General features: G+C 42.6%; 102 protein-coding genes and 3 pseudogenes (1 of these 105 running past the window's edge). 40 read left to right on the top strand and 65 right to left on the bottom strand.

Annotated elements, in window-relative coordinates:
- Positions 1-1,513, top strand: part of the annotated coding region (locus IPP77_13800) for a T9SS type A sorting domain-containing protein (GenBank protein MBL0310698.1) (this coding region is incomplete at its 5' end). Its footprint begins 1,573 nt before the window's first position; 1,513 of its 3,086 annotated nt are in view.
- Between the two features lie 72 nt (positions 1,514-1,585).
- Here the strand turns inward: IPP77_13800 and bshC are convergent.
- The 9 genes and pseudogenes from bshC to IPP77_13755 form a co-directional block, all read right to left on the bottom strand.
- A complete protein-coding gene (bshC, locus tag IPP77_13795) occupies positions 1,586-3,169 on the bottom strand; it encodes a bacillithiol biosynthesis cysteine-adding enzyme BshC (protein MBL0310697.1) in 1,584 nt (527 codons plus the stop codon).
- 11 nt (positions 3,170-3,180) lie between these two features.
- A pseudogene (rimO, locus tag IPP77_13790) lies at positions 3,181-4,493 on the bottom strand (30S ribosomal protein S12 methylthiotransferase RimO).
- Positions 4,494-5,453 (bottom strand): signal recognition particle-docking protein FtsY, encoded by a 960-nt coding sequence (gene ftsY, locus IPP77_13785; GenBank protein MBL0310696.1) that lies wholly within the window; start codon positions 5,451-5,453, stop codon positions 4,494-4,496.
- 65 nt (positions 5,454-5,518) lie between these two features.
- The gene (locus IPP77_13780) at positions 5,519-5,689 is read right to left on the bottom strand and encodes a DUF4295 family protein (GenBank protein ID MBL0310695.1); all 171 of its coding nucleotides are present in this window, start codon (positions 5,687-5,689) and stop codon (positions 5,519-5,521) included.
- Positions 5,690-5,698: 9 nt separating this feature from the next.
- Positions 5,699-5,887 (bottom strand): 50S ribosomal protein L33, encoded by a 189-nt coding sequence (rpmG, locus tag IPP77_13775; protein MBL0310694.1) that lies wholly within the window; start codon positions 5,885-5,887, stop codon positions 5,699-5,701.
- A gap of 29 nt (positions 5,888-5,916) precedes the next feature.
- Positions 5,917-6,159: a 50S ribosomal protein L28 gene (rpmB, locus tag IPP77_13770; protein MBL0310693.1), complete on the bottom strand. Its 243-nt coding sequence runs from the start codon at positions 6,157-6,159 to the stop codon at positions 5,917-5,919.
- A gap of 183 nt (positions 6,160-6,342) precedes the next feature.
- Positions 6,343-6,921 carry a PhnA domain-containing protein gene (locus IPP77_13765; protein ID MBL0310692.1) on the bottom strand — a complete coding sequence of 193 codons (579 nt, stop codon included), beginning with the start codon at positions 6,919-6,921 and terminating at the stop codon, positions 6,343-6,345.
- Positions 6,922-7,026: 105 nt separating this feature from the next.
- A complete protein-coding gene (gene ettA / locus IPP77_13760) occupies positions 7,027-8,712 on the bottom strand; it encodes an energy-dependent translational throttle protein EttA (protein ID MBL0310691.1) in 1,686 nt (561 codons plus the stop codon).
- Between the two features lie 118 nt (positions 8,713-8,830).
- The gene (locus IPP77_13755) at positions 8,831-9,565 is read right to left on the bottom strand and encodes a fatty acid desaturase (GenBank protein ID MBL0310690.1); all 735 of its coding nucleotides are present in this window, start codon (positions 9,563-9,565) and stop codon (positions 8,831-8,833) included.
- 409 nt (positions 9,566-9,974) lie between these two features.
- On the opposite strand from IPP77_13755, the gene IPP77_13750 reads away from it, so the two are divergent.
- The 3 genes from IPP77_13750 to IPP77_13740 all read left to right on the top strand — a co-directional run bounded on the left by IPP77_13750 (position 9,975) and on the right by IPP77_13740 (position 15,657).
- Positions 9,975-13,220, top strand: coding sequence for a gliding motility-associated C-terminal domain-containing protein (locus IPP77_13750; GenBank protein MBL0310689.1), 3,246 nt, complete (start codon positions 9,975-9,977; stop codon positions 13,218-13,220).
- A gap of 93 nt (positions 13,221-13,313) precedes the next feature.
- On the top strand, positions 13,314-14,210 hold the full coding sequence (locus IPP77_13745; protein MBL0310688.1) for a hypothetical protein: 897 nt from the start codon (positions 13,314-13,316) through the stop codon (positions 14,208-14,210).
- An 871-nt stretch (positions 14,211-15,081) separates the two neighbouring features.
- On the top strand, positions 15,082-15,657 hold the full coding sequence (locus tag IPP77_13740) for a hypothetical protein (protein MBL0310687.1): 576 nt from the start codon (positions 15,082-15,084) through the stop codon (positions 15,655-15,657).
- A gap of 45 nt (positions 15,658-15,702) precedes the next feature.
- Here the strand turns inward: IPP77_13740 and IPP77_13735 are convergent, their stop codons facing one another.
- A complete protein-coding gene (locus IPP77_13735) occupies positions 15,703-16,449 on the bottom strand; it encodes an RNA methyltransferase (GenBank protein MBL0310686.1) in 747 nt (248 codons plus the stop codon).
- A 42-nt stretch (positions 16,450-16,491) separates the two neighbouring features.
- On the opposite strand from IPP77_13735, the gene IPP77_13730 reads away from it, so the two are divergent.
- Entirely contained in the window at positions 16,492-18,843 is a 2,352-nt protein-coding gene (locus IPP77_13730; protein ID MBL0310685.1) for a BamA/TamA family outer membrane protein, read from the top strand.
- A gap of 3 nt (positions 18,844-18,846) precedes the next feature.
- Here the strand turns inward: IPP77_13730 and IPP77_13725 are convergent, their stop codons facing one another.
- A complete protein-coding gene (locus IPP77_13725) occupies positions 18,847-19,389 on the bottom strand; it encodes a hypothetical protein (protein MBL0310684.1) in 543 nt (180 codons plus the stop codon).
- Between the two features lie 91 nt (positions 19,390-19,480).
- Between IPP77_13725 and IPP77_13720 the strand changes: the two genes are divergently transcribed.
- The 3 genes from IPP77_13720 to lepB all read left to right on the top strand — a co-directional run bounded on the left by IPP77_13720 (position 19,481) and on the right by lepB (position 22,438).
- Positions 19,481-19,915, top strand: coding sequence for a cytochrome c (locus IPP77_13720; protein ID MBL0310683.1), 435 nt, complete (start codon positions 19,481-19,483; stop codon positions 19,913-19,915).
- 49 nt (positions 19,916-19,964) lie between these two features.
- Positions 19,965-20,720, top strand: a complete 756-nt coding sequence (dapB, locus tag IPP77_13715; protein MBL0310682.1) for a 4-hydroxy-tetrahydrodipicolinate reductase — start codon at positions 19,965-19,967, stop codon at positions 20,718-20,720.
- Positions 20,721-20,824: 104 nt separating this feature from the next.
- Entirely contained in the window at positions 20,825-22,438 is a 1,614-nt protein-coding gene (gene lepB, locus IPP77_13710; protein MBL0310681.1) for a signal peptidase I, read from the top strand.
- A 353-nt stretch (positions 22,439-22,791) separates the two neighbouring features.
- Here the strand turns inward: lepB and IPP77_13705 are convergent, their stop codons facing one another.
- Both IPP77_13705 and IPP77_13700 read right to left on the bottom strand, forming a co-directional pair.
- A complete protein-coding gene (locus IPP77_13705) occupies positions 22,792-23,589 on the bottom strand; it encodes a (Fe-S)-binding protein (protein MBL0310680.1) in 798 nt (265 codons plus the stop codon).
- A 12-nt stretch (positions 23,590-23,601) separates the two neighbouring features.
- Complete coding sequence (locus IPP77_13700) at positions 23,602-24,921, bottom strand: 4Fe-4S dicluster domain-containing protein (protein MBL0310679.1); 1,320 nt, start codon at positions 24,919-24,921, stop codon at positions 23,602-23,604.
- A gap of 84 nt (positions 24,922-25,005) precedes the next feature.
- Here IPP77_13700 and IPP77_13695 point away from each other — a divergent pair, with 84 nt between their 5' ends.
- From IPP77_13695 to IPP77_13655, 9 genes are all read left to right on the top strand, one after another.
- Positions 25,006-27,480, top strand: coding sequence for a S8 family peptidase (locus IPP77_13695; protein ID MBL0310678.1), 2,475 nt, complete (start codon positions 25,006-25,008; stop codon positions 27,478-27,480).
- Positions 27,480-27,992 carry a phosphoribosyltransferase gene (locus tag IPP77_13690; GenBank protein ID MBL0310677.1) on the top strand — a complete coding sequence of 171 codons (513 nt, stop codon included), beginning with the start codon at positions 27,480-27,482 and terminating at the stop codon, positions 27,990-27,992. Before IPP77_13695 ends, IPP77_13690 begins: the two co-directional genes overlap by 1 nt.
- Positions 27,993-28,155: 163 nt before the next feature.
- Positions 28,156-29,502 (top strand): hydroxymethylglutaryl-CoA reductase, encoded by a 1,347-nt coding sequence (locus IPP77_13685; protein ID MBL0310676.1) that lies wholly within the window; start codon positions 28,156-28,158, stop codon positions 29,500-29,502.
- A gap of 69 nt (positions 29,503-29,571) precedes the next feature.
- A complete protein-coding gene (locus IPP77_13680; protein MBL0310675.1) occupies positions 29,572-30,522 on the top strand; it encodes a GHMP kinase in 951 nt (316 codons plus the stop codon).
- 7 nt (positions 30,523-30,529) lie between these two features.
- A complete protein-coding gene (locus tag IPP77_13675) occupies positions 30,530-31,582 on the top strand; it encodes a diphosphomevalonate decarboxylase (protein MBL0310674.1) in 1,053 nt (350 codons plus the stop codon).
- Between the two features lie 52 nt (positions 31,583-31,634).
- Complete coding sequence (locus tag IPP77_13670) at positions 31,635-32,042, top strand: GxxExxY protein (GenBank protein MBL0310673.1); 408 nt, start codon at positions 31,635-31,637, stop codon at positions 32,040-32,042.
- Positions 32,043-32,102: 60 nt separating this feature from the next.
- A complete protein-coding gene (locus tag IPP77_13665; protein ID MBL0310672.1) occupies positions 32,103-33,023 on the top strand; it encodes a mevalonate kinase in 921 nt (306 codons plus the stop codon).
- A gap of 146 nt (positions 33,024-33,169) precedes the next feature.
- The gene (locus tag IPP77_13660) at positions 33,170-33,658 is read left to right on the top strand and encodes a general stress protein (GenBank protein MBL0310671.1); all 489 of its coding nucleotides are present in this window, start codon (positions 33,170-33,172) and stop codon (positions 33,656-33,658) included.
- A 204-nt stretch (positions 33,659-33,862) separates the two neighbouring features.
- Positions 33,863-34,534 carry an MgtC/SapB family protein gene (locus IPP77_13655; protein ID MBL0310670.1) on the top strand — a complete coding sequence of 224 codons (672 nt, stop codon included), beginning with the start codon at positions 33,863-33,865 and terminating at the stop codon, positions 34,532-34,534.
- A gap of 74 nt (positions 34,535-34,608) precedes the next feature.
- Here the strand turns inward: IPP77_13655 and IPP77_13650 are convergent, their stop codons facing one another.
- The 6 genes from IPP77_13650 to IPP77_13625 all read right to left on the bottom strand — a co-directional run bounded on the left by IPP77_13650 (position 34,609) and on the right by IPP77_13625 (position 41,828).
- On the bottom strand, positions 34,609-35,844 hold the full coding sequence (locus tag IPP77_13650) for a 3-phosphoshikimate 1-carboxyvinyltransferase (protein MBL0310669.1): 1,236 nt from the start codon (positions 35,842-35,844) through the stop codon (positions 34,609-34,611).
- The gene (gene aroB, locus IPP77_13645; protein MBL0310668.1) at positions 35,813-36,940 is read right to left on the bottom strand and encodes a 3-dehydroquinate synthase; all 1,128 of its coding nucleotides are present in this window, start codon (positions 36,938-36,940) and stop codon (positions 35,813-35,815) included. The genes IPP77_13650 and aroB overlap by 32 nt, the downstream gene beginning before the upstream one ends.
- Positions 36,941-36,943: 3 nt before the next feature.
- Positions 36,944-37,408 carry a hypothetical protein gene (locus IPP77_13640; GenBank protein MBL0310667.1) on the bottom strand — a complete coding sequence of 155 codons (465 nt, stop codon included), beginning with the start codon at positions 37,406-37,408 and terminating at the stop codon, positions 36,944-36,946.
- A 137-nt stretch (positions 37,409-37,545) separates the two neighbouring features.
- A complete protein-coding gene (locus IPP77_13635) occupies positions 37,546-38,898 on the bottom strand; it encodes an NAD-dependent succinate-semialdehyde dehydrogenase (protein MBL0310666.1) in 1,353 nt (450 codons plus the stop codon).
- A gap of 66 nt (positions 38,899-38,964) precedes the next feature.
- Entirely contained in the window at positions 38,965-40,560 is a 1,596-nt protein-coding gene (locus IPP77_13630) for a hypothetical protein (GenBank protein MBL0310665.1), read from the bottom strand.
- Between the two features lie 593 nt (positions 40,561-41,153).
- Positions 41,154-41,828 (bottom strand): hypothetical protein, encoded by a 675-nt coding sequence (locus IPP77_13625; GenBank protein ID MBL0310664.1) that lies wholly within the window; start codon positions 41,826-41,828, stop codon positions 41,154-41,156.
- A 671-nt stretch (positions 41,829-42,499) separates the two neighbouring features.
- Here IPP77_13625 and IPP77_13620 point away from each other — a divergent pair.
- Positions 42,500-43,240, top strand: a complete 741-nt coding sequence (locus IPP77_13620) for a hypothetical protein (GenBank protein ID MBL0310663.1) — start codon at positions 42,500-42,502, stop codon at positions 43,238-43,240.
- Between the two features lie 122 nt (positions 43,241-43,362).
- On the opposite strand, the gene IPP77_13615 is transcribed toward IPP77_13620, so the two are convergent.
- On the bottom strand, positions 43,363-44,319 hold the full coding sequence (locus IPP77_13615; protein ID MBL0310662.1) for an NAD-dependent epimerase/dehydratase family protein: 957 nt from the start codon (positions 44,317-44,319) through the stop codon (positions 43,363-43,365).
- Positions 44,320-44,482: 163 nt separating this feature from the next.
- Here IPP77_13615 and IPP77_13610 point away from each other — a divergent pair, with 163 nt between their 5' ends.
- Both IPP77_13610 and IPP77_13605 read left to right on the top strand, forming a co-directional pair.
- Positions 44,483-46,987: a hypothetical protein gene (locus IPP77_13610; GenBank protein ID MBL0310661.1), complete on the top strand. Its 2,505-nt coding sequence runs from the start codon at positions 44,483-44,485 to the stop codon at positions 46,985-46,987.
- Positions 46,984-48,279 carry a glycosyltransferase family 4 protein gene (locus IPP77_13605; GenBank protein ID MBL0310660.1) on the top strand — a complete coding sequence of 432 codons (1,296 nt, stop codon included), beginning with the start codon at positions 46,984-46,986 and terminating at the stop codon, positions 48,277-48,279. The genes IPP77_13610 and IPP77_13605 overlap by 4 nt, the downstream gene beginning before the upstream one ends.
- Here IPP77_13605 and IPP77_13600 read toward each other — a convergent pair.
- Genes IPP77_13600 through IPP77_13590 form a run of 3 tightly spaced genes read right to left on the bottom strand, consistent with a single transcriptional unit; the run spans position 48,272 to position 50,579 of the window.
- A complete protein-coding gene (locus tag IPP77_13600) occupies positions 48,272-48,916 on the bottom strand; it encodes an HAD family hydrolase (protein ID MBL0310659.1) in 645 nt (214 codons plus the stop codon). The two genes, IPP77_13605 and IPP77_13600, sit on opposite strands and share 8 nt — an antisense overlap.
- A 2-nt stretch (positions 48,917-48,918) precedes the next feature.
- Complete coding sequence (locus tag IPP77_13595) at positions 48,919-49,950, bottom strand: ATP-grasp domain-containing protein (protein ID MBL0310658.1); 1,032 nt, start codon at positions 49,948-49,950, stop codon at positions 48,919-48,921.
- On the bottom strand, positions 49,947-50,579 hold the full coding sequence (locus IPP77_13590; protein MBL0310657.1) for a PIG-L family deacetylase: 633 nt from the start codon (positions 50,577-50,579) through the stop codon (positions 49,947-49,949). Before IPP77_13590 ends, IPP77_13595 begins: the two co-directional genes overlap by 4 nt.
- 711 nt (positions 50,580-51,290) lie before the next feature.
- On the opposite strand from IPP77_13590, the gene IPP77_13585 reads away from it, so the two are divergent.
- Complete coding sequence (locus IPP77_13585; protein MBL0310656.1) at positions 51,291-52,058, top strand: gliding motility-associated C-terminal domain-containing protein; 768 nt, start codon at positions 51,291-51,293, stop codon at positions 52,056-52,058.
- 820 nt (positions 52,059-52,878) lie between these two features.
- On the opposite strand, the gene glmM is transcribed toward IPP77_13585, so the two are convergent.
- On the bottom strand, positions 52,879-54,264 hold the full coding sequence (glmM, locus tag IPP77_13580; GenBank protein MBL0310655.1) for a phosphoglucosamine mutase: 1,386 nt from the start codon (positions 54,262-54,264) through the stop codon (positions 52,879-52,881).
- A gap of 99 nt (positions 54,265-54,363) precedes the next feature.
- On the opposite strand from glmM, the gene IPP77_13575 reads away from it, so the two are divergent.
- From IPP77_13575 to IPP77_13565, 3 genes are read left to right on the top strand one after another with little or no spacing between them, the layout of a single operon-like run.
- On the top strand, positions 54,364-55,095 hold the full coding sequence (locus IPP77_13575; GenBank protein MBL0310654.1) for a methyltransferase domain-containing protein: 732 nt from the start codon (positions 54,364-54,366) through the stop codon (positions 55,093-55,095).
- Complete coding sequence (locus IPP77_13570; GenBank protein ID MBL0310653.1) at positions 55,096-55,701, top strand: phosphatase PAP2 family protein; 606 nt, start codon at positions 55,096-55,098, stop codon at positions 55,699-55,701.
- A gap of 13 nt (positions 55,702-55,714) precedes the next feature.
- A complete protein-coding gene (locus IPP77_13565) occupies positions 55,715-56,488 on the top strand; it encodes an enoyl-CoA hydratase/isomerase family protein (protein ID MBL0310652.1) in 774 nt (257 codons plus the stop codon).
- 226 nt (positions 56,489-56,714) lie between these two features.
- Here the strand turns inward: IPP77_13565 and IPP77_13560 are convergent, their stop codons facing one another.
- Entirely contained in the window at positions 56,715-58,001 is a 1,287-nt protein-coding gene (locus tag IPP77_13560) for a hypothetical protein (GenBank protein MBL0310651.1), read from the bottom strand.
- A 113-nt stretch (positions 58,002-58,114) separates the two neighbouring features.
- On the opposite strand from IPP77_13560, the gene IPP77_13555 reads away from it, so the two are divergent.
- Positions 58,115-59,590, top strand: coding sequence for a proline--tRNA ligase (locus IPP77_13555; protein ID MBL0310650.1), 1,476 nt, complete (start codon positions 58,115-58,117; stop codon positions 59,588-59,590).
- Positions 59,591-60,739: 1,149 nt separating this feature from the next.
- Here the strand turns inward: IPP77_13555 and IPP77_13550 are convergent.
- The 20 genes and pseudogenes from IPP77_13550 to IPP77_13455 all read right to left on the bottom strand — a co-directional run bounded on the left by IPP77_13550 (position 60,740) and on the right by IPP77_13455 (position 82,777).
- Positions 60,740-61,156, bottom strand: a complete 417-nt coding sequence (locus IPP77_13550; protein ID MBL0310649.1) for a lycopene cyclase domain-containing protein — start codon at positions 61,154-61,156, stop codon at positions 60,740-60,742.
- Positions 61,128-61,406: a lycopene cyclase domain-containing protein gene (locus IPP77_13545; protein ID MBL0310648.1), complete on the bottom strand. Its 279-nt coding sequence runs from the start codon at positions 61,404-61,406 to the stop codon at positions 61,128-61,130. The genes IPP77_13550 and IPP77_13545 overlap by 29 nt, the downstream gene beginning before the upstream one ends.
- On the bottom strand, positions 61,403-62,266 hold the full coding sequence (locus IPP77_13540; GenBank protein MBL0310647.1) for a phytoene/squalene synthase family protein: 864 nt from the start codon (positions 62,264-62,266) through the stop codon (positions 61,403-61,405). The genes IPP77_13545 and IPP77_13540 overlap by 4 nt, the downstream gene beginning before the upstream one ends.
- A 21-nt stretch (positions 62,267-62,287) precedes the next feature.
- A pseudogene (gene crtI, locus IPP77_13535) lies at positions 62,288-63,780 on the bottom strand (phytoene desaturase).
- Positions 63,780-64,316 carry an RNA polymerase sigma factor gene (locus IPP77_13530; protein MBL0310646.1) on the bottom strand — a complete coding sequence of 179 codons (537 nt, stop codon included), beginning with the start codon at positions 64,314-64,316 and terminating at the stop codon, positions 63,780-63,782. The pseudogene crtI and the gene IPP77_13530 overlap by 1 nt, the downstream one beginning before the upstream one ends.
- 172 nt (positions 64,317-64,488) lie before the next feature.
- Positions 64,489-65,280 (bottom strand): B12-binding domain-containing protein, encoded by a 792-nt coding sequence (locus IPP77_13525; protein MBL0310645.1) that lies wholly within the window; start codon positions 65,278-65,280, stop codon positions 64,489-64,491.
- Complete coding sequence (locus IPP77_13520) at positions 65,214-65,366, bottom strand: MerR family transcriptional regulator (GenBank protein MBL0310644.1); 153 nt, start codon at positions 65,364-65,366, stop codon at positions 65,214-65,216. The genes IPP77_13525 and IPP77_13520 overlap by 67 nt, the downstream gene beginning before the upstream one ends.
- 57 nt (positions 65,367-65,423) lie before the next feature.
- Positions 65,424-65,930: a sterol desaturase family protein gene (locus IPP77_13515; protein MBL0310643.1), complete on the bottom strand. Its 507-nt coding sequence runs from the start codon at positions 65,928-65,930 to the stop codon at positions 65,424-65,426.
- A gap of 195 nt (positions 65,931-66,125) precedes the next feature.
- Positions 66,126-71,771: a hypothetical protein gene (locus IPP77_13510; GenBank protein MBL0310642.1), complete on the bottom strand. Its 5,646-nt coding sequence runs from the start codon at positions 71,769-71,771 to the stop codon at positions 66,126-66,128.
- Positions 71,772-71,787: 16 nt separating this feature from the next.
- Positions 71,788-72,612, bottom strand: a complete 825-nt coding sequence (prmA, locus tag IPP77_13505; GenBank protein ID MBL0310641.1) for a 50S ribosomal protein L11 methyltransferase — start codon at positions 72,610-72,612, stop codon at positions 71,788-71,790.
- Positions 72,609-73,367 carry a triose-phosphate isomerase gene (locus IPP77_13500; protein ID MBL0310640.1) on the bottom strand — a complete coding sequence of 253 codons (759 nt, stop codon included), beginning with the start codon at positions 73,365-73,367 and terminating at the stop codon, positions 72,609-72,611. The genes prmA and IPP77_13500 overlap by 4 nt, the downstream gene beginning before the upstream one ends.
- Complete coding sequence (locus IPP77_13495; protein MBL0310639.1) at positions 73,367-74,572, bottom strand: GlmU family protein; 1,206 nt, start codon at positions 74,570-74,572, stop codon at positions 73,367-73,369. The genes IPP77_13500 and IPP77_13495 overlap by 1 nt, the downstream gene beginning before the upstream one ends.
- Before the next feature lie 613 nt (positions 74,573-75,185).
- Positions 75,186-76,571, bottom strand: a complete 1,386-nt coding sequence (locus IPP77_13490) for a dipeptidase (protein ID MBL0310638.1) — start codon at positions 76,569-76,571, stop codon at positions 75,186-75,188.
- A complete protein-coding gene (locus IPP77_13485) occupies positions 76,572-78,071 on the bottom strand; it encodes a hypothetical protein (protein ID MBL0310637.1) in 1,500 nt (499 codons plus the stop codon). It abuts the gene before it with no gap.
- A gap of 51 nt (positions 78,072-78,122) precedes the next feature.
- The gene (locus tag IPP77_13480) at positions 78,123-78,980 is read right to left on the bottom strand and encodes an acetyl-CoA carboxylase carboxyltransferase subunit beta (protein MBL0310636.1); all 858 of its coding nucleotides are present in this window, start codon (positions 78,978-78,980) and stop codon (positions 78,123-78,125) included.
- A 2-nt stretch (positions 78,981-78,982) separates the two neighbouring features.
- A complete protein-coding gene (locus IPP77_13475; GenBank protein MBL0310635.1) occupies positions 78,983-80,044 on the bottom strand; it encodes a class I fructose-bisphosphate aldolase in 1,062 nt (353 codons plus the stop codon).
- 44 nt (positions 80,045-80,088) lie between these two features.
- Positions 80,089-80,850 carry an alpha/beta fold hydrolase gene (locus tag IPP77_13470; GenBank protein ID MBL0310634.1) on the bottom strand — a complete coding sequence of 254 codons (762 nt, stop codon included), beginning with the start codon at positions 80,848-80,850 and terminating at the stop codon, positions 80,089-80,091.
- Between the two features lie 8 nt (positions 80,851-80,858).
- Positions 80,859-81,776, bottom strand: coding sequence for a DUF58 domain-containing protein (locus IPP77_13465; protein MBL0310633.1), 918 nt, complete (start codon positions 81,774-81,776; stop codon positions 80,859-80,861).
- Between the two features lie 93 nt (positions 81,777-81,869).
- Positions 81,870-82,190, bottom strand: coding sequence for a thioredoxin (trxA, locus tag IPP77_13460; protein ID MBL0310632.1), 321 nt, complete (start codon positions 82,188-82,190; stop codon positions 81,870-81,872).
- A gap of 77 nt (positions 82,191-82,267) precedes the next feature.
- The gene (locus IPP77_13455) at positions 82,268-82,777 is read right to left on the bottom strand and encodes a glutathione peroxidase (protein ID MBL0310631.1); all 510 of its coding nucleotides are present in this window, start codon (positions 82,775-82,777) and stop codon (positions 82,268-82,270) included.
- 184 nt (positions 82,778-82,961) lie between these two features.
- Between IPP77_13455 and IPP77_13450 the strand changes: the two genes are divergently transcribed.
- On the top strand, positions 82,962-83,933 hold the full coding sequence (locus IPP77_13450; GenBank protein MBL0310630.1) for a deoxyhypusine synthase family protein: 972 nt from the start codon (positions 82,962-82,964) through the stop codon (positions 83,931-83,933).
- A 94-nt stretch (positions 83,934-84,027) separates the two neighbouring features.
- Here IPP77_13450 and IPP77_13445 read toward each other — a convergent pair whose 3' ends face one another.
- Both IPP77_13445 and IPP77_13440 read right to left on the bottom strand, forming a co-directional pair.
- Positions 84,028-85,788, bottom strand: a complete 1,761-nt coding sequence (locus IPP77_13445; GenBank protein MBL0310629.1) for a glycoside hydrolase family 16 protein — start codon at positions 85,786-85,788, stop codon at positions 84,028-84,030.
- 100 nt (positions 85,789-85,888) lie between these two features.
- Complete coding sequence (locus IPP77_13440; protein MBL0310628.1) at positions 85,889-86,053, bottom strand: hypothetical protein; 165 nt, start codon at positions 86,051-86,053, stop codon at positions 85,889-85,891.
- Here IPP77_13440 and IPP77_13435 point away from each other — a divergent pair.
- Positions 86,052-86,870 carry a hypothetical protein gene (locus tag IPP77_13435; protein MBL0310627.1) on the top strand — a complete coding sequence of 273 codons (819 nt, stop codon included), beginning with the start codon at positions 86,052-86,054 and terminating at the stop codon, positions 86,868-86,870. The two genes, IPP77_13440 and IPP77_13435, sit on opposite strands and share 2 nt — an antisense overlap.
- A 5-nt stretch (positions 86,871-86,875) precedes the next feature.
- Here the strand turns inward: IPP77_13435 and IPP77_13430 are convergent, their stop codons facing one another.
- The 11 genes from IPP77_13430 to IPP77_13380 all read right to left on the bottom strand — a co-directional run bounded on the left by IPP77_13430 (position 86,876) and on the right by IPP77_13380 (position 95,352).
- The gene (locus IPP77_13430) at positions 86,876-88,102 is read right to left on the bottom strand and encodes a bifunctional folylpolyglutamate synthase/dihydrofolate synthase (protein MBL0310626.1); all 1,227 of its coding nucleotides are present in this window, start codon (positions 88,100-88,102) and stop codon (positions 86,876-86,878) included.
- Between the two features lie 145 nt (positions 88,103-88,247).
- Positions 88,248-89,165: a hypothetical protein gene (locus IPP77_13425; protein MBL0310625.1), complete on the bottom strand. Its 918-nt coding sequence runs from the start codon at positions 89,163-89,165 to the stop codon at positions 88,248-88,250.
- A 106-nt stretch (positions 89,166-89,271) separates the two neighbouring features.
- Positions 89,272-89,673, bottom strand: coding sequence for a biopolymer transporter ExbD (locus IPP77_13420; protein MBL0310624.1), 402 nt, complete (start codon positions 89,671-89,673; stop codon positions 89,272-89,274).
- 6 nt (positions 89,674-89,679) lie between these two features.
- Positions 89,680-90,363: a MotA/TolQ/ExbB proton channel family protein gene (locus tag IPP77_13415; protein MBL0310623.1), complete on the bottom strand. Its 684-nt coding sequence runs from the start codon at positions 90,361-90,363 to the stop codon at positions 89,680-89,682.
- Between the two features lie 129 nt (positions 90,364-90,492).
- Complete coding sequence (locus IPP77_13410; GenBank protein ID MBL0310622.1) at positions 90,493-90,861, bottom strand: hypothetical protein; 369 nt, start codon at positions 90,859-90,861, stop codon at positions 90,493-90,495.
- A 326-nt stretch (positions 90,862-91,187) separates the two neighbouring features.
- A complete protein-coding gene (locus IPP77_13405) occupies positions 91,188-91,760 on the bottom strand; it encodes a superoxide dismutase family protein (protein MBL0310621.1) in 573 nt (190 codons plus the stop codon).
- A 381-nt stretch (positions 91,761-92,141) separates the two neighbouring features.
- Positions 92,142-92,726: a cytochrome b/b6 domain-containing protein gene (locus IPP77_13400; protein MBL0310620.1), complete on the bottom strand. Its 585-nt coding sequence runs from the start codon at positions 92,724-92,726 to the stop codon at positions 92,142-92,144.
- Between the two features lie 140 nt (positions 92,727-92,866).
- Complete coding sequence (locus IPP77_13395; GenBank protein MBL0310619.1) at positions 92,867-93,787, bottom strand: class III cytochrome C family protein; 921 nt, start codon at positions 93,785-93,787, stop codon at positions 92,867-92,869.
- The gene (locus IPP77_13390; GenBank protein ID MBL0310618.1) at positions 93,784-94,356 is read right to left on the bottom strand and encodes a hypothetical protein; all 573 of its coding nucleotides are present in this window, start codon (positions 94,354-94,356) and stop codon (positions 93,784-93,786) included. The genes IPP77_13395 and IPP77_13390 overlap by 4 nt, the downstream gene beginning before the upstream one ends.
- 19 nt (positions 94,357-94,375) lie before the next feature.
- Positions 94,376-94,861, bottom strand: a complete 486-nt coding sequence (locus IPP77_13385; GenBank protein MBL0310617.1) for a hypothetical protein — start codon at positions 94,859-94,861, stop codon at positions 94,376-94,378.
- 242 nt (positions 94,862-95,103) lie between these two features.
- On the bottom strand, positions 95,104-95,352 hold the full coding sequence (locus IPP77_13380) for a hypothetical protein (protein MBL0310616.1): 249 nt from the start codon (positions 95,350-95,352) through the stop codon (positions 95,104-95,106).
- A 299-nt stretch (positions 95,353-95,651) separates the two neighbouring features.
- On the opposite strand from IPP77_13380, the gene IPP77_13375 reads away from it, so the two are divergent.
- From IPP77_13375 to IPP77_13365, 3 genes are all read left to right on the top strand, one after another.
- Complete coding sequence (locus IPP77_13375; GenBank protein ID MBL0310615.1) at positions 95,652-96,380, top strand: fibronectin type III domain-containing protein; 729 nt, start codon at positions 95,652-95,654, stop codon at positions 96,378-96,380.
- A gap of 146 nt (positions 96,381-96,526) precedes the next feature.
- The gene (locus IPP77_13370) at positions 96,527-98,941 is read left to right on the top strand and encodes a TonB-dependent receptor (GenBank protein MBL0310614.1); all 2,415 of its coding nucleotides are present in this window, start codon (positions 96,527-96,529) and stop codon (positions 98,939-98,941) included.
- Between the two features lie 3 nt (positions 98,942-98,944).
- Positions 98,945-99,958, top strand: coding sequence for a DUF4249 family protein (locus IPP77_13365; protein MBL0310613.1), 1,014 nt, complete (start codon positions 98,945-98,947; stop codon positions 99,956-99,958).
- Positions 99,959-99,961: 3 nt separating this feature from the next.
- Here IPP77_13365 and lipA read toward each other — a convergent pair whose 3' ends face one another.
- Positions 99,962-100,846, bottom strand: a complete 885-nt coding sequence (lipA, locus tag IPP77_13360; GenBank protein MBL0310612.1) for a lipoyl synthase — start codon at positions 100,844-100,846, stop codon at positions 99,962-99,964.
- A gap of 81 nt (positions 100,847-100,927) precedes the next feature.
- Between lipA and IPP77_13355 the strand changes: the two genes are divergently transcribed.
- From IPP77_13355 to IPP77_13310, 10 genes are all read left to right on the top strand, one after another.
- Positions 100,928-101,341, top strand: a complete 414-nt coding sequence (locus IPP77_13355; GenBank protein ID MBL0310611.1) for a response regulator — start codon at positions 100,928-100,930, stop codon at positions 101,339-101,341.
- A 66-nt stretch (positions 101,342-101,407) separates the two neighbouring features.
- Positions 101,408-102,001, top strand: a complete 594-nt coding sequence (locus IPP77_13350; GenBank protein ID MBL0310610.1) for an SCO family protein — start codon at positions 101,408-101,410, stop codon at positions 101,999-102,001.
- A gap of 57 nt (positions 102,002-102,058) precedes the next feature.
- Entirely contained in the window at positions 102,059-102,757 is a 699-nt protein-coding gene (locus IPP77_13345; GenBank protein ID MBL0310609.1) for a DUF4412 domain-containing protein, read from the top strand.
- 204 nt (positions 102,758-102,961) lie between these two features.
- Positions 102,962-105,379: a gliding motility-associated C-terminal domain-containing protein gene (locus IPP77_13340; protein ID MBL0310608.1), complete on the top strand. Its 2,418-nt coding sequence runs from the start codon at positions 102,962-102,964 to the stop codon at positions 105,377-105,379.
- Positions 105,380-105,443: 64 nt separating this feature from the next.
- On the top strand, positions 105,444-107,027 hold the full coding sequence (locus tag IPP77_13335) for a PorP/SprF family type IX secretion system membrane protein (GenBank protein MBL0310607.1): 1,584 nt from the start codon (positions 105,444-105,446) through the stop codon (positions 107,025-107,027).
- A gap of 159 nt (positions 107,028-107,186) precedes the next feature.
- On the top strand, positions 107,187-107,435 hold the full coding sequence (locus IPP77_13330) for a hypothetical protein (protein MBL0310606.1): 249 nt from the start codon (positions 107,187-107,189) through the stop codon (positions 107,433-107,435).
- Between the two features lie 264 nt (positions 107,436-107,699).
- On the top strand, positions 107,700-108,920 hold the full coding sequence (locus tag IPP77_13325; GenBank protein MBL0310605.1) for a T9SS type A sorting domain-containing protein: 1,221 nt from the start codon (positions 107,700-107,702) through the stop codon (positions 108,918-108,920).
- A 26-nt stretch (positions 108,921-108,946) separates the two neighbouring features.
- Positions 108,947-109,141: a hypothetical protein gene (locus IPP77_13320; GenBank protein MBL0310604.1), complete on the top strand. Its 195-nt coding sequence runs from the start codon at positions 108,947-108,949 to the stop codon at positions 109,139-109,141.
- Between the two features lie 11 nt (positions 109,142-109,152).
- A complete protein-coding gene (locus IPP77_13315; GenBank protein MBL0310603.1) occupies positions 109,153-109,611 on the top strand; it encodes a tryptophan-rich sensory protein in 459 nt (152 codons plus the stop codon).
- A 645-nt stretch (positions 109,612-110,256) separates the two neighbouring features.
- On the top strand, positions 110,257-110,700 hold the full coding sequence (locus IPP77_13310) for a TraR/DksA family transcriptional regulator (protein ID MBL0310602.1): 444 nt from the start codon (positions 110,257-110,259) through the stop codon (positions 110,698-110,700).
- A 68-nt stretch (positions 110,701-110,768) separates the two neighbouring features.
- On the opposite strand, the gene IPP77_13305 is transcribed toward IPP77_13310, so the two are convergent.
- The 6 genes and pseudogenes from IPP77_13305 to IPP77_13280 all read right to left on the bottom strand — a co-directional run bounded on the left by IPP77_13305 (position 110,769) and on the right by IPP77_13280 (position 115,294).
- Positions 110,769-111,509: a glycosyltransferase family 2 protein gene (locus IPP77_13305; protein MBL0310601.1), complete on the bottom strand. Its 741-nt coding sequence runs from the start codon at positions 111,507-111,509 to the stop codon at positions 110,769-110,771.
- A gap of 44 nt (positions 111,510-111,553) precedes the next feature.
- Positions 111,554-112,441 carry a 3-hydroxybutyryl-CoA dehydrogenase gene (locus IPP77_13300; protein ID MBL0310600.1) on the bottom strand — a complete coding sequence of 296 codons (888 nt, stop codon included), beginning with the start codon at positions 112,439-112,441 and terminating at the stop codon, positions 111,554-111,556.
- Positions 112,442-112,456: 15 nt separating this feature from the next.
- Positions 112,457-113,863 carry a T9SS type A sorting domain-containing protein gene (locus IPP77_13295; protein ID MBL0310599.1) on the bottom strand — a complete coding sequence of 469 codons (1,407 nt, stop codon included), beginning with the start codon at positions 113,861-113,863 and terminating at the stop codon, positions 112,457-112,459.
- On the bottom strand, positions 113,829-114,266 hold the full coding sequence (locus IPP77_13290; protein MBL0310598.1) for a hypothetical protein: 438 nt from the start codon (positions 114,264-114,266) through the stop codon (positions 113,829-113,831). Before IPP77_13290 ends, IPP77_13295 begins: the two co-directional genes overlap by 35 nt.
- 188 nt (positions 114,267-114,454) lie before the next feature.
- Positions 114,455-114,832, bottom strand: a complete 378-nt coding sequence (locus IPP77_13285; protein MBL0310597.1) for a hypothetical protein — start codon at positions 114,830-114,832, stop codon at positions 114,455-114,457.
- Between the two features lie 27 nt (positions 114,833-114,859).
- A pseudogene (locus IPP77_13280) lies at positions 114,860-115,294 on the bottom strand (WbqC family protein).
- Between the last annotated feature and the right edge of the window lie 49 nt (positions 115,295-115,343).

Genomic DNA, 115,343 nt, shown 5'->3' with positions numbered 1-115,343 from the left:
TTTGAAAGCTGGGCATTATACGGTGTATGTTGAGGACGCAGCCGGCTGCACTAAAAGTGTGTGGACTGATTTGACTTATGATGGTTCTAATAACACTTGCTATTGCACCCTCAGCGGTAAGGTATATGAAGACCTGAACCAAGACTGCAATCTGGACAATGGTGAGCCGGGTATTAATAATATTATGATTCACACCAGTGGAATGGGATATACTTATACCAATTCGGCCGGTATTTATTCTGTGAAAGTACCTACCGGCAACTATACTTTGTCTGAGTCAGTTCAGTCGTACTATCCATTGGCTCCTTGTCAGAGCAATGCCATAGCAGCCAGCACAACGGCATCGGCAGGATGTGTCATCACCAATAATTTTGCCAACATCGTCAACCCTATTCACGACGTGCGAGTCATCACAACGAAAATCAACGAAGTGGTACCCGGATTTACACACCAACAAAGAGTGGTAGTTGAAAATAATGGCACCATTACTGAACCGGGTATTCAGATGGGCTATGAACATGACGGACAGTTAGGGTTTAGCGGTGTAGTTCCTAATTTATTCACCCAACAGGATGCCGGAAATTTCCCCAACTGGTATAGCATCACCTCGGGATTCCCTTCTTTAAGTCCAAATGCCATACAAACCTTCACCGTTAATTATTTAGTACCGGTTAATATTCCTCTGGGAACTTCCATTTGGTTCAAAGATACGGTGGCGAATGCCACACCTATCTCCAACTGGTTGACCGATTATACTCCTTGGAATAATGTTCATCAGTATCAGAAAATCGTTGTCGGCTCTTTCGACCCAAATGACAAGGAAGTGTCTCCAACCGGTAATGGTACTCAGGGCTTCATCTCTACGGATGATTCGGTACTGAATTATACCATTCATTTTCAGAACACCGGAACTTTCCCCGCCCAACGTGTTGTAGTAATAGACACTTTGGACAGCGATTTGGATTTCACTTCACTCGTTCCCGGCTATAGTTCGCATGCTTACGTGGCTCATCTGAGTGAAAACGGTGTCATCACTTTTACTTTCGACAATATTAATCTGCCAGATAGCTTCAGTCAGCCTATTTCTAGCATTGGCATGGTGATGTACACCATCAAGCAGAAAGTTGCCTTGGCAGGAGGCACGGAAATGAAAAGTCCAGCAGCTATATATTTCGACTTTAATGCACCGGTGATTACGAACACTCCGTTAAACACTATTGATTTTGCCACCGCCATTAAATCACCTAAAACAAATGTTCTGGACTTTAACTTGTTCCCGAATCCAAGCAGCGGAAACGTTTCTTTGGCTATTAATGCAATGGAAGCAAACCGAAATGCCTATATCCGGATTTATAATCTGATAGGCGAAACGATATATTCGAGGAATGTTAGTTTGGAGTCAGGTTTAAACAGGACGCAAATTGAACTTGGGGGTTTAAGTAACGGCTTCTATTTTGTAGAAGTAGTTTCAGGAGGAACCAGTCAAGCTCAGAAACTGAGTATTCTTCATTAAGAAGTTTCTATTCTAAAAAGAGACGGCAGGAAATTATTTTCCTGCCGTTTTTTTATGTTTTAAAAGGTGGATTTAATCTCTGTTACTGAAGAATTTGAATTTTCGATCAAAGGGATTCAGGTTTAAAACACAATGGCGGATAAACAGCTTATCGTAATAAGGGATAAAATTTTCTCGTCTTTCTTGTAATACACCCTCTGGGAAAAGATGGGCATGAATGCTTCTGATTTGCGCCACGGCAGTCTCGTGCTTTTTCTTTTCAGCTTTCAACATTTTCCCCTCCAGATTTTTAATAGAAGCCAGAACTTTTTGTTTTTCCGAAGCAGCACTGGGTCCCAGAGTTACATCTATCGCTTCGGCTTTGGCAGCGATGGTGGCAAAGAGTTCTTCCAATTTCTTTTCTTCATCTTGTAGATTGGAGTCAGAAGCATAGTGTAGTTGAATATACCGGTTGATCAGTTGTTCGATATCTTCAAAAAAGTCTGCAGCCTGCAAACCAAGTTTTTCCAACTTCTTTTCGGTGGAGTGGTTGAGGATAGCAGCCGAACTACGTAAAATCTGCATGGGATAGTTTATCCCGTAATAATCAAAGAGTGGCTTTAGCTCCAGCCAATAACTCATTTCGCCGGCACCGCCCACAAAGGCGAGATTGGGAAGAATCATTTCTTGAAACAGCGGACGGAAGATGACGTTGGGACTGAACCTTTCTGGATGAGATTCTATTTCTCTCGTCATTTCTTCTGCAGTGAAGGCGAGCGACGTATTGATCACTTCAAATTTTCTTGAGTCGGAATTGAAAACAATTCTTTCGCGGATGTTTTCACCCAGATAGAAAAAGTTAATTTCCCTTGGCTTGGCTTGTACTTTATAATTTGACTCTAAAAACTCAATTGTCGGCTTTAAAACTTCTACTGCCCGCTTATTTTCAATCTCATCTTTGGCAACACGCGCGAATATTTTCTTCAAGGTCGCGTCATCCTGATCTAAAACAAGCAGTCCCTCGTCTTTAAATATCTCGTTGATAAAATACTGTGTGAAGTTTCCAAAGGTGTTGAACTCGGCAACTCCTTTTTCAATAACAGAAAGAAGATGAGAATCAGAAACAGTGTTTTTCAACTCCTCTATAACAGAATGCAGCGATTCTGTTTCTATCCTTCCGATAGCTCCTCTCCCATCCGTGTTCCATTCTATTTTTTTTCCGTGCACGTACGCATGATTCAGTTCATCAATGTCGTGGTCTTCGCTGCCCATCCAAAAGACAGGAACAAATTGGTAGCCCGGATAAGTTTTAGTCAACTGATTAGCGATATTGATAACGCAGGAGATTTTATAGATAAAATAGAGTGGGCTGAGCAACAAAGAAGGCTGATGTGCTGTCGTGATAGTGAAGGTTTTATCCGATGCCAGTTTCTCAATGTTGGCAGTTACTGATGGCGAAGCGCTAATGAGGTGATACTGCTTTTTTAAAACTTCCACTAACGTTTTCCGGTCTATTGAGTCGTTTGATTTATCTGCAATAACTTGTTTGAAAGCAGAGAAATCAAAGGAGTACTTGTATAAGTGAGCCAGCGATTTATTTTGAGAAAGGTAGTCGGAAACCAAGGCAGGAAGCAAACCGGTACTCCCCATTTCGATTTCGCTGTGAAGAGAAATCATACTCAAAATTATTATTTGATAACTACTCCATACAAATCAAATTCCTCGGCTGACGTAATTTGAATGTTCGCAAAGTCGCCTATGCGGACGTAATTGCTCTTGGCATCTACCAGTACTTCATTGTCCACTTCGGGAGAGTCGTACTCAGTTCTTCCAATGAAATACGCTCCTTCCTTTCGATCGAATAGAACTTTAAATGTTTTACCGACCTTCTGCTGATTGAGCTCGCGAGAGATTTCTTCTTGCGTGTCCATCAGTTCTGCAGCTCTTTCTTCTTTCACTTCTTGCGGGATATTATCCTCCAGTTGATGAGCGCGAGTACTCTCTTCGTGCGAATAGGTGAATACTCCAAGGCGGTCAAATCTTGTTTGTTGTATAAAATGACGAAGCAATTCAAAGTCTTTGTCTGTTTCGCCCGGAAAACCAACAAGCATGGTGGTCCGATAGCGATGGAGGGTATTCTTTCTCTAATTTCTTGAATTAATTCAACAGTCTGTTCGTTGGTAATATTCCGTCTCATAGAGGTAAGAATATTGTCGGCAGCATGTTGCAAGGGCATGTCGAGATAATTACAGACCTTTTCGTTCTCGGCAATAGCATCAATAATCTCCAATGGAAATTGTGCTGGATAAGCATAGTGCAATCGAATCCATTCAATGCCTTCTACTTTAGAAAGCTCATTCAACAATGCGGGCAGCCTTCTTTTTTTGTAAATATCGAGGCCATAGAAGGTTAGTTCTTGTGCAATCAAAATCAGCTCTTTAACTCCCTGAGCGGCTAACTTCTTTGCTTCATTCACCAGTTCTTCAATCGGTCGGGAAAGATGTTTGCCTCTCATCAAAGGAATGGCGCAAAACGAACAGGTACGATTGCAGCCTTCCGAGACTTTCATATAGGCAAAATGAATAGGCGTGGTGAGGAATCTTTCACCAATCAATTCGTGCTGATAATCCACCTTGAGCGTTTTCAGAAGCCGGGGTAATTCCATAGTCCCGAAAAAGGCATCTACTTCAGGAATTTCGATTTCAAGGTTGTCTTTATATCGTTGAGAGAGACAACCAGTAACGTACAACTTCTCTATTTTCCCCTTGCTTTTAGCGTCGGCATATTCGAGGATGGTGTTGACAGACTCTTCCTTTGCTCTGTCAATAAAGCCACAGGTATTGACGATTACTATGTTCCTTCCCTTATTCCATTTATCATGTTGCACATCGTAACCACCATGCTGCAACTGGCTCATCAACACTTCGCTGTCCACCAGATTTTTGGAACAACCCAAAGTAATTACACTCACTTTGTCTTTCTTCAGCGACTTAGTTTTCATTTAGTTCATCCCTTTAAAAAGTGATTCTACAAATAGCTTCTTATTAAAGACCTGCAACTTGTCCATCTGTTCACCTAAGCCGATATACTTGACCGGTATATGAAATTGGTCGGAAATACCGAGTACTACACCCCCTTTGGCAGTTCCATCTAACTTGGTGATGGCTAGAGCAGTAACCTGAGTGGCGGCAGTGAATTGCTTTGCCTGTTCCACCGCGTTTTGACCGGTGGAGCCATCCAGTACTAAGAGGACCTCATGCGGTGCATCAGGAACAACTTTCTGCATGACCCGGCGAATTTTCCCTAATTCATTCATCAAATCAATACGGTTGTGCAGTCTGCCAGCAGTATCAATAATCACGACATCGGCTTCGATGGCCAATCCTCTTTCCACCGTTTGGAAAGCCACGGATGCGGGGTCCGCGTTCATCTGACCTTTGACAATTTCAACATCTGCTCTTTTGGCCCATACGTCCAACTGGTCAATGGCTGCGGCGCGAAAGGTATCGGCAGCACCGAGCAATACTTTCTTGCCATTCGTTTTGAATTGATGAGCTAATTTGCCAATAGTGGTGGTTTTTCCGGCACCATTTACTCCAACAACCATGATGACATAAGGTTTGATACCCTCAGGAGTGATGAAATTTTCCTGATCGCTATTTTTGTTCTCGGCCAGAATATTCTCAATTTCGGTTTTTATGAGTTGGTGCATCTCGGCGGTGGTGACGAACTTATCTTTGGCCGCCCGTGCTTCAATATTTTTGATTATTTTAATCGTCGTCTGCAGACCCACATCGGAAGAGACCAGCGCTTCTTCCAAGTTATCCAATACTTCATCATCTATTTTGGTCTTCCCAGCTACTGCACGAGCCACTTTGGAGAAAAATCCCTCTTTGGTTTTTTCCAAACCTTTATCGAGGTCTTCTTTGCGTTCTTGCGTAAAAAAACTAAACAATGCCATATTTTATAAACTAAAAAAGCATCTCTCAATCGAAAGATGCTCGTTAAAAATCTTTGCAGAAATGATTATACCTCCTTTCCGGCGAGAAAATCTTGTACCTTATCTTTGTGAACAATCTTCTCGAGGAAGGAATAATTGTTAGTTTTCCCTTTTACTGCTTTAATCACTTTCACATAGTCTTTTGAACCGACTACGGTAGCACGGTCTGTTCTTGCGTTCTTTGAAATTTTTGCCATGAGCTTTTTTTATTTAATCTCTTTGTGTAATGTTACTTTCTTCAAAAATGGATTGTACTTTTTCAACTCCAGTCTTTCGGTGGTGTTTTTCCGGTTTTTATAGGTCATATAGCGACTTGCGCCCGCAACGCCTGAATCTTTTTGTTCGGTGCACTCCAAGATAACTTGGATTCTGTTGCCTTTTGATTTCTTAGCCATAATTATATTCTCTTCTTAAATCTTTCTGATTAACTCAATTTGATTTCGCCCTTTTTATCGAGGTCCTTAAGGTAGCTGTAGATACCTTTTTTGTTGATGGTCCGAAGGGCGGAGGTGGAAACCTTCAATTCAATCCATTCATCAAGCTCGGGGATAAAAAATTTCTTTTTCTTTAAGTTGGGTAAGAACTTACGGTTTGTTTTCGCATTGGAATGGGAAACCGAATGCCCAAACATTGGGCGCTTACCTGTTAATTCACATACTTTACTCATAACCCTTAATTTTTGGGAGCGCAAATATGCAAGATTATTATGGAAAAAACAAAATTTATGGAAAGGAAGAATGTTCAATTGTTAATAAGCACCATTTAGTTCGGCTTTTTGTAGGACTATTATCTAGCACGAATCCATCAATTACCAGATAAGCTATATATGAATCACAAGCGCGAATCAAGTCTAACCCTTCCTTAGATACTTGGTCAAGATGACAATGGTTTGTCCATCAATCTTCCTTTCAATTTGTTCTATGTTATCGGCCACAAGTTTTATTCCTTTTACCACCGTGCCGAGTTTGGCATTGAGTGAGGAGCCTTTTACATCGAGTGTTTTAGTCAGCACCACCGAGTCGCCATCTTGTAAAATATTTCCGTTGCAATCGCGGTGTAGTTCTACTGTGCTAGAACTTTCATGGTCGTTAGTAGCTTTTGCCCAAGTGAGAGTTGGCTCATCAAAATACATTTGGTCCAGAGCATCGGCTGCCCAACTTTCGTGTCGGAGGCGATTTAACATGCGCCATGTTACCACTTGAACGGCAGGCACTGTACTCCACATGCTATTCGTCAAACAAGACCAGTGCGCACTGTCAAGTTCTTCTTTTTTATCCAGTTGTCTCAAGCATTTTTCGCAAATCAGTATACTGTCTTCTTCCCGCTGTTCAGGATGAGGAGGGAGGTCATAAACAGATAGTTTGGTTTCGATAGCACAGAGTTCGCAGTGCTTGTTGCTTCTTGTTTCGAGGACGTTCAATAAACTCATTTCAAAATATTAAGCAAGCGAAAGTAGTTTAATTTATTCCCCCGCAATTTGTCTTTTAGATTAAGAAAAATAAATGCAAAGTCAGGCACGGATAGCTTTGAATCGTTACTGCGCTAACAGTTTCTTGTACTTGAATTTCCGAGGTTGGTCATCATTGATGCCGAGGCGTTGTTTTTTGTTCTCTTCATAGTCGCTGAAACTGCCTTCGAACCAGTAAACTTGTCCTTCGCCTTCGAAGGCGAGGATGTGGGTGCAGACACGGTCAAGGAACCACCGGTCGTGGGAGATGATGACGGCGCAACCGGCGTAGTTTTCGAGAGCTTCTTCGAGGGCACGCATGGTGTTGACATCGAGGTCGTTCGTAGGCTCATCGAGGAGTAGGACATTGGCTTCATCGCGGAGGGTGAGGGCAAGATGGAGGCGGTTCCGTTCGCCACCCGAGAGGATTTTTATCTTTTTCTGTTGGTCGGCGCCATTGAAGTTGAAGCGTGATACGTAGCCTCTTGAATTCATTTTGAGTTTGCCTAGTTCAATCCATTCGCCACCTTTGCTAATAACCTCCCAGACGGTTTTTTCTGGATCTATATTTGAGTGAACTTGATCTACGTAGGCGATTTTGACGGTTTCTCCTACCTCAAAGGTTCCAGCAGTTGGTTTTTCTTCGCCCATGATCATGCGGAATAATGTAGTTTTACCGGCACCGTTGGGGCCAATGATTCCGACGATTCCTCCTTGGGGAAGGGAGAAGTTGAGGTTTTCATAAAGCAGTCGGTCACCGAAGCTTTTAGCAACGTCTTTGGCTACGATAACTTTGGCGCCGAGGCGTGGACCTGGCGGAATGTATATTTCGAGTTTTTCGTCGGCGGCTTTTACTTCTTCCGAAGCCATTTTTTCATAGTTCTGCAAACGGGCTTTGCTCTTTGCTTGACGCGCCTTTTGTCCCATACGGACCCATGCCAATTCACGTTCGAGCATTTTTTGGCGCTTACTTTCTATTTTTTCTTCTTGAGCTAAACGAGTTTGTTTTTGTTCGAGCCACGAAGAATAGTTTCCTTTCCAAGGAATACCTTTTCCGCCCTCGAGTTCAAGAATCCAACCAGCTACATTATCAAGGAAATAACGGTCGTGGGTGATGCAGATGACTGTTCCTTTATATTGGGCGAGGTGATGCTCTAACCAAAGTACCGATTCCGCATCGAGGTGGTTGGTAGGTTCATCTAAGAGGAGTACGTCAGGTTCTTGCAACAAGAGGCGACAAAGAGCTACTCTTCTTTTCTCGCCGCCAGAGAGGTTCTTGACGGAAGCCTCTGGCTCGGGACATTGTAGGGCATCCATAGCGCGGTTAAGCACCTGATCAATTTCCCAAGCATTTGCCGCATCAATTTTATCTTGTAGAACACCTTGGCGCTCTAATAGTTTTTCCATTTTGTCGCCACCGAGATTCGGATCGTTGAACTGTTCGGAAATGTTGTTAAATTCATCGAGCAGAGCAAATATTTCCTTTTTGCCTTCGCGAATGATTTCGATGACAGTTTTGGTTTCGTCCAATTTCGGCTCTTGTTCAAGGTAGCCTATGGAGTAGTCTTTGCTTTTTTCAATTTTGCCCAGATAGTTTTCATCTACTCCGGCAATGATTTTGAGCAAGGTTGATTTACCCGAACCGTTGGCACCAATGATGCCGATTTTGGCTCCATAGAAGAAGCTGAGGTAAATATCTTTTAGAATTATTTTGCTTGGAGGAATAGTTTTGCCCACGCCCTGCATGGAAAATATGATGGTATTGTCTGCCATTTTTCTTGAATTGGGATGCGAATATAATAGTTAGAAGATGGGGTAGGTATAAATCCCCTTTTACTAACGTCTGATTTAGCAAGATATGAGAGGAAATGGGCTGATTAAACAGTCCAACTTAATTTTTTTCTTTGGCTATTCGAGCCAATCTTCTGGATTCAGAACGGTATTGGGGAATGAAGATGCTGAGAACATAGGTTCGCACGAGATAAACCCAAATACTTTTTTCGGTAAGGTCCGGGTTTATAAGATGGGCAATTTTTTCGTGGGCTGCGGGGGCTTCGCTCCAATGCAAAGAAGCGCGCATGTGGTGGATAGTGTGAAAGCCGTTGTTGAAAAGAAAAGCGTTCACGCCAAGAAAGTTCCGTGAATGGTTATATTCTGATTCTTCGTCGGCGTGTACATGTTGTACGTAATTGAAAACTATGACCGAAAGTTGCGCTACTTGTTGAAGAATAAACACAAACAATAACGCTTTTTCCCAATCCAATACAAAAAAAACAATCAACCAAATCACCAAAACAGCCAATTGAAGTATGTTTTGAGTATACTGCTTGTGGTTCTTTTCCTTCAGTTCTTTCATGTAAGGAATAATCCCCTCTTTCATTTGGTTATAGCCACTAATGCTTGGATATTGAATCAGAGAAACGAAGTTGTTATTTTCGGTATGTCGGTATGTGCGGGTCACATCCGGCAATTTGTTGTTGTAGCGGTGATGGTTGCGGTTGTGAGTAGGTATCCAAACAAAAATAGGCAAGCCGTAGAACACTGTCAGCCACCAGTCGGTTAGTATATTCAGAATCTTGTTAGTCCAAATATTGAGGTGGTTGTGATTATGGGTGATCACAGCCACAGCAATAGAGAAATGGAGGTAGACGATATAAACCAACCAATTAAACCCATAAATCCACTGAAGAACAAATAGGCTAGTTGTTATGAAAAAATAGGCGAGAGTTCGTAAGTCTGATTTGTATTTCAATGTATTAAATGTATTCAATGAAGTTCAAATGTAGAAATATCTTGATGGCATGTCCAAAATATTTTTTTCATAGGGATAAGGCTTCGCATCCGACTCGATTGTATCTTTAATAGTGCAACTAAAAAAGAGGCCTTTTACAAGGATTTCTTTCAGATATTGCTATAGTGATAAAAAATGATTTAATTGCACTGTAAATACCGAAGGCAAGCTTCGGTGTCTATGTGGGACATGATTGGTGATTAAGCGGTTGGAGAATTATTATTTAGAAAACTAAGGTTTGACTATGAGGCAATTTTACTTTTTCGGTACTTTTCTATTATGCCTTAATTGGTCTATAGTAAACGCGCAAATCTGTACTCCTGCAAGCAATGATAATTGTGCAAATGCCATAGCATTAGTGGTGAATGCTCCTGCTATTTCGGGGAATACTTGTGGCACCTTAGAACCCGGCGAGATCATTGATTGTGCTGTTTCGACCAGCACACAGTCTGTCTGGTATTCTTTTGTTGCGACTGCTAATATTTTAGCGGTTTCTATTTCGAGCCCAATATTCTGTTATTTAAGTTCATCGGTTTGGACCGGAACGGGCGGATGTCCGGTGGGTGGCAGTTGTCATGCTATTTCGTGTCAATCGGCAACGAATGGGCCGGCAACGACGGTACATTATTTTAATGATTTGGTTATTGGCGATACTTATTATGTACAGATTTTGAATGAACCGAGTATTATTTGTGGCACCTCAAATATTTTCAATATAGATGTTTCTACTACGATACCAGCAAACATTTCTAATGGACCGCAACTGTCTACCTGTGGCGCGGTAAGTGGATCGGCATGTGTATTTAATTATGTTCCAACGGTTAATACCATTACATCACAGTGCCAGTCTTATCTCAATCCCACCACTGCAGATGGGAAGAACGAAGTGGTAAAAGCCTGCTTTACATTTACCGGTCAATATTCAACCAATATTACTTTTCAGAATGTCATAAACAGTACTTGCGGTACTGGCAATGTGATCTGGTTCAATTGGGAATTGTACGATCTCAATTGCAACTCGGTTAGTTGTGGTGGTTTGAGTAATCTAGGCACGTCAGGTATCGTTTGCGGCAATCAATATAAAATGTGTTATGCCTATGAAATCCCGAATTGCACTCATACCCTGTTTTACCCCTACATATCCGCTATTCCTGTAAATATGCCAGCCTGGACTTCACAATCGAATAGTTCCTCGACGGCATCTATTTGCCCAGGCGACTCGGTTACTCTGTTTACCAATGCCCCTGGGTATATAAATTACAGTTGGTCGCCGGCTACCGGTTTGAGTTCGACAACAGGTCCGTCGGTGAAAGCATTTCCGGCAATTACCACAACCTATACCGTTACGGGATTTGATTCAGGTGGTTGCGCTCAGAGCAAAACCATTCAAGTGATCGTTAAACCTACACCGGTTCCAACCATCAATCCTTCAAACCCTACCCTTACCTGTACTGCGCCTACCGCTACTTTGACGGCTACCGGCGGAGGCACTTATTTATGGAGTACCGGCACTACAGGGGCTTCTATTATAGTGAATGGGCAAGGGACTTACACTGTTACCGTGACTGGCACCAATACATGTAGCGCTACGACCAGCGCTTTGGTAAATCAGGGAGGCTCCTTACCAACTGCAACGATTACGCCGGCTTCTGGCGTAATCACTTGTTCCAATACTAGTATCACTTTAACTGCAAGTGGAGGTGGAACCTATTTGTGGAGCAATGGAGTTTCTTCTACTTCTATCAATGTTACATCGGCAAATACTTATAGCGTTACCGTGACTGATAGTATTGGTTGTTCAATCTCTACTAGTGTTTCAATAACAGAAAACAAGATTCCACCGGTAGCTGGAATCACTCCTTCCACCGCTACACTTGACTGTATAAATGTGAGTGCAACACTGACCGCAAGTAACGGCGGAACCTATCTGTGGAGTACCGGGTCATCAACCAACTCCATAATAGCCACTACCAGTGGCAACTATAGTGTTACGGTAACTGATTCTGTAAACGGCTGTACTGGGGTTGCTTCATCAACAGTGAGTTCGTTACCCGGAATAACAATCACTCATTCTGTAACCGATATTTCCTGCAATGGCGGCAGTAATGGCGCGGTAGATATACAAGTAACAGGAGGTCAGGCACCTTATACCTTTCTTTGGAATAATCAGGCCGCTACAGAAGATATTTCTTTGCTCTCCGAAGGAGCTTATTCGGTGACCGTAACGGATAGCTTGGGGTGCACGGCTACAAGCACAGCGACGGTGAACGAGCCAGATTCTTTATTGATTACAGAGACGCATCATGACATTTCATGCAATGGTACAGGAGATGGCACGATTACACTTAATTCAACAGGAGGCACCGGCACCATAACTTATGCGTGGAATGATGGCGGCACTGGCGCCAATAGAAATAATCTGGACTCGGGTAACTATTCAGCGACAGCTACAGATGTCAACCAATGTACTGCATCGGTTTCGACTACCATTTTTCAAGGGAGCCAAATAGACGTAAGCAGCACGGTTTCGGATGTTTCTTGTCATGGAGGTAATGACGGAAGCATAGATATTAGCCCAAGAGGAGGTAATCTTCCATACGGTTATCAGTGGAATGATGCGGCTACTTCCGAAGACCGCACTTCGGTTTCTGCCGGCAATTATAAGGTGACCATAACCGACATGAATCAATGCAGCATCACAGCAGAAGCAACTGTCAGCGAACCTACGGCTCTGTTATTTTCACAGAAAGTAGATCAACCCTCCTGTCCTGAGAACGGCGGCGATGGAACCATTAGTGTTACGCCGTCGGGGGCGATGCCCCCCTATTCCTATTCCTGGTCAAATGGAGGAAACACACCCGACATATCCGGGCTCGGCTCCGGCTCATATTCGCTGACCATTACGGATAATAATAATTGTACAGTAACCGCTTCGTTCAACTTAAACTATCTGTATCAATTTCAAGTAAACGCCTCCCCTGCATTAGCTAATATTGAAGCCGGACAAACCATCTCATTAAATTATCAAACCAGTGGAAGTGCAGGAACCATCACGAGCCAAAAATGGACGCCGAGTGAATCATTGAGTTGCGACAATTGCCGTTCGCCGGTAGCGGCTCCAGACCAAAGCACCACCTATCAAGTACAAGTAACCAATAATGCCGGTTGCGTAGCAACAGACATAGTGACCATAAATGTCAGCCCTAGCTTTTCACTTTATGTTCCTAATTCTTTTACCCCTAATGCCGACGGCATCAACGATTTCTTTGAAATCTTTGGAAACCGCCAAGGCATTTCCTTTCTCGAAATAGAACTTTTCAACCGATGGGGCGAAACAGTCTTTCAATCCAACGACCACTCTTTCAAGTGGGATGGTTTATATAAAGGGGAACCGCTGGCCACCCAAACCTTAATTTGGAAATTAAAGTTGGCCTTCAAAGACAAACCGGCAGAAGATCTTCGCCAAGGTTCTGTTACGCTGCTTAGATAGCATCCACTTTTATCCCTATTTCATCCGACGATCCGAAACGGAAACAAAACCAATATCCCTATTTCGCAATTCACTTTTCTTTGTTGGACATTTATGAACAAAAAAATACTGGCTTTATACTATTCTCAATCCGGTCAATTGGGCGAGATTGTAGATTCATTCATCCAACCCTTAAAAGATGCCGGAGCCACCATAGAAATATTGCGCGTGAAACCGGTCAACGACTTTCCATTCCCTTGGACTACCGACCAGTTTTTTGAAGCCATGCCCGAAAGTGTATTGGCCAAACCCATTGAACTGGAGCCTTTCCAATGTTCCGAAACACAATACGATTTAGTCATTTTCGCCTATCAGCCCTGGTTCTTATCCTTGAGTATCCCTGCTCATTCACTATTGGTTCATCCAGCAATCCAAAAAATAATCAAAACCAGTCCCGTCCTTACCTTGATTGGCTCCCGAAACATGTGGCTCAATTCGCAAGAAAGACTCAAAAAAATATTGAAAGAGAACGGAACTAAACTGGTAGGAAACATATCCCTCTCAGACCGCAACAGCAACCTCATCAGCGCAGCCACCATTTTATACTGGATGCTGACCGGCAAAAAAGAACGCATGCTTGGCCTATTTCCCAAGCCCGGAGTATCGGCAGAAGACATTCAAAACACCGCTACTTTTGGCCGCACGGTACTGCCATATCTAATCGCCGGAAACTATACCGGCATGCAAAAACACCTCGCGCAACAAGGCGCCGTAGAAGTAAAAACCCAGCTACTATTCATTGAAGAACGCGCACCGCGTCTGTTCTCTATTTGGGCCAATATTATCAATCAAAGCAAGCACCGAAAAGCCTGGCTCCTCCTCTTCAAATATTATCTACTCATCGCTCTATTCATCGTGGCACCCATCGTCCTCACCTTCTACAGCATCCTCTTTCTTCCCTTTCTGAGCAAATCAATCAGCAGAAAAAAAGAGTACTACATGGCCTGTTGAAATAACTCCATAGCCAGATAAAAAAGTCCGACAAAGAGTCTTAGCCTCTACCTATATATAATGATGGCGGCAGCCAGGCTTTCGCCTTTATCTTTTTCTTAACTCTAAAATATTTTTGGAAAGAAAAAGGATACCGGCTCTATCCTGAGGACAACATGTAAAGGATAGCATAAAATGGATACTATTCTCTACACTTTTTGTCCTTTTTCTAACAATCCGGCGGGCCGGTTAAGGCTTCCCTGCCGCGGGTTTAGCGCTCATTTCAGAAACTGCCTGTGTTTACATTCCATTTATAAACACCTCCTTCCTCTACCTTCCTGAGGACAACATGTAAAGGATAGCATAAAATGGATACTATTCTCTACACTTTTTGTCCTTTTTCTAACAATCCGGCGGGCCGGTTAAGGCTTCCCTGCCGCGGGTTTAGCGCTCATTTCAGAAACTGCCTGTGTTTACATTCCATTTATAAACACCTCCTTCCTCTACCTTTTTAACTGTTTCATCAACAACCATTTCTTTCATTCAAAATCTCAGCAAAATGCCATTTTTATAAAAATAATACCATTCTATAAACCATATTACCATTTCACTTATTTAAATGGTGTTTTTAAAGATAAAATTTGATTCCATTAAATATAACAGTATTTTTAGACAGGAAATTCTATTATACAGTATCAATTGATATTTACAAGTACATAATCCCGTTTTGATAAACAAAATCCTATTTTAAATTGATTATTCCGGTTTATATTCGTTTTCAAAACAAAAACATGATCAAAGCAAAAGTAGCCCGTAATTACAGGTTTATATCGCCCATAAACTAGATGGGAGCCGGAAAAAAGTTTAGACAGACTTAACGGAAAATTCGGCCATGTTTCCCAACCTTCCCATAACGCTTTCCGCCTTCAAAACCATTCACGATACTTATGAGAAAAAAATATTGGCGGCAGATTCTGGAGACAGAGATAAAATACTTGCGATGAAAAATTATACGCCGATTTGGATTGATGCGATGGATAAAATGGGTAATTATGTTGACAGCGTGGCCAATGGAAATTCAGTAACGATTTTGAAAAGCGGTTTTCATGCTACCAAAAATGAAATGAATAAACTGCAGGCACCCGAGCAGATGGTTGTCAGTGCACGGGCAAGCAATTACCGAGGCCGGATAAAAATCGCCTCTGTCAATAAAACCAATGCTTATGCGATGGCTGCTTTTGCATTTACTGAAGACAACGGTCGGGTGAGAATTGAAAAAATTGATGACCATCAGCTAAATATTTTTATTAACGACCAGTTTGTCACCGCTATCTATCTTACCACCAAACACCGAGGCGAATTTCAGGGACTTCCACGAGGAAAGAACGGACATTTTATGATGGTGGGCTTCAATGCAGCCGGTCTGGGCGCTCCCTCCAATGTTATTGAAGACGTTACGATTCCATAGTTTTGCGAAAGCCGCCTGCCGAATAAAGCGTTTCGGTTCCGGTAGCTATTTCAAATCCGTTCTTCTTTTGAATTCACTCACAATAATCCCGGCGGCCACTCCGGCGTTCAAAGATTCAGCCTTGCCAAAAGAGGGAATAGAAATATTTTGTTGAATAAAAGGAAGCAGTTCTCGGCTGATTCCATTTGCTTCATTGCCAATCACGATGAAGGCGTTTTGGTTTAGCGCAGCCTGATAAATATTTTCTCCTGCCATCACGGCACCATAAACTTTTAGCTCTGTATTTTCAGTAAATAGTTGAGCAAGGTCTGTATAAATACATTCCGTTCTGAACAAAGAACCTTTGGCAGCGCTCACCACCTTGGGGTTATAAACATCCACCGAACTATGAGCGAAGAACACTTTTTTTATTCCAAACCAATCAGCAATACGAATGATGGTACCGGCGTTGCCCGGATCATTCAGTCCATCGCAGGCCAGATACAAGCCGCCGGTCATCGGGCGCGTATTTTCAACCGTGTTTATTTTGATGGGTGCCACGGCCAGCACCTGGTCTGGATTTTCATGAGTAGAGATTTTATTTAGCTCCTCTTTAGAAACAATAAACGTTGAGAAGTTGGTGCGCGAAACGCTTGGTTTCCAATTCTCTAAATGATATATCGCATCCACTTTATAGTCCGATGCTAATAACTCGTTGACCAACTTATCGCCTTCAACCAAAAATTTGCCATACATTTGGCGAGATTTTTTTTGATGGAGCGAGCGGATAAAAGCGATTTCCTTTTTGGTCATTATTACAGATTATTAGAGGGGAAAAGTAAATTCAATTTTTAAATGCAGAAATTTTTTCTGAAACCAGCCTCTATTCTAAGCGTTTTTTGCGTGGTCATGCTGTTTTCATCTTGCCGGGTAGTTAAAAATCTTCCTCCCGGTGAAACGCTGCTCTATAAAAACAAGTTTGTTCTCCAAACCAAAGCCAGCGCTGCTGAAAAAGGAGACTTGCGTGAGGACCTTTCAAAAATAGCCGCGCAGAAACCCAACAAGCGGTTTCTTCAACTCCTCCCCTTTCGTATGTGGTTGTATTATTCGGCGGCTAAGGCCAAAAAGCTGACGAAATTCAGACAATGGATTATTGATAAAGTTGGCGAAGCACCGGTAATCTATGATCCAACCAGCACTGCCAAGAGTGTATTGCAGATGGAAAACTATCTTTTCAACTCGGGATATTTTTATGCCCAAGTGACTGATACCATCATCGAAAAGAAAAGAAGAACCAAAGTTTATTATCGAGTAGAAACAGGTACTCCTTGGAAAATTGGTGCCATAGAATTGCCCGCTGGAAAATCGGAACTTGATTCTTTGGTCCGCGAGCAGTGGCTAAATACGCTGCTGGTTAAAGGACAGCGCTTTAACATCGGACATCTAAAAAATGAACGAGAACGAATTGAAACGGTTATGAAAAATAGGGGTTACTATTATTTCAGTCGCGAGTATATCAATTACGTTTTGGATACCCTGAATGAAACCAAAACCGTAAACATTAAAATAAAGATTCTTCCACCCGCCGACTCCATCGCCCATCAGAAATTCAGCATCAATAATATTTACGTGTTTGGAGACTATTCTTCGGGCTTTGCTCCGGGCGCCGAACCTCAGGATACGGCTACCAACGGTGAATTTTATTTTATTCCTTCTAAAACAAAATTCCGCCAACGATTGTTGATGAACGCCATTCATTTTAGACGAGGCGACCTTTATAAGAGGAACACCGAACTCAGCACCCTCAATCGTTTGGCGCAACTCGGTGTCTTTCGATTTATCAATGTGGACTATGTTCGCAGCATCAGCCGACCGGGCAACTACCTAGATGGTATCGTTCAACTCAGTCCGGCCAAACGCCAAGTTCTTGGTGCTTCGGGCGAAATCAACGGCACCATTGAAGGTTTTCTGGGTGTAGCGGGAACGGTCTCTTATAAAAATAAAAACCTAACCAAAGCCGCAGACCAATTGCTGCTTGATTTTTCAGGAGGGGTACAACTCAAGTTCAGCAGAAAAGAAAAAATTCAAATTATTACAGGAACGTTCAACGCATCGGCCGTTTATTACATGAACAAGTTTTTGGTTCCTTTTCTCCTAAAATCAAAGGCGCATCACCTCAATCCTAAAACGCGCCTGAGCGTGAGCTATGGATTTGAGCACCGGTTTGATTTTGATACGCTTGCCAATATCACCTTTCTCTATCAGTTGCACAATTTCAACTTTGCCTTTGGTTATGATTGGGGCGACCGACGTTTTCACCATATCTTGAATCCTCTTTCTGTCACCTTTTTCCTATTGCCTATTCGAGGAGCTGAATTTATGCGCCGCTTGGATTTGAACCGCTTTCTAAAAAGTAGTTTTGAAGAGCAGATTATTCTTGGCCCTAACTATACTTTCACCTACACGAACCAAAAAACAAACACCGACAAGGCGTATATGTTTTTCAGAGGCAACATTGAAACGGCAGGTAATCTACTCTACGCCGGATTCAAGTTGGCAAATTTAAAATCGAAAGATGATTCGGTATATCTGATTGCTAATCGCCGGTTCTCTCAATACTTCCGCATAGAAGGTGACTGGCGCAATTATTTTAGAGCCAATCGTCATGGACTATTCGCCATCCGCACCTTTGCAGGTATCGGCGTGCCTTATGGAAACAGTATCGCCCTACCTTTTGTGAAACAATATTTCGTTGGTGGACCGAACAGTCTTCGCGGTTTCTTAATTCGACAAATTGGCCCTGGGGGATATGCAGATGCTTCTTTCAATCGAGAAACTGGAAACGATAGCAGCCGGGTGGGCTTTTTCAACCAAACCGGTGATATAAAATTTGAGCTGAACGCCGAATTTAGATTTGATATTTATAAATGGCTAAAAGCCGCTGTGTTTCTCGACGCTGGAAATGTTTGGACATTGCGCAAGGACAATCGGGAACTGGGGAATTTTGATATCACCCGCGCCTGGAAAGAGTTTGCGGTAGATGCTGGATTAGGACTTCGTCTCGATTTCGACTTCTTTGTCATTCGTCTTGATTACGGTTTCCCCATTCGCGATCCGAGACGAGTAGATGGAAAGCGCTGGCAGTTTGCTCAGGGCTATGCTTTTAAGAAAGGACAGTTTCAAATTGCCATCGGCTATCCTTTTTAATGATTATTTATTGACCGCCGTAGGTAAGGAATCTTGCTGCTGTCTGGATTGAAACTCTTCAATAATCTGTTCGGGTGTTTTGCCCAGATTATCTAAAGTAGCCTTCACATCGCGAGCAATCGCATGATTAGGATAAGCTGCCAGAAAACTTTCGTAGATAATTTTAGCAGAATCAAGACTTCCTAATTCATTTTCAAAAGTAAATCCTTGAAGAAATAAAGCGTAGGGCCGCTTAGAAAGTGAAGTATAGTTGGTGTAAACCTTTTTGTATAGCACAATGCTTTTAGCAGGCCGGTGCATGTAGCGATAAAAATCTGCTGCTTTAAATAAATAACCGGCCCCTACAGAATCGTCCGGGAAATCAGCAACATAAGTTTCATAGGATTTTAGCAAACTATTTACTGCAGCGGTATCCGTCCTTCCGGCATCTGCATCATTCATCAGGGCAGTTTCTTTCTTTTCTATTTGCTCCTTTCGCCAACTTTGTCCCGGTCTGCACGAAGCGATCAATATCAGAACAGAACCAAGCATTATCCATGTTTTCATTGTCAAAGATTTTGGGCGAAGATAATAGCAGAATTTTGACCACTGAAAAAACTATGGCCGTTGAATTATAAGAAAGAATTTTCTTTGTCGCGTGAAGTTCCTTTCGACCTATATTTCCAAATGGTTTCGATTTCTGCCAGCTTTGATGCTCGTGGCCCTCGTCGGACTTTTTATCTGGAATCTTCTTGAACATGGAATAGTTAAACATCCGGGACAGGCAGTTTTTCAGGAGCGATGCGCGCAGTGTCATGGGGATCAAGGCGAGGGCATAAAGACTTTGGTCCCACCACTGGATGACCGGGAGTTTGCCCGACACCATTTTGATTCTATTCCCTGCTGGCTTAAGAACGGATTAAATCACCCTATAATTATTCATGGCAAAGTATATGATCAGCCGATGTATCCCAGCAAGTTGGATGACATACAAACGGCTAATGTCATCAACTACCTAAACAACGAGTATTTTAAACTTGATAAAGAGGTGAACTCCGCTTGGGTACGAAAGCAGTGGGAAGGATGTGAATAGATTCATTTCCTCATTCCTTTGAATATTATATTCGCCGAAATCTCTCATTATGAAGTTTGCACTGATTGGGTATGGAAAAATGGGTAAAGCTATTGAAGACATCATTCTTCAACAGCGTAGTTCGGACTTGCGATTTCAATCGGATGAAATTGTGTTGAAGATTTCAGAAAACAATCTGGCTGATTTCACGATAGCTAATTTACAGAAGGCCGATGTAGCTATTGAATTCACCCAACCCGATTCTGCCATTGCTAATATCTATAAGTGTTTTGAAGCCGGAGTACCGGTGGTGGTAGGCACTACCGCCTGGCTCGATAAACTGGAAGAAGTGAAGTCAAAATGTTCGTCCATGAATGCTGGCCTCTTCTTTTCACCAAATTTCAGTGTCGGGGTAAATATTTTTTGGGAAGTAAATCGCCGTTTAGCGCAGTTGATGAACGGCCAAGCTCAATATGAAATCAGTATAGAAGAGATTCATCATACAGAAAAGAAAGACGCTCCTAGCGGTACAGCAGTAAAAACCGCTGAAATCATTATGGGAGATTTTAAACGAAAAAAATCATGGGATTTGCAAACGGCAAAGGACTCGCAAGCAATGGCAGATGACAAATTGTTAATTGTTGCCAAGCGCGAACCGGGAGTTCCAGGCACCCACACAGTGAAATATGAAAGCGAAGTGGACTTCATTGAGTTGACGCATGAAGCTAAAAGCCGCAAGGGATTTGCCGAAGGAGCTATACTAGCGGCAAGGTGGATGGTGAGCAAGAAGGGGGTTTATGAAATGAAAGACCTACTAAAAATATAGCATGGCCAATCAAATTTGCCTGAACGATGAAATCCTAAATGATATTTTCGTTCTTATATTAATCATCCGTTTTTCTGATTTCTAACGTCTAACATTCCTCCTTTATGTCTATCCTCGGACTTATCTTCTTTTTCATTCTGCTGCTCAACATCCCTTTGCAGTTTTTGGGTCTCTATGGAATCTTTAAAAAAATGGGCATTCCTGCATGGAAAGCGCTGGTCCCAATCTATAACCTCTATGTATGGATAGAAGCGCTTCACCGACCTAAATGGTGGATAATTATGTTGTTCATCCCCGGCATCAATCTGTTTTACGGTGCCGGATTATGTATTGAACTGGTAACCTGTTTTGGAAAGTTTTCTTTTTTAGACCATGCCTTAGCCATTCTGTTCAACGGATATTATTTCTCTTATCTGGGCTGGTGCAAAGACGAGAAATTCATCAGTTATACGGGTGTAAAAACCGGACAAACTCCTCCGAAACGTACCGCACTTAGAGAATGGGCAGATGCGATTGTTTTTGCAGTGGTGGCTGCTACGCTCATCCGCATATTTGTTGCCGAAGCTTATATGATTCCTACTCCTTCTATGGAGAAAACATTGTTAGTGGGCGATTTCCTTTTCGTCTCCAAATTTCATTATGGTGCGCGGGTTCCGAACACACCGCTGGCCCTTCCTTTTGTGCATCACACAATTCCTGTGCTCAATATCAAATCGTATGTAGAATGGATCAAACTGAAATATTCTACCCTGCCGGGTTTGCAAAAGGTGAAACGGAACGACATTGTGGTGTTTAACTTTCCTGCCGGTGATACAGTAGTGCTAGAAAATCAGGCTCCGGCTTACTATGATATTGTGCGCTATACGGCAGCATCAAATCACGTTGGTTATGATGAGGCGCGCCAAATGCTTTGGAACGATCCCAATACACATATTGTAGCTCGGCCGGTGGACAAACGCGAAAACTATATCAAACGTTGCGTTGCTATTCCGGGCGATCGTTTGGAGGTGAAAAATGGTGCTTTGTTTATCAATAATGAACCGGCCTACAGACCGGAACAGCTTTACACGCCCTATACGATTATGTTCCAATCGGGAATGGGTCTGAGCCAGGAGAAAATAAATGAATTGCAAATAGAGGATGTGAGCAATCGTTTCAATTCACTTCCACCGGGACATTTCGTGGTGCTGATGACCAAAGAAAATGCTGCAAATTTGGAGGCTATGAAAGTAACTTCTGGACTGCAACCCTTCTATTATCCGGCAGGCGCTTTACAATCGCAGGTGGAGGATATTTTTCCGAACGATACTTCTCTTTATAAATGGAACGTAGATAATTTTGGTCCGGTTACCCTGCCCAGCAAAGGGATGACCATCCAACTGAACGATTCTATCTATCCGCAATATGACCGCGCCATCCGGGTGTATGAAAACAATGAAGTAGTGCGCAACAATGGCAAATTTTTTATCAATGGTAAGGAAGAAGCTTCTTACACCTTCAAAATGAATTATTACTGGATGATGGGCGATAACCGCCACAATTCGCAAGATTCCCGTTACTGGGGTTTTGTTCCCGAAGACCATATTGTGGGCAAAGCTTGGTTCATTTGGATGAGCATGAACAGTCAGGGCAGTTTCTTCGAGAAAATACGTTGGAGCCGTTTGTTTAGTTCCATTCATGGCAGATGGGCGCCACACGATAAGAAGTTTACGGAGTAAGTTCTCTCTGTCTTATATATAGGTCTTTCCTTGACCTATATTCCCGATTTTATCTTATTCACAAAGTGTGAAGGGCTTAAAATTCAGATTTTGCCTCGTTCACAAAGTGTGAATACCTTCCAAATGAACATTTTGCCTCATTCACAGAATGTGAATGGCATAAAATTCAGATTTTGTCTCGTTCACAAAGTGTGAATGCCTTCCAAATGAACATTTTGCCTCGTTCACAGAATGTGAATGGCATAAAATCCAAGTTTTGCCTCGTTCACAAAGTGTGAATGGCATAAAATCCAGATTTTGCCTCCTTCACAGAGTGTGAATGGCAGTAAATCATTGATTTACCTTAAAAATTTTCAGAAATTGATGCTTTCCAAGCCCTGGCCGGCGGCTAATAGCTCGGCGATGTCGAAGACTTTTACATCGAGCCGGTCTTTGGCTTTCACGCCATCGGTCAGCATGGTGTTGCAAAACGGACACGCCGAGGCAACGATGTTGGCTTTTACCTCAATGGCCTCTTCGATTCGGGCAACATTGATTCTTTTCTTACCCGCTTCCTCCTCTTTCCACATTTGAGCACCTCCGGCTCCACAACACAGGCCTTTATTACCGCAGCTTTTCATTTCTACCAATTCGGCATCCAGTTCTTCTAATACTTTGCGCGGCGCTTCATAAATTTCGTTGCCGCGACCCAGATAGCAGGAATCATGATAGGTAATTCTCTTTCCTTTGAAGGAGTTGGTATCGGTCAACTTGATTTTGCCTTCATCAATCAGTTTCTGTAAAAAAGTGGCATGGTGAATCACTTCATATTGGCCGCCTAAAGAAGGGTACTCGTTCTTGATTATATTGAAGCAATGAGGGCAAGTGGTTACGATTTTTTTAACACCATAACTATTCATCACTTCAATATTCTGAAGCGCTACCATTTGAAATACAAATTCATTGCCGGCGCGCTTGGCGGGGTCGCCGGTGCAACTTTCTTCGGTTCCAAGAACGGCAAATTTTATGTTCAAATGGTTCAGTATCTTGACAAAAGCGCGCGTTACTTTTTGCGCGCGTTGATCAAAGCTGCCCGCACAACCTACCCAAAAAAGAATATCGGGGGTTTCATTGGCTGCGGCCATCTCGGCCATGGTAGGTACGTTTATCATATAGTTAACTACTTAAGATTCTTTATTCCAGTTTAGTCTGTCTTGTTGCGAAAACTGCCAAGGGGCACCGTTGTTTTCTATGTTCGAAAACATGCCCATCCATTCTGCCGGGGCATTTGATTCCTCCATCACTAAATTTCTCCTTAATTGAATAATAATATCGAGCGGACTGATCAGTACAGGACATTCTTCCACACAGGCGTTACAGGTAGTGCAAGCGCGAAGTTCTTCTACACTGATATATCCGTTTTCGATTAATGATTTGCCATCGTCATTCCATACTCCGTTGTTGGCCTCCATGCTTCTGCCCACTTCCTCCAAACGGTCGCGGGTATTCATCATAATCTTGCGCGGGTTTAATTTTTTTCCCGTCAGGTTGGCAGGACAGGCCACCGTGCATCTTCCACATTCGGTGCAAGTGTATGCATCCAACAAATTCTTCCGGCCTAGATCGAAAATATCCTTCGCTCCAAACTTTACGGGTTCGGCAGAAACTGGTTCTGGTGAAGCAGAAGGATTCATCATCTGTTTGATTTCTTTGGTGATTGCGGGCATGTTGGCGATATAGCCCTTTGGCTCTAAACGACCGAAATAGGTATTGGGGAAAGCCAGCAGGATATGCAGATGCTTGGAATAGGGCAGATAAACCAAAAAGGCCATGACCCCAATGATGTGTCCCCACCAGCCAATTCTTTCAAAAACAAATAAGGAACCATGGCTCATGCCGGAAAACAAAGGCATCAAAGCGCCGCTTACAAGAAATCCGTATTCGCCGTGGTGCAATGCCATATCGCCGGTATTCATACTAAAGATACAAATCAGGAGGTAAATTTCTCCGACTAAAATCAGGGTAGCATCGGCTATGGGCCAACCTTTCATTTCGGGCATATTGAGTCGCGGAACTCTCAATATCCACCTACGAGTCAGAAAAGCTACCGTTACGATAAATACAGCAATGGAAATAACCTCAATGAAGGAAATGGCAAAAACATAAATGGCTCTTAAAGCGGGCATGTCTTCTACCAAATGAAACAAGATGCGATGTTTCCCGGTAAACCCATCGAGAAACACTTCTATCAACTCTATTTGAGTAATCACGAACCCTACATATATAACCAAGTGCAGAATCGCTGGAGTGACGTTTTTAAACATCTTTTTCTGCCCGAAAGCAACGAGCAACATATTTTTCCACCTTTTAGATGGCTCATCGTTTGGCATATCATTTTTACCCAAACGGATGTTCTTAAACACGCGAGAATAACCTTTGTAGGCAAAATATCCGCTGACCAAACAAAGAACTATAAACAATACAATCTGGATGAATGTGAGCATAAGTGGAAAATCAGTCGGGGCTAAAATACATTTTGTTCTTCAAAAACCGCTAACCTTGTAAGTCGGTTTTAAACAATCACAATTATGAATGCATCTCGATTTTACACTTTGATATTTTGCCTACTTATTTTTGCCGTTGAGGCACAAAAACAACCGGGGGTAAACACCAAATTAGATCTGCGAACTTGGATACGTTTGCAAAATGGTGTTGAACAGGGTAAAATAATATCGCTTATTGTTCAAGGCGATTTGAGAAAGATAGAGCAACTAACCGTTAAACTTGGTGGCGTGTACAAATTTGGACGTAACCGAATAGCCTCCATAGATATTCCGGAAAATAATTTACTCCTCTTTTCCGAAAGTGTTGCGGTAGAGAAGATTGAAAATCCCCATAGCGAAGGGCGGGCATTGATGGATACTTCGCGCATTAGAAATAATGTGGATAGCGTTCACGAAGGCGCTTTTCCTCTAGCCGCTGCGCTAAAAGGCAAAGGGGTGATTATTGGCATTATTGATGGTGGTATTTATTTCCAGCATCCTGATTTCAAGAATCCAGATGGCTCTACACGCATTCGGTATATATGGGACCAACGAATAAGCGGAGGGACCACTCCTGCACCTTATAATTATGGTAGAGAATGGAACCAAGCGGATATTAATAGCGGTAACTGTACGCATGTGGAACCTTTTTCCGGCAGTTGTGCCGACTTCGGGCATGGCACCTGTGTAGCTGGGATTGCTGCAGGAAACGGTAGAGCAGATTCTGCTAATCCAAATCTTAAAAATACTTATGTAGGAATCGCCCCTGAAAGTGAAATCATTGCAGTTAGGGTGGGAAGCGGCTCTTGTTATGCCAGTAATTTTTTAGCGAGCGTAGCGGATGCCGTGGACTACATTTTCAAAAAGGCCGATGCGCTGGGTATGCCTTGCGTTATCAATACCAGCGTGGGCACCTATTATGGTTCGCACGATGGAAAAGATTTGAGCACCAAACTTATAGAGGACTTACTGGATGAACGAAGCGGGCGGGTGTTAGTTGCCTCTGCGGGAAACGCCGGTCAGATTTCTCATCATCTGGGCTATAACCTCACGAATGATTCAGCGTTTACGTTCTTTAAATATAATACCACATTAGGGTCAGTATATTTTGATCTCTGGGCAGATTCTACAGATTTCACTAATGCGTATTTCGCCATCGGAGCGAATGATACCAGCGGAAATGATTTGGGACGAACATCTTATCTAAATGTGATTGCTGATTTTAATCCTGCCCCTGGTCTGTCGGTTGTTCAAACACGTAATTTGTTTGTCAACTCTCAGTTAGTAGCTATCACCATAGAGGTAGCCAACGATAATGGAAGATACCATGTAGAGGTTTATATGAACCCGGCGAACAAGAAATTATTATGGCGGCTGCAGACCACCGGTTCCGGACGATTTGATTTATGGAGCAGCGAATCCTTAATTGGCAATTCAGATATGGTGAGAACTATAAGTGGCAATACCATTCAATATCCTGAATACCGCCATCCTGATTCGCTGAAAACAATGGTTACCTCTTGGCAGTGCAGTGACAAGGTTATTACCGTTGGAAATTATTCTAACCGTGCCAGTTATCTAGATTATGATTCGCTCAACGTGGACTTAACTGCTTCTCCATATTTTGAAGTAGTAGGTAAACGCTATGCCACTTCCAGTTTGGGGCCTACACGTGACAACCGCTTGAAACCCGATATTATGGCTAGCGGGAGTACCACTCTTTGTACGGGCGATCAAAACACAATTAACGCCTTAGTATCTAGTAGTCAAAAATATAAAGTGGCCATTGGGAGAAAACATATTAGAAATGGAGGAACCTCTATGGCTTCTCCGGTCGTAGCTGGTATCGCTGCTTTATATCTTGAAAAACGTCCGACAGCTACCTGGGATGAAGTGAAGAAGGCGTTGATCTGGACAGCAATTAGGGATTCATTTACTACGATAAGCCCTAATCCAGAATATGGTTATGGCAAAGTGAATGCCTTTCAGGCACTGACCAACGCAGGGGTTATTTACGGAGCTATGGATACATCCTGTATTAATTTCAACCCAAGTGCAAACGTTGATACATCGGGCTGTGTGGCGAAGGTTTATGGCGTAACTGATACAACTTGCCTTAACTATGATTCCACAGCGAACGTAAGCAGCAATGTCTGTATTGCGAAGGTTTATGGATGTACCGATGATAACGCAAACAACTATAATGCCAGTGCAAACGTAGATAACGGTAGTTGCGATTATAGCACCACAGTTAGAGTTATAACAAACAATAGGGTATCCATTCGGGCAGTACCTAATCCCTTTTCTTCCCAAACTACTTTCCAGATAAGCAACATGAATTTGAAGCAAGGTGAAGTCATAGTTTATAACATTCTCGGCCAGGAAGCTGACCGGTTCAGCGTCAACAAGGGAAAAGCACAGTACGTTTTCCAAAGTGCTGCACTTCATAAAGGAATATATACCTATACGCTTATTTGCGACGGAAAACATTTAGCCACCGGAAAATTAATCGTGGAATAATGAGCACTGAAAAAAAAGTACAGCTACTGAATGATGATGAAATTCGTCAAAAGACGCGGCGAATGGCTTATCAGATTGTGGAGTCGAATTTCGATGCCAAAGAACTGATACTTATCGGGATTCATCACAATGGATTGGAATATGCCCGACAGTTGAAGACCGAAATAGAAGGCATTGGTTCCTCAACGGTGTTGTTGATGCCGCTTTCACTGGACAAAAAACACCCACTGCAACATGATATTAAACTTGATAACGCTAATAAATCGCTGGACAATAAAACTGTGATAGTCGTAGATGATGTAGCCAACACCGGCAAAACCCTTTATTATGCACTGAAGCCTGTGATGGAATATGCCCCTAAAAAAGTTCAGGTAGTCGTTCTCCTTGACCGCCAGCATAAATTATTTCCTATAACACCTGATTTTGTTGGGCTCTCGCTTTCTACAACCATGCAAGAGCATATTGAAGTAGAGTTTGACGAGAAAGGGAAAGCCCGTGCCTTTCTTGTTTAATATTCTACAATAATCTCACCACATGTATTTGGTCATAGAATCAGACTAAGTACACCCAATAATCGGGCGAAAAATATGTTTCCAGCTTTATCCCTATTGTTTTACACAACGAACACTTATAAATACATTTGGGTAATGAATGGGTAATTCTAATTTTGGGGCGATGGACAAAAGCGAAAAGGAGATAATCGGCTTTTCTAAGCTAAACAAAAGAGACAAGATTGCCTGGCTGGCGAAGAACTTTCTCTACGCTAATCCGGTGGATATTTTGGGAGAGTTTGCCGCTTACTGGCATGATAACATCGAAGCGCAGAAGTTATTAGATGGTTTCAGCGAAAATACCCTTACTAATTTTCCGGTTCCTTTTGGGATAGCTCCTAATTTTAAGATTAACGATGTAATTTTTGCCATCCCGATGGTGACAGAAGAAAGCTCGGTGGTGGCAGCAGCAGCCAATGCGGCAAAATTCTGGTTATCGAGAGGGGGATTTAAGGCGACCGTTCTTTCTACCAAAAAAATAGGTCAGGTTCATTTCACCTATCACGGCGATAAAAAAAAGCTGTTCAGTTTTTTTGAAAGTATTAAAGATGAATTGAAAGACGGTGTCAAATCCATTACCAAAAAGATGGACGAAAGAGGCGGCGGAGTGAAGGGAATGGAACTGCTTGACTTTTCAGATTTAGAGCCGAACTATTATCAGTTGCGGGTCTATTTTGAAACTGCGGATTCAATGGGAGCAAACTTTATCAATTCATGCCTCGAAGAATTTGGGAAGATGCTCTTAGAAAAGGCAGAGAAACACGCTGGATTCACGGAGCGGGAAAAGGAAATGGAGATTATCATGTGTATTCTTTCCAACTATACGCCGGATTGCGTAGTGCGCGCCGAAGTAAGTTGCCGGGTGGAAGACTTAGGAACTTTCAACAACGGTGAACTTAGCGCCGAAGAGTTTGCCTGGAAGTTCCAACGAGCCGTGAACATAGCCCGCATTGACCCCTACCGCGCCGCAACGCATAACAAAGGAATTATGAATGGTGTTGATTCTGTGGTTATTGCCACCGGCAACGATTTCCGTGCAGTAGAGGCCTGCGCCCATGTTTACGCCTGCCGCGACGGCGTGTATAGAAGTTTGACCGAATGTACGGTAGAGAAAGGTATGTTTCGTTTCTGGCTCACCCTGCCTATTTCGGTAGGGACAGTGGGAGGACTGACTTCGCTGCATCCTTTAGCCAAGCGTTCCTTGGAACTGCTGGGGAATCCAAATGCTAAAAATCTAATGGAAATTATTGCCAGTGTAGGCTTATCTCAAAACTTCGCTGCTGTCCGTTCTCTGACTACCACCGGTATTCAATCCGGTCACATGAAAATGCACCTGACAAATATCCTCGCTTCTATGCAAGCAACGGATCAAGAAGTCACTCATGCTAAAATATTCTTCGCCGAGCGGCTCGTTAGTGTAGCAGCCGTCCGAGAGTTTTTAGAACACGAGCGATTAGGGCGCAAAAAATAAGTTAACCACTAAGCCACGTAGAACACGTAGCGGCACTAAGGAAAAACATCTTAGTAGTAAACATATATAATGAGCTTGCGAATCATAACGAACGAATCACAAACTTTTTACGGCCATGGAAAACTCCTGATAACCGGAGAGTATTTTGTGCTGGATGGTGCCAAAGCTTTAGCGGTTCCTACTACCTATGGACAATCCTTGCGAATCAAGGAACTTCAAGCGGCTTCCAGCATGCTTTATTGGGTAGCGCTGAATCATCAAAAGAAAGCCTGGCTAAATCTAGTTTTTAATACCAAAGATTTTTCTTGCATGAACTCGGGACAACCCGAAGCACAAAGACTTTCTAAAATATTATCAGAAACTAGAAGGCTCTCTCCGAAATTCTTAAATACGAATCAAGACTATGCCATCGAAACCCAGTTAGAATTCCCCAACGAATGGGGGCTTGGCTCTAGTTCTACCCTGATCCATTGTGTTGCGCGCTGGGCAAATGTCAACGGTTATGAACTATTGAAAAATACTATTGGCGGTTCGGGCTATGATTTAGCTGCGGCGGGTATTGATTCCGCTATATTATATGAACGGAAAGGAAACCTCGCCCAAACCGAAGCAATTAATTGGGAACCTTCGTTCAAAGAGCAACTATATTTTGTTTATACCGGCAAGAAACAACTTTCTTCACAGGCCATTGAGTATTATAAGAACCAGCTAAAAGATAAAGAGCCTGCTATCCGCAAATTGAACCTTATTACTGATTCCGTATTAAAAGCAAATAGCTTAAAAGATTTTGAAGCATTGATAGAAGAACATGAAAAAATAATTTCCACACATCTGCATCTAAAAAAAGTCAAAGAAATTATGTTTGCCGACTATTGGGGCAGCGTAAAATCTTTAGGAGCTTGGGGCGGAGATTTTGTTTTAATGACCAATGGACGAGGAAAAGAAGAATTAAAGAATTATCTTTCGGACAGAAAAATAGATACCTGTTTTAGTTGGGACGAATTGATTTATAAAAAATAGAAGAACCATGAAAGAGATAAAGAAAGTAACCTGGCGCAGTCCCTCAAATATCGCGCTGGTGAAATATTGGGGCAAAAAGACAGGTGTTCAAATTCCGGCCAATCCTTCGGTTAGTTTAACGTTGGAACAATGCTATTCCGAAACCAGTGTATCGCTGCTAGAGCGTGAAAGAAAGTCCAAAGAAGTAGAGTTGCGATTCTATTTTGATGGCAAAGAAAACATGGCTTTCCGCCTACGGATGTTAAAATTCTTCGATAGCATCGCCAAAGATTTCCCCTTATTGAAACAGTATGGACTGCTGATTCATTCCACCAATTCATTTCCACACTCTTCCGGCATTGCTTCCTCGGCTTCGGCCATGAGCGCGCTGGCTTTGTGTATGTGCGATTTGCAGGAACAATTAGACAAGAAGAAATCTTCTCCCGATAAATTTCTTCAAAAAGCAGCTCTGTATTCTCGTCTCGGTTCGGGGAGCGCCTCCCGATCTATTTATCCTTATGCCTCTGAGTGGGGCAAGGCCAAAGGTGTAAAAAGCTCTACCGACCAATTTGCCATTCCTTATGAAAAAGGGCTGCACAAAATATTCCGAAACTTTCAAGATACCATTCTCATTGCCAGCAGTTCGGAGAAGAAAGTATCTAGTCGCATAGGTCATTCGTTGATGAAGACCAACCGCTTTGCCAAAACTCGCTATGCACAGGCCAACAGCAATCTGTCAAGCATTATATCTGCCTTGAAAAAAGGAGATTTGGAACTGTTCGGTGCTATCGTAGAAGAAGAGGCCATGACGCTCCACGCACTGATGATGTGCTCTACCCCTTCTTTCATTTTGATGGCTCCTTCTACCCTATCTATGATTGAAGCCGTTCGTCATTTCCGCGAATCATCCAAACTACCCGTTTATTTCACGCTCGATGCCGGGCCGAATATTCATCTGCTCTATCCAGAAAACATCAAACGAAAGGTGGACGAATTCATTTATGCCGAACTGGAACAACACTGCGAGCAAGGAAAAATGATTCACGATAATGTGGGCAAAGGGCCTATCCGCGTTAAATAATAAGAATTAACCACTAAGGCACTAAGCACACTAAGGAACACTAAGAATGGGGGTGTCGCAGAAATACGTTAATGATTTAAGCTATCAGATAGTGGGTTGCGCCATTGAGGTGCATAAGTACTTAGGGCCTGGATTACTGGAAACAGTTTATGAAGCATGCTTCATTAATGAATTAAACTCAAAAAAACTTGCTAACAACGTTCAGGTAAGAGTTCCGATAAAATATAAAAACAAGGATTTAGGAAGTTATCTGGTCATAGATGTTTTAGTGGAAAACTTAATCATCGTTGAGTTAAAAGCAGTTGAGCAAATGAACCCGCTTTATAAGGCACAACTCCTCTCTTATCTTAAACTGACCGGAAAACCCAAAGGCCTGTTAATTAATTTCAATTCCGTTACCATAACTAAAGATTTAAGACCATTCGTAACTGATGTATTTCAAGAACTACCAAAAGAATAATACTTAGTGCTTTTCTTAGTGTGCTTAGTGCCTTATTGGTAAACTGATTAACCATTTATCTTGTCAAAAAAACTTTCCCATAAAATATTTCATTCCAAAGTATTGCTCTTTGGCGAGCATATCATCAACCTCGGCGCCAAGGGTTTGGCCGTTCCCTTTGACCATTACGACGGATTGTTAAAATCCGGGAAACTGTCTGATGATAAAACCTTCCATTCCAACCAATCACTTCAAAAGCTGGCCGACTTCATCATTGCCGAAGACCACCTGACTCCGCTATACGATACGAACCAATTTCTCGACGATCTGGAGAAAGGATTATACTTCGATTCCACCATTCCACAGGGTTATGGGTTAGGCAGCTCTGGGGCCTTGGTTGCAGCGCTTTATCACCGTTACCGTAAACCAAATAAAAAGCCTAAAGAAGTAGGCATTATCAAGAAAGAACTGGCCGAACTGGAAAGCTATTTCCACGGAAAAAGTTCCGGTCTGGATCCCATCGTTTGCTATACCAACCAAGCCGTTTTGATCACCAAGGGGGAAGTAAGCGAGGTGTTCCACTTGCCCAAAAGCGATAGCCATACCCTACAAATTTTCCTCATAAATACTCATATCGAGCGGAAGACCGCTCCCTTCGTGAACCTCTTTCTCAATAAGTGTAAAGACAAAAAATTCATGAGCGTGGTAGAAAAATCGCTCATCCCGACCAACAACATAGCCATTGAAAGTTTTCTGAAAAAGAAATATGATTCTTTGATGAATTCCGTCAAACTGATTTCACAACTTCATGCAGACCTGATGCCCGAATTCATTCCCCCAAAATTTAGAGAAGCCTGGCTACATGGTTTGAAATACAATGAATTTCATCTCAAGATTTGCGGCGCTGGTGGCGGCGGTTTCATCATCGGCTTCGCCCGCGCCGATACCAATCTCCCTACCTTTTTGGGTGGCATGGAGATTATTGAATTGATGAAGTTTTAAGGGAATTGCTTAGGCACCCTGACCGCAGGATTAAAATTAAAATAGTGTTAATTAATCTTCCCTGATTTTAATGGGATTACTAATAGTTTTACCTTGCAGGGAGAATTATTCTTCCATCATATTTTGTAACCATAAAATCTAACTATATGAAATCTTTAGTAGCAGTGTACGAATCACACGACAAAGCCGTTCAGGCAATTCAAGACTTAAAAAAGTCGGGTTGTGATGAAAAAAAAATCTCCTTGCTGAGCAAGGCCGACTTGATAGATAACCACATTCATGTAAAGTCCAATCAAACAGCAGAAGTTGCGGAGCTAAGTATCGGAGTAACTGCCGGCGCGGTTCTCGGTATATTGACCGGTGTTGGAGTATTTGTTATACCAGGGCTTGGTTTTCTTTACGGTGCGGGTGCTTTGGTGGGTGCGCTTGCCGGTTTGGACTTTGGAGTGATGGGAGCCGGAGTAGTAGCGATTTTAACCTCCATAGGAATAGATAAAATCAATGCCGCCAAATATGAACAGCATTTAAACGAAGGCAGATTCTTAATTTTTGTTCAAGGAAGTGACCAAGAAGTTGCCAAAGCACAAACCACTTTGCATACCGGTGTACTGCATCTAGAGTTAGATACAAATTGATTTTCTCCGGGCGCTGGATATATCCTCGTCCTGAGAAGGCCTTAGCTTTTAGTTATTTTATACTCTTGATAAACTCTTCTAAACAGAAGAGTTTATATGAAGATTAACCCAAGGGTTTCTTATACCAATCTGATCAAACACTACCAGATTAACACTATGATTGGCGTATGGATAGTGTAAAATGGACAAATAAAACAATGGGAAATGATTTCGTGGAATGAAGTATTGATTCGTCTGTCATTAGCTGCATTATTTGGGGGCATAATCGGGCTAGAAAGAGAAAGGAAAGATTGGGCAGCAGGATTAAGAACACACATGATGGTAAGTGTGGGGGCTTCGTTAGCCATGATCGTTTCAGCCTATGGTTTTGCAGATGTTTTGGGGAATCCAAATATCGAACTGGATCCATCAAGAATCGCGGCACAAGTTATTAGTGGTATTGGCTTTATAGGTGCAGGAGCTATTCTATTATTAAGGCAAGGCATGGTGAGGGGTTTAACAACCGCCTCGGGGTTGTGGACGGTTGCTGCCATTGGATTGGCAACGGGTGGAGGATTATATTTTGCGGCTTTGGTAACAACCGTATTAGCGATAATTATTCTTTGGGGATTACAGCCACTTGAAAAGAAATTAGGTGGTAAGTTCAAGCAAAAAAGTATAAGAATAGTAACGATCAGCAAGGACAAATCAATTAGTATTATCGGTAAAATATTTATGAACGAAAATTGGGAAATTTCTGGCTGCATCGTTGACAAGGAAGATATTGAATTTATCATCACCGTCACGTTTAGAAATATCGGCAAGCAAGATTTAACTGAATTGATGAATCATTTTCAATTGGATACCGATATAAAGGAAGTTGTTTGGAGTAATTAGCCTGATTACATCTATTCGAGCATAGGCTGTGCGGGTAAGGGGGGAGTCCTTCGTACTTCTTAGTGCTTTATTCCTTATTGGTAAACCACCACAAATCCTGCCTTTTCTAAATCAGTCCAAAATCCGGGATAAGACTTTTCGACTACGGAAGGATTTTCAATACTAATTTCTCCCATCAACGCCAGTGGGGCAAAGCTCATCGCCATGCGATGGTCGTTATAGGTGGCAATAGGCGCGGTGGGTATTTGAAATATCCCTTTTAGTTGGTGTAGGTCGTATCGGTCGGAGTAATCAAATAAAGTGCTGGTCTTTTTCAATTCATTTTGCAAAGCGGCGACTCGGTCGGTTTCTTTTACTCTTAGCGTTTCCAAGCCTGAGAAGGTGGCGTAAATATCCTTTGCGGCAAACATTACAGCTATAGTCTGCGCCAAATCAGGATTATCTCTAAAACTCATCTTCATCATTTTGGGGAAATTGACTGCCCGCTTTTGAATCAAAGCTCCTTCCTCTTGAAAAGAGGTGGTTACCCCAAATCGTTTCATCCAATCAACAATCGCCTGATCGCCTTGAGTCCAGTCGTCCTTCAATCCTTCCAGAAAAATCTCCGCCTCGTCTGCCAAAAACGCGATGGAATACCAATAAGAAGCCGAAGACCAGTCACCACCGACTTTGTAATGCTGAGTTTGGAATGCTGAATGTTGAATAGTGATAGTATTATCCTTCCACTCGGCCCTTATTCCAAAATGTTCCAATAACTTCAGCGTCATTTCAACGTATGGACGCGAGGTAAGCTCAGTGGTAAAGTTTATTTTCAATCCATTGGGTAGCGTGGCCGCAATCAGCAGCAAGGCGGTGATGAACTGGCTGCTGATATTTCCTTCGATATGCGTTTCATTTTCTAATCTCTCTAAACTTTTGATGGGTACTATTTCAAGCGGCGGATAACCCTCTTGTCCAACGTAACGAATATCGAAACCCATTTCGCTCAGTGCATTAACCAGCGGAGCGATGGGCCGCTGATTCATCCGTTCAGTACCGGTGATGATTTTGTGTTGATTGGTGGCCGCAAAATAGGCAGTGAGAAAGCGCATGGCTGTCCCTGCATCCCGCACATCTACTTCTTTTTCAAAAGAAGCAAGTATCTTCCTCATGGTTTCCGTGTCGCGAGCGGTGGAGAGATTGCTTAATTCTAATTGATTGCCGCTCAGTGCATTTAATATCAAGAGGCGATTACTTTCGCTCTTAGATCCCGGAATTCCTATTCGCGTCTTTATCCTTTTAGTGGGATGACTTACCCTCGCTATATTCATGCAAAACCCTGTTGTAATAATCCAATGATTCCTTAATCGTATCCTCTTTAACGGATTGATTGATAGAATAGTTACCAATCCCCTTTAATAAAGTAAACTGAATTTGCTCTCCCGAATTCTTCTTATCCTGCTTCATCAATTCACCGATAGCCTTAAATTCAGTAGGAGAAATCTCTGGCAAATCATAGTAATTCAGAATAGTGGTACGGATAGCATCCAACTCGGATGCACTCAGTAGCTTCTGTTTCATAGAAATAAAACCTTCGGCAATCATTCCCACTGCTACTGCCTCGCCATGTAGCAGCTTTTGACACTCATTATTTAGAAAATGGCTTTCAACCGCATGACCAATGGTATGCCCGAAGTTTAACGCTTTACGGATATTCTGTTCTTGGGGGTCTTGGGAAACAATGCCTGACTTTATCCGAATATTCTTCTCCACCACTCGGTCCCAGTTGTTCTTGCTGAACTCTAATTCATGTCCTATTTTTTCTGCTGTCTGATGTCTGCTTCCTCGTGTCTGCTTACTGATTTCTTCAAAACCATCGCCGTCCGCAATCAAATAATGCTTCATCACTTCGGCAAAGCCCGATTTAAGTTCTCGTTCGGGCAAGGTCTTCAAGAAACCGGTATAAACAAATACTCCTTCCGGTTCGTTGAACAAACCTATTTGATTTTTGAAACCCATAAAATCTACACCGGTTTTGGCTCCTACATTGGCATCTACCATTGCCAGCAGCGTAGTCGGGATATTGATGAATTGGATTCCTCGTTTATAACATCCGGCGGCAAAGCCCCCCAAATCACCGATCACGCCACCCCCAAGGTTAATGAGCAAGGAATTCCGGTCGGCGTTTGATTCCGTTAGTTTCTGCCAAATGGTTTCGCAGGTCTTTAACGATTTATGCTCCTCTCCTGCCTGCATCTGAATGATTTGATGCGGTGGCAGATACTTCAATATAATTGGATAACAGTGTCGGAGCGTATGCTCGTCAAGCAGAATGTAATGTGAAGAATGGTGGTGGTGTTTGAAAAAATTGGAGAGCGCTGCAAAAGAAAGGTCTTCTATAAATACATTCAGCACTACTTGGTTCATCTACTAATACTTCCTTTCAAAAACCAGTGAGCCGATAAATGCCTGACGAACATCCAGATCAAAAGAGCGCTGATGTTCAATAGCAGCCTGTGCCAACTCTTCTTCAGACTGAATATGATATAGCGAACTTTCACTTCGTTTGTTTTCGAGTTCCGCAGCCCTCGCAGTCACATTCACTTCCGTATCTGAAGCACGGCGCATTTCATCCAACAGGGTATCAGGTCTCGGTTTTCGTTTTTCGGCTACCGCTATTGGTTTAGGTGCCTGCACTGGCTTTGCAGGCGCCTGAGGTTGTTGATGCTTTTGCAATTCGCGAAGAATGTCTCCGAAACTAGTTGGCGGCGTTACCGGCTTCTGCGGCTGCGACGGTTGTTCCTTCTGTTGCTTTCTTTCTTGTGAGGCTTTCCACATGGAATAGATAAAATAACCCACCCCGGCTACAATATAAAAGATGGTCTTTGATTCCATGAGGGCAATTTAGAAAACAATTAAGAATTTACAATGAACTAAGGCCAATTATAAATAACTAATAGGAAAGAGTGAGCAATTATATATAGCTGATAAACCTAAACACCTCCGCACTTCAACACATTCCTCCCTCCTCACTATTTAAGGTAAACCGTCTTAATATTCACAAACTCTTTCAGGCCATATTCCGAAAGTTCTCTTCCAAAACCGCTTCGTTTCACGCCACCAAAGGGCAGGCGCGGATCAGATTTCACAATGTCATTGATAAACACATTGCCCGCCTCCAGTTCAGAAATCATACCTTTTGCTTTTGCTATATCTTTTGTCCAAATAGAAGCGCCGAGACCATAGATAGAATCATTCGCCAGTTTTATTGCATCCTCTTCATCTTTCGCAACCACCACACTCCACACCGGTCCGAATATTTCCTCATCAAAAGCCTTCATTCCGGGTTTTACGTTGGTCAACACCATCGGCGTGATATAATTGCCACCAATGTTTTGATATTCTACACCAAAGGAGGCAGAGGCTCCGTGCAGCAAACTGTCCTCTACCTGCGCTCTTACCTTTTCGGCTAAGTCCTTTCTTGCCAGCGGACCTATTTGTGTCCCTTCCTCTTCCGGATTGCCGACCTTGAGCTGGCACACCGCTTCGTTCAAACGGCGAATAAATTCATCGGCAATCTTTTCTACGACAATAAACCGCTTGGCAGCGTTGCAACTCTGTCCCGAATTAATACTTCGCGATTTGATAGCACCTACAATCGTAGCATCCAGTTCGGCATCTTCCAAAACAATGAAGGCATCGTTGCCTCCCAATTCGAGTACGCACTTTTTAATGTTCCTGCCCGCCTGCTCGGCCAAAAAACTTCCCGTTTCATCGCTACCCGTAAAGCTGATGCCCACCACCCGCGGGTCGGCAAACAATTTGCCGGTGTCCTCATTCGTCAAATAATAATTTCGGAAGATGTTGGGAGGTGTACCGGCCTCAATAAACAACTGTTCAATAGCGGCGGCACAACCCGGCACATTGGGCGCATGCTTCAATATCGTTACGTTACCCGTAATCAGCGTAGGAATGGCAAAACGAAACACCTGCCAAAAAGGAAAATTCCAAGGCATGACGGATAACACAATGCCCATCGGCTCGTAGCGAACAAAACTTTCCGAGGCATTGGTCTTCACCGCTTTATCTTTCAAAAGTCCGGGTGCCTGAGTGATGTAGTAATCAAAAGCCGTGAGGCATTTATTCAATTCATACTCTGCTTCGCGCAGCGGCTTACCCATTTCGAGCGTTATAAGTTGGGCGAATTTCTTCAGATCCTTTTCTAAAAGAGCCGCCACACGCGAAAGATGCTCGCCGCGTTCCTCAACGGAAAGTTTTCTCCAACTGATAAATGCCTTTTGTGAAATTTCTAAATCTACACAAGGGTGTAAAGGATACTCACGTACCAAAAAATTGGTAACTGGATTAATGGTAGCGTACTTCATAGAGAAATGAAATGCGAAAGTAGAATATTATTTAGTGGCGCATGCAGAAAACAGAGTCTGGAAGCGCTAACCGGAAATAGGTTTTTTCTTTTTCACCGGCTTGTCAAGACCATTACTCTTCGCCAATCCATTACCCACTTTGCGGTCATATAGTTTCTTGATCGCTTCCTGAAAAGTAATTCCATCTCTTCGGCTGGTGAGCCAAGGCAACAACACCCGCATCAGCGAAGGCTTGCGGGCCTTTAATTGCGATCCGCCCACTTCAATGGACTCAAGCATTTTAGACAACAACTGCTCGGTTTCTTTCCTATTCTTACTGAGCAACAACTTCGTAAAACAATCAAATGTCTTTTGATAGAAGGTATTCTTCATTTCATATTCGAGCAGCAATTTCTGCAACTGTTTGGCCACTCCCTTGATATACTTTAGGTCACTGCTTTCGTACTGAATGACCATTTCAAGCACCAACGAAGAGAGCAGACTATTCCGATCGCATTCCTTGTTCTCATAAATACGTTGCAAATACTGCATTGATTTTTGGAATTTGCCTGTTGCAAAATAATGATAGGCCGCATCAAAGTTGAACTGCGAAAGCACCCGTGAAGTAATTATCATTTTATTTTCCTCTATCCATTTCAGGATTTCACTCAACAATAGTTCACTCCTTTCAAATTCTCCCGACAGGTTATAATACCTGATGAGCAAAGCGTAGCGGAATTGTTCAGCCATAGTCGCTGCGGTGCGGCAAGTCGGTTCATCTTTCCGATCTATAAATTCCTGCAAACGATTAACATAAGAAACCACATCTGCCGGATAATGATGCAAACTATACATCCCGGCATTCCAGAGGCAGGCTACTCGATTATTTTCAATTCCGGGAATAACGATTTCGGGGCTTTCAATGATCGTGAGGATATTGCGTATGTGCCGGTAGCCATCGGCTATTTTTCCATTCTCCTCGGCTATGATATAGTTCATCTGCTCCAACGTAATCCTATAAAAAGGTTTCAGTTTGCGATGCTTCAATTGGTCAGCATACTCCTTTGCGCGTTTCAAAAACTTTGCTCGTTCGCGGGGAATAGACAAGGCCGGGCTGTTCATGCGAAATAAAGTCAGCCAAGTAACCGTTCGCCTCACCAATATGTCCGTTTTTAAATCTTCAATCCACTCGTTGGCTCGATCTATGCCTTCTTCCATCAATCGTTGCAGTTCCGCTTGATCATATTCAACAGTGGCAATCATCAAACGCCGGTCAAAGGCAAAAATGTTGAGTGCCGGCTCATAGTTTTGTTCTGCTAACTGTTCTAATTTATCGAGATGTTCGAGCGCATGACTAAAAAGCAATCGGCTAGAAAGTATTTCCGCCTTCAATAAATAATCTATAGCTTCGGAAAAAATGCTGTGTCGGCGGTTGCCGTTTGTCAGCGAATCGAGGATGTTATCATACAGATAGATTTTGGCAGCAGAAAAGTTAGATATTTCCTTGCCAAACTTTTGTTTCAATAATGCTTCATCATATATTTTCTGTCCATTGATGGCATCAAACAGCCGGACATAAATTTTCGGTTTGCCATCGCTGTGTTGTACATATCTTTTGAAATATCCTTTCTCGGCAGGAGAAAGCGTTTGAATCAATTCGAAAAGGGAGTGGGCAGTTTTCATTTCGACACGCCGTAAGTAAATTTACGGCTATTTTATTTTGATTCTTATATATGAGCGATCGGTAATCCTTTGGTAAAGGAATCAATTTTCCGGCTCAATTAGGTACTTTACAAAAGTATTAAATGATAGTTTTATTATTCCGAGATTTATTTGCCAAGCCATGAAACCCTTTCTGGCATTGAAATGCATCAAACAAGTGCCTCGTCGTATCCTATCAGTTTATCCTACTTTAATATCATCCATCATCATTTCTCTTGTTTCTTTGCAACATCAAAGTTCGTATGACAAGCCTTGACTTTAACTAATCCCACATCAACCCACGTCTGTACACACCCTGCCTCCCCGGCAGGGTGTACAGATATTCTGAATCAATAGATTTCTAACCAATTATAAAAGTAAGCGAAAGAGTGTGGAACTCCTATGAACTTCTTTGCCGTCTCAAATGTTTAGGACAATATTGAAAACGGAATATAAATAAAAACCATCTGGCTTAACTTTATCAACCGTCACCTACAGGAACCTTGCAGTTCAAAAACAAAAAAGGCACTCACCTGTTAAGGAAGCGTCTTTCTAATTGCACTGAAAAGAAATGATTAGTTAGGACGGCAGGAAACCCAAGGCCCGAAGCCTCCGTTTCCTTCTGTTGAGTTGGTCGAGATGCGGAAATACAGTCTTATGTCGCTATTCAAATCGCAGACGAGAACACTTTTTTTTGTGCAACTCAGCCTAGAAACCGGAGCTCCACCTTCCGGATGGGTAGTGTACTCTATAACATAAATAATTCTCTTCGCGACTGCATTCCACCTCAATTTTATTTGACCGGCCACCGCAGTGTTTCGCGCTGTGAAGCCGGTCGGAAAATCAAGTAAACCCACCCGAACAGCGGCCTTGCGCACCTCAAACCCACTGCTGGCAACTATTTCAGGATTGCCATTTGCCACAGTTTCCACATAAGACCGAAGTCCTTGAAGGATAAAGGTCATTTCTTTCAACCGCGCATTGCGAGCAATCGTTGCCACTCGCGAGCCATCCATCCTTTTTTCTGCATCAGCTAAGGCATCTATGGATGCAGCAACAGTAGCCAAACTAGGAAATGGGTTTGTAAAATAACCGTTGCCAATCATACTTATCAAAATCTTTTTGCTGTCAATCAACTTTTGACCAACAGTTTTATTTCTGAACGCCAGTACCGTTAGTAAACCAATAATGGTGATACCGCCATTGTTTGCTTTCTGACCGGAACGCTTATATTTCTGTTTGTTCTTCATAAATATGGTTTCTTAATTTCTATAAAATCCGCCCACCTATATAAGGTAAACCACCGGTAGTCCTCTGCTTGCCATCTCTGGGTTTTAACCAAAAGACAACCGATAGTTTATTGATACGAAAATTTCATGTTCATGGTTTCAAAAAACTATATAAATAGCCTAAAGACCTCAAAAAAACGAAAAAATCAACTAAAAATGCGTGTATAGCGAGTGCTATTCTGTGAATAGCATGCGCTTTTCATCGGATAGCACATGATATTGAGTCGAAAGCATGAGCTTTCGAGACAATAGCAGGTGCATTTAAGGGAATAGCAGGTGCTTAGCGATGAGTAGCACTTGCATTACGAAGGTTAGCACTTGCTTTGCGAAGGTTAGCACGCGCTTATCACTGAAAAGCGCATGCTTGTGGCCGTAAAGCATGTGACCTTTCTCGTTTTGCAGCTATATTTTTCTATGAGTGGTTGTCTCAACCAGAATTAGTATAGGCGGACATGGTTTCTTCTAATAGTAAGTGAATCTTTTCTTATGAGGGATTACCCCCTTCTTCCTGTCCGGGCGGGTGCAGTGTTTCTTCGGCAGTAGAAAAAGACGTAGGTGGTTGGGAAAGAACAGCAGGTGAGCTTTGACAATTTATGCCTTGCCAACCTTGTGTTTTTCTAATATTGCAAATCATGGCAAGCAAAAAATTAAATATTCATATACCTCCAATCGGTATTCACTATTGGATACTGATGATTTTGGCCACCACTATTGGCGAAATTGTAGGGAACATTATTTCAAGGAATCTAGGATTGGGCTACAGCACCGGTTCAATCCTCTTGATCAGCACTTATGTTTTGGCTATTACTGTTATTGCTTTATCCGGAAAAGAAAACGCTTCGGTATATTGGTTGCTGATCGTTTTGGGAAACATTGCCGGAACAAATTGCGCGGACTTCATCACCATAGAACCTTTAAAACTTGGAACAGTTTGGGGTTCTGTTTTGGTGATGGTAATTTTATCCTTAATTCTCATAGTATGGAAATTGATTTCTCCAAAATCATCTATTGAAACTGGGCTAAACAATAAAACATTTCTACTCTATTGGTTAGCCATCTTGGTTTCAAGCACCTTCGGAACTACTTCAGGTGATTTGCTCTCAAACGATACCCCATTGGGTGCAGGCGGTGGAACATTGTTGCTGTCCATTATCTTAATGGCCTTTGCCCTGCTTCATAGATACACCCGATTTTCTAAAGAAATTTTGTACTGGTTAGCATTGGTAGTCATGCACCCTATCGGTGCAACTATCGGCAACTACATTTCAAAACCTGCGGGACTTGATTTTGGAAACATCTGGACAAGTGTAGTGCTCGTTTCTATGTTCCTGCTTCTATTTTTCACCGGTGGGCGCTCCCGCCAGTCTAAATAGATTGTGCTCGTGAAGAAAATTCATTGAAGAAACAAGTGAGTATTTTATGCGGCTCCGTCTGACCGCTTCAGCCGAGCAGAGAAATCCAACTTTCTAAGCCCTCCTCCATAGGGGGCTGTAGTTTAAACCTCCTGATGTTGCATGGCTTCGATATTTTGAAGCATGTCGCGAGTCATGGAGGCAAGGGTGTATTCGGGTTTCCAGCCCCAGTCTTTTTGCGCCACGGCATCGTCAATACTTTGAGGCCAGCTTTCGGCGATGGGTTGGCGGAAGTCGGGTTGGTAGGTGACCTTGAAGTCTGGAATTATTTTCTTGATTTCGGCAGCTACGTCTTTGGGTGCAAAGCTGAAGCCCGCGAAGTTGTAGCCAGAGCGGACAGTAATTTTTTCGGCAGGGGCTTCCATGATGGCGATGGTTCCGCGAATGGCGTCGGGCATGTACATCATGGGTAGGGTGGTGTCTTCTTTGAGGAAGCATTCGTATTGTTTTTTCTCTACCGCTTCGAAGAAAATGTCCACGGCATAGTCGGTGGTGCCGCCACCGGCTTTGGTTTTATAGCTGATGAGGCCGGGATAGCGAATGGAGCGGACGTCGAGGCCGCGTTTTTGGAAGTACCAATCGCACCAGCGCTCACCCGCGAGTTTGGAAATGCCATAGATGGTGTTGGGCTCCATGCAAGTGTACTGCGGGGTGTTGGTCTTGGGCGAACTGGGGCCGAAAACGGCAATGGTGGAGGGGAAAAATAGTTTTTTAACTCCGCCTTCCACGCAGGTGTCGAGCACGTTGCGGAGGCCTTTCATGTTGATACGCCATGCCATCTCGGGGTTCTTTTCGCCGGTGGCAGAAAGCACGGCGGCAAGGTGATACACCTGTTTGATGTTGAAGCGCTTGACGCAGTCCATCAGTCCGTTTTTATAAAGAACATCGAGGCGGATGAATTCACCGCCTGCAGCCAGTTCGCCAGTAGCATCGCGGAGGTCGGAGGCGATGACGTTTTTGTACGTCTTGCGCAGTTCATATACTAATTCGGAGCCGATCTGCCCACAGGCGCCGGTGACGAGGATGGTGTCTTCTTTCATGTATTAATAAGCGGATTAGATAAGGAGGCGATGAGTTAATTTTTAAAACCAGCGCCAAAAGTATAAACTTTATATAACAGACGACAGGTTATCCTAATTCTTTCCTCCTCTAATCGGCTCAATTTTCTCATTATTAATACTTTCGTCCAGTCAAAAATAATCCATGCAAAAAAGACTGCTGCCCTATATCGTTGCCGTATTGACCTTCGCGGCTATTACCATGATTTATTTTATGCCCTATTATCAGGGAATGAAGCTGAGCCAAGGCGATATCACCCAGTGGGAAGGCATGAGTAAGGAAATTGTAGATTGGAATCAGGCGCATCCAGATGATCCGGCCCTGTGGACGAATTCTATGTTTGGCGGTATGCCGGGCTTTCAGATTTCGCTGCGCTTTGCGGGTAATTTTATAGATAAGATAATGGAAGTGCTGCGCGTTGTTTTTCCCGAAACATCGGTTTATATGTTTCTGATGTTTACCGGTTTCTATATTCTCTTGCTATGCCTGGAGGTGGATGTGTGGCTGAGTTTGGCAGGTGCGCTAGCTTACGGCTTTTCCACCTTCTTTATAATGGTTTCTATCGAAGCGGGCCACAATACCAAGGTGCAGGCCATCAGCCTGATGGCACCTGTGCTGGGTGGTGTGATTTTGGCCTATCGAAAAAACATTCTGCTGGGCGGTGCGGTCACGGCGCTGTTTTTATCTATGCTGATAGACTCGAATCACTTCCAGATTGCCTACTACATGGTGATGATTGTTGGGTTTGTCGGAATTTATTTTCTGATTAATTCCATTCTGGAGAAGAAGATAGCTCATTTTGCAAAAGCCAGTGGTGTGTTGGTGATAGCGGCTATCCTTGCGGTCATTCCGAATATAGGAATGTTGTGGAGCACACAGGAATATGCTAAGGAAACCATCCGCGGTGGCTCTTCGGAATTGACACAAAAGAAAGAAGCTACCAAAGGGGGAGGCTTGGATTTTGAGTATGCTTCGAAATGGAGTTATGGATTAACCGATGGTGAAATTCTCACCATCCTGATTCCGAATATGGTTGGGGGGGCATCCGGTGCGCCTTTGAGCGAAAGTTCTAACACCTATAAGGAAATGATGAAGAAAGGTGTTTCGGAAAATCAGGCGATGCAATACATCCGACAAATGCCGGTCTATTGGGGCAATCAGCCATTCACTTCGGGCCCTGTTTATTATGGAGCGGCGGTTTGCTTTTTGTTTTTGTTGTCTATGTTGATTGTCCGCAGCCGCATCAAGTGGGCGATGCTAGCGCTGACGATTTTCTCCATTTTGCTGGGACTGGGACATAATACTCCCTTCTTTAAATGGATGTTTGAGTTGCTTCCTTTCTTCAATAAGTTCCGTACTCCAACGATGGCGCTGTCCATCGCCCAATTGACCATGCCGCTGATGGCTTTGCTAGGATTGCAAGAAATTATTGCAGGGAAAATAGGAAAGGATGATTTGATTAAGAAGCTAAAGATAGCAGGTGGCATCATAGCAGGTATTGTCGTTTTATTTGGCGTATTAGGTGGAATGTTTTTTGACTTCACCAGCGCAGGTGATAAGCAATATTATGACAATGGCAATGGCTGGTTGATAGATGCCATCAAGCAAGACCGGGCATCCTTATTGCGAATGGATGCTTTCCGCTCTTTGTTTTTCATCGCTGCGGCCTTTGGTTTGATTTGGTTCTATGTTCAGAAGAAACTCTCCAAACAAATTTTGATTGGCGGTATCGCAATGGTGTTTCTTTTAGATGGATGGCTGATTGGCAAACGATATTTGAATACCGACAACTTTATAGAAGGCAATCAATATCAAAGCAACCATACCCCTACCCAAGCAGATCTGGACATTCTAAAAGATAGTGACCCCGATTACCGTGTTTTCAATGTTACTCGCGATCCTTTTAATGATGCCATGACTTCCTATTACCATAAATCGGTGGGCGGCTATCATCCGGCGAAATTGATTCGTTATCAGGATTTAATTGAGCATCATATTTCTAAAAACAATATGAGCGTATTGAATATGCTCAATACCAAATACTTCATCAACCAAAATCCAGAAACCAAACAACCGGTGGCACAGCGCAATCCGGGGGCTTTGGGTCATGCTTGGTTTGTCCATGATATTAAGTGGGTTAAAAATGCGGATGAAGAAGTTGAAGCACTAAACAATTTTGATCCGGCAAATACGGTGGTGATTGATGAGCGATTTAAAGCCAAGGTTGGCAATGAATCGTTCGCAGTGGATAGCGGTGCAGCTATCCGTTTATTGAGCTACTCACCCAATAAACTTGCTTATGCTTCCAATGCCAATTCATCTCAGTTGGCTGTTTTCTCCGAAATATATTACGACGACAGCAAAGGGTGGAACGCCTACATAGATGGAAAGAAAGCCGACCATTTGCGGGTGGATTATACTCTTCGTGGCATGGTCATACCGGCAGGTACACATCAGATTGAATTCCGTTTCGAACCAAAGTCAGTGGTAGAAGGGAATAAAATAGCTTATGCGGGGTCTTTCCTCTTGTTCGCCTTTGTATTTGGCACGTTTGGTTTTGCGGGGTACAAAAAGATGAAAGAAATCGAGACAGAACCTGTGGCCGCTAAGCCAACACAAACGGTATCAAAGTCTGGGAAGAAGAAGTGAGTAAGAAAGTTTTAATCTTTACTTATTATTGGCCTCCATCCGGCGGCATCGCTGTCCAGCGCTTTTTAAAGTTCTCTAAATATCTTCCCCAGTTCGGATGGGAACCAATCATTATTACTGTAAAGAATGGCAGCTATCCATATTTTGATGAATCATTAGAAAAGGAAGTTCCACCAGACTTGCGGGTGTATAAGACGAAGACCTTTGAGCCGTTTTTACTATACAATTTATTGAAAGGTAAACAGGGGAAAAGCCTACCTACAGTTGAAGTAGGCAGTCAAGGAAACAAAACTAGTTTTCAAAAGATCTCTGAATTCATACGTGCCAACTACTTTATACCAGATGCACGAAAGGGATGGATTCCTTATGCGGTTAAACAGGCAGAGGAAGTACTAAAAAACGAAAAGATAGCTGCAATAATTACCACCGGACCTCCTCATTCCACTCATTTGATTGGATTGCAACTAAAAAAGAAATTCGGAGTAAAGTGGTTGGCTGACTTTCGCGACCCTTGGACAGGAATTATTCAGAATCAAATGCTGCCAAGAACTGCCAGTACCATAGCTAAAGATGAATCTCTTGAATCTGAAGTGTTACAGAGTGCTGATACGGTAACAGTCATTAGTGAGGGAATGAAAGAAAAATTTGAAGACCGCACTCGCTCGCTTCAGGTGATATATAACGGCTACGATGATGAGCGGTTTAGCAGTCCAAGCCAGGCGTTGCCGAATGAAAAGGGATTCTTATTCACCTACACTGGCAATTTCCTTGCTTCCCAAAATGTCCCCCAATTGTGGGATGCCTTGGCAGAACTTAAATCAGAATGTCCTGAACTTAAACTTCTTCTTATCGGAAGGGTTGATAAGGAAGTCCAAAAATCAATAGAAAAGGCGGAAATTAAAGACCTAGTGGTTTATAAAGATTTCATGCCTCATTCTGAAGTTGTGAGCTATATGTGGCATTCTTCCCTATTGCTTTTTCTACTTGCCAATGTGGAAGACAATAAACTTCTGATGACAGGAAAGGTGTTTGAATACTTACCTACCGGAACCGAATTAATGGGTATAGGACCAGTAGATGGAAGCGCACAGGACGTGATGAAAACCGCCAATCGAAACTCTATCATAGATTACTCAGATAAAGAAAGTATGAAACAACGCATCCAAAGTGCGTACCACTACTGGAACCAGCATGGAAAAGCAGGAAAACACTCTGGAGACGAGTATAAACAATTTGCTGCTTCCAATATCACGCGACAACTCGCTAGATTGCTGGAGGATTTAGTTACATAGAAAACATCTGAACCGGGACATATTGTATGCCGCTGTTTTTAGCAAATTCCTCATCCGTCTGACTATCTCCTATCATGATGGTTTTTTCGGGCAACACACTAAACTCCTTTTGCAAGAAATCGAATGATGCCCGGTTGGGTTTAGATTGATACAAGTTGGCATAGACGAAGTTCAAATACGAAAAACTTTCTCCCCAGTCAATCAAACTCACCTTATTTTTTTGCTGAGCGACATTTCCATTAGTGACGATAAATATCTTCTTCCTTTCTTCAACTAACAGGTCAAGCACCAATTTTCCAACTGGATTCAATTGAATCTTTTCGACCAAAATAATTTCCCTCATAGTGATAAGCATCCCCGAAATCTCTTGTTCTGGTATATGGAACTGCTCACACAACTTGTTGAACAAACTTCCTCTTCCTTCTTTCTCAAATGTATCTAGGAAAAAATCCGTCATCTCTGTTTCATTCAGGGAATATGCTTTAGCCATTCTTTTTGAGATAGCTTGATACACGGGATACAGATATTGCTTTTCGTCGTACAGCGTGTTGTCTAAATCCAACAGAAAAAAATCATACTGCCACATTAAAAAAGTAAAGGCATCTCTAATTCTTTCAATCGGATAATTTTCACCCATAACTACCGATAGTAAACTTCGTTATAAAAACGGACAAACTTCGTTCCCCATTTTACTTCGGGGATTTGAACCTCCTCTCCTGCTTCTTGCAGCACTGCCAACAAAGGAAGATTAACTCCTGCACCCATCAGTGAAACGCTGGTACCTTGAATTCGAGGGTTGATTTCAAGCAACTTAAATTTTCCATCATCTGCTTTCTTAACCTGAAAGCCGATTGGGCCATGTAAGGGAAGCGTTGCCGACATCTGCTGAACATAAGCTATAATTTCTTCCTGTTTCACTATTTCACCCGCCACAGATATTCCGGCATTCATCTTTGTTCTCGAACGCGGCACGATCAAAAGGCTCTTACCTTGATACATTAAAGTATCAATCGTAAACTCCTCTCCGGGCAGCACTTCTGAAACCAATAGTTCGGGAAATTTATGTCCTTTCAAAATTCGGAATAAATCATCCTTCAGCATATAAAGCGAGTTGGGCTTTTCATTAAAAAGCAAATCAAACTCCTTCGCCATTGGGTCTATGATTCTTACGCCGCGGCTACCGTTAGAGACCGAAGGCTTGATACAGACCTTTTTCTGCGGATATCCCAAACTTGAAAAAGCATTTTCCAATTCCTCCAAAGTATTTGCCACATAAAACTCAGGAACCATGATGCCGGATGATTTCAGATGTTGATGTAAGCGGCTTTTGTTGTTAGCTGTGTTGAGCGCGTCCTTATCCGATACGATTACCTTAGTTCCCGTTGCGGCAAATTCATTTTTCCTTTCAGCAAACAAAAACAACTCTCTAGTCACCAATGGAAACAATACATCCACCTCCAAGTCTCTGCTTTTCTGTAGCATGAATTCTGAAAAGCCGGAATCGGAAGCCGGTGGACATTGAAAAAATTCTTTGTTGAGAAACCGTCCCGATGCGGAGGCATTCGCATCACATACCGTCAAGTCAATGCGCTTATCAGCCTGTAAACATTTAATGATTCCCGGGCCGCCGGGAGCGCCGGCACCAGTCATCAACACCCTTATTCTTTTCATAACATCAAACGAATTACTTCAAAGGACTCTGCATATTTCATCCCTACCTGTACACCACGCGTTTTGGCAAGCGAGAAAATAAACTCCTCCGACATATAATCTCGATTTCCTTGAGATTTGTATTCCTGCAATGCCGCTACTTTACTTTCTATATGCCGCTTTTCTAAAGAAATAAAGCTGGTAGTTTTAAAAGAAAGATTATTCCAGATCAGTTCATAGCCGAGGATAGAGGTGTTCTTATATGCCCGAAGTGCTTCATGGGCCACCGTGGTGTGGTCTTGATGAATATCGTGCAGGCAGGGAGTCAGAATAAGGTCGTAGTTGTTCTTGCGAAGACGAACCAAGTCTTCGAGAATTTCCTGACGATGATAATTGAGTTTGCGTACCGGATAATTGAAGATGACCAGATTCTCTTCTTCTATTCCTAATTTATGAGTAGCGTTTCTTACTTCTGTTTTCAAAACATCTTTAGGAAACCCATCCGGCACCGATTCTTCGGCGGTAGAAAATGCCGCATAAGTCACCTTCCTTTTCTCTTCTATCATTCGGGCAATCAGTCCTCCGCATCCAAGCTCGCCATCGTCGGTGTGGGGAGCTAAAACAAGTACATTTTGAAAGGGTAAATTCATATAGCCGTAATTATCTGCACAAAAAAAGGAATCTTATGATAATCCATGATAGAATTCTTCTGGAACCTCTTTATAAATATGCTATTCTGCAAAGTTGATTTCAAAATATACTCAATGAGAACCAATAATCTCTTAGTTTCCTTGACATTAATATTTCTGCATAAACTGTTGCAATCACAAGTCCAATGTGAAGATTTTGATGCAACACCAATTGGGAATACTGAAAAGGAGAATGCCTTTAACATTTATGGAAATGGGAACTCCGGCTTTCTACATAATTGGCTTGTTCCGAATGGAACACCATCCATTTATTCCAACGAATCTCGGTTCTTTTGTGAATGCTTAGCGGAACGCAATATGCCTTAATGACGGTTTAGATGAAATTGACTGGACTGGAGAGGGCGTATCGGTCAGATTTAGTTTTTAGTCTGGCAAAAGTACTCAGTCTCTCATTGCCATCAGAAATGTACCGTTCTCAAACTCCGACTTCCTATAGATGTGGAGTTTCTATCTTTGCAAAGGCCGATAAGTTTTACTTACAACTCCTTCAACTCGGCTACCCCACTACTGCCAATCCCTTCACGGAGCATTAATGTTTATAAAGATTCCCAGTTTTCTACCAATGCGGCGACTATAACTACATTTGATCTTAGTAATCTGAGTTCAAATTATACTATTTATTGGTTTCATCCATCGTTCGGCCTTTAGTTCTTGATCAGGCCGACCTGCATCCTTTTCTGTATTGACTCTGCCTGCATTCAACCCGCAGAATGTACTATTTCATTCACATTAGGAAACGACACGGCTATTTGTCCCAATGGTTCCCTATTATTAGATGCTACTACCGCTGGAGGCACTTATCTTTGGAACAATGGCAGCATCAATCCGACCAATAGAGTTACCAGTGCGGGAGATTATATGGTTACGGTCACAGATCCTTCCGGTTGTTCCGCAAGCGATACTATAACCGTCGGTTTTGGTGACAACAATCTGTTCGTTGACTTAGGAAATGACAGAGATGTTTGTAGTCGTGGAGGGCTGGTTCTTGCTCCGGGGATTTCAAATGCAACTTATCGCTGGCAGGATAATTCAACCGATAGTTTTTATCACGTTACACAAACCGGTGTTTACTCCGTTACCGTAAATAATGGTTGTGGAATTGCTTCGGATGAAGTGAGGCTGACCATTTATCCAGATGAATGTGCTTTGTTGATTCCGACCGCCTTTTCTCCTAATAATGACGGAATGAACGATTTGTTTCGAGCGGTATGTAGATGCCCAACCAGTAGTTTTTCTATGAAAGTATTCAACCGGTGGGGCGAAATGGTTTATCAAACAAAGAATATTTTGCTCGGATGGGATGGTGTGTATAAAGAGGAGAATCAGCCTTTAGGAGTTTATGGTTATGAGTGCGAATACTTCAATTATTGCGAAAACAAATTGAATACGATAAGCGGCAACGTCAGTTTGTTGCGATAGATATAAATGATCTTTGGAGCAATGGAAAGGGAAACTATCCAACTTTGTTGCCCACCCATCTTTCCTCAAAAAGCTTCTTTCAATCAGGTTCTTGTTGGCAGTGCTAATGCCAATTCTCTCTTTTGAGTCTGTTTTTTATGTTTTGGGATAAATAGCACTGTTTTGGTGTTAAAATCCGCCCTTCTGGCTCAAAAACATATTTCTCCATATTACAAGTGTTAAAAAACAGGCCATTTTCAACTACTTTCTGTCCAGAACTACATAGTTTCTGTCCAGAACTACATAGTTTCTGTCAAGAACTACATAGTTTCTCCCAAGAACTACATAGTTTCTCGCAAGAACTACATAGTATCTGGCTGGAACTACATAGTTTTATCCAAGAACTACATAGTTTCTGTCAAGAACTATATAGTTTCTCCCAAGAACTACATAGTTTTTACCAAAAACTACATAGTATCTGGCTGGAACTATATGGTTTGTCCCACAGACTATATAGTTCCTGCAAAGAACCATGTGGTTCCTATCCGGCACTACATACTTTCAGGCAAGAACTATATACTGTCTGGCAGAAACAACATTGTTTTAGATAGGAGTAGCATAGTTCCATCCCAAAACAATACTATTTCTATTCGGGGCTATATGGTTTTGGTCTAAAACGATATTGCGCTTTCCAAATACCATATCGTTTTCGATAGAAAAAATGTATTCTCTAAAAAATGGGATGATTGCTCAAGTATCAAAAGCATTAGAAACCTAACCGGTCACCAAAAAGAAATTGGAGATTGGATATTCCGTTCGGAACAAAAGCCTTTAATGACCGCTATTTAGGTGCGAAGTTTTTCAGATCACTCATGACCTGAAGCGCCATATTATTGGCCGTAGTTTCAGAATTGCTTTCGGCATATATCCGCACAATAGGTTCGGTGTTGGAACGGCGCAGATGAATCCAATCGGTATCCATGTCAATGCGCACCCCGTCGGTGGTGTTGATGGTATATTTCTTGTACTTCCTCTTTATCTCATCAAACAAGTGATCTATATCAACAGAAGGGTCGAGGTCCACTTTTTTCTTGGCGATATGATAACTGGGATAACCGGCGCGGAGAATCGAGGCCGTTTTCCCGCTTTGTGCCAGATGCGACAGGAAGAGCGCAATGCCGACCATCGCATCGCGACCGTAGTGCAGTTCGGGGAAAATAACTCCGCCGTTGCCTTCGCCGCCGATAATGGCTTTCACTTCTTTCATCTTCTCCACCACGTTCACTTCACCAACAGCCGAAGCATGATATACACCTCCTGCCTTTTCGGTCACATCTTTCAATGCACGGGTCGAAGAAAGATTAGAAACAGTGTTGCCCTTCTTTTTGCTCAATATATAATCAGCGATGGCCACCAGTGTATATTCTTCCCCAAACATGCTGCCGTCTTCCGACACCATCGCTAAGCGATCTACATCCGGATCAACCGATATGCCGAGATGTGCTTGCGATTTTTTAACAATAATGGAAAGCTCGTTGAGGTTCTCGGGCAGCGGTTCGGGGTTGTGAGAAAACAAACCATTTGGTTCACAGTAAAGTTTGATAACATCTTCCACACCAAGCGCAGCAAGCAACTTTGGAAGCGCAATGCCACCGGTAGAGTTGACACAGTCAATGACTATTTTGAAATTCTTTGCCCGAATGGCGGCTACATCTACCCACTTCAGTTTGAGTATCTTTTCAATGTGGCGCTCAATCGCTCCCTCTTTACTAATATAGGAACCGAGTTTGTTTACATCCGCATATTCGATGTTATCATCTTCCGCCAGGCGAAGTATCTCCTCTCCTGCCTGGGCAGAAATAAATTCTCCTTTTGAGTTCAGTAGTTTAAGTGCATTCCACTGTTTGGGATTGTGCGAAGCCGTGATGATAATACCACCACCTGCTTTCTCTTCAATCACCTCCATCTCGACGGTGGGCGTTGTAGAAAGATCTAAGTCCACCACATCTAAACCAATAGATTGCAAAGCACCGGATACTAATTGACTCACCATTCGCCCGCTGACGCGAGCATCGCGGCCAATAACAATTTTGTTGCTTTTTTCGTTTTGAAGAATCCATCTCCCAAAAGCAACTGTGAACTTCAGAATTTCAGTGGGTGTCAGGTTATTTCCTGCCTGCCCTCCGATGGTTCCGCGTATTCCAGATATAGATTTTATTAGTGACAAAGGCTTTGTTTTTATTTTTGGGAGCGCAAATGTATCAAATTCGCCCGCTTGAAAAAGTGAGTGCGTGAATACGAATACATATTGTTAAAGAAAAAGAAAATGAAAGAACCCTGGTACGAAGAATGGTTTGACTCCCCCTATTATCATATCCTCTACGAACATAGAAACGATGAGGAAGCAGAAAGATTTATTCATCTGTTGACAGAAAAGCTTCACGTCGTTCATGGCTCCAACATATTGGATGCCGCCTGCGGCAAAGGACGACATTCCAAAACGCTGGCAAGACTTGGGTTTCATGTAACCGGTATTGATTTATCTGAAAGTAATATTGCTGCCGCAAAAAAGATTGAGGAAAAGAATCTTCACTTTGAAGAATGGGACATTCGCGAAGTGTATCGGGAAAACAGTTTTGATTATGTATTCAATCTGTTTTCAAGTTTCGGATATTTTGAAGACACCGCCGACGACCAACAAGTGGTTACGTCGTTTGCCAAGAGTCTGAAACCCGGCGGAACTTTAGTTCTTGATTATATCAATTCGCAATATGCGGTGAAGCATATAAAGGCGCGGGAGATAATTCCACGAGGGGAGATTCAGTTTCACATTAAAAAGCGGATTGAAAAAGGATTCATCAAAAAGAAGATTGAGTTTTTAGTAGCAGGAACGGACCACCAGTTTGAAGAGAGTCTGAAACTGATCAACCTTAGGTTGTTTGAAGAGATGTTTCAACATGCAGGATTTGCCATCACACACCTTTTCGGTGATTATGAATTGAATGAATTTAATTCATCTTCGTCGCCCCGGTTGATCTTAGTGGCTAAAAAAATGTAGATGGAAATTATTGAACAATTAGACAAGCAACTCTTCGACCTCGTCAATCATCATCTCATCAATTGGTTTTTCGATTTGTTCTGCCCTATCATGCGGAACCCGCAGGTGATGTATATCATTTACATCATCATCATCGTCCGAACTTATCAGCTATTCCCAAAACACTTTTGGAAAATTCTGATTGCCGGAGCTATCACCTTTGCCATTACAGATCAGTTGTCTGCTTCTATAATAAAACCATACTTTCATCGTTTGCGCCCTTGCAACGATCCGACAGTAAATGTCCGCTTGCTAATTCAACATTGCGGATCGGGATTTAGCTTTGTCTCTGCACATGCTACCAATACATTTGGCATGGCTACGTTTCTAACGATGATTCGCCAAAAGAGATTGAGAAGTGTTACGGTATTTAGTCTTTGGGCCTTTGTTGTTTCTTTCTCACAAGTGTATGTTGGCATTCATTATCCCGGAGATGTCATCGTGGGAGGAATTATCGGCAGTATAGTTGGAATCACTATCGGTTATCTTTCTAATACCTATTTCACAAAACATTTGATAGTAAGAGGCAAAGCTGCTATGTCAGAGACTGAATTAAATCAACCCTAAACAAATAGCATTCATGGAATTTATCAAAGTAAACCCGCAGCTCGAAAAGCACATTGCGCTGATTGAACTTCATCGCCCCAAAGAACTGAACGCGCTCAACCGCCAGTTGATGCTGGAAGTATTGGAAGCCTTGAAAACATTAGATAACGATGACAATGTTCGCGTCATCATCCTGACCGGTGGAGAAAAAGTATTTGCAGCCGGTGCAGATATTAAACAGATGGCCGAAGCCTCAGCCATTGACATGCTGACTATGGATCAGTTCAGCACCTGGGATCAAATCAGAAAAACCAAGAAGCCCATCATTGCGGCGGTATCCGGTTTTGCATTGGGTGGCGGCTGCGAACTGGCCATGACTTGCGATATGATTATAGCAAGCGAAACAGCCAGATTCGGACAGCCGGAAATTAAAATAGGAACAATGCCCGGCGCGGGTGGCACTCAAAGGCTGACACGGGCAGTAGGCAAAGCGATGGCAATGGAATTGATCTTGACCGGGAAATTTATTTCGGCAGAAGAAGCGCTGCAAGCCGGTTTAATCAATCGCATTGTTCCGGCTCCTCTATTATTATCAGAAACCGTTAAGCTGGCACAGGAAATTGCCAAAAAATCACCGGTAGCTATTAAGCTGGCCAAGGAGGCGGTGAATCAAGCATTCAACTCAACGTTGGATGAAGGACTGATGTTCGAGCGAAAGAATTTCTACCTCACCTTTGCTTCGCAAGATCAAAAAGAAGGGATGGCCGCTTTTGTTGAAAAGCGACTCCCCGACTTTAAAGGAAAGTAAAACTAACGAGGCCTCCTACCTATATGCGAAGGAGAAATGTTTCTGGGCTGCACCTGATGAAACTGTGGTGAGCTTTCCCGCATCTGCATCTTTGGCTCTTGAATATTTCTTTGCTGCGGCTCCATCCGCTGAATGTTCTGGCGCGGCTCCACTCTTTGAATATTCTCGCGAGGCTCTATGTTCCTCTGCTGCGGTTGCATGTCCCTTTCACGCGGCTGCATATCCCTTATTTGAGGATCCACCGCTCTATGTTCTGTTGAGGCTCCATATTTCTCATGCGCGGCTCATCACGCGGTGGCTGCATATTACTCGGCTGTTGAATAATCCGTGGCTGCTGTATTTGCTCTTGCGGCACCCGCTGAATATTTTCCTGCGGCCTTACAGGCGGCGGATTATTTTGCCTGTCCCAGTTTCTATTTTCCGGCGTTTGCTGAATCACATTCTCATTTTGGCGAGGAACTACCTGTTGTGGAATCACACGATCAGGAGTAAGCGGTTTTGTTTGCTGAATGTTTCTGTTTGGCTGCACCGGCACTGTTTCAATAGGTCTCACCGTGTTTATTGGCACCAGCGGCTCTTTTTTAATATGGGTTTCAGGAACCACCGGCCGGGTGTTTCCTTGTTTTGGTATCACGATTGAATTTTCAACCGGCATGTTAGTTAGTGTTTTGACTGAAGGTCTCACCCCGTTGCCCGGATTTTGTTGGCTGCCTCCCGGATTGCTGACCTGCGCTCCTCCACCATAACCATATCCATAATATGGATTATTCCCATACCGATCCCAATAGCCATTGTTGTAGCCATTGCGGTATCCATGATAATAGCCCTGATTATAACCTCTGCCACCTCCATAGTTGTTATAGTAGCCTCCGCCGCCCCATCCATAATTACTATAACCCCAGTTGCAACCGTTATAGGCATAAGGATTATAGCCCCAGCTAAAGGCACCGCAGTATCCACCCCAAGGGTTCGACCAAGAATTGAAATACGGAGAACTGTTCCATCCCCAATTCCAATCCCAATAAGGGTCGTAGATAACTATTGCTGTACGGCGCGGGTGGTTCCATCTCCACCAAGGGTCATTATACCACGGATTGCTCGAAACATAAAAACTTGTGTTCCAGTTGCTCCATCCAAAATAATAGGAAGGGGTATAAGCGTAGCTGTAATAATTGTTTCCATAGCTCGGCGTATAATACCTTCTCAGACGGCTGGTGTAGTAGTAATCCTCATATTGATCATAACCGGTCGAAGCCCGTAGGTCATTATCCTGAGTGTAATCAGAATAGCCCTTGTCCTTTTCATCGTACTTATTTGCCGAATTAGTTCCGCTGTTGCCATATCCATCGGTCTTGTCGTCATTCTGATTAGCAGGTTGACTTTTCGGAGTTTGGTTTTGCAGCGCTTTATCAGTTTTCGGATCATAAAAATTATCATCCTGCGCCATCACAGAAAGCGACCCCATAACGAGGAAGGAAAGTGCGGTAAGCAATGCGAATGTGTAGCGTTTCATGATATTCATTTTAATGTTTTACAAAGTTACCTTTTATTCGTCGAGACACTTGTTGATTTTGATATTTTTGCGCGGCTCATTTTATTGACATAAAAACTGTATCAAAGTTACACATGGCAAAGGAAATAACATCTCGACTTAACGATTATTCACAATGGTATAATGACTTGGTGATCAAAGGCGGACTGGCCGACTATAGCGCCGTGCGCGGTTGCATGGTAATCAAACCTTATGGTTTTGCTATTTGGGAAAAGATGCAAGCTGCATTGGATAAGATGTTTAAAGACACCGGCCACGTCAATGCCTACTTTCCTCTATTCATTCCCAAAAGTTTTTTGAGTAAAGAAGCATCGCATATTGAAGGCTTTGCCAAAGAATGTGCGGTGGTGACGCACTATCGGTTGATTAACAATCCAAATGGTGAAGGAGTTATTGTTGACCCCGAAGCCAAGCTCGAAGAAGAGTTGATTGTTCGCCCTACTTCCGAAACCATCATCTGGAATTCATACAAAACTTGGATTCAGTCCTATCGTGATTTGCCTTTGTTGATTAACCAATGGGCGAATGTGGTTCGTTGGGAAATGAGAACCCGCTTGTTTTTGCGCACTGCCGAATTTTTGTGGCAGGAAGGACATACGGCTCACGCCACCTCGAAAGAAGCGGTGGAAGAAGCCGAAAGAATGTTGAACGTCTATTCTGATTTTGCCGAACAGTTTATGGCCTTGCCGGTTATTCGCGGAATCAAAACTCCGAACGAGCGTTTTGCCGGAGCCGTTGAAACCTATTGCATCGAAGCCATGATGCAGGACGGACAGGCCTTGCAGGCAGGCACTTCGCACTATCTGGGTCAGAATTTTGCCAAGGCGTTTGAGGTGCAGTTTCTGAACAAAGAAGGCAAACAAGAATTTGTTTATGCCACTTCGTGGGGCGTTTCTACTCGCCTGATCGGTGCGCTGATTATGGCGCATAGCGATGATGATGGGCTGGTGTTGCCTCCCAATCTGGCTCCGCTTCACGTGGCGATTGTTCCTATCACGAAGGGTGACGAGGACATGAAAAAGATTCGCGAAAGATTTGAACCGCTGATGAAAGAACTGAAGGCGAAAAACATCTCAGTGAAATTTGACGACGACGACACCAAGCGCCCCGGTTTCAAATTTGCGGAATATGAATTGAAAGGTGTACCGGTTCGGATGGCGATGGGCATGCGCGATTATGAAGCCGGAACCGTAGAAGTAGCTCGGCGCGACACGAAAGAAAAAGTATCTGTGCAATTTGAAGGCGTAGGAAATTATATCGAAGACCTGCTGAAAGATATTCAGCAAAACATCTTCAACAAAGCCAAGACCTTCCGCGACTCCAACATCCGCGAAGCAAATACATGGGAAGAGTTTCAGGATATGATTGCAAACCAACCCGGATTCATATCCGCGCATTGGGACGGAACATCCGAAACCGAAGATAAAATCAAAGAAGCGACCAAAGCCACCATTCGCTGCATTCCTTTAGACAACCCGCAACAGGAAGGCAAATGCGTGTTCAGCGGAAAGCCCTCGAAAGAGCGGGTGATTTTTGCAAGAGCGTATTAGGAAGGAGATTTCTATTTCTAATGATACAGTTCATTGAACAGACCGCAGCGAAGAGCGGTAGAGGCATAAAAACTCGTAAATTTCTTGTTTAGGCAGAAAAGCCAGCACTGTCATGGAAGTGTACGCAGTTTAGGTCATCACCTATTGTATCTATTTTGAGATGAATTTTCAATAGTAGGCCATTATTCTGTTAAAACAATCAAAAAAATCAATAAATCGTCAAAAATTCAAATCGAAATATAAGAATCTACGGTCAGATTAATTCGAATCTTAATTAAGATTCCTTTGGTCTTAATTAAGATTCCCTCAATCTCAATTAAGATTCCCCCAATCCTAATTAAGATTTCCCCAATCTTAATTAAGATTTCCTCGATCCTAATTAAGGTTACTCCAACCTTAATTAAGATTACTTCAGTCCTAATTAAGATTCTCTTGATCTTAGTTAAGATTCTTTCGACCTTAGTTAAAATCTCGGCAGTTTTAATGGAAGAAGTGTCTACTCAATCTTGATGGTAATAGGCAGATATTCATTTTTAAGGGATTAACTAAACACCAATAACGGCAAACGCGAAAATGTCGACAGCCCTTCTATATCAGGCAGTAACATTAAATGTCGCTACCTTCTGGTGCATTGCGATTTGAAATTCGCTGGTTGAAGTGCGGACTGCAGGTCCCGCACTCCCAGAATTCACCATCAAATTCTGTTTTGTGCTTTTTGAACCAACTAACAAGTTTTTCAATATCATTTGCATCGTCTGCTGAACAGACTTTGATGTACATTTTAGTTGCGCGCGCCCTGTTTCCATCACTGCCAGATATGAAACGACATGAAACTTTATGAACGGTACGATAGTGATGATTAGAAAGAGGTGTGGTATTAACAACAAAACCATTCGGATTGTCTTTGATCCACTGTTCGTAATCGGGAGCGTTGTTATCTTTAAATACTTGTATAGAGTTTAGATTTTAGAGTGGAATTTATACAAATCATTGAAATTTAGTGGTAGCACCAATCCCACTAAGCATAGGCTGGGCCTATGTTCAATAAAGAATGCAGCTTATAGCTGAGAAAATGTAGCCAAAGGCTACCAACTTAAACAACATAGACATAGCCAATGCCGAGAACGAATTTCAGATAGGAATCTACCCTTACTTACGCAACCGTTCATAAATCCCGATATTAAGTGCATAAAGAAGCAGGAAGTATAAAAAATCTTCTACCGGTATAGAGCCTATTCGTAAACCGAGGTTGTGCGAATCGTTATAGATCACCACCGGCAAGGCGGTGAGTAGTCCGTTGACGATAAACATAGGGAGGAGGCTGATTAGGGAGGCAAGCGAAAACAGGCTGAGTTGTCGAGGCGAGAGCACGCGGGGCAGCAGTGGCAGGACAAAACCGGAGAGGAATAATACACTCCAGGTGTAGGCCTGGCCCCAATAAAAAAATGAGAGCGCAAAAAAAAGCAAACCGGTGAGGGTGAAACCTATTGATAGAATCGGGCTGTGAAATTCTTTTTTGATGTAATAATTCAGCGCTTCATAAATAAAAATGCAGGAATAGGGCACGGAGGAAGAAAAAGAAAATTTCTTCTATGGGCAATCCGGCCATTTTGTAGCCGGTGATATAATCAGGATTAAATCCCCATACACCATAGCGGGTTTTGAAATAATCCCAAATCAAAAACAACACAGCAGGAAGAACAATTGATGGGAAAACAAATTTCCATTTCTGGTAGAATTGAATCCGCGATTCAAACGACCAGAGAAAAGGAATGAGGATGGTAAAGAAGTTTATCAGCAGATAAGCGCTCTTCATGACAGTGTAGGACTGGGCGATAGCCAGAAGTCATCCATTTTCTGTTGAAGAAAAGTAGAAACGAAGATGAGTGCTTTTTGAATATCTGGCACACGGATTCGTGTGTTTTGAATTTGAGCGGGGGGCACTTTTCTGATTCTTTCAAACAGCTTTATGTAATAATTGTAAGCGAGCTTCACTCCCACTCTGGAGCCAATAGGTAGCAGCAGAATACCGGTAAGCGCTCGGTTGAAGTCCTGAAGGATCTCTTCTTCTATTTTATGTTTCGCCTCTTTTTGCAGGTCTTTGAAATCCACTCCGGGAAAATAAATACGGCCCAGTTCGTCGTGGTCGTTTTTAATATCACGCAGAAAATTCACCTTTTGGAAAGCCGCCCCTAGCGCTCGTGCGGGAGTTTTGAGTTGGTTAAAGAGCACTTCATCTCCATCGGCAAATACCCGTAGGCACATCAGCCCTACCACTTCGGCGGAGCCGTAAATGTATGCTTCATAGCTTTCCTTTTCGTGAATGTTTTGCGACAAGTCAGTTTCCATACTTTTAAAAAATGCCTGAATCAAATCGAGCGGTATCTGGTACTTGTTGACTGTTTTCTGAAATGAATAAATCACGGGATTCATGCTGATGCCACTTTCGATCGCTTCAAAAGTTTCTTGTTTGAATTTAGATAAAAGATTGCGCTTATCGTAGGCGTGAAAAGAATCCACGATTTCGTCGGCATAGCGCACTAGGGCATATATATTATAAACAGGTTCACGAAAGTTTTTGTGCAGCATACGGATGCCAAGCGAAAAACTGGTGCTGTAATTTTCGGTAATCATCCGGCTGCAATCAGCGGCGGTCTTTTCGTATAGAGTAAACATAAGGATGGGTTTATCTTGAATTTACAGTTTGCCTTTTGCTATCAGGCGGTTGATTTCTCCGGCGGCTGTTTGACCTGAAATGATGGCAGGCGGAACACCGGGACCAGGCACGGTTAACTGTCCGGTATAAAAAAGATTTTTCACTTTCGATGATTTCATTTTGGGTTTCATAAATGCGGTTTGTCGCAATGTATTTGCCAGACCATAGGCATTCCCTTTATAGGCATGGTAGTCATTCTTGAAATCGTTGATACAATAACTTCTTTCAAAACAATGTTCTCCTGAAAAGGTTCGCCAGCAAAAGCCTCGAGGCGTTGAATGAGTACATTGAAATACGTTTCTCGCAGTTCGGGACTATCGTGCAGTCCGGCGGCAAGTGGCATAAGGATGAAAATATTTTCCATACCCGCAGGCGCCACTGAATCATCCGTTATGGAAGGAGCGCATACATAGAATAATGGGTCAGTGGGCCAATGAGGTTGTTCGTAAATCTCACGGGCATGTTGCTCCATATCTTTATCGAAAAACAAATTATGGTGAAGCAGACGTGGAATTTTTCGATTCACCCCAAGATAAAAGATCAGGGACGAGGGAGCCATAGTTGTCTTTTCCCAGTAAGATTCGCCATATACCCGATTGGTTTTATCCAACAGATGCTGTTCAGTATGTTCATAATCGCTACCAGCCAATACAATATCGGCTTCGTAAGTATTGGTGGCGGTATGTACTCTTTGGGCTTGGCCGTTTTTCACTTCAATTTTTGTCACCTCGGCACCGGTTACAATTTCAACCTGTTGTTCGCGGGCGATACTTTCCATTGCGCGAACTATTTGGTGCATCCCCCCCATAGGATACCAAGTGCCCAGCGAGAGGTCGGCATAGTTCATCATGCTATAAAGCGAAGGAGTGTTTTCAGGTGTAGCACCCAGAAACAATACCGGAAACTCTAAGAGGCTGACTAGATGAGGATGTTTGAAAAGACCGCGGATACTCTTTCGTAATGACTGAAACATATTCAGTCGAAAGGCGCTTGTTATAGTTTGAAGATTAACAAACTCGAATATAGAATCGCTGACACGGTGGACATAGTCAGTCATAGCGATCTCATATTTATATTTCGCTTCTTTCAGAAATGCTCTAAGTTTTTCACCGGCCCCTACTTCTGTTTTTTCAAAGTAGAGAATAGTTTCTTCTACAGAGGCGGGAACTTTCAAGGTCTCTTCTTTACCAAAATAAACCTGATAGGAAGGGTCTAATCTTTTCAGCGTATAAAAATCAGAAGTGGTTTTGCCAAAACGGTTATAAAACTTCTCAAACACTTCGGGCATCCAATACCAACTAGGACCCATGTCAAACAAAAAACCGTCCTGATCCCAAACTCGGGCACGACCACCCAAGGAGTCGTTCTTCTCCAGAAGAGTGACTGCGTGTTCTTGCTGCGCCAGAATAGAGGCGGCTGATAATCCGGCAAAACCGCCTCCAATGACTACTACCTTCTTTGGGGAATTTTTCATCAGTTGTAGGATGCATTGTGAATGCCCATCTCAGCTAGTCTTTCTTTCATCTCTCGACGGGCAAAAAATATCCGGCTCTTGACAGTACCTAATGGAAGATTCATCATCTCGGAAATCTCCTGATACTGAAATCCCTGATGGTATAGTAGAAATGGTTCTGTGAAGTCTTTACTCACTCCTTTCATAGCTTTGGCCAAATCATCGCTGATAAAAGTATTGATGGATGCATTATTGTCAGTACGGCGCGCCATTGAAAAATCAAATTGCTTCTCGGTAGCAGTGGCATGTACATAACCGTTTTTTATTCGGCGGTAGTTATTGATGAAGATGTTTCGCATGATGGTAAGTAACCAGGCCTTCATGTTGGTACCATCCGTAAACCTTTCCCAGTTCACTAAGGCTCTGTAATAAGTTTCTTGCAACAAATCGTCGCTTTCATTTTTGCTTTTAGTCAGTTTGATAGCAAAGGAGCGCAGGATAGATTCATAAGCTGTCATTAGCTTTTCAGGTGAGGAGGATTGAATAGTGTTTATCATTTTATTTATTTTGTTGAACAAAAATAAGAACTATTTGAATAAAACGAACAAACTGTTTACCTTTATTGTTAATTTAGTTAAACAATATAAAGTAGCCTATTATGAGCCAGACATGGCTATGACTTGAAAAAGCATAGCGTTTTTTACCAAGAAAGAGGATAGGAAATCAGCCTTAAGCTGATAGATACTGCATCAAGTCTTCTACCGAATGAATGACCTTGACATTAGCAGGGAGACGAAATTGGATGGTTTCTGCTTGTTGGCCGCCAATGAGCAAAGTTCGGTCGGGGTAAGACTTTGACATTTTTTGCACAAATTTCTTCAGAGGCAATTCGGTTTGTGCCGAGGTGAGATAGGTAATGAAATAATCTGGTTGAAATACTTCATTGATAAAAGCAACATCATCAATGGGCAACGAATTACCCAAATATGCGACGCGTTGCCGGTTTTTTCGCAGAATAAATTCAATGAATAGCAGCATCAACTCGTGGGTTTCACCTTCTGGAAGAAACAAAACAAATTTGCGTGCATTTTTAAGTGGTTCTTCCTGCTGTGCATCAATGGCAACTGACAACTTACGGCGTATCAGGTTTGTGATAAAATGTTCCTGCGCCGGTTTGATCGTTCCCGCAGCCCATAGAATACCGGTCCGAACCAGAAATGGGAAGACGGTATGCGTAAAAGATTCTTCAAAACCATTTTTTAGTATGGCGGTAGAAAGTGTGCGCTCAAAACGACTTTCATCAAAATCAATCATAGATTGAGTGAGTGCGTCGAGCAGGTTATCACTTGTATGGGTCTGATTAGCTATTTGAATCACCTCGTTTTTGAGGTCTGCTTCGGTCATCTCTGCAATCTTGGAAATCTTGTATCCGTTTCTGTTCAACAGGCTGACATTCAGAATTTTCCGCAGTTGCTCGTCTGTGTAATACCGGATATTGGTCTCCGTACGCTGCGGCCGCAAAAATCATAGCGCTGTTCCCATATACGCAAGGTGTGCGCCTTGACTCCTGAAAGAAGTTCTACATCCTTAATTGAATAATGAGCCATATTTGAAGAAGCGAATCTTGGGTGATTTTTAGATTATTAAATAGAACGGCAAAGAAACTAAAAGGGATAATCCCGCTCACAAAAAAAACGGATTTGGCTATAGACCCTTACTTTGTCTAACCTTGCCGAAGACGCAAAATACTTTCTATCTATCCACAACATGCCATAAGAACGGGCGGCATTCTTATCCGTTTCAGCATGATGATCTTTATGGGCACGTCGCAAAGCCCGGATATAGCTGTTATCCAGTCGCTTCAACCATTTAATCCGCTGATGGATTATTACGTCGTGAACCACTAGGTAAGTCATTCCGTAGAGTGATATTCCTAAACCGATGAAAAACATCCAATTGAAATCATTCGAAATACCTAAAAAGAGCAACGCGATTCCGGGAGTGGCAAAAATGAGAAAGTACCAGTCATTGCGTTCAAAAAAAGTGCGTCCCTTTTGATGGTGTGATTTATGTAGCGACCAAAGAAAGCCGTGCATGATGTACTTGTGTGCAAAATGTGCTATAGCTTCCATGCCGGCAAAAGCAAGGAGGACTAGGAATATGTTTATCATATCTATCCATAACAATGGTTTGTCAAAAAAGTTTTAGAACAGTCCATTTATTTTAGGAAGATGGCAAATACTTGTTCAATGGAACGCCCATAAAAGGCGAGGGGAATTATTGCACGGATGCATTAGATAGGATATTCCAGCTTTAAACTCCGACACCCTTTATTGAACAGACTCCACACCAACCATTTATAGATTCTATTTGGGTATAGTATCAGATGGAATTGTTTGAGGCTGGGGAACGATGGTATCCGTTTTAAACGGTTCAGTATCCGGCAAAGAGATAGGAGGCTCAGGTTCCGTTGGCTTGACATCTCCTACGGGAAGATTTGCATCGTCTTTAGGAGGGGCCGGCTGTATCGTCTCAGGTTTTACTTCCTCAACTGGAGGAGCAGTTTCCTGTTTTAGATTCTCTTTGGGTAATTCTGGCGTTGGTTTAACTTCCTCTGATGGCAAAACCTCTTGCTTGGGTTCTTCAATTGGAGCTATAGGTTTTTCCTCTAGTGGTTTTGGTTTTGCCTCTTCCGTCGGGATTGCCTCTAGTTTAGGTTCCTCTTTGAGAAGTTCGGGTTGTACTGGTTCGGTCTTCAAATCTTCTTTAGCAGGGACTTCCGGTTTGGGTTCTTCATTAGGCACCACAGAATTCTCCTTTAGAGGTTCAGGCTGCACCGGTGCGGGTTTTACTTCTTCGACCGGAGGCGCTAATTCTTGTTTTCTCTCCTGAGGAGCAACATTTTCTTGTGCTGGAATAGAATCTGCTTTGACCGGTTCCGGCATCACCTCCTGAGGTTGCGTAGTTGGAAGTTTTGCCGCGGAATCTGTTGTTACAGGTTCTATTATTGGGGCAATGCTATCAGGTATCTTTGGAGATGGCTTCTGAACATCAGGTGTAAAATTAGAGTCCTCTTTTGGAACGACCTTTTCTTTAAGGTCTTCCCGGATAGAACTGGAATCTTCCTTTATCGGCAACGGTTCTATAGCGGGTTTATTTCGATCTGGCGGCGGACCGGAAAGAATACCATCGCCCTGTTGACGCATTTGTTCCATCTCCTTCTGCCTCTCCTTTAGATTAGAAGATGGATCCTGATAATAATCCATTTCTTCTTCAGCCGCTTTCTTTGATTTCTTCTTTTTGCTCTTTTCTATCACCGGTTCCGGGATAACCTTTTCATCATTTGCCCCGTCCTGATCTACTCCCTTTCGGTTTCTTGACTTGTTCTTTTTATAAGGATCCTCCATTTGCAATTGATGTCCCAACGAATCCGGGAGATTGGTGGAGTCGTTCGGCATTAAAGAATCGAGCGGCAATTCCACCGGTTCGGAAACTTCAATTCTAGGTTCGGGGCGCGCACGTACTACACCAGACTCTTTATCTTTCATATAACTGACAAAATCTTCCCGATTGAGCGAGGATCCCAGTGTGTAATAATAGAATCGGTTATTGTCCCCTTTAATCTTACGCTTATCAGGCGAAGTTGCAGTGATGAGTTTATTTACATCGTTGTAAGAGGAAAGGATGTTTAGCGTACCGGGCCTATATTCAAAGTAGAACCAGTCTTTAGTTCCCGTTTGTAAATAGATTGTGAGCACGTCTCCTCCTTCCTTATATTGAAATTCGATATAACCTTCTAGTTTTTTATTGATTACTTTCTTACCAATCATTGCGACACCCAACTTACCCACCGAGCGAAGAGACAAGTCTTCTTTATCAAATACAAAATTTACATCGCTAAAAACCATATTATGCGTTAAACCCTTTGGGCGTTTTACGAAAGCTCCGGACTGATTAAAATCCTCCAACAACTTGCGATCGTCCTTTTCGTCCATCAAATCGCTTATAGCCTTCTTCTGCGCTTCACTTTCATAGCTGATATCTTTTTGGTCTGCATTGTCACCGACCATAAAGAACTCCATGCGATCCTGAATTTTATCATCTAAACGAGCATCTATACCCAAGCTAAGATTGAACTTAAATATACCGCTGTCTAATTTAGTTTCTATTCTCCCGGCTGATATAGTTTTTATAACTCCCAGATTCACTCCCAAATTTATTTTGCCTTCAGCATTGATTGCCCCGTTGACATCTCTGTATCTAAGTACGTTCCCCTGAATTGCTTTTTCCCGGATTCTTTTTTCATCGCCAAAAAGATATTCACCATTAGGTTCCTGAGCCAGAATACCCGTAGCCTGAAAAATGGTTAAATCTTTATTATCCAGCTTAGGCGATAATAGAGTAGCGTACATAGTTGGCGCCTCTGGATTGGGGCTGAGATGAATACCTGCAGACAAAAGATTTCCATTAGCATTACGCACGGTGGTGTCATACCTCAATCCCAGCGTATCGCGGTTTACATCTTGGTCAATAAAGAAATCATCGGTAACTGCTTTGGGGTATTTTAGTTCAATTTTTGAGTATCCCTTGAGCCGTATAGTTGGGTTTACGGCCAGAATATTAATCTCTCCGTTGAATTTCACATCAGGGTATAAAACGAAGTTTTGTTTCTCATCAATGATAGCACGGGCTTCTAGCCTGTAAACATCCACCTGCTTTCGCTTCTTCCCTTCCTTATCTAACTTGCAGGAAATATCACCGAAGTTCACTGTCTGTTTCAAGTCCTTAGTGGTATATGTATAATCCCCAACTGCTTTTAGCTCTGTTTTGCTGAATATATCCACCACACAATTTTCGAAGGTGTGATTTTTATTAATGGTATCTGCCACAATCACTGCATTCCGCAATTGATGCATCCGTGCTTCTTCTTCTATAATCACTACGCCACTATCCGGAATAACGAGGGCATCAGCTACCCGTATTTCGGGAACCTGCTCCACGCGAAGAAGCGATGAAACCAAGTTGTAAGTAGCACGTTTACCCAAGAAATTCAAACCCTGCTGTTCCTTCTTGGTCGAGGTAAAATATTCACCGGGGCCATCTTGCGGGGCTTTGAAGTCGAGAATTTTCTGATCCATAAACCACTTAAATTCGTTGATAGCAGTGGTATATTGATTGTATGAAAAGTCAGTAGGAATGTTCTTTTGATTAGAAACAAATTCACCTATCCGAGTCTTGAAGTCAACCTTTGCCGAAACATCGGGAGTCTTAAAGGTTACCTTATCGCCGGTGGTTTTAATGTTTAAGGAAGCAGTATCGGCTGCAAGGTCCATTGTTTTAAATACAAATTGGTTGGATGCTAAGGTAGCTTCGTTCCAATCTAGTGTTCCGTTTCCATTCAACCCTTTATCCGTTAAAAGCAGGTCCCCTTTGAAAGTTGTAAAGCCATCATCGTACATAGCAAAGGGAAGATCCTTATTAAGCATACTGATAAACATGCTGTCATTCGCCGGACGCCAAAAAATCATATCTGAAACTCCCAAAACCGCCGGGGTTTGAACACCTTCAAATGTCTTAGCGATTGCAAACGTATCTGTTGTTGCCCGTAGCGAATCAGGATAGAGGCGCACGTCATCCGCCTTGAACTCTGCCGTACTGTGCGTAATCCTACCGCTACCCTGTAAGCCACTGTAATTCAATTCGTATTTACCATAGTACTTTCCCTTCCCTCCATATAAATCATATCCCTCCGGTGGGGTTTCTGACTTAAAACCAAGAGAGCCATCCCGTTGCAGGTGTATGCTGTCATCTATTTCGGGGAAAATTCCGCCGGATACAAGCTTGCCGGACCAGTTAATAATATCCGGGTTAAAATTGTTTAAGCTATCAAGTTGAAAAGGCTCAATTTCAAAGAAGAAACTTTTACGTCCGTAAGCCCCTTTGGCTACTTCGGGGTCATCGTAATAGACAAAAGATTTATCGCGGCTATATAGCTTCGGAAATTGTGTCAGACGACTTCGTCCTGATTTATTGATCGGAGCATCAATCTCAAGTAATCCTTTGATTCCTTCCACCTTGGATTTCATCGGAACCAATATTGGCCTTCCCATAAGATCAGTCCTGTTGCTGCTGTCCGGAAGGTATAGCCTCATGGTATCTACCTTCGTAAGTTCAACAGTGAAAGGGGCATATTGGAACTTAAACTTTTCTCCTATTAAATCGGTTCTTCCAGCGAAAACTACTCCATCAAACTCCATGTTTCGATCTTTCTGCAAGCTGACGCTACTATCCCTTGGATGAAAAAATACATAGGCCGTATCGCTGATCGGCACCTCAAAAACACCTTTCAAATCAATGTTGCTGTTCCCAAGATTAATAAAGTCATTGCTGGATTTTGGAGCCGATTTAATTTGAATAATGTCATAATCAATTTTCTTGGCGTTAGCAAGGACATAATTCAATGCCTTATCCTTAATAACTATCGTACTCTGATCTTCATTGTAGCCAATAAAACCATTCTCCACCAAACTGTATAGCAAGGACTTTACTTCTCCATCTTTCAAATTGGGATCCAATGCCTTTGCAAAATCACTCACGTTGATTTCCCTGTATCCTATTTTCTCATACAACTTCTTCAAGACAGAAAGCGGTTCGTAGAAAGCTAGTCCCTGGGTCTTCCGAATTACATCCTTACTGAAATAATTTACTGATTCATATATGCCGGGTTTATGACCAACGCCCGAAAGAATTTTCAAATTCAGAATGGGGGAATCAACATTCCAGTAAATCGCATCCGTCAAGAATTCATAGTTGTGATAGGAATCTACAAATTTTGCCTTCCCCATGCCGGTTTCTCCGCGAAGAAGCCGCATTTCCTTCTTGGCCACTTTGTAAACCAAACTCAATTGAGGATGATAAATGGAGTCTGTACCGAAGTAGATAGAAATCTCTGCTCTATCTGCACTTAATTCCTCTCCTTTTTTGATAGAAATCGAATTTGCCCTGGCCGAAAGAACTTTTGTTTTGCCATCCGCCGCATAAAATGTCAGCATGGGCTTTTCAAACATGGAACTGCTACCCAAAACTTTGCTTCCATTCAAACTGAATCCTCCGGTATATGAAACATTGGGGGCAATATCCTTAATCGTTATACCGGCAGTGTACGAATCGAATCGTGGGTATGTAATTCGCGAAGAGTCAGAGGGACCGGAAACCAATTTATCCGTAAGCCTTCCGATGAGTGGAAAATTGAAATAGTCCTTATAATAGAAAGTAACGGTATCAACGACATAGCCGAAACCAGTGACATTCACTGAATAGTTATTGAAGGTGCAAAACACTTTAGAAGGATCTAAGCCAGACCGCGCCCAATCTACCTTGCCCGACTTACCCGCCCATCTCGTTTCCAAAGGGAAATAATCGCCAGAGGTTTCATGAACATAAATCGTATCTCCGGTAGTAGCACCTATCAAATTAGTTGTAGAAAATCGGACAAGAGGCTTTTGGTCTTCATAAAGCAGCCTATAGCTATTGGCATCTACCTTCCATGTTTTAGCATTGGTTGAATACAGCGTATTCTGTTGAAAGAAATTATTGGAGAACTCTATAAACTTAAGAAACTGGTTGTTGTCGCCTTTCTTCTGATTTTTAATTACTTCAGTCAGTATCCTGTTCCATTCAATAAAGTTAGACTCTGCCTGCCCACTTGCCGCCAAGTTCATCACCGCATTAATGTAGTTATAGTAATATGGTGCAGGTGACATCGTACGCGAAAGCATGGCATTGCAGGGTGTAACCATACTTTCGATAAGCGTATTTGATATCTTACCCTCCTTCTGCATTTTTTTAAATGCAGCTATTGCTTCAATATTTTTATCCGCCCTTCCGGCAGTCATAAACCGGTCTAACTCCTTCACAAATTCGTCTGGGTCTTTGGGAAATGAGGTGAGTGTTTGAGCCCGTAACGAAAGGCACAATACCAGTCCAATAAATGTTATAAAAGATATTCTCATCCTTATATTAATCAGTTTAAGAGCGGGAAAATGTAATGGCCGACCAATCCTCCTTCCTGATGACACTCCTTTCAGAAAGTCCTAGATTTTCAGCGGCCTGTTTTATATCCAACTCATCGTTTCTTAGAAAACCACTCACAATTAGAATCCCTTTGTGCGGCAAGATACTGTTCCATTTTTTAATCATATCCAGAATTACATTCCGGTTGATATTGGCTAAGATAATATCAAACTTTTCTTCGGGCACTAAGATATCACTGCCCCGAAATGATTGAATATGAGTGCATTCGTTTCTTTCCACATTTTCGACACAGTTATTAAACGCCCACTCTTCATGGTCTATTGCCAGAACTTTCGCAGCTCCCATCTTTTCAGCTAAGATAGCCAATACTCCGGTACCAGAGCCAAAATCCAATACTGATCTTCCTTTAAAATCTTCCTGAAGCATTAGTTCAATCACTCCGGCGGTCGTCGCGTGGTGTCCTGTACCAAAGCTCATCTTCGGTTCAATCACTAATTCCAATTCTGCGTTCAATGGTTCATGAAAAGGGGCTCGAATACCTACCCGGCCAGCTATCATTATCGGTTCAAAGTTTTTTTCCCATTCCTCATTCCAGTTCTTATCTTCTATCTGTGAAGAAGAAAACCGGATATGTCCCAGATCATCTATCATCAGGATTTCTGCGACATTCAATTTTTTGATTTTCTCGGTAGGAACAAAAGCCTTTAAAGATTCTTCCGTTTCCTCGTATCCTTCAAAGTGATAATCATCGAGCAATGAAATCAAGATGCTTCTTTCCACTTCATCTTTAGTAAAGAATTCAAACCCTGTATATATCATCCGGCTAATTCAATCAGTGTGAGAAAATCTTTTGCTTTAAGCGAAGCGCCGCCTATCAAGCCACCATCTACATCAGTACAGGCAAACAATTCACCGGCATTCTCCGGTTTGCAACTTCCACCGTAAAGAATCCGGATGGACTGGGCCAATGATTCGGAAACTTTGCTCTTCACTTGTTCGCGAATGAAAGCGTGCATCTCCTGCGCTTGTTCGGCAGTGGCGTTTAAGCCGGTACCGATTGCCCAGACCGGTTCATAAGCGATTGTAACGGAATTCAAATCCTTTTCAGATAAACCAAAGAGGCTCTCGTCCAATTGTCGCATCACGTATTCCTTTTGGGAATTGCGCTCCCTGATTTGCAAGGGTTCTCCACAACAGAAAATTGGTTTTAAGTTATGTTTCAGAGCGATGGATAGTTTATCTTTTAGCAAGGGATGGTTTTCTTTGAAATATTCTCTGCGCTCGGAGTGACCAATCAATACGTATTCTATTCCTGCACTTTGCAATTGCATCGCTGATACTTCGCCAGTAAAGGCTCCGCTTTCTTTATCACTGCAATTCTGTGCGCCTACTTTTACAGTTGAATCTTTGAGGATGTTATTGACCTCAGACAAATATAGGTAGGATGGGAACAAGATAGCTTCGCAAGTACTTGAAGCAGAAAGATTCGCCTTTATATCTGTTGCCAGTTTTGCTGCCTCTCCGGCACTCAGGTTCATCTTCCAGTTACCTGCTATAATCTTTTTTCTCTTCATTACTTAAAATGTTTTCTGTTTTTTTCTTCTCGTTCATAAACCGTTTGCAGGATTTTTCTGTCCGGCTCTTCCAATTTCAGTCCGCGCCTTTCCATCATGTGTTGGGCTACTTCTATTGATTTCTCAAAAGAAAAAGTTCGTAGCCATTGTGCGCCGCCCCAGCTAAAGGAAGGAATAAATTTGGGCGGAAAGTCGCCGCCGAATATATTGGCCGAAACACCCACTACCGTTCCGGTATTAAACATTGTATTGATACCGGTTTTAGAATGATCGCCCATAATCAAGCCGCAAAAGGTGAGGCCGGTGTCCATAGACCGTCCATCGCGATAGCTATATACCTCCACATTTCCATAATTATTTTTCAGGTTGCTGTTGTTGGTGTCGGCGCCCAAATTGCACCATTCGCCCACGACTGAATTGCCCAAAAAGCCATCGTGCGCCTTGTTGCTATATCCAAACAATACGGAGTTATTGATTTCTCCTCCTGCCTTACAGTGCGGGCCGAGGGTAGAGGGGCCATATATTTTGGCGGCCATCTTTAGCGCCGCATGTTCGCCGAGGGCAAAGGGGCCGCGAACGACACAGCCTTCCATTATTTCGGCATCTTTACCAATATAAATCGGTCCGGTGGTTGTGTTCAGGATAGAACACTCGACCCGCGCACCTTTTTCCAAAAACAAGTTAGCAGCATTTCCTAACAAGGTATTGGTTTTGCTTAATGGCTCTGACGTTTTTCCTTTCGTAAGCCATTCATAATCCTTTATTAATGCCTCTCCATTCTTTTGAAAAATGTTCCAGGGATGTTCTATCAAATTAACGGTACCGGTATATTCTATAGCCGTAAAGCCACGGGCGATGGCTTCAAAATTTTCGTAGTTGAGATGCTGTTTTTCAGTTTTGAAAGCAAGTAGGGTTCCATTATTTGTCAGCGCTTGAAGCGCGCCCATCCTCTGAACTGCCTCCATCAGTTTTTCATCTGCCAGCAAGGAGCCGTTGATATACAAGGCAGGGGCAGCTTCGGGAGCTAATGGAAATTTATCTTGCAGATAGGCTTCGGTCAGCGTAAAGGTTTTTTGTGCCAATAAATGTTCCCATTTTTCGCGGAGCGTCCATATCCCTACTCGCATTTCGGCCACGGGACGGGTGAAGCTGAGCGGCAGCATGTTTTCCCGATTGCGACGGGTATCAAATAGCACTACATTCATGCGGCTAAAAATAGAAAGTTCCTTTAAGTGAGTTGATTTCTATCTGATAGTTGCGGGAAATAGTGCGGGGAATAGGGTAATGACCGGGCGCATTGGTTTGAAAGATTTTTGGTTTGGTGGTTCCGGCGACGGAGGTTTGGTGGTTGGGCTAAGGGTAAAACGAATTCGGTGAAGCGCAAAAGGAACTCACTGAAGCACAAAAGGAACTCGCCGAAGCACAAAAGGAATTCGCCGAAGCTCAAAAGGAACTCACCTAAGCGCAAAAGGAACTCGCCGAAGCGCAAAAGGAAGTCACCTAAGCGCAAAAGGAACTCACCTAAGCGCAAAAGGAAGTCACTGAAGCGCAAAAGGAAGTCGCCTTGGGGCTATAAAAAAGAGGGAAAATGGTAGGGACGAGGGTTTTTTGTGTTAAAATTGATTATTTTGAATGATTTTCATTATTTTTAAAAATAAAAGGTGCGTTGGAGCGAGGATTTGGGGTATTAGGTTCAAAATATTGAACCCATGCGGATGAAGGTGGGAGAAGGGCCCTAACCCTTCAAAGGGGAAGCCCCCAAAATCAGTCCACCTTTTTTAGGACGAGGCAGGGCAAATAAAAGGAAGACGGGTTTTATCATTTAGAACCCGCTTTGGAAGACATCTCGGTGAAGTACTGGTAGAAGTAGGGCAGGGTCTCGATGCCTTTGTAGTAGTTGAAGAGGCCGAATTTTTCGTTGGGGGAATGGATGGCGTCTGAGTCGAGACCAAAGCCGAAGAGGACGGATTTGATGCCCAACACTTTTTCGAACATGGTGACAATCGGAATGCTGCCGCCGGTTCTAAGAGGGATAGGTGTTTTGCCGAAGGTCTTTTCCATAGCCTTGGCAGCGGCTTTATAGGCAATGGAATCGGTGGGCGTAACGGCGGCCTCGCCTCCGTGATGGGGCATGATTTTGATTTTGACATAGGGCGGTGCTATCTTTCTGAAATGTGCTTCAAACAGTTTCATGATTTTTTCGCTCTTCTGGTTGGGAACCAGGCGCATGGAGATTTTTGCAAAGGCCTTGGAGGGAAGAACGGTCTTGGCGCCTTGTCCGGTGTATCCGCCCCAGATGCCGTTCACGTCCAGTGTAGGACGAATGGATACTCTTTCTAAGGTAGAGTAGCCGGTCTCGCCTAATACTTCGTCAACCTCTAAATGATTTTTGTATTCGTTGATGTCGAAGGGCGCTTTGGCCATTTGGTCGCGCTCGTGTTTTGAAACTTCCTCTATGTCGTCATAAAAACCAGGAATAGTGATGCGGTGGTTTTCGTCGTGCAGCGAAGCAATCATGTCGCACAGGACGTTTATTGGGTTGGCGACTGCGCCGCCATAGACACCGGAATGTAGATCGCGGTTGGGGCCGGTTACTTCTACTTCGAGATATGCCAAGCCGCGCAAGCCGGTGGTGATGCTGGGGGTTTCGTTAGAAATCATGGAGGTGTCGGAAATCAGGACGACATCGGCACTCAGTTTTTCTTTATTGGCCAGAGCAAAGGCTTCGAGGTTGACGGAGCCAACTTCCTCCTCTCCTTCTATCATGAATTTTACGTTGCAGGGCAGCCGATCATTTTTCATCATCATTTCAAATGCCTTGACGTGCATGTACATTTGTCCTTTGTCATCGCAGGCGCCGCGAGCATAGATATCCCCGTCTTTGACGACTGGTTCAAAAGGGGGTGAATTCCAAAGTTCATAAGGGTCCGCAGGTTGAACGTCGTAGTGACCATATACTAAAACGGTCGGTAGGGATTTGTCTTTGATTTTTTCTCCATAGACCACCGGAAAGCCTTTGGTTTGGCAAACCTCGACTTTGTCGGCGCCGGCTGTTTCTAATTGTTTTTTTATGAAGGCGGCAGCTTTGTTTACATCCGCTGCAAACTTATCATCTGCACTGACGGAAGGGATGCGGAGTAGTTCGATGAGTTCGGCAAGAAATCTGTCTTTGTTGTTTTCTAAGTATGGCTGTAGTGTTTGCATTTAGTTGGTGTTTTTATCTGTGTGATATTTATAAATAAAAAAGGCTTCGTCGCCTTTGATGGGCTGTTCCATTGTTCGGTAAATCAAATCCCAACGGCTTAAAAACTCGGGGTGTTGAATGGGTGCGTTCAGTAATAAGATAACGCTATCAAGATTACTGAATTTTTGTTGAGCAATGTAGGGCGCATAGTCGGAACTATACTTCATATAATTATGAAAGAAAGTGGTGTCGAGGTAAACAAAAGTTCCGAAGCGCTGCTGGTCAGCATACCAGACCGGTTTATGATCAGGCAAGTAGGGAACCACCGCCGAAGCTGCATAGGAGCGGTGTCCTACGATTGTGTAGTTGTATAGTTGGTTCCGGTTGATAAACTCAGCGGCATTTTTTGCATCGCTGAAGGTTCGCTCCCAATCTTCTTTCACAAAGTTAAAACCCTTCAAAGCCTGCACACCGAGCATCAAGCTGAACAATATGGCGCCCCCTGTTTCAATCCATTTGAATTTTTCAAATTTCTTTATCGGCTGATATCGCATCGCCAGTGCATAGGCTGCTGCAAGAAAAGTGAGTAAGAATCCGTGATGACGAAGTGTGCCCTGAAATTTATAGGCTACAAGATAGCTATAGCCAGCCAAGCCAACTGCTAGAAAAAGTAGAACCATCGGTTTGCGGAAAAGAGCTAAAGCAAGAAGTATATAAAGTACGATTCCCCAGCCCGAGTCTTTATTAAGCAAAAGGGCATTGCCAAAAGCGGAAGAAATGGCTCCCATTTTATCCGCTGCTATTTTGGTGTAGTCAGATTCCATACCTGCGCTAAGCAAGAGTGCAATAGTAGCTATAGCCCCCAGCCCCATTATGGCTAACGACGCAAAGATTTTAGGGTTAAATTTCTTTTCACGAATGATTTCAATCAAATAAATCAGCCCCAAACCTCCACCAGCACAAAATGCGAGCACATTGGTTTGAAATAATAAGAACATCAAGACACCGAAAAGCAAAGGCTTTTTAAACCGGTCTTCGTAAATGGCAACAATTGCAAAGAGCAAGAGCCCAACCATGCTATAGTTTCGCGCAATCACTGCGAACTCATATAGGAAGAAGTAAGAAAAAATAATAGCAATTCTAAGATAGATTGGAACCCGGCTTTTAAATAGTATCAGCCAGGCACAGCCAATAGCAATCAAGGCGTGGATATATCCTACGACGGCATAAGAGAACCCCATCTTTGCAAAAGGCATCAGTATCAAATACCAAAGTGGTGGGTGTCCTTCGTTTGGCAGATATTGAAATAATCCCAAGAGGGAATTGTCGCGGGCAATTAACCAACTCTGAGCTTCATCGCGCCAAGGTTCGTGGTTTGATACCGTATAAAGAACTATCAGAGAATAAATCGCGAATAATGCCCAGTTGGCATAAAGTTCCCAGTCAAGTTTTGCTGCATTTGCTTTAGGGGCAAGAGCAGCCGGTTTGGTCTTTTGTTTTGAGGGTTTGTTGGAAGCCATTGATTTAATGACTATTTCATCTTTTAAAGAATGAAACAGGTTTTGGCGATCTTAATTCTTTAACATGGACAATAAGGTTTCCAGTTTCGCTTTCAGGTCTTTCCTTTCAACGATGAAATCCAGAAAACCATTTTCCAACTGAAATTCAGAGGTTTGGAAACCTTTGGGCAATTTCTTTTTAATGGTTTCTTCGATTACCCTGGGTCCGGCAAAACCAATCAAAGCACCTGGTTCAGCAATATTAAAATCACCTAACATAGCAAAGGAGGCGGTTACCCCTCCGGTTGTGGGATTGGTCATCAAGCTGACATAGGGGATTTTCGCTTCAACCAGTTGATTCAATTTGGCGGATGTTTTAGCCATCTGCATCAGTGAAAAGGCCGACTCCATCATGCGCGCTCCCCCAGATTTGGAGATAATCATGAATGGAGCTTTATGCTTTAAACAATAATCTATGGCTCGAGAAATTTTTTCTCCCATCACGGAGCCCATAGAGCCTCCTATAAACCGAAAATCCATAGCGGCAATTACCAAAGGGTCGCCACCACAAATGCCGGAGGCCACTCTCATAGATTCTTTTAAGCCGGTAGTTTCTATGGTATCCTTTATTCGCTGACCGTAGGGTTTCAAGTCTGTAAACTTCAGGAAATCAGTTGGAACTAAATCAGCGTATAGTTCTTCAAAATCATCATTATCGAAAATCAAACTAAAATAGGCTGCAGCATCAATTCTTTCATGGTAATTACACTTGGGGCAAACATCCAAATTCTCATGAAGCTTTTCTATTAGCATGGTGCTCTTGCAATTCTTGCACTTATGCCATACTCCTTCCGGAGTTTCTTTCTTTTCTTCTGTCGAGGTTTCTACACCTTTCCTAAAGCGTTTCCACCAAGGGAGTTTTTCTTCCATGATTATGCAATAGTAACGTCTTTACTTAAATACACATCCTGAACTGCGTTCAGGAGAGCAATACCTTCCTTCATAGGTCGCTGGAAGGCTTTTCTTCCTGAAATCAAACCCATACCACCGGCACGCTTGTTGATGATGGCTGTTGCAACGGCTTCAGACAGATCCGATTCACCAGTAGATGCCCCTCCGGAATTGATCAATCCCACTCTTCCCATATAACAATTAGCCACCTGATAGCGACAGAGGTCAACCGGATGATCTGTAGTTAACTCAGAATAAACCTTCTTGTGGGTTTTGCCAAAATTGATGGCTGTAAATCCGCCATTGTTCTCTGGTAGTTTTTGTTTGATAATATCAGCCTGAATGGTAACCCCTAAATGATTTGCCTGTCCGGTTAAATCAGCCGCTACGTGATAGTCTTTCCCGTCTTTCTTAAAGGCCGGGTTTCTGAGATAGCACCAAAGCACCGTGGCCATACCCAATTCATGCGCATACTCAAAAGCCTCAGCTACTTCAACAATCTGACGCTTAGATTCTTCGCTGCCGAAATAAATGGTTGCGCCAACTGCTGTCGCACCCATATTCCAAGCATCCTTCACTTTCCCAAACATAATTTGGTCATAACAATTCGGATAGCTGAGAAACTCATTGTGATTAATCTTGACAATGAGTGGAATCTTATGGGCGTATTTTCGTGCTACCATCCCAAGGACACCGAAAGTGCTCGTCACGGCGTTGCACCCCCCCTCTATAGCCAGTTTTACAATATTTTCAGGGTCAAACATAGGCACATTAGGGGCAAAAGATGCACCGGCGCTGTGTTCAATTCCCTGATCCACAGGAAGGATTGATACATATCCGGTTCCGCCCAAACGTCCATTTCCTATAATTTGTTGTAAACTTTTTAAGGTCTGGATATTCCGGTTAGATTCTTTCCAGACTTTATCAATAAATTTCTTGTTTGGAAGGTGAAGTTGATCTTTGGATATCGTTTTTGATTCGTGATTAAGAAGGTATCCAGTTTTTTCTTCTCCTAATAACTTCGCAATGTCCTCTCTTTTCATTTACAGATTTTTAGAACGGCAAATGTAAAAATTTGAAGAAAAGGTTACAGGAACCTGATTACTTCATTGATAAATTCTTGTGGCTTTTCAGCGTGCACCCAATGACCCGCTGCTTTAATCTCAGTTAATTCATGGTTTGGGAATAAAGAAGTGAGTTCCGAATAGTTAGAAGGATTGATATAGTTGGACGTTTCTCCTTTGATAAATAAGGTTTTACCTTTGAAAGTATCAGAAGAGTTCAGCGCGCCGGAAATGATTTGGTAATTCTTGTTCAATGAATCCAGATTAAATTTCCATTCAAAATGCTTTCCCTCTTTATCCCGATTCAAACCTTTCAATAAAAACTGAACAGTAGATTCATCTTTCAATTGTTCACGGAGCGTGTGTTCTACTTCTTCTCTACTCTCCGCGTCATGCACTTTAGAGTCATATAGGGCCTTAAATACATCGTTATGATAGTCACCGTAAGCCGTCGGAGCGATATCTACCACAATTAATTTTTCTACTTTTTCAGGATGATTCAGCGCAAAAGCCATGGCTGTCTTCCCTCCCATCGAGTGGCCGATGATATGGGCCTTTTCAATTTGGTGTTGCGCAAAGAAATCCAATAAGTCGTTTGAAAGAAGCTGGAAATTAAATTCATCACTGTGAGGAGATTTGCCGTGGTTCCTTTGGTCAATGATATATACCTGAAATTTATCCGACAGCTTTTTGGCAATAGTTTGCCAATTATCCAATGAGCCAAAGAGTCCATGTAGAATCACAACCGGAAACCCTTCCCCGAATGATTTGTAGTTCAATTCCATAAAAGTTATCAGAACATTTTACTCCGTTTTAACAGGAAGGGAGTCAGGACTTGACGAAAATCAAGGTTAATATCTGCCTCTACAAAATCTATTTTATATTGACCACAGCGGAGCTTTAGTTCTTTTTCAAAATTCTTCATCTGTTCTACATAAAAACTCTTCACTTCGTTTGAATGTAGTTTCACCTTTTCACCCGATTCCATATCAATGAACTCGTAAGGACGGTTTTCAAATTCAAAATCCAATTCCTTTTGTTTATCCACCACATGAAAAAGTATCACTTCATGCTTATTATATTTCAAATGCTGCAAAGCCGAGAACAGTTCATCACTTCCTTCTTGGTCCATATTGTCAAACATATCGCTGAAGAGAATAATCATGCTGCGGCGGTGAATGGTATCGGCAATCTGGTGAAGACAGCGAGCAGCCGAAGTTTTCACGTTCAAAGGTTTCTCCTTCAGAAGATTCTCCAACTCAGCGTAGAGTAGTTGATGATGCTTCGTACTTGATTTCGCCGAAGTATTGACTAATACTTCATCGGTAAAAATGCTAAGCCCGGCGGCATCGCGTTGCCGCTTGAGCAAGTTGATGAGCGCCGCAGCAGAATAGACCGAAAAACGCAATTTATTCGTCTTGGCATCTTTATCATTCGGAAAATACATAGACGAAGAAGCATCAATCACAATCTGGCAACGCAGGTTGGTTTCTTCTTCAAAACGTTTTACAAACATTTTGCCGGTCCGGGCCAAGACTTTCCAGTCCAGATGGCGGGTTGATTCGCCGGGATTATAAAGACGATGCTCAGCAAACTCGACCGAAAAACCGTGGAAGGGAGATTTATGAAGACCAATAATAAAACCCTCTACAACCTGGCGAGCCAGCAGTTCAAGGTTTTCAATTTCGGGAAAATGATTTAAGTCCGGCATAGAGCGATGGCGGCGAAACTAAGAAACCACAAAGACACAAAGAGCGCAAAAAATCTCTTTGCGCTCTTTGTGTCTTATCTATTCGTTTTGCTACTAAGAAAGATGCTTGTTCAGCATAGCCACTAGGCTCGCCTTGGGAACCGCGCCTACTTGCTTATCAACTACCTGCCCGCCTTTGATGAAAAGGATGGTGGGAATATTGCGAATGCCATATTTCATGGCTGTTTCTGGATTGCTGTCCACATCCACTTTGCCAATGAGGGCTTTGCCTTCAAACTCCTTCGACATTTCTTCAATAATCGGAGTGAGTGCTTTGCAGGGCCCGCACCATTCTGCCCAAAAATCTATCACTGCTACTTTGTCATTGTCAAGAACTTCAGTCTTGAAATTGCTGTCGGTTAATTGTGTTGCCATGTTTTTAATTTGTTTTTAAATCGGTTTTGAATTTGCAAAAGTAACCCTCAAGGTCAATAACCATGCCTATGCCATATTTACTTTTCAACAGGTCGTTTTGTCAGTTCTTTCTCAATAGCATCGGTCAAACTGTCGCTTTGGGGCTTGGTCCAAGGAAAAAAGTAATCTACCACCTGACCGTTTTGGTCAATAAGATATTTCTGAAAATTCCACAGCGGATATAGCTTCATCCCTACGAGGCGAGATTTATCTGCCAGATAATGATAAACAGGCTGCGCCTGTTTTCCCTTCACGATACCCTTCTCAAAAATGCGGAAAGTAACTCCGTAGTTATCCTGACAAAACATCTCAATCTCTGGGCCGTCCTCTGGTTGTTGGTAAAAATCATCAGAAGGAAATGCCAAGATTTCAAAACCCCGTTCTTTATATTTAGAATAGAGTTCCTGCAAATGCTTTAATTGAGGAGTCAAGCCACAATGAGAGGCGATGTCTACTACTAGCAACACCTTACCCGAATATTGTTTCAGTTCTACCTTGGCGCCCCCCAAGTCGCGTGCCACGAATTCATGTATGGTCTGATGCTTCATCATTCTATTTTGCTGTTAAATATACGTTTGAGCAATCAATTTATTCTAAAGTTAAATACCACCCCCAATATAATCCCGATATCTAAACGAAACATAAAGACCTGAAAAGTAAAATTGATTTTAGAATTCTATTCGACAAAAAATTACATTTTCGCCGCTCAATTTTGAACCTAAAACTTTAAACATGGCTACTCCAATCCGCGACTTTATTACCCATCATTATCGCCACTTCAACGCAGCCGCGCTGGTGGATGCTGCAAAGGGTTACGAAACACACTTGGCAGAAGGAGGCAAAATGATGGTGACGTTGGCCGGCGCAATGAGCACGGCTGAATTGGGTATTTCTTTGGCAGAGATGATTAGGCAGGATAAAATTGCCATCATCTCCTGCACCGGTGCCAACTTGGAAGAAGATTTGATGAACCTAGTGGCACATTCTCATTATAAGCGCGTTCCCAACTATCGCGACCTTTCGCCAAAAGAAGAATGGGATTTGCTGGAGAATGGCTTTAACCGAGTAACCGATACTTGTATCCCTGAAGAGGAAGCCTTTCGCCGCTTGCAAAAACATATTTATGAGTTGTGGAAAGATGCCGACACCAAAGGGGAGCGCTATTTCCCACATGAATTCATGTACAAAATGATTCTGAGCGGAGTGCTAAAACAGTATTATGAGATTGACCCGAAACATAGCTGGATGATTGCCGCTGCCGAAAAGAACATTCCGATTATCTGCCCCGGTTGGGAAGATTCTACAATGGGAAACATTTTCGCTTCCTATTGCATAAAGAACGACATCAAAGCTACCACAGTTCGCGGAGGGATAGAGTATATGGTATGGCTCAGCGATTGGTATCGCAAAAACAGCAGCGGTAAAGGAGTTGGTTTCTTTCAGATAGGCGGGGGCATTGCAGGTGATTTCCCGATTTGCGTCGTACCTATGATGTATCAGGATTTGGAATGGCATGATGTTCCATTCTGGAGTTACTTCTGCCAGATTTCAGATTCGACAACTTCTTATGGCTCCTACTCAGGTGCAGTACCCAATGAAAAGATTACTTGGGGAAAACTGGGCATTGATACTCCAAAGTTTATTATTGAGTCTGATGCGACTATCGTGGCGCCATTGATTTTTGCTTATTTGTTAAAATGGTAGAACGGTTTACCGATTGAACCTAATTGTTTTCCTACCAATCCAACCATTTTCTGATACAGAAAGGCACCATACACCCTACAAAGCTAGCTAAGTCTTATTCAATCTTTATATAGTCAATCTCGGTCTTTTTGTCCTTTACCAAAAATGGAATTTCAGATTGAGAAAAATACGTTCCGTCTTGATAGAATGGTGAACTTATCCAAAGGAACATATACTTATCGGGTATTTTTGCCATCTCTTTGGTAATCACCGCTTGCTCATAACCATCTACCAGAAATCGAACATGGTCTGGATACCAATATAATTCATAGGTATGAAAGCGGTTGAAGAAAAGCCGGTTGATATTTCCACCGGGAATATTGAGTTGATGGTTGTTTAGACGGTTCACTTTATACTTCCCCATGTCCTTCATCTCACCGGGTTTCATCGCTACATTAGGGTTGCGCATATAATCCACAATAGAGTAATTGATAAAACCGTTATCGTCCCACATGGTATTGACATTATCCTGACTGGTCCAGAATTCAAAATCAATTTCAAAAGGTTGATTTCCAGCCCCGTTGAAATAGCGATAAGGGTTATTGACCGTATCCGGTATTTCGTGGTCGCGTTCATAGAGCCACAGATTATGGATAATGCCATTGGGGGTACCGGTTGAGTTAATCATCTGTGCAAAGCGCGCGCGAACAGTGAGGTGTCCATATTTAAAAGAAGGGCCAAACAAAAACTCACCCCATGTTTTTTGATAATTCGTCGTAGTGGATTTAGGGATGTCAAGAACCACTCCGTTTGAATCAATATGGAAATTTTCCTTACGCACTCCGTAATCAGCTTTCACATAGCGAGAGTTTTCGCCGAAGTGGCGGAAAAAATCACCTACTTTCCATTTTTCACTGATTGTGTTCCTAAACCAACCGGAACAGGTATCACAAAGTTTTTTCTCATCGCGGTCTTTAGGGATATAGATATGATTGGGCGCTAAATCATTTATTCCGTCAAAATATTCATCTAGAAAAACAAATTTGAAATGTTGGGGTGGCGTGTAAGCCATTTGGTTGAAGTACTTATTGCCTTCATTTTGTAATCGGTCTTTCTGCACCACAGCAAAAGGATTTACCTCCTTCAAGTCTAAAGCATCATTCATTAATAATTCATCGCGGTTGGTCAGCGCCAGCACCATAAACTCATAGTTGCCGGGACGAGCTGGGTCTTTATGTGGCTCATTATTGAATTCTCTTTTTGGGTTCATCCCAATGTGGTAGGGAATTTTTACAATCGTTGAATCAAAAGCAGCGATACTTACGGAAACAACCCGCGATGCTCCGTAATAATTATCGAGATAATCTTCCTGTTCCATGTTTATTGAATCATTCGTTGGATACCAGTAGGAAGTGTTTTGATAGAACAAACGCACATAAAATATACGGGAGGAAGACGCAGTATTTCTAATTGTTACACTGGCATAGGCGGAATCTTTCGTCAAACAGGTATTCGGAAAGCAGACCTCTGCATATTTCCATGATTTGTCAGAAGTGTGATAAACACATTCGGGGCTATAAACATGCGTGTATTGCAGATGTAAAGAAGATGAATACCCAAGCGGTTCGAAAGAAGTGATAAAATCAGCGTTCCCCTTCTCGAAACTTTGTGCCAGCGTATCCCCTTTATAATAATCGTTGGGTAATTGATAAAGCAGGTATTTATTGTCTAGATACCTATGGAGGGTTCGCAGCGGTCTGTCTTTGCTCTGCGGTGGAATACGATGCTTTTTATAAGTGCGATAGGTGAGAGACAGAGCCACCGAAGCAGAAACAACCAGAACAAATATCAGTATGAAGATTCGCTTGATAGACATGCGGGGGTAAGAATAAGGCATTTCATTAAAGCTAAAAACTTGTTCTTGAAAGAGGGATAGGCTGTATGTATATGAATGAAAACAAAAGAACCATTCTCACTCAAAAATCTGTGGTTCCATTAAAGTTTTCAACTAATCCCGCTTTTGTTGGTTTTTCATTATTGGAAAATAACTTATCATTGGCACCTGAATAGCCGTAAGCAACCCTGTTCGTTATATTTACATCTATCATTTTAAAAATCGTACAACCGAAATCACGATTCATGAAGAAAGTTTTATTACCAGTTCTCGCCGCGTTATTTATCCTTATTGCTTCTCCATCTTTTGGCCAAAGCAATGTGGGTATTGGAATTGCAAGTCCTGATGCCAGTGCCTTGTTGCACTTAAATGCCAATGACAAAGGGATGTTGGTGCCCAGAATGACTACCGCACAGAGAACAGCTATTGCTTCGCCAGCAGATGGTCTGTTGGTTTATGATACAGACATCCAATGTTTCTTTTTCAATAAGGCCGGAGTATGGACGAACCTTTGCGCCGGAGCAAGCGGAGGAAGTAACAATACTTCGATGACTTACAATACCAATACTAATGTACTCAGCCTAACGGATGCTGGAGGCACACTTTCTACTACTATCCCTCCACGGGGTCGTTGGGCCGTAAAAGGAACAACCGACATCAATCTTACCGGAACACAAACTACAGGTTTTGCTCCAATGACAGGGATGACGTTGACTTTTACCCCTTCGAGCGATACTGTCTTCATTATCGCATCGGCTGCAGGAGATTTATCTGCTCTTTCACTTTTGACCCGCCAAACAAATTCATTAGTTGGTATGCGAGTTCGCGATACCGGTAATAGTGCAGTTATTGGAGCAGGGCAATCAATGGCTAACAGTACTTTTGCAGGCAGTGCCGGTGCCGCTTGGAATATTTCATTTACCAGTGTTTATGCGGTTACACCCGGCGTTCCTGTCACCCTTCAAATGGATTGGGCTGTGGGTTGGGGAGATGGCCAACCAGGCCAAATACAATCCAATATCTCTGACGGATATAGCAATAGAAATATTGTTGTGTTCGAATAGTTGGGCTACAACACCTCCGCCACCACAAACACGCTTCCCGCAACTATCACCAAGTCCTTCTTGTTTGCATTACCTAATGCAGCCTTATATGCCTTCTTTACCGAAGGATAAGTTTGTCCCTTCAATTTATACTTCATGGCTTCTTGCTTTAATTCATCTGCATTTCTTCCGCGCGGAATGTTCGCTTTGCAGAAATAGTACTTAGCACTTTTGGGCAGTACAGACAAACATCTACTGATGTCTTTGTCATTCACCGTCCCATAAACAAAATGTACTTGAGCGCTTTGTGTGCGCGCGACTAATTGTTTAATCTCCTTGGCCACCACCCTCAACCCTGCCTCATTGTGTGCACTGTCCAATATCACCATTGGCTTTTGACTTATAATCATCCATCGGCCTATAAAAGAAGTGTTCATCGAAACGTTCTCTATTCCTTTTCGGATTGATTGCTTTGATATTTTGATTCCTCCCTTTTGCAACACCTCAATAGCTTTAAGCACCGTAGCCATATTCTTTTCCTGATAGGCACCTTGCATCTTCATTTTGAAATCAAGCATTTTCTTCTCAGCGAAATAAATATCAGAACCCGCAGCTTTGGCTTTTTGTATAAACACCGGTTTAGTTTCTTTCACCGTTTCACCAATTACCACAGGGACATTTCTTTTGATAATTCCCGCCTTCTCCTTAGCAATCTTAGCCAGTGTTTTTCCCAAAAACTGCTGATGATCAAAGCTGATATTGGTGATGACCGAAAGAATAGGTTGGATGATATTAGTAGAATCCAGTCTTCCACCCATACCGGTTTCTATCACGACAAAGTCCACCTTCTTTTCTTTGAAATAAGCAAAGGCCATCGCCGTGGTGATTTCAAAGAAGGAGGCGTCCACCTTCTTAAAAGACTGAATATGCTTAGAAACAAATTTGGTGACGTAGTCCTTGCTGATGTATTGGCCGTTTATTTTTATCCGCTCGCGATAATCTTTATAGTGTGGAGAAACAAATGTACCCACCTTGTACCCCTGCTCTTGCAGTACCGAGGAAAGCAAATGCACCACACTCCCCTTGCCGTTCGTTCCCGCCACATGAATGCACTTTAAATCTATTTGAGGATTACCGAGAATGTCGCAAAGACTGGTGATGTTTCCCAAGTCCTTTCGGTAGGCGGCGGCACCCACCCTTTGGAACATGGGTAATTGTTCTAACAGATAATAGAGTGTTTCGCCGTAGGTCATTTATTTCTATTTCGCCCGAAATCTAAAAGCAAATAATGAAATCTACCTATCGCTCTCCAAAAACCACGGACTCAATAACCATATTTTAATTGCGGCCTATCTTCAATAGATAGAACAAATAACCAGTAAATGCCCAATTAGATACTCAGCGAACCTTGTAGATATAAGAAATGGTGCCTTCCTGCACATCCGGTGCATTGGCATCGGCGTTGAAAGTGGCTTTGCGTGCTGCGCTGAGAGCGTTGTTCACATTGCAATCATCAAAGACGGTAGATTCAAATCGTTTGAAAACAGCCTCTACCACCTTGCCGCTTTTGTCCACCTTTATATGAACAACCACCTTGCCTTGCGAGCTGCATTGTTGAGGTGAAGGCAGGCTTAGTTTGTTTCTTCCATGAAGACTGAATCCTCCGTTCAGGTCTCCTTTTCCACCACCGCTGCCGTTTCCATTGCCGCCATCTCCTAAATAATTTCTTGAATTAGGATCTCCATCCGGTTTGCCTTGGTCGCCCTGTCCGCCACCGGTTCCATCGCCTCGGCTGTTGTTTGGTTTTCCATAAGCCCCTTTGTTGAATAGCGCATTGGGGTCTGCTTTGGGTTGAGGCACCACATTTTCTACCGGCTTGGTGTTGTTGGATGGTTTTGTATTGACCACCGGAGTAGGATTCTTTTTGAACACCGCATTTTCATTCACCTTGGGTTTGATCTTAGCTTTCTCCACCTTCGGAGCTACCACTTCACTCTCTTCGGTCTCCTGCGAAATCAATTCTTCCGGTGCGGTTGCTTCCGGTTGTTTCGCTGCGGCGGGTGCGGTCTCCTTTGCTTCTGTCGGGCCCGGATTGTATGTAAACGGTTGTTCATCACCGGTTCCTACTTCATCCGTTCCAAAGTTGATGGCCATTCCACCGGCATTATCTTCAAAGGGAGGAAGAGGAGTTCTTAGAATGCTGAATAGAAGAATCACAAGAATGATGCCGTGGAGGAAAGCCGTGAAAAGCCCGGCCACCACAGATTTCTTTCTCTTGAAACCATCTTCTTCATTTTTAAACGTTGAGGCAAACATGATTCTTAATTAGTTGGGGCTATTGGCTTTTAGCTGAACATATTAGTGATGCAGATATTTCCTATTTCCATAAACAAGTACTCTTCTAAACAACCGGCCTTCAAGACTACTTGTTGCTGGTGGCCAGCACCATTTTCATCTTCAACTTGGTTCCCACACTCATTACATCTACCACGTCTTGCAAACTCAATTTCTTGCTGGCTTGCAAAACAATGGTCGGCTCTTTGCTCGTATCTTTTTGAGCAATCTCCATTAACCTTTGTTCCAGTTCCGGGAATGTTATCTTTTCATTATTCACAAAATAGTTCAGGTTGGAATCAACCGCCAGCACAATATTTTGTTTGCTTATTGCCTTGCCGGCATTGGTTTTGGGCAGATTGATTTTTACCACCGAAGGAGCAACCATCGTGGACATGATGAGGAAGAACAGCATCAAGAAAAACATGATGTCGTTCAGCGACGAAGTGCTCACCTCTGAGGTGGTTCGGCTTTTACGTCTGAGTCGCATATCGGCTTACTTAGTGGGTTCTTGTATTAAATCAATAAACTCTACCGTTGTGCTTTCTAATTGAAAACTCACGCGGTCAATCATGGCATTCAAGTAGTGAAAGGCAATGTGCGCCATGATCCCAACAATCAATCCCGCAGCAGAAGTAATCATCTTTTCATACAGACCTCCGGCGATGAGCGATATACTGATATTATCTGCCAGCGAGATGTTATAGAATATACGAATGACCCCGCTGATGGTACCCACGAATCCAAACATCGGTGCAATACCGGCAATGATGCCGAGGTAGGAAAGATTTTTCTCCAACTTATATATTTCCAGTTTACCGGTGTTCTCTACAGCGCTTTCAATTTCTTTGATAGGCTTACCCAAACGCTTGATGCCCTTTTCGAGCAAGCGCGCAATCGGCGTATTGGTGCTTTTGCACATCGTCAACGCCGCATCGGTTTTGTTGTCGAGCAACATCTGGCGAATGTTGGCCATAAAACCCGGGTCCACCTTAGAAGCTCTGCTGATGGTGATGTATTTTTCCACAGTTAGGTAAACAGATATGATGGATAATATAACGATGGGCACCATCACCCATCCGCCTTTCATCAATAAATCTAACAGACTCATCGTGTCCTGTGTGGGGATAGCGGTTCCGGCCTGTGTGCTTGCATCGGCTACAATCTGAAGAAGTTTCATGAATTCCTTTATTTAGTTTAACGCTTGAATAGCTGTAATTATTGTACAAATCTGACTGATGGCAATGGTTTTCACTAACCTATTATTAAACCACCGATTGTGGATTGTATATTAATAGCGTGTAAGAGATTATACAGAAGGCTCGCGGTTGCTTTGATACAACTCGGCTTTTCTTTTTGGATAAATAATCAGGTAGTAGTAAAGCACCACCGCAATGCCCACCGCAAAAAATATAATGGCATAAGGTCTGGTGGAATCTTTAAAAAAGAATTCGCCGGTCATCCATATTCCGTTGGCGCATATCCAAAGACTGATGGCAATGTTGTGAAACAGATCATGAATATTCTTGCGCATTCGCCAGGTGATATGCAAAGAAACCAGCAGGGTAGGTATAATCATTGCCATGCCGCCAACTTCAAAATCAGTCACCCAACACACATCCTTAACCAACCACAGGGCAATATGCATATTCTCATAAGCCTTGATACTCTTATACATCCACCGATATTTTCGATAAAAATAGAAAGCCCCCTCATGGCGTATTGTTCTTATGTGGCATAAAAAGAAACACGCCCTGTTAACAGACTTATAAAATATACACCAACGGTGCTTGGTTCCAACCGACAACTTCCCGCAGGGGTTCAATATCGGTTCCTATAAGGGTTCAAAATATTGAACCCCTACAGCCATTCCAATAAACAAAAAGACTTCGGTTTGCTTGCTGGTGACGTTTGCTCCGCTATAATTTCGGAAAACTAAACACCAGCAAGAGCGAGTGCGACCGTATAGAAGGAATCACCAACAATAGTTGTAATTCTAAATTTTCATTGCAGCACAATCTCTCCACAACCAATTCGAGCACCCGCAGCGCCAGCAGGCTGAGAAGAGAAATCATCTACCCCTGCATGAATGATTATAGACTTTCCTGTTATATCTTTGTTTGCATCAGCACAATGGATGCACCATAAATCCGTTTCGCGGCTATAAGTTCCGACACCATTTGAATCTGCCATGATATTGCCTATATCACCAAGGTGAAAAGGTGCCGTACCCCATTTCCCATGATTTACATTTGTTGGATTCCAATGTCCTCCTGCAGAGCTTCCATCAGCAGCACTACAATCTCCATTAGCATGTATATGAATAGCGTGATTTCCGGGTGTTAATCCAGATATATCAGCAACCATGGTAACCAGATCACCCGTTTGAGTAAAAGTAACGGTCCCCGCTACATTACTATTGCTTTTTGCCATGATATTGGCCACTGCTTTTAATGTTCCCTTATCCTCTTTTGAAGGCGCGATTTCACGCTCATTCGAGGTGCTATCAGTAGTGGTACCAGAATTACATCCAACAAAGAATGTTGCGATTAGTAGTAGAAATATGTAATTTTTCATTTTATCGTTGATTTTAAGGTTTACTATTCTTTTGGCTTTTCAGACTCCCTCCTTTCAGTTGTGTTTCACCTATTTATTATAATGTACAACTTGCAGACACCCGCCATAATTCACCATAAACATTTATATAGCTTGCTACAACAAATGTACAATTTTATTTTTTCTACCCTCCTCTTTCGGTTTAGCCTATGCCCGTAGGGGTTCAATAAACGAAAAAGATTGGGCTTGCTTGCTGGAAAAGAGCAATTAAAAGTGCAAGTCTGGAGACTTGCATTCATTAGTTCTTCCATTGCGCTTCGCAACACTTGGAAGAACGGTTCCGAAGAAGAGACTCTGCTGGGGGTGAAAGGACGCTGCGCTAAGTTTTTTACTCTTTCATATTTAAACTCTATGATCAGAGCCGCTGATTATTCTTGAAACAATTCCTTTTTGGTCTGTAAATTCTGCGATTAATATACCTGCCAAATGGATGATGATAAACGGCACGATATAGTAAATGCCAAGCGCATGGATTTCTTCCATAGGCTCTCGGAGAGACTTCGGACCAAACTTTATTAATAATCCGGTTACTAACGAAATAACGATACAAGCATAGAGGATAATGTAAATCCACCTTTGAAATTTTATTTTGGTGGATATACCCATAACTAATGGATTTTGAAATTCCATTTCTCCGAAAAACGGAAGAGCGAAACGAATGCTGAGTAATCCGACCAAAATATAGCCGATATAAATATGCCAGTTCCACATCGGTTCTCGAATTTTCTTGGCCATGGCAATTACTTGGTCTTGCGATAAAGATTGACCGGCTCCTTTCAAATACTCTTGCATGATATCCGCCATATTATTCTTATTCAGCCAAGTTAATCGCAGAAAGATGGTGTTTAGCAATAGTAAAAACGATATAGCTATTGCCCAATGAACAATCCGATATACGGTAGAATACTTTGTCGTAGTCGTTTCCATAATGTTTGATTTTTAGCTTGGTGAAGAGTAATTTAATTTTGAGCGCTGTGTTTTTTTAGATTTCAACTTCCGCCCACCTGCAGAGTCTCCCTTTGCGAAGCATTGGGGACCCTACGGGAGGAGAAGAATTAATCATCTTTTTAGTCTTCTTCTTTGTGGTGTTTCTTGTCTGACTTAATATAGTCCTTCACTTTATTGACATCATTTTGATTCATTTCTTGCTTCCCTCCCATATTTATCCGGATGTCATGTTCATCACCGCTACGGTGACAAGAAGCACAATCAGAAAAATTGGAAATACCATGCTTCTGATGTTTACTAATGATTTTATTTTCAGAATGTTCGTGGCAACCATAGCAGGTGTAAGAGCTAAGATTATTATTGGTATGGCAGGTGATACATTCTGTATTGTGGTCTTTATCTAGAAGAAAATAGGATGAATGGTCGAAGGTAGATGGCTTCCATTTGCTTGTTGTATGGCACTTATCACAATTGTCTTGCAACAATTGATGAAAGGAATCGGTAGGTTTCTGATGACAAGAAGTGCAGTTAGTTTTATCTACTCCTGTAATCATGTCATGATTAAATGTTCCTGTAGACTTCCAACTGTTTGTGTTATGGCAACTGTTGCAAGAGGTAGATAGTTGGTCATGCAGTTTATCCACTGGTTTGCCATGACAACTGTTGCAGTTTATTTTCATGTCAGCCGAAAGAAGGTCATGGTCGAAATGCTTAATTGACTTTTGTGGATGTAATCCATTATGATCTGAATGGCAACTCGTGCATTCCTCATTTTTCAGTTTACTGTGAAATAGAACCATCCCTTCGTTTACTGCCGAGTTGATTTTTGAAGAATCACTTACGCCTATCTCATCTAGCTTGTGGCAACTGATACATCTGCTTGTTTCAATTCCCCAGAATGGTTTATGGCAGGCAGCACAATCGTTTTTTATTTTCTGATGTCCTTCCACAAGTTCACCGGGATTCAGCATCGCGTGAGGAAACTTTGCTGAAAGCACAATTACCGTTAGCGTAATCAGTAAAACAATTGTCCGCTTCATTTGCTGAACATGATTACGGTTATAATATGCAAGAGCGCTAAAATGCCAAACAGAAGTGTGATAGGCAGATGAACCACTCTCCACTTTTTCATTAAATCAACAGTAATGGAATCAAAGAATAGTTTTTTCTCAGCTTCTTCTTTGGAGATTCCTGAACTCACCAATGCCCCAATCTTTTCTCTAAATGTTTCATTAGATTTCTTCAACAGAAACTTACCGACCAATCCCGAAGCTACCGCTATAACCAACATCAATACTGCAAGCCATGGAAGCAATGCGTTGAAATGAATGCCTGCATGAATTAGAATCAAAATGGAACCACCCCATGCCATGTATTCATGGGCAATTAAAAGCTGTTTGGGCGAGCCGTATTCTATTATTTTTCTTTTGCGCAATGAGTAAACGAAAGAAGCAATTATGACAATTGTTCCAATGGGTCCAAGATAGCGCCCAACAGAAACTATCTGCATGCGATGAAGAAAGTAATCTGCCGCAATGGCTATAAAAATCATTAATGAAAACCATTGTATGAATGGCAAAACATAGCGACTGAAAATAGACCTGGTCATTTTTTACTGCGATATAAGTTCAATCATCATCTTCTTGTCCTCCTTCTTGTTGTTGCGTAGGGGTCGCTGAATTAAGTTCGGTATGTCTGATTTGCCCACCTAAATAACCTACTCTTGCTATTATCCCAAAACTAATCAGTGAAATAAACAAGGTAACAAAAGCCATAGTTCTGATGAATGGCGACTTTTTTATTGTTAAGAATAATCCAATAAGAGAGGCGACCCCTAAAACGATTAAAGCTACCAAAGCAAAAACAGCAGCATCTTCGTGTTGGTCAAGCATAGTTTTTGAAATACCTTGTATATTCTCAACCGCTTCTTCGGCTGCTTCACCTGTCAGGTAAGCAATGACCGCCCCAATTGAAGAAATGATTAGGACATAATAGGCGGCTACCTTTGTCTGGTTGTTTTTGGTCCACAGCCCGTGAGCCAAAACAAGTCCACCCAAAATAGAACCGAAAACCGGAAGGTGGTTTATCAATAAATGTATGTGTGTCTGGTTCATCACTATTTTATTTTCCCTCCAAAAGTAGTCTAAACGTTTTAGGGTTAATATGATATTCGTCAATCTTCATGTTGTATTTTGGTCAAAAGTATTGCTCATAACATCTATTACCCACCATAAATCTAAAAACTTGCGGCAAGCCAATCTATCTATGTGGCGGATATACGCAAGTTGGGTTTTGCCATGCCATCCGGCTGATACCTATATATAGTATGACACAGTTTAGTGAACAGACCCACGAGCTAACTTCCCCAAGTTGCTTCGTGACTTCCCCAAGTCACTTGGTGACTGTCCCAAGTCACTTCGTGACTGTCCACAGTTACTTGGTGACTGTCCACAGTCACTTGGTGACTGTCCACAGTCACTTGGTGACTGTCCACAGTTACTTGGTGACTGTCCACAGTTACTTGGTGACTGTCCACAGTCACTTGGTGACTTGCCACAGTTACTTGGTGACTGTCCACAGTTACTTGGTGACTGTCCACAGTCACTTGGAGTTTGTACCCAATCAGGCATACAAATAGGACTTGTAAAATGTAAAAATATGTGAAAAATTAAACCGGCTCCGGCTCCTGTTCCGGTGGTTTTATACCTTATTATATATACAGCCTTTTTTAGTACCGCTTATCGCAAAAATATTTTTCAAGGTCTGAAACATTTTTTTGGAAGGTGGCGTATATGAACTCACCAACGGCGCAGAAGCGGCTTTAAAAAAAGAAAAGCTGCCAAGCAATGGAGGTGAAATCTGGTAAAGACGGGTTTCTATTTTTTACTTAAATTTTTCAACAACATGAAATCTTTATTTCAATTGAAGGTCTACAAAAAGAAAGAACTTCAGAAAATCAAGAAAGCAATGAAGAAGGCTTCGAAAGAAGAAGCCGCTGAATTGTTCGCAATTATTTTGTTTAACGTAAAGTTGAACTTCACCAACCTGACGCCGAAAGAGCAAATCGGAAAGGCCAGGGACATCGTTACCAAGATGACTGGTAATGCATTCTTTCCCGATCCCAACCCGACGCTGGCCGATGTGACCACCGCTATTGATGCGCTGGCTGTGGCTGACCAGGCGATGGATCGCTCTCGCGCCAAGACCATTGTCCGCAATGCCAGAAGGCTGGAGCTGGAACAGATAATGCAAAAGCTGCAATACTATGTGCAGTACACTTCCGGCGGCAACCCAGAAATCATTATCACCAGTGGCATGGATGTGAACGATATGAAAAATCCACTTGGCTTTCTTCCTGCACCGGCGAATGTGAGAGCGGTGAACGGTGGTCTGGTCGGTACTGTTGACCTTAGATGGGATGCGGTTGCGAAAAAGACGGGCTATCGTATCGAAGTCTCTATGAACCCTTCTGAAGGCTGGCCGATAGTAATGGAAGCGGCAAAGGCTTCGGCGACTATTACCGACCTTACACCCGGAGTGACGTATTATTTCCGTATCGCTACCTTGAGTCGTGCGGGTTATAACACCTTCAGCGCCTTCTGCCTGATTCGTGTGAACCTGCCTACGGTTTAAGTATTATCTATCCGTATATTAAAAGGCGCCCCTGTTATGAGCAGGAAAGCGCCTTTTTTGTTTTTGCTTCATTCCCCAACCCTGATTTCATGCTTGCTTCGTGCAAGTTTTTATTTTTACCTCGCTCAATAGGGAACCACTAACGGATGAAATTCAAGACCTTTCGCTTCATTTATTTTCTAATCATTCTTTGTGCATCAACCGTTGTGGCTCAATCGCAACCGGTCAGCAGATTCACCATCAGCGGATTTATAAAAGATGCTTCTAATGGAGAAAGCATGTTGGCGGCGGCGGTGTATGTAACGGAACTTAGCTCCGGTGCATCTACCAATGAATATGGTTTTTATTCGGTCACGCTCCCTAAGGGTGATTATCTGCTGCGCATTTCTTATCTCGGCTATGCCACCCAAGAAAAACGCATCACCCTCGATAAGGATATTCGTTTGAACATAGAACTGAAATCGCTCGCGCTCGAAAAAGAGGAAGTGGTGATTACGGGCGAAAAAAAGGGACAGAATGTAGAGAGCACAGACATGGGGCGCATGGAAATGAAGATAGAGCAGGTCAAAGCCCTGCCTGCCTTGTTGGGCGAAGTGGATGTGTTGAAGACCATTCAGTTGCTGCCCGGCATACAGTCTGCCGGCGAAGGCAGCACGGGCTTTTATGTGCGCGGCGGCGGTATTGACCAGAATCTGGTTTTGTTGGATGAAGCGGTGGTTTATAACACCGGTCACCTGTTTGGTTTCTTTTCGGTGTTTAATTCAGATGCTATTAAAAACCTGACGGTGATTAAAGGCGGGATGCCTGCCGAGTATGGCGGAAGGATTTCTTCGGTGGTGGATGTGCAGATGAAGGAGGGAAACATGAAGCGGTGGAATGTGGAGGGCGGGCTGGGGCTGATTGCTTCGCGACTCACCATACAGGGGCCTATTGCGAAGGATAAATGTTCTTTTATTATCTCTGCCCGCAGAACCTATATTGATATCATCACCAAACCTATTTTGAAAAATATTGGCGATGGAGGTTTGGCAGGCAATGCCTATTATTTCTACGACATCAACGCCAAAATCAATTACCGCATCTCTGACCGCGACCGGTTGTATTTGAGTGGTTATTTCGGCAGAGATGTATTTAAGTTTAGCGACCCGGGTGGTAATTTCAAATTAGATTTCCCTTGGGGCAATGCCACCGGTACGCTGCGTTGGAACCACCTCTTCAGTTCCAAGTTGTTTCTCAACACCATGCTGATTTATAATGATTTTGGATTTAAAGCCAATACCGGTTTCCAAAACGTAACCTTCAGTTTGAACTCTAAGGTGCGCGAAGCCACGCTGAAAATGGACTTTGATTATTCGCCGCGCCTCGGCCATTTGATGAAGTTTGGAATGCAGTATAACTTTCATGTCTTCACTCCCTATCAGGCTTCGGGCAGCGCCGGTTCGGTAGATTTCAAAACCACCAACCAGAGCAATAAATATGCGCATGAAACAGCGCTCTATTTTCAGGATGATTTTGATGCCACTCCTTGGCTCAAAATCAACGCCGGGCTGCGCGCCTCTTTGTTCAACTTCATGGGGCCCTATTCCAAGATTGTTTATGAAGCCGGAAGGTCTATTGATACGTTGAATTATAAAGCGGGTAAAAACATCAAAACCTATTGGGGATTGGAACCGCGGCTGGCCATGCGATTCAAGGTGGATAAAACATCGTCTGTCAAATTGGGATTGACGCTGAACCGTCAGTATATTCACTTGGTTTCCAGTTCCACTACTACCCTACCGGTTGACTTATGGGTGCCGAGCACCGCCAATGTGAAACCCCAAACAGGCTTGCAGCCTTCGGTGGGCTATTTCAGAAATTTCAAAGATGACATGATTGAAACATCGGTGGAGGTATATTACAAGCATCTTTGGAATCAAATTGAATATGGTGAAAGCGCCGTCGGAAATATTACGGCGGATGTAGAAGATCAATTTACCTATGGAAAGGGCTGGGCTTATGGCGCCGAGTTCTTCGTGAAGAAAGCAAAGGGCAAATGGACCGGATGGGTGAGCTATACGCTGGCTTGGGCCTGGAGGAAGTTTCCCGAGATTAACGAGGGCAAGACCTTCCTCGCTCGATATGATCGCCGCCACGATATTTCTATTGTGCAGATGTATGAATTCAATAAACACTGGAAAGTATCGGCCACCTTTGTTTATGCCACTGGTCAGCGCACCACTTTGCCGGTTTCCTATTTCCTGAATGAAGGACAGGTTCATTATGAATATGGCCCGCGCAACTTCTACCGAATGCCCGCCTATCACCGCCTCGACTTTGGTTTTGTTTACACCTTCATACCAAAAAAGAAAAGAAAGATTAATTTCTATTCCGACATCACCGTTTCAGTTTACAATGCTTATAACCGGATGAATCCTTTCTTCATCTACATAGATACACAGGGCAGCGTGGGTGCCAGCGGAACAAATTCGAGCGGCGCTCCGAATGCTATTTCTTTTCAGGCGAAGCAGGCTTCACTCTTTCCTATTCTTCCTGCCATCACTTGGAACTTTAAATTTTAGAAGATGAAAGATAAATCCTGCTCGACCTATCGTCATCTATTCAAATTGTTTCAATGCCTGATTCTTGCATTGATCGTTACGTCCTGCACCAAAATCGCAGACATAAAACTTCCAGCCAAAAGTGAACAGGTAGTGGTGGAAGGCTCTATTGAAAACGACGCGCCACCGATTATTATCTTGACAAAAAGCCAACGTTTTTTCGGAACGGTCAACCTGAATGATCTTGGCAGTTATTTTATTCATGGTGCAGAAGTAAGAGTCCGCTCCGGCGAAGGCGACAGTGTTTTGCTTCAAGAGTTTTGTCTCAATAGTTTGAATTTGCCGGCAGATCAAGCGCGGCTATTGCTCAGAGCGTTTGGATTCAGTCAGGTGGACTCGGCCAGCCTGCCGAGTGTTTGTGTTTATACCGTACCAGATATTTTCAACTACTTGTCAGGCGGCATGACCGCCTTTCACGGAAAAGAAAGAACCGATTATTTTTTAAACATCACCGCGCCTCCCTTCAATGGCGGAGATAGTATTCGTCTTTCATCTTCCACCCATATTCCCACGGCTATCGGCATTGACTCGCTTGCCATTCGCGAACACGAGAATCCAATTTACAGGGACTCGCTGGCTGCCGTCTATGTATATATCACCGTGCCCGATACGTTTGGAAATTTTGTTCGGTATAAAAACAGTCGGAACAGTGAGCCATATTACTCTCCGCTCACCGGTTCTGTGTATGATGATAAATTGTTTGTTGGATTGCAGATAGGCTTACCTCTTGGCCGAGGCGAAGCGCCCGGTTCAAAATTTGATCTCAACACTTCCAACTATTTTTGGAAAGGAGACACCGTTAACTTGAAGTGGAGCAACATAGACAGTAGGACCTATGATTTTTATTTCTCGCTGGAAAACAGCGGAGGAAGTAGCCCCTTTTCAAGTCCGGTGCGGATCAATACCAATATCAATAACGGTTTGGGAGTTTGGGCAGGATATGCCACAAAATATTACAGCATTATTGTTCCTAAGTAAGGATTAGATCAAATGCTTTTCAGCATGATAGCTGGAACGCACCATCGCACCACTTTCTACATATCGAAAGCCTTTGCCAAGCGCCACTTCCTTGTAGTGCGCAAACTCTGAAGGTTTGACATAGCGGACGACGGATAAATGTTTTTTGGTGGGTTGAAGATATTGGCCGAGTGTAAGAATATCCACTTTCGATTTTCGCAAATCGTCCATCGCTTCAAAAAGTTCTTCTTCGGTTTCGCCCAATCCCAACATGATGCCGCTCTTGGTTCTCGAAATACCTCCATCTTTCAAATGCAACAAGACTTCTAGGCTTCGCTCGTATTTGGCTTGAATGCGCACTTGGCGAGTCAAACGCTTTACGGTTTCCAAATTATGCGAGACTACCTCGGGGCTTACATCAATTACTCTTTGAAGGTTTTCCCAATTTCCTTTAAAATCAGGAATTAAAGTTTCCATAGTCACTCCGGGGCAATGACGACGAATGGCCCGAATGGTTGCTGCCCATATCTTGGAGCCACCGTCAATTAAATCATCGCGATCAACAGAAGTAATCACCACGTGTTTCAATCCCATCAGTTTTACCGACTCGGCCACCCGGATCGGTTCAGTGATATCTACCGATTGTGGATTACCTGTTTCGACGCTACAAAACATACAGGAACGGGTACATACATTACCCAAAATCATTAAAGTAGCGGTGCCAACACCCCAACACTCTGTTTGGTTGGGACATTTACCGCTTTCGCAGATGGTGTGAAGTTTATGTTGCTCCACATTCTTTTTCACCTCGCTGAACTCTCTGCCCGAAGGAAGTTTAATCTTGAGCCACTCGGGTTTAGAAATTCTAGATTTAGAAATATTTGTTTCTTCCACGGTTGCAAACTTAATGGATTTCGTCAACTGGATTAACCTGCTTGTTGATTCCCTACAGATAATTATTTTTACGCAGCCACAACAACGATAGTTATTATGAAAGAACCACTGTTTTATATTATTGACGATGACAAAGCCAATAACACCTTGACTAGAATTATGCTAGAGGAAGCCGGGCTAAATAACCTGAGACAATTCCGAATGGCACAAGAGGCTCTGGATGAGTTGAAGCGGGTGTCTGATGGAAAAATGACAGAAGAATATCCGACCGTTATCCTGCTCGATATCAATATGCCAGCTATGGATGGATGGGAGTTTATGAATCAGTTCAGAACCTTTCCGGCAGAATTTAATTCCTTACCCAAGATATACCTGCTCACCTCCTCCGACTATCCGGGCGATATTGCTAAAGCAAAGAACTATCCTGAAGTGCTTGATTTTCTTGGCAAACCCATCAGCGAAGAGACCGCACAAAAATTAAAAGATAACTATCTAACTTCTCAAAGCTAAATGAAAACCCATCGCTGTTCCCGTCACGGTTCTGTTTCGATCCTTGTTGTTTTTCTGATATTACTTATGGTTGGAGCCTGCCAACAATCAGATAAGTTACCGGTATATGGAAACAAACAAGCAGTAACAAGCAATAGCGGATCTGGTGTATCGGTGGATAGTGTTGATTATACCATTCCAAATTTCTCGATGACCGACCAAGATGGGAAGAATATAAGCAACAAAACTATAGAAGGCAAAATTCATATCGCCGATTTCTTTTTCACCTCCTGTCCAAGTATCTGTCCGAAAATGATGGCCGAAATGTTGAAGGTATATGAAAAGTATAAGTCGAATCCAGAAATCGTGATTCTCTCCTATACTATAGACCCGGCGCGTGATACTGTGGGAAAACTCAAATCGTATGGAGCCAAGCTAGGGGGTATAGAAACTAGTAAGTGGCACTTATTGACCGGCGACAAAGATTCTATCTATCAGCTTGCCGGAAGTTATCTCGTCAGCGCTGCCGAAGATCCTGATGCTCCGGGCGGGCATATTCACAGCGGCAGTTTTATTTTGGTAGATAAACAAAAAAGGATTCGGGGCTACTACGACGGGACCAATCCCGAAAGTGTTGCTAAGTTGATGGATGAAATAGATCAGCTTTTAAAGGAAAAATAAATCCTTTCTTACACATAATCCGTCATCTTGAATATTTTTGCATCCTAAATTCAATTCATGAAAAATACGCTCTTTACAGTCTTTGCCTGCCTGTTTATCAATTTGTTCACGACAGCTCAAAGCAAGATAACCGAAGGCAAGGTTGTTTATTCTGTTACGCTACCGGAAGCAAAAAAGGGCGATGAAAATGCCTTGGCTATGGCTATGGGAAAGGAGCAAGTAATTTATTTCAAAGGCGATCGGTCTCGCATCGAAACAAAAACATCCATGGGCGATGTAGTCGTTTTAAACAATCGCGCCGATGGAAGTATGTATACCCTCATGAACCTGATGGGAAAGAAAATAGCTATGAAAATGGAAGAGGGAGATATGGAGGCTGTGAAGGCTTCTCTTCATCCTGAAGACAATGACAAGGCGAAAGAACCGGAAGTGAAACTGACTAGCGAAACAAAAAAGATTGCTGACTATAAATGCAAAAAGGCGTTAGTCACTTATCCTTCGGAGAACGGAGAGAAGGTGCAGGGAGAAGTTTGGTACACCGACCAAATTGGTTTTTCAGGCCCTCGCGAGTTTAAGATAAAAGGAATTGAGGGCTTCCCTATGGAGTTCAGCTATAATGCGCGTGGAATATCTGTAAAAATGACCTGTACCAGTGTAGAGTCTGTCCCCGTTAAAGACGACAAGTTTCAGATACCAGATGACTATACCATCAAAACCATGATGGAGATGATGAGCGACGGCATGGGATTTCGCTAAAGAAAGTTCCTTATCTTGCTGCCAGTCAGTTTTGGAATTGACTCGTGTAGCGGATTTGTTTAAGTTACATGGTGGTTGCATCATTAAGCCCTATTAGTTTGGGATTAATGGCTTATTTTATAACATTTGCGACATTCGCGTTTTATCCATTTGTCCATGTTGGAAATTTACAGTTCTCGATTATTTAATTTATCCCTATCCGTTATGAGTCAGCAGTTTAAGTCTAACGGCGCTGTTTTGCGCTTCAAAAGGAGTATTTGTAAACGTAGCATCTACTGGGTGCTTTTCCTATTTATTAGCAGCTTTTCATTCGTTGGCTCGTTAAGCGCGCAGCCATGTATTGATCCGGTGGTAGATTTGGGGCCAGACATAGTGCAATGCGGTGGCAGGATTCAGTTAGATGCCTTGAACACAGGGGCCGACTATCTATGGTCCGACGCTTCTACCGGGCAAACTCTGAATATTGGGATGTCGGGCACCTATAGCGTAACCGTTACCAATCAGCCTAATTGCAGTGCTTCAGCGTCTATCAATATTACCATCAACCCGGTTCCGGTTGTTGATTTAGGTGCCGACATTCATCACTGTTCCAACACCTTTCGCGATATACTTTTCGTGGCTATTCCTGAAACATTCTATTCCTGGTCAACCGGAGAGACGACTCAACAAATTGCAGTAACCAGTACGGGCAACTATTCGGTAACCGTAACGAATAGCGATAACTGCACCGCCTCCGATGAATTAGCTATTTCTGTAGATCCTTCGCCCACGGTGAGCCTAGGAGATGATATAACCACTTGTGCCACATCGGTAAGGCTGATGGGAGGTGCTTTCGAAAGCTATTCGTGGTCAACCGGAGCTTCAGCCAATTTTGTAGTTGTTAATAGTTCCGGCACTTACCGACTGACCGTTAGCAATACCTTCCACTGTACGGCATCTTCTTCAGTAAATGTCCTTTTTCAATCATCTCCCCAACTTGGCGCTGATATGGCAGACACTATCTGTCCGTTTACCACAACAGACCTCACCAACTATTTTGTCACCTCCGGTTTATCGGTTAGCTATCTTCATACTGATTTTATACCCGTAGCTACTCCTCATACGGTGGCAGATGGAAATTACTTAGTCGTTGTTTCCAATGTATATGGCTGCTCGGACACCGGGCTGATTACTATTAGCCTTCATAATAAACCTAATCTGGGTGTAGATAAGAGTGATAGTATTTGTCCTGGCTACGCTTATGACTTAACAACTTTATATCCCAATTCAAGCTATTCAACCTATCTATGGAATGTATCAAAACCGGATTCCGTTTTTTCGGGAATTTATACGCTGATGGTGTCCAATTCTGATGGCTGCTTTGATACGGCTACTGCAATTATCACGAATAAGCAACAGCCAATTGTTACCTTAAACATGCCCGCTAATATTTGCTATAACGAACCAACATTTACCTTAACCGGTGGTTCGCCACCGGGAGGTATTTATTATATAAACGGACGAATGGATAGCCTTTTTAATACCGTTCAGATAGGCCTGTCTTCCCCATTACGTATTGTCTATGTTTATACCAATGCTTCGGGCTGTACCGACTCTGCCGAAACAACCGTGACGATTCGCCCGCAACCCTTTATCACCACCGTCCTCCCCCCCTCTTTATGTCTGACCTCTACCCCCATTGACCTGGATGATTATTTTGATATTTCTGCCGGAAACTCACCGGGTTCACATCATTATAGCGGCTTGGGAGTCAGCGACCATTTTTTCTATCCGGTGCTGGTGCCCAAATCATCCCCGCTTTCTATAACCGATATATACATTGACATTTATGGATGCATAGACACTTCTACCTATGCTGTGACGGTACTCGATCCGGTCAATGTTACTATGATTTCATCCATCGCATCTCGCTCTATTTGCGAAGGACAAAGCGTTACTTTAACCGCCTCGGGAGCTGATACTTATGAGTTTTTTCTGAATGGAAAATCAACTGGCGAGCCTACTTCAAATCCATCTTATTCCACCAATTCACTTCAAGATAAGGACATCGTGGTGGTGGTAGGAAGAAATGACTGCTCTACCGATACTTCCGAGCCTGTTTCTTATGATGTACATGCTCTGCCTATCGTTGAAGCCGGACCGGATTCTACTATTTCACTCGGAATGTCCATTCAGTTGAGTGGCGATGCAAGGGGTAATGATTTGGTCATTTATGAATGGAAGCCGACCACTCATTTGAATTTTCCGAGCCTTCCCAATCCAACTTTTAATGGTTCGGAATCCACTTTGTTTTATCTGTATGCCACCGATGCTTATAGTTGTACGGGATATGATAGCGTTCTGATAAATGTCGTGGTGCCTGATTCTATTGAACTCCCCAACGTGATTACTCCCGATGGCGATGGCAAAAACGATACTTGGAAAGTTCATCCACGAGTGAATTTGGAAGGCTCCAATCTCATCATCTTCAATCGTTGGGGAACCAAGGTTTATGAGGCAGAAAGCTATAACAACGATTGGGGCGGGAACCAACAAAAGCGGAGAGAAACTTCCCGACGGCACCTACTATTATGTGTTCCGCGTTCCCTCTCAAAACAACCACATCTACCGAGGCGCTATTAATATCCTTAACGGCACAGCCAACTAATTTGCTAATCACATGATAAACACAAAAAATCAAATGATTATGAAAAAGATAGCCGCAACTGCACTGATCCTTTTTTCTCTTTTCTCACACATTAGTGCGCAGCAAACCCCAATATACAGCCAGATATACTTTATGCGCATGTTGTATAATCCCGCATTGACGGCGTATAACGGAACGACCAATATTTACGGTTTCTATCGCGAACAATGGACGGGAATGCCCGGCCATCCCGTAACCAGAGGCGCTGTGGGAGACATCAGCCTTTGGGAAGACCGGATAGGTACCGGCATTCATGTTTATAATGACAATACCGACATTATTAAACGGATAAATGTTCAGGCATATTATGCCCAGAAAATAACTTTCGCAAAAGATCACCGCCTGTCACTCGGATTCTCCGCAGGTGTTCAGGAAGTTCATGTTGACTTTGCCAACGCCAGAGCCACCGATGCAGACGACCCTAATCTGCTCGCTGCTTCTAAGGGCGGGGTAGCTTTTGATTTAAACGTAGGCCTGGCCTACCAATGGAAAAAGCTGACTATCGGAGTGGCGGTGCCCCAAGTGCTCAACACCAAAGCCAATATCACCTCCGGTCTTAAAGATAGCCGGTTTAAGAACGTTCGATATTTCAACTTCTCAGCCAGTTATGAAATCAGTTTGAAAAATGAAACCTGGAATATCGAACCAGCCGTCATTGCCAAATACGCACTCAAAAAGACCTATCAGATTGAAGGAAACATCATGGCCAACTACAAGCGCATTGGCTATCTGGGAGTAGGCTATAGAATGGATTACGGCATGTCATTTATAGCGGCTGCGCGAATCAGCAAAGCAGTTACCATCGGCTATTCCTATGAATATCCACTGATGGGGAAAGTAAAATATGCAGACACTAAAGGAACACATGAAGTCATCGTTGGTGTTCATTTCAATCAATGGATGAATAAAAAAGAGAAGGAAGAAGTGAATCCTAAACTCGATCTTATAGACAGCCTCTTGATTGCACAGGAAGAGATGAAAAAAAGTTTAGACAGCGCTTGGCAAGCTATTGATTCGCTTGAATTTGCCAAGATGGAGCAAGAACAAAAGATTGCTGAACAATACGAGAAACTCTTAGATCAAGACGAAAAGAATCAGGAATTAACCGGTCAACTGAATAAAGTGCAGAGCGAGATGAACGAAAAGTTGGATAATGCCGTGAAGGATTATCAGCAAATGACCAAAGATAAGCCCTTAGTAGATTTCCCCGCTACGGTTGATAAGAGCACCAAGTCAACGAAAGGAAGTATCTATCGCTTAAACAAAGTCGAATTTGACAAAAACAGCAGCTACATGAATCGCGCATCTTATACTGAATTAGATAAAGTGGCAGAGTTTATGACGCTGAATCCAAACACGAATATTCGCATTAACGGTCACACCGATAATATCGCCAATGCGAACTATAACCAGTGGCTATCAGACCGCCGTGCCAAACGGGTTTATGATTATCTATTAGAAAAAGGCCTACCGGCCGACAGGATGACCTATTTTGGTTTTGGTTTAAGAGCGCCTATTGCTGATAATAATACAGAACAAGGCCGGGCATTGAATCGCCGGGTTGAAATAGAAATCACCAAATAAATGCAGGTGCTTTCTATTTAGCCTACTCCACATCCACCAACATAAACGGTTATGTGGGATAATAAAAGTCTGGATTGAAGTTATCCACATAGCTTTGAATGAAGATTTAATTCAATACCGTTCTATAATTCCATCCAAAACCATCAAAATCTGGCAAAAATGATTGGAAACCATCCAAAAACAGGAAATCTGGAAATTAATTCCAGGTGGAAAAGAAAGAATTCCAGTGGAATTGAGAGATTTCCAGGTGGAAAAGAAAGAATTCTAGGTAGAAATAAGAGATTTCCAGGTGGAAAAATCGCTTTGCTAGGTGGAAATGAAAGATTTCCACCTGGAAAAAATGCTTTGCTACATAGAATTATCTCTTTGTCAGTAGGAAAAGATGAGATTCGAGGGTCTGTTCAATAAACAGTGTCAAATATTAAATTTGGAACAGGGGCTATTCACAAAACTCATTTAGCGATATATATTATGTATCCACGCAGGCGTTTTTGGGGGGACGAAATGAATAAAATAATAGCTCTGTTGGAAAAATCAGTGCGTGTTTAGAATAAAAGTATGGCGGATATCTGCATGTTATATTCAACCAGAAAAAACAAAAAGATTAGCTTTGGAAAATAATTACAAATTAAAAAGTGCGGAGTCAGCACTATAATCACTGACGACCTTGAGATGAAAAAACATTTATTCTTTTTAGGCGTTTCTATCTTTGTTTCTCTTGCCGCTGTTGCGCAATGGGCACCCGTGAACTACAACCAAAACATGGAGGTTTACAGCCTCCACTTTATCAACGATACAGTAGGGTATGCCGCTGGCTATCACGAGGTGTATAAAACTGCGGATGGTGGTCAAAACTGGGCCGAGATTGAGAACAGTGTCTTTACTAACGGGCCAAGTGGCGTGTGGTTTATTACCGAAAACGTCGGCTTCATTATCGGTTCTGATGGCGGCGGAAATCCACAAGTAGGCAAGACAATAAACGGTGGGGCATCATGGACAAAGACATCGCTCCCGGTGGGTAGTATGGGGTTCAATGACGCTAATAAACTTTTCTTTTTTGATCAGAATACAGGTTATATAGTTTGCCGCAGTGGTCATATTTATAAAACCACCGATCAGGGAGTGGCATGGAACGAGCTTACATCAGGCACTACTGATGATTTAACTTCTATCTATTTTCCTACACCAACCGCTGGTTATGCCTCGCTTATGAATTCCGGTTCGCTTCTTAAAACCATCAATGGCGGAAACAGTTGGTCACTGGTTAGCCTCGGCCAGACCGTTGGAGTTAACGACCTTTATTTCACCAGTGCAGACACTGGATTTCTCGCTTGCTCCGGTTCGAAAATTCTTAAAACGACAGACGGAGGACTCAACTGGAGTGTTTTCACATTTGGCACTAATGATGTTTTTTACGCCATTGAATTTACCAGCGACAATATGGGATATGTGGCAGGCTCAACGGGTACTATCGCCACCACTACTAACGCAGGCTCCACATGGGTTGGCGGTTCGGGCGGGATAACAAACCTGTTGTACTGCATGGATTTCCCATCTCCGCAGGGTTATATCGGGGCGCTCGGTCCTCCGGGAAAAATCATTAAATCTATCAATGGAGGTGGAATTCTTTCTGTGGCCGAACTAAATGAAAGCAATAGTATCTCTGTTTTCCCTAATCCGGCTTCTGACATTTTCAGTTTAAACGTTACCAGAGATATTAAATCAGACCTGATATTGGATATTTACAATCTAATGGGAACATTGGTCAAGACAGAAATTATAAAGCAAAATCAACAACAAATTAATGTTGGAGATTTGAGTAATGGAATCTATTTGGTTGAAGTTAAATCGAAAGGCTTTACGGCAAACAAAAAATTAATAATACAAAGGTAGGAAAGGAGCATTTATAATAGCAGAAGATGTATCCATACCACAATAAGATAAAGCAACGGATTCAAAACCATGAACTAATCGGGTATGAATATGTAGATGGATACAAATCTATCAGCCCTTGTCTTCTTTTATATTTTTCAACAGAACCAAAGACCAGACCGATAAGAGAACATCGGTTTGAAGAATATGAAGTGATTCTTAAAGGAGTGGTAAAAAAATAGAGTGTAGCAGGATGATTTACAGACTTTTCATATTCCTTGTTCTCAATTTTGGGGCATTGGTTATCGGCGGGCTTTTTACTAGTAGCGGCGTTCTCTCTGATTGGTATGCCGGCCTTGCCAAAGCTCCTTGGACTCCTCCAGGTTGGGTCTTTGGCTCGGCCTGGACTACCATCATGGTTTTCTTTGCTGTTTATATGGCCTTGGCATGGCCGGTTATTGAAAACAAAAATTTACTGATTGGATTATTCGCCGCTCAATGGATATTAAATGTGGCATGGAATCCTACCTTCTTCTATTTCCACCATGTTTTGGTGGGACTTCTGCTAATTAGTGCGCTCACAATACTCGTTGGCTTCATCTTATTCTTCTATTGGCCTGAACTGAAACTCAAATCTGCTTTGGTTCTTCCCTATTTCATTTGGTTACTTATTGCCTCCTCTTTAAATGGCTACATTCTATTAAAGAACTAATTTCGCCCTTGGTTGCTGCATAGTACCTAAATTGAATAATACCGGGAACGGTTAATTTCAGGGGGGAAGAGGCTACAATTGTGTTTTTGGTACTACGAATTAGGAATTTATTAACTTCGCGCACTAAATTTTCAAACAATGGCAAAGGCAAAAGCAAAAAACCCAAAGAAAATAGCCGCCAAGGCAAAGAATAAACCTGCTGTAAAGAAGGTTTCTAAACCCGTTAAAAAGGTAAAACCTGTTGCTAAAAAGGTAACCAAGAAAGTCGTGGCTAAGAAAGCAGTAAAGAAAGTAGCTGTTAAGGCAAAGCCTGTCGCCAAAAAGACAGTAAAAAAGCCTGTTGCAAAAGTGAAGCCAACGGTGAAAAAGGCAGTAAAGAAGCCCGTGGCAAAAGTGAAGCCAATGGTGAAAAAGGTTAGTCCGAAACCAATAGCAAAGAAACAGGCAGTAAAAGCCAAGCCACCAATCAAGGCGAAACCGAACGTAAAAGTTGCCTCCACAAAAATTATTAAGTCCTCAACGAAACCTTCTAAGAAAGCGCCCGTAAAGAATTATACGCAACCGGCTCTTGCTAGGGAGGTAAAGAAAGTTTACATATCTGAAGCAAGGCCGCAATCTAAACCAATAAAAAAAGGAAAACTAAAGATGCTCGACCTGAATCATCGCTACAGCGACAAAGAATTGAAAGAATTTAAAGATCTGATTGACAAGAAACTTGCCGATGCCAGAGAGGAATTAAAAAATCTGAAAGAGTCATTAGATAATCACACCGAAAGCCAAGCTGGCAATAAAGCCTGGAATATGGAAGAGGGGACTGATACGACAGAAATGGAGTATCTGATGAACCAGATTTCAAGACAGCACCAGTATATCCGCAATCTTGAATTGGCTCTGATTCGTATTGAGAACAAAACTTATGGCATTTGCAGAATAACAGGCAAACTCATTCCGAAGGAAAGACTTCGTGTGGTTCCTCATGCTACTCTTAGCTTGGAAGCTAAAATGACCCGCAAAACCGATGAAGGAGTAGCCCCGGCTGCAACTTTAAGTACTCCTCCTGCTGATTTTGCAGAAGGTTTTGAGGATTAATTTCTGATAAAAAGACATTAAGGCCAACTACCAAGTAGTTGGCCTTTTTTTTATCTCAAAATGGATGTTTAGTTATAAAGTGAACTTCTCATAATCCCCCATTTGCATAGTCGGTGAATGAGGGAAACCTGAATACAACCTAATCCATAAGTAACGCTCCGGCTAAAATTGATGGAACTAGCCTCTTCAAAATATTTGGTAGGACAGGTAATCTCCCCAATAGAAAACCCTTTGAAAAATATCTGGGAAACCATCTGGTTATCAAACACAAAGTCATCACTATTTTGTTGAATAGCAATGGCATTTAAAACTTCCTTACTAAACGCCCGATAACCGGTATGATACTCTGATAGTTTTTCACCGATTAGTATATTCTGCGTCAAGGTCAACATCCGATTGAAGATGTATTTATAGAGAGGCATTCCTCCTTTCAAAGCTCCCCCTCCCAAGATACGAGAACCAAAAACGACCGGGTAAACATCGTTGCCAATAATGCTGATCATCGCCGTGAGAAGTTTAGGCGTGTATTGATAATCGGGATGAAGCATCACGACAATGTCTGCACCTATTTCAAGAGCTTTTGAATAGCAAGTCTTTTGATTGCCTCCATAACCCTTATTTTTCTCGTGTTTGATGATATGTCGGATTCCTAATTTCTTGCCGACTTCAACCGTGGCATCTTTGCTGGCATCGTCCACCAAAATAACATCGTCAACAAGGTCGAATGGAATCTCCCTATAAGTTTTTTCAAGAGTGTGTTCAGCATTGTAGGCCGGAAGAACAACCACGACTTTCTTTTGGTTATACATTATTTGGTAATCAGGGTGACTGAATACTGAATCAAACTGAAGTGCTATTTTACAAAACGGGAACTGACTACCAAATCCTTAGTCCCGTAGGTATGATTATAGAAACCTTCTCCGGTCTTTACGCCCAGATACCCGGCAGTAACCATATTTACCAACAAAGGACAAGGAGCATATTTAGGGTTGCCCAAACCCTCATGCAGTACGCGCATGATTGCTAAGCAAACATCTAGCCCGATGAAATCGGCGAGTTGCAATGGCCCCATCGGATGAGCGAGACCAAGTTTCATCACGGTATCAATCTCTGCCACTCCGGCTACGCCTTCATATAGCGTAATAATCGCTTCATTAATCATCGGCATGAGTATGCGATTGGCCACAAAGCCCGAATAATCATTCACTTCAACAGGAGCCTTTGAAAGCTTTCTGGAAGTTTCCATAACCAGATTCGTGGTTTCATTTGAGGTAGCATAGCCTCGGATAACTTCCACTAATTTCATGACCGGCACCGGATTCATAAAGTGCATGCCAATGACTTTATCAGGGCGCTTAGTGGCTGCAGCGATTTTGGTGATAGAAATAGAAGATGTATTTGAAGATAAAATAGTGGATGGCTGACACAGCTCATCCAATTGCTTGAATATTTTCAATTTGATCTCTACGTTTTCGGTAGCGGCTTCAACCACGAGGTCTGAATCCTTGCAGGAGGTAAATCCAGAATGAGTACTCAGGTTTTTAAGTGTAGCAGCCTTTGCATCTTCAGTGATGGTTCCTTTAGAAACCATTCTGTCCAGATTTTTAGTAATCGTGCTAATAGCCTTTTTCAAAGAATCTTCAGAAACATCCACCAGATTGACTGAATAACCATTCATGGCAAATACGTGAGCAATACCATTCCCCATCGTTCCCGCTCCTATAACTGATACTTTTTTCATCATCTCTATTACTACTTATTGTTTAATTAAAATTTTACTGAACCGGTTACCCGAAATAGCGGTCAATGTTACTAAATAACTTCCGTTCTCCATATCACTTAATTGCCAATTGAAGTGATCTGAATCGGGCAAAATGATTTGTTCTATAAATCTTCTCCCTACTAAATTATAAATAGAAGCCCTGTTGAAAATATTTCTTTCAAAAGCAATCGTGACCATATCGGTAGAGGGATTAGGAAACAGTTTAAATGCTTTATCCCCAATTTTAGCTTCAACGATAGAATTAAATTGACAGTCACCTTCCTTAGTGCTGGTATCGGTAACTGCACTATTATAAATACCAAATGTGTACTGACCTTTCCTAATATTATAAACAGTGACATATCCCAGTTTATCATTCAGGTTGGAACCGGGGGAAACTGAAAATGAATCTACAAACACCCAATCGCTGTCTGAATTAGCACGGTACAGCATGATAATACTATCCTCAGAATTAGAAATAAAGGGAGCATCAAGGGAATTGTCATTGCCGTAATAATCGAAGCGGACATTTGCGGAAAGATTTTCCAAGTTAATTCCATCGAAAGTCCAATAGTGTTTATCGTGCAGGTGAAGCCCCTCAATCCTATTCTTCATCGGTTCAGGGCGAACCCAGTTGTATTCAACGCGAAGCAACGAGGAATCAGAAACCGAATTGACATTTACAATTGTCCTTGCCGTACCAAAATCATAACTACCTTGATTTCGGATGATCTTCCATTCATCACTAATCGCATCTTGAAGCTTCTGATCAAAATCTAAGGCGATATAAACTGGTTCAAATGAAAGCAACGAGGAATGGGAGGTACACTCTCCGCTTACGTTTACTACTTCATCCGTCCTATTCCATTGAGTATCGAAATATGAAATCTTTACCGGAACGTTATTATAGAAATGAGTCGTATGGTTTGAGCGTTGACGAATCAGCATGTTTACCAACAAACCGGAGCCCGTGGTGGCAAGTGTTTGTTTCCATTCAATGGAGAAGTGGGAAAAGCCCGGAGCATAAATCCAATCATTGAAATAATCATTCAGGTTAATACCGGAGCATTGACTGAGATAGTCCCTCAACTGAGCAGTCGTTGCATTTTGAAAAGCAAAGTCTGCCAAATAGTTTTTTACGCAATGGAAAAACAAAGAGTCGCCCATATAGTAGCGCAGGGTATGAATCATATCTCCTCCTTTCTTATAAACCGTAGTTCCATAAGTATATTCCGAAGGAACTCCACTAACCGGTAAATAACTATCATCATCAACATGTGCTTTTCTAAGTACCAAATCATGATTATCCCGAACACGCTTCCGGTAAGTTGAGTCGCCATAAAACTTTTCAAGAAACAAATGCTCATTATAAACTGCCCATCCTTCGTTTAGCCATTTCATCGGCTGTTTTGCAGGTAACCAAATCGCCGAACCAATGGTGGCTGAGTTCATGAGCCATAGTCACTTCGGCCTCATCCTTCAATACGGTTAAAAACAAGTTCATGAAACTGATATTCGTGGCATGCTCCATAGCACCGGCACTAAAGGGAACAATACAAAAGCCTATCCGTTCCCATTCATAAGGCCCCCAATGATTTTCCTGAATGTGAAACGCATCCTTGAGGTGTACAAAAAGATTTTTCAGATTGGTTGTATCGGGTGCTCGCGCAGCCAACTCAATGGGTACCATTCCATTTATGCCCTGAACCGTATCCAATAAAGTAGCATAGTCTGAAACGGCCACAGAAGCGAGGTAAGAAGGAATTTCATCCCTCAATGTCCAATGCCAGGTTTTAGTATTCACCCCATCGGTTACACTCTGTAACGTGCCATTACAAAATGCCTTATGATTGGTTCGGGTAGTGACATAAAATTTAAGCCTACAAACTTTATCTTTAAAAGTATCGAAGCGGAAACCAAACCCTTATAAGTATGTGGGTCTGCAAGAAAACTTTCTCCAATATTAAACGCAAAGAATTATCCAATAAACCCTTACCTCAAAATCACCGACACCTGAAGCGGTTTGCCGTGATAATAAATGTGTAGGGAGGCAGAATCATCCATGTTCAATGCCTGCTGGAATGGAATCAGAATTACTGAGTCATTATATGTAAAGGTGCTTTGCACCTCATTCACCTTGATTGAATCCACCGTCAGTTTCAGCAAATCAAGCCGGATGCTACCAACAGCATTCATTCTTGATTGGATGCCAATCACGGCATCGGCGTACATAAATTTATTGGTAAAGTCTGTTAGGTTCAGATTCAAACGAACGCTTCGTATATCTATCGTATCGCCCCGTCGGTCGTTTGCAAAAAGGCTACCTGACCAAAGCAGCACTAAAACAAAATGTAGTAGTTTCCCTTTCATAAGATGATGTGAAGATAATTCTTCAAACTATTTACCTTTTCTATTTTTTATAACAGCCAATAAATATTCCTCGGATTCAGGACCCAGATGAAAAATCAAATCAATGATACTCAGGTTTGCCATAAAGCCATGTCGCTCTTCAAACACCTGATAATAGCGGGGCAGCGTTAAAGTATCATCTTCATTCTTCCCTCTCAAATCCATTTTCCCCAAAACGGTTTTTTCAAAAATACTTGTCAAAAACAATTTCCTTTTCAATCCGAAGCATGGAAATATTATGCGGAGCAAGGCCAGATTATACTCAAACAAAAACTCATACTGGTTTTGATAGAACCCCTGAAGTCTATCTGAATAATATTCAAAAAACGGTGTGCTGCCATAGGCCGAAATAATACTTTGCCAGTGATTGCTCTGCCAATCTGTTGTGTATGAAATCTTTACCTCCTTGTATTTCTGCCGCTTTCTCTTCCCCCTTCAAGCGGTATGGTCAAAAGTATTTTGCCATTGGCAC

The organism is Bacteroidota bacterium, assembly GCA_016722375.1.
In the GTDB taxonomy this organism is placed as follows: Bacteria; Bacteroidota; Bacteroidia; order Chitinophagales; family LD1; genus Bog-950.
The sequence above is the reverse complement of the archived record's forward strand: the minus strand, read 5'-3'. Positions and strand labels throughout refer to the sequence as shown.

Excerpts from the sequence above, each read along its gene's own strand:
- bshC (MBL0310697.1), bottom strand. The coding sequence starts at position 3,169 with ATGATTTCTCTTCACAGCGAAATCGAAATGGGGAGTACCGGTTTGCTT.
- ftsY (MBL0310696.1), bottom strand. The coding sequence starts at position 5,453 with ATGGCATTGTTTAGTTTTTTTACGCAAGAACGCAAAGAAGACCTCGAT.
- IPP77_13780 (MBL0310695.1), bottom strand. The coding sequence starts at position 5,689 with ATGGCAAAAATTTCAAAGAACGCAAGAACAGACCGTGCTACCGTAGTC.
- rpmG (MBL0310694.1), bottom strand. The coding sequence starts at position 5,887 with ATGGCTAAGAAATCAAAAGGCAACAGAATCCAAGTTATCTTGGAGTGC.
- rpmB (MBL0310693.1), bottom strand. The coding sequence starts at position 6,159 with ATGAGTAAAGTATGTGAATTAACAGGTAAGCGCCCAATGTTTGGGCAT.
- IPP77_13765 (MBL0310692.1), bottom strand. The coding sequence starts at position 6,921 with ATGAGTTTATTGAACGTCCTCGAAACAAGAAGCAACAAGCACTGCGAA.
- ettA (MBL0310691.1), bottom strand. The coding sequence starts at position 8,712 with ATGGCAGACAATACCATCATATTTTCCATGCAGGGCGTGGGCAAAACT.
- IPP77_13750 (MBL0310689.1), top strand. The coding sequence starts at position 9,975 with ATGAGGCAATTTTACTTTTTCGGTACTTTTCTATTATGCCTTAATTGG.
- IPP77_13745 (MBL0310688.1), top strand. The coding sequence starts at position 13,314 with ATGAACAAAAAAATACTGGCTTTATACTATTCTCAATCCGGTCAATTG.
- IPP77_13740 (MBL0310687.1), top strand. The coding sequence starts at position 15,082 with ATGTTTCCCAACCTTCCCATAACGCTTTCCGCCTTCAAAACCATTCAC.
- IPP77_13735 (MBL0310686.1), bottom strand. The coding sequence starts at position 16,449 with ATGACCAAAAAGGAAATCGCTTTTATCCGCTCGCTCCATCAAAAAAAA.
- IPP77_13730 (MBL0310685.1), top strand. The coding sequence starts at position 16,492 with ATGCAGAAATTTTTTCTGAAACCAGCCTCTATTCTAAGCGTTTTTTGC.
- IPP77_13725 (MBL0310684.1), bottom strand. The coding sequence starts at position 19,389 with ATGAAAACATGGATAATGCTTGGTTCTGTTCTGATATTGATCGCTTCG.
- dapB (MBL0310682.1), top strand. The coding sequence starts at position 19,965 with ATGAAGTTTGCACTGATTGGGTATGGAAAAATGGGTAAAGCTATTGAA.
- lepB (MBL0310681.1), top strand. The coding sequence starts at position 20,825 with ATGTCTATCCTCGGACTTATCTTCTTTTTCATTCTGCTGCTCAACATC.
- IPP77_13705 (MBL0310680.1), bottom strand. The coding sequence starts at position 23,589 with ATGATAAACGTACCTACCATGGCCGAGATGGCCGCAGCCAATGAAACC.
- IPP77_13700 (MBL0310679.1), bottom strand. The coding sequence starts at position 24,921 with ATGCTCACATTCATCCAGATTGTATTGTTTATAGTTCTTTGTTTGGTC.
- IPP77_13695 (MBL0310678.1), top strand. The coding sequence starts at position 25,006 with ATGAATGCATCTCGATTTTACACTTTGATATTTTGCCTACTTATTTTT.
- IPP77_13690 (MBL0310677.1), top strand. The coding sequence starts at position 27,480 with ATGAGCACTGAAAAAAAAGTACAGCTACTGAATGATGATGAAATTCGT.
- IPP77_13685 (MBL0310676.1), top strand. The coding sequence starts at position 28,156 with ATGGACAAAAGCGAAAAGGAGATAATCGGCTTTTCTAAGCTAAACAAA.
- IPP77_13680 (MBL0310675.1), top strand. The coding sequence starts at position 29,572 with ATGAGCTTGCGAATCATAACGAACGAATCACAAACTTTTTACGGCCAT.
- IPP77_13675 (MBL0310674.1), top strand. The coding sequence starts at position 30,530 with ATGAAAGAGATAAAGAAAGTAACCTGGCGCAGTCCCTCAAATATCGCG.
- IPP77_13660 (MBL0310671.1), top strand. The coding sequence starts at position 33,170 with ATGAAATCTTTAGTAGCAGTGTACGAATCACACGACAAAGCCGTTCAG.
- IPP77_13655 (MBL0310670.1), top strand. The coding sequence starts at position 33,863 with ATGATTTCGTGGAATGAAGTATTGATTCGTCTGTCATTAGCTGCATTA.
- IPP77_13650 (MBL0310669.1), bottom strand. The coding sequence starts at position 35,844 with ATGAATATAGCGAGGGTAAGTCATCCCACTAAAAGGATAAAGACGCGA.
- aroB (MBL0310668.1), bottom strand. The coding sequence starts at position 36,940 with ATGAACCAAGTAGTGCTGAATGTATTTATAGAAGACCTTTCTTTTGCA.
- IPP77_13640 (MBL0310667.1), bottom strand. The coding sequence starts at position 37,408 with ATGGAATCAAAGACCATCTTTTATATTGTAGCCGGGGTGGGTTATTTT.
- IPP77_13635 (MBL0310666.1), bottom strand. The coding sequence starts at position 38,898 with ATGAAGTACGCTACCATTAATCCAGTTACCAATTTTTTGGTACGTGAG.
- IPP77_13630 (MBL0310665.1), bottom strand. The coding sequence starts at position 40,560 with ATGAAAACTGCCCACTCCCTTTTCGAATTGATTCAAACGCTTTCTCCT.
- IPP77_13625 (MBL0310664.1), bottom strand. The coding sequence starts at position 41,828 with ATGAAGAACAAACAGAAATATAAGCGTTCCGGTCAGAAAGCAAACAAT.
- IPP77_13620 (MBL0310663.1), top strand. The coding sequence starts at position 42,500 with ATGGCAAGCAAAAAATTAAATATTCATATACCTCCAATCGGTATTCAC.
- IPP77_13615 (MBL0310662.1), bottom strand. The coding sequence starts at position 44,319 with ATGAAAGAAGACACCATCCTCGTCACCGGCGCCTGTGGGCAGATCGGC.
- IPP77_13610 (MBL0310661.1), top strand. The coding sequence starts at position 44,483 with ATGCAAAAAAGACTGCTGCCCTATATCGTTGCCGTATTGACCTTCGCG.
- IPP77_13600 (MBL0310659.1), bottom strand. The coding sequence starts at position 48,916 with ATGGGTGAAAATTATCCGATTGAAAGAATTAGAGATGCCTTTACTTTT.
- IPP77_13595 (MBL0310658.1), bottom strand. The coding sequence starts at position 49,950 with ATGAAAAGAATAAGGGTGTTGATGACTGGTGCCGGCGCTCCCGGCGGC.
- IPP77_13590 (MBL0310657.1), bottom strand. The coding sequence starts at position 50,579 with ATGAATTTACCCTTTCAAAATGTACTTGTTTTAGCTCCCCACACCGAC.
- IPP77_13575 (MBL0310654.1), top strand. The coding sequence starts at position 54,364 with ATGAAAGAACCCTGGTACGAAGAATGGTTTGACTCCCCCTATTATCAT.
- IPP77_13570 (MBL0310653.1), top strand. The coding sequence starts at position 55,096 with ATGGAAATTATTGAACAATTAGACAAGCAACTCTTCGACCTCGTCAAT.
- IPP77_13565 (MBL0310652.1), top strand. The coding sequence starts at position 55,715 with ATGGAATTTATCAAAGTAAACCCGCAGCTCGAAAAGCACATTGCGCTG.
- IPP77_13560 (MBL0310651.1), bottom strand. The coding sequence starts at position 58,001 with ATGAAACGCTACACATTCGCATTGCTTACCGCACTTTCCTTCCTCGTT.
- IPP77_13555 (MBL0310650.1), top strand. The coding sequence starts at position 58,115 with ATGGCAAAGGAAATAACATCTCGACTTAACGATTATTCACAATGGTAT.
- IPP77_13545 (MBL0310648.1), bottom strand. The coding sequence starts at position 61,406 with ATGAAGAGCGCTTATCTGCTGATAAACTTCTTTACCATCCTCATTCCT.
- IPP77_13540 (MBL0310647.1), bottom strand. The coding sequence starts at position 62,266 with ATGTTTACTCTATACGAAAAGACCGCCGCTGATTGCAGCCGGATGATT.
- IPP77_13530 (MBL0310646.1), bottom strand. The coding sequence starts at position 64,316 with ATGATAAACACTATTCAATCCTCCTCACCTGAAAAGCTAATGACAGCT.
- IPP77_13520 (MBL0310644.1), bottom strand. The coding sequence starts at position 65,366 with ATGGCTCATTATTCAATTAAGGATGTAGAACTTCTTTCAGGAGTCAAG.
- IPP77_13515 (MBL0310643.1), bottom strand. The coding sequence starts at position 65,930 with ATGATAAACATATTCCTAGTCCTCCTTGCTTTTGCCGGCATGGAAGCT.
- IPP77_13510 (MBL0310642.1), bottom strand. The coding sequence starts at position 71,771 with ATGAGAATATCTTTTATAACATTTATTGGACTGGTATTGTGCCTTTCG.
- prmA (MBL0310641.1), bottom strand. The coding sequence starts at position 72,612 with ATGATATATACAGGGTTTGAATTCTTTACTAAAGATGAAGTGGAAAGA.
- IPP77_13500 (MBL0310640.1), bottom strand. The coding sequence starts at position 73,367 with ATGAAGAGAAAAAAGATTATAGCAGGTAACTGGAAGATGAACCTGAGT.
- IPP77_13495 (MBL0310639.1), bottom strand. The coding sequence starts at position 74,572 with ATGAATGTAGTGCTATTTGATACCCGTCGCAATCGGGAAAACATGCTG.
- IPP77_13490 (MBL0310638.1), bottom strand. The coding sequence starts at position 76,571 with ATGCAAACACTACAGCCATACTTAGAAAACAACAAAGACAGATTTCTT.
- IPP77_13485 (MBL0310637.1), bottom strand. The coding sequence starts at position 78,071 with ATGGCTTCCAACAAACCCTCAAAACAAAAGACCAAACCGGCTGCTCTT.
- IPP77_13480 (MBL0310636.1), bottom strand. The coding sequence starts at position 78,980 with ATGGAAGAAAAACTCCCTTGGTGGAAACGCTTTAGGAAAGGTGTAGAA.
- IPP77_13475 (MBL0310635.1), bottom strand. The coding sequence starts at position 80,044 with ATGAAAAGAGAGGACATTGCGAAGTTATTAGGAGAAGAAAAAACTGGA.
- IPP77_13470 (MBL0310634.1), bottom strand. The coding sequence starts at position 80,850 with ATGGAATTGAACTACAAATCATTCGGGGAAGGGTTTCCGGTTGTGATT.
- IPP77_13465 (MBL0310633.1), bottom strand. The coding sequence starts at position 81,776 with ATGCCGGACTTAAATCATTTTCCCGAAATTGAAAACCTTGAACTGCTG.
- trxA (MBL0310632.1), bottom strand. The coding sequence starts at position 82,190 with ATGGCAACACAATTAACCGACAGCAATTTCAAGACTGAAGTTCTTGAC.
- IPP77_13455 (MBL0310631.1), bottom strand. The coding sequence starts at position 82,777 with ATGAAGCATCAGACCATACATGAATTCGTGGCACGCGACTTGGGGGGC.
- IPP77_13450 (MBL0310630.1), top strand. The coding sequence starts at position 82,962 with ATGGCTACTCCAATCCGCGACTTTATTACCCATCATTATCGCCACTTC.
- IPP77_13445 (MBL0310629.1), bottom strand. The coding sequence starts at position 85,788 with ATGTCTATCAAGCGAATCTTCATACTGATATTTGTTCTGGTTGTTTCT.
- IPP77_13435 (MBL0310627.1), top strand. The coding sequence starts at position 86,052 with ATGAAGAAAGTTTTATTACCAGTTCTCGCCGCGTTATTTATCCTTATT.
- IPP77_13440 (MBL0310628.1), bottom strand. The coding sequence starts at position 86,053 with ATGAATCGTGATTTCGGTTGTACGATTTTTAAAATGATAGATGTAAAT.
- IPP77_13430 (MBL0310626.1), bottom strand. The coding sequence starts at position 88,102 with ATGACCTACGGCGAAACACTCTATTATCTGTTAGAACAATTACCCATG.
- IPP77_13425 (MBL0310625.1), bottom strand. The coding sequence starts at position 89,165 with ATGTTTGCCTCAACGTTTAAAAATGAAGAAGATGGTTTCAAGAGAAAG.
- IPP77_13420 (MBL0310624.1), bottom strand. The coding sequence starts at position 89,673 with ATGCGACTCAGACGTAAAAGCCGAACCACCTCAGAGGTGAGCACTTCG.
- IPP77_13415 (MBL0310623.1), bottom strand. The coding sequence starts at position 90,363 with ATGAAACTTCTTCAGATTGTAGCCGATGCAAGCACACAGGCCGGAACC.
- IPP77_13410 (MBL0310622.1), bottom strand. The coding sequence starts at position 90,861 with ATGTATAAGAGTATCAAGGCTTATGAGAATATGCATATTGCCCTGTGG.
- IPP77_13405 (MBL0310621.1), bottom strand. The coding sequence starts at position 91,760 with ATGAAAAATTACATATTTCTACTACTAATCGCAACATTCTTTGTTGGA.
- IPP77_13400 (MBL0310620.1), bottom strand. The coding sequence starts at position 92,726 with ATGGAAACGACTACGACAAAGTATTCTACCGTATATCGGATTGTTCAT.
- IPP77_13395 (MBL0310619.1), bottom strand. The coding sequence starts at position 93,787 with ATGAAGCGGACAATTGTTTTACTGATTACGCTAACGGTAATTGTGCTT.
- IPP77_13390 (MBL0310618.1), bottom strand. The coding sequence starts at position 94,356 with ATGACCAGGTCTATTTTCAGTCGCTATGTTTTGCCATTCATACAATGG.
- IPP77_13385 (MBL0310617.1), bottom strand. The coding sequence starts at position 94,861 with ATGAACCAGACACACATACATTTATTGATAAACCACCTTCCGGTTTTC.
- IPP77_13375 (MBL0310615.1), top strand. The coding sequence starts at position 95,652 with ATGAAATCTTTATTTCAATTGAAGGTCTACAAAAAGAAAGAACTTCAG.
- IPP77_13370 (MBL0310614.1), top strand. The coding sequence starts at position 96,527 with ATGAAATTCAAGACCTTTCGCTTCATTTATTTTCTAATCATTCTTTGT.
- IPP77_13365 (MBL0310613.1), top strand. The coding sequence starts at position 98,945 with ATGAAAGATAAATCCTGCTCGACCTATCGTCATCTATTCAAATTGTTT.
- IPP77_13355 (MBL0310611.1), top strand. The coding sequence starts at position 100,928 with ATGAAAGAACCACTGTTTTATATTATTGACGATGACAAAGCCAATAAC.
- IPP77_13350 (MBL0310610.1), top strand. The coding sequence starts at position 101,408 with ATGGTTGGAGCCTGCCAACAATCAGATAAGTTACCGGTATATGGAAAC.
- IPP77_13345 (MBL0310609.1), top strand. The coding sequence starts at position 102,059 with ATGAAAAATACGCTCTTTACAGTCTTTGCCTGCCTGTTTATCAATTTG.
- IPP77_13340 (MBL0310608.1), top strand. The coding sequence starts at position 102,962 with ATGAGTCAGCAGTTTAAGTCTAACGGCGCTGTTTTGCGCTTCAAAAGG.
- IPP77_13335 (MBL0310607.1), top strand. The coding sequence starts at position 105,444 with ATGAAAAAGATAGCCGCAACTGCACTGATCCTTTTTTCTCTTTTCTCA.
- IPP77_13330 (MBL0310606.1), top strand. The coding sequence starts at position 107,187 with ATGATTGGAAACCATCCAAAAACAGGAAATCTGGAAATTAATTCCAGG.
- IPP77_13325 (MBL0310605.1), top strand. The coding sequence starts at position 107,700 with ATGAAAAAACATTTATTCTTTTTAGGCGTTTCTATCTTTGTTTCTCTT.
- IPP77_13320 (MBL0310604.1), top strand. The coding sequence starts at position 108,947 with ATGTATCCATACCACAATAAGATAAAGCAACGGATTCAAAACCATGAA.
- IPP77_13315 (MBL0310603.1), top strand. The coding sequence starts at position 109,153 with ATGATTTACAGACTTTTCATATTCCTTGTTCTCAATTTTGGGGCATTG.
- IPP77_13310 (MBL0310602.1), top strand. The coding sequence starts at position 110,257 with ATGCTCGACCTGAATCATCGCTACAGCGACAAAGAATTGAAAGAATTT.
- IPP77_13305 (MBL0310601.1), bottom strand. The coding sequence starts at position 111,509 with ATGTATAACCAAAAGAAAGTCGTGGTTGTTCTTCCGGCCTACAATGCT.
- IPP77_13300 (MBL0310600.1), bottom strand. The coding sequence starts at position 112,441 with ATGAAAAAAGTATCAGTTATAGGAGCGGGAACGATGGGGAATGGTATT.
- IPP77_13295 (MBL0310599.1), bottom strand. The coding sequence starts at position 113,863 with ATGAAATGGCTAAACGAAGGATGGGCAGTTTATAATGAGCATTTGTTT.
- IPP77_13285 (MBL0310597.1), bottom strand. The coding sequence starts at position 114,832 with ATGAAAGGGAAACTACTACATTTTGTTTTAGTGCTGCTTTGGTCAGGT.